The sequence below is a fragment of the Collinsella sp. CLA-ER-H6 genome (genome assembly GCF_040092305.1).
In the GTDB taxonomy this organism is placed as follows: domain Bacteria; phylum Actinomycetota; class Coriobacteriia; order Coriobacteriales; family Coriobacteriaceae; genus Collinsella.
Window position 1 is genome coordinate 1 of the sequence record NZ_JBBNLS010000008.1, and the last position, 107,882, is coordinate 107,882.

Here is a 107,882-nt window from a genome sequence, read left to right on the forward strand (position 1 = left end):
CCGGCGCGCCACGGGTCAAGATGCACTAGGCCTGGACGAAGTCCGGGCCCGCGCCTTTAGACGCGAGCCCGGGGCCCGTGGGTTATACCCTAAGAGCAAACCACCCTTTTTAAGGGTGGTTCTGATTTGAGCGATATGGGGCCGTCTGTTGATTGGGGACAGACTTAAATGAGCGTTTTCACGCATTTAAGTCTGTCCCCAATCAACATTGCTGCGGCACTTTGCTCGGCTAAAGCGTACAATAGCGCCTATGCGAAAGGGGAACAGATGATCAACGAAACTATGTATGCTCGCGGTGCGGAAAGCTCCATCATCCGTGAGATTTTTAGCTATGGCCTTGAGCGCAAGGCGCAGATCGGTGCGGAAAACGTATTCGATTTTTCGCTGGGCAATCCGAGCGTTCCGGCACCCGCTGCTGTGGCGGAGTCCATTAAGAAGGCCCTGGAGCTGCCGAGCGACCAGCTGCACGGCTACACGCCCGCACCGGGCCTGCCGCAATGTCGTGCCGCTGTGGCCGAATCGCTCAACCGCCGCTTTGGCACGAGCTATGAGGGCAAAGACGTCTTTATGACGGTGGGTGCCGCGGCTTCGCTCACCTGCGCGCTCAACGCCGTTACGAATCCGGGCGACGAGGTTATTGTTATCGCCCCGTACTTTCCGGAGTATCGCGTTTGGATTGAGAAGGCCGGCTGTACGTGTGTTGAGGCGCTCGCCGATGAAGATACGTTCCAGCTGAGCGTGGACAACGTGCTCAAGGCGATTACCGATAAGACGACTGCCGTCATCATCGACTCGCCCAACAATCCGACTGGTGCCGTATATACACGCAACACGCTGACGCGACTGGCCAATGTTCTGCGCGAGGCCAACGCTCAGCGCGATCCCGAGAATCCGATTATGCTCATCTCGGATGAGCCGTACCGCGAGATCGTGTACGGTGCCGAGGTGCCTTGGGTGCCCTCGATCTACGAGAACACCGTTGTGTGCTACTCGTATTCTAAGTCGCTGTCGCTGCCTGGTGAGCGCGTGGGCTGGATCTTGGTTCCCACCACCAATCCGCAGGCTGCCCGTCTGATGCCGGCTGTTGCGGGTGCTGCCCGTACGCTAGGTTTTGTATGCGCACCGGCACTCTTCCAGCGCGTGATCATCGATTGCATCGATGAGCCGAGTGATGTCGGGGCCTATGCCCGCAACCGCACGGCGCTCACCGATGCTTTGACAGACTACGGCTATACCTATGTTGAGCCGGATGGCGCGTTCTACCTATGGGTGAAAGCGTTGGAGCCCGATGCGAATGCGTTTTGCGAGCGCGCAAAGAAGTATGAGTTGCTTGCGGTTCCCTCGGACAGCTTTGGTATGCCGGGCTGGTTCCGCCTGGGCTATTGCGTGAGTTACGAAACGATTGTCAATTCGCTACCCGCTTGGAAACAGTTGGCGGACGAGTATCGTTAAAAGTAAAGCGCTCTGCCTACAATGTTTTACGTGAAACGGGGTTTGGTGTTAAGCCGGACCCCGTTGTCATGGACGTTGTGTCTTTGGGATGGAGTGGTTTTACGACTATCAAAGGCTATGCGTACAATGAATATAAGCGACGGCCGTGCCAGATAAGGAGACCTGATGCCCTACCTGCTTTCTTGTGACATTCATACCCATACGATGTTCTCTGCGCATGCATATTCGACCATTGAGGAGAATGTGTACTGGGCGGCAGAGCGTGGCCTGCAGGTGCTCGGATCTGCCGACCATCTGAGCTCTATGGTTACGGCTTGCCCCAATGACCTGCGCAGTTACCAATTCTTTATCAACCAGGATATCTGGCTGCGCATTTGGAGCGGCGTGCTGGTGCTGCGTGGTGCCGAGGCCGATATCGTTTCGCTGGACGGAAGCCTGTTTGGCGAGGACACTCCTGTCACGCTCGATATCGCCGGCGATTCGTACAGCCGTCAGCATTCACTGTTCGATTTGGTTACGCGTAATTTGGATTATTTGGTTGCAAGCGTGCATAATCCGCAGATTGCTGAGGGCGCGACGCTGGCCCAGACGACCGAGATGTATATCAATGCCCTGGAGCACCCCAAGGTGTTCATGCTGGGTCACACGGGGCGTTCGGGCGTGCCGTTCGATATCGACGAGGTGCTGTTGGCAGCTAAGGCCAAGCACAAGATTATCGAGATCAACAACCATAGTCTTGAACACGGTGTCGACACTGAGCATTGGGCCGTATGCCGCAAGATTGCCGAGCGCTGCGCCGAGCTGGGCGTGGGCATTGGCGTTTCGACCGATGCGCACATTGGCATGGCAATTGGTAAGCTCGATTACGCTCGCAAGATGCTCGACGAGATTCACTTCCCGTTGGATCTGATCGTGACGCGCGATCGCGAGACGCTGCTGCGCGAGATGGCGGCAGCCGGCGTGTGCGATCTGCGCAATGGGATGTAGCGGAATTTATAAACCAAGCGAAGGGGGGGGCGGCCCAGACGGGTCGCCCCCTTTCTTGTCCCAAAAATCTACTGAGGTTGGTTAGCGGCGTTCGAGGACCGCTACGGTTTCGGTGTGGTCGGTATGGGGGAACATGTCGACTGGCGTGATCTTGAGCAGGCGATAGCCTCCGTCGAGGAGCTGGTGCAGGTCGCGCTCTTGGGTCACGGGGTTGCAGCTGATATAGGTGATGCGGCGCGGCTTAAGTGCGCAGGCAGCTTCGAGGAACTCGGGCGTGGAGCCGGCGCGCGGCGGGTCGATGGAAAGAACGTCGACGCGTTCGTTGTTGTCGGCGGCATCCAGGATGTAGTCGGTGGCGTCGTCGGCCATAAACCAAGCGCTGCGGGTGAGGCCGTTGAGCTCGGCATTGCGACGTGCGTCGGCAATGCCCGCCGGGTTGCGCTCAACGCCGAGCAGCATAATGCCGATACCCTTGTTCTGGGCATCTTTAGCTGCGCACAGGCCGATAGTTCCGCTACCGCAATAGGCATCCATGAGTACGTCGCCCTGCTGCAGGTCCATGCCGTCAATCGCGAGCTGATAGAGCAGCTCGGTCTGCTGCGGGTTGGTCTGGTAGAACGCGGTGGGGGAGATATCGAACTCGCAGCCGAGCAGCTGGTCGCGCATGCACTCGGCGCCATATACAATGCGGGTTTCCTCGCCGAGGATAGCGTTGCCGGGACGTCCGTTGATGTTTTGGGCGACGGTGACGATGTGCGGATTGAGTGCGGCGACAGCCTCAAAGAACTCCTGCGCATGCGGTAAGTCACGCTGAGCGGTCACGAGCGTAACCATGACCTGGTCGGTACGCCAACCGCAGCGGACGACGGCATAGCGAAGCAAACCAAGATGCTTGTCCTCATTAAAGGCGGGAATATGCAACCGCTCAGCTTCGCGTGCGATGCCGTTGAGAATCTGACGGGCGCCCGGCGCCTCGACGGGGCATTCGGGTACGGCAACGATCTTGTGCGTGCCGCGCTCAAAGAAACCGCAACGGACGGCGCCCTCCTTACCGGGAGCAAAGGGAGTGGCAGCCTTATGACGAAAGCCACGCGGCGCAGGATATTTGCCCGGGTCGCCCAGGGTGACTCCCATACCGCGAATGGGGTCGACGCTAATACCCTCGCGCTCGCAAAGAGCAGCAAAAAGCTCCTCCATGGCGGCCTGCTTGGCGGCGAGCTGCTTCTTATAAGGACGATTGAGCGCCGTACACCCACCGCAAGCTTTCATGATGGAACAGGGGGACTTGGGGTCCACAGCCTTACGCGCAGACGAAACCTGATCTTTATGCGAGCGCTTGGAGCGAGTCTGAGATGCCTTATCCTCGTTCCGACGAGAGCCGGGACGCTTGGCCTTAGCCTTGCCCTTAGCCGACTTACCCTTCGCATTCAGAGACGACTTGGATTTCTTAGAAGATTTTTTCTCCCCCGACCCCTCAGCCGCCTCGATCAAAGCACGACGAGCCTTACGCTCCGCACGAGATTCTGCCATGAATTAACCCCACTAATTTACAAATTGAAATCTGAAAGCATTGTACCGTGCCAAGTTAGCAGACGATATGCAAGCGCCTATTTCACGTCAGCGATAAGTCCAACGATGTTTGCCCGGCGTGGGCGGGGAGCGGCGCGTAATTAAGTTTATCGCGAGTTCCGCACGCAAAGGAAAGCACTTAATGTGCTTTCCGTCTTGCGCAGGACTGTAGAGCAGGAAACTTAATTACGCGCCGCTCCCCGCCCACGCCGGGCAATCTCTCCCTTGTACTTTATCAAGGTAGAGTGTATAATTCTGAACGTTACATGACTCACTTTACCTAACTAAAGTGCCATCAAGGGGGAATACTATGAATACCGATATGTCTCGTCGTCAGTTTGTTGGTCTAGCTGGCTCGCTCGCCACGGTGCTTGGCCTTGGTCTTGTCGGTTGCGGCGGTGGTGCCGGCAAGGGCTCCGCTGCTGGCTCTGCCGCGGCCAAGGATGTGAAGGGCGCTGCGGAGTCCAAGAAGCTCGTGGTGGGCTTCGATAAGTCCTATCCTCCGTACGGCTTTGTGGGCGACGATGGCGAGTACACCGGCTTTGATCTCGATCTGGCCAAGGCTGTTGCCGATAAGCAGGGCTGGGAGGTCAAATACGAGGCCATCGACTGGGACGCCAAGGATACGCTGCTCAACTCGGGTGCCATCAACTGCATCTGGAACGGCTTTACCATGGAGGGCCGTGAGGATGACTATACGTTCTCCGAGCCGTACATGCTCAACGAGCAGGTGCTGGTGGTAAAGAAGGATGCGGGCATCAAGAGCTGGGACGATCTTGCTGGCAAGACCGTGATCACTCAGACCGATTCCGCTGCGCAGGATGTGCTCGAGGGTGACCAGAAGGATCTGGCGGCGACGTTTGCCACGCTCGACACGATCGGCGAGTACAACACGGCCTTTATGCAGCTCGAGAGCGGCGCGGTCGATGCCGTGGCTTGCGACCTTTCGATTGCCCAGTATCAGCTTGCCGCCAAGCCCGATGCTTATACGCAGCTTGATGAGCCGCTGTCCAGCGAGCACTACGCCGTCGGCTTTAAGAAGGGCGACACCAAGTCGGCCGACGCCGTGACCGAGTCGCTCAAGGCGCTCTACGAGGACGGCACGGTTAAGGACCTGTGCGACAAGTATTCAAGCTATGGTCTATCTTTCGATAATTGGGTGCTCAAGTAATGTCTATTCAGGTCATGATGCAGATGCTTGGCCAGGGATTCTTGGTCAGTTTGCAGTTGTTTGTGCTGACACTGCTGGGGTCGATTCCGCTGGGAATCCCCGTGGCGTTTATGCGCATGAGCAAAATCGCGCCGCTTCGCTGGATTGCGCGCATCTATATCTCGGTCATGCGCGGCACGCCGCTCATGCTGCAGATGTTTGCCATCTACTTTGCCCCGTACTACGTGTTTGGCATTTCGCTCACGCCCGATTCCAAGTGGACGGCGTGCGTCGTAGCGTTCATCATCAACTACGCCGGTTACTTTGCCGAGATCTATCGCTCGGGCCTGCAGTCCATTCCGCGCGGTCAATACGAGGCAGCCGAGGTGCTGGGCTATTCGCGCATGCAGACGTTTCTGTATATCGTGATGCCGCAGGTCGCCAAGCGTATTCTGCCGGCGATGGGCAACGAGATCATCACGCTGGTCAAGGACACGTCGCTGGCGTTTGCCATTGGCGTGGGTGAGATGTTCTCGACGGCCAAGGCGCTGGTCGCCTCGCAGGTGAGCATGGTGCCGTTTGCGATCGCGGCGCTGATCTACTGGGTCTTTAACTTTGTGGTCGAGATGCTGCTGGGCGCCGCCGAAAAGAAGCTGGACTATTATCATGACTAACTCAGTGATGAAAATCGAAAGCGCTCGCAAAGCGTTTGGCGGCAATGAGGTGCTCAAGGATATCTCGCTCGAGGTGAAGCGTGGCGAGGTCGTGGCGATTATCGGGCCTTCGGGTGGCGGCAAGTCCACGCTGCTGCGGTGTGCCACGCTGCTCGAGACGCTCGACGGTGGCTCGCTCTCGTTTGGCGACCTTGCCGTCGCGACGGATGCGGGCTCGGGCGCGGTGTATGCAAAGGGCGATGTACCTAAACAGGCGCGCTCGCGGTTTGGTCTGGTGTTTCAGAACTACAACCTGTTCCCGCACTATACCGTGATGAAAAACATCATCGACGCGCCGATCCGCGTGCTTAAGCGCCCGCGCGAACAGGCGGAGGCCCGTGCACACGAGCTTATTACACAGATGGGGCTGACGGGCAACGAGAACAAGGTACCGTGCGAGCTTTCGGGCGGTCAGCAGCAGCGCGTGAGTATCGCCCGCGCCTTGGCGCTCGATCCGGAGATCCTGTTCTTTGACGAGCCGACCTCGGCACTCGATCCCGAGCTGACGGCCGAGGTGCTGCGTGTCATTAAAGACCTTGCCGCGCAGAATATGACGATGGTGATTGTGACCCACGCAATGCAGTTTGCGCGCGATGTTGCCGACCGCGTGGTCTTTATGGATGGCGGCCGCATTGTCGAGGAGGGTCCTGCCGAGCAGGTCATCGACCATCCGCGTGAGCAGCGCGCCCGTGAGTTCTTGAGCCGTATCGAGGGATAGGCTCAGGTATTTACTCAACTATTAATTGAGGCGAAGCCGCCGCAGGTCTTACGGTCTGTGGCGGCTTTTTGTTTGCATCGACGGGGTTCAATAATCGCCTCACAAGCTTGTCTCTTCCTCTCGCCGCCTGTATTCATACGTGTGCCGAAAGGTGTGCATGGACGGTCGCCCGTGAGGGTAGGGTGGTGGCATAGGACATTTGGAGGGTGAGTCGGCTCGGCTGCCGACCATGCTGCTCCCGGGATGGCACCGACCGCGAACTCTCCCCGTTGGCGTCGCGCAATGCGCGCGGCCCTGCAAGGAGGTCATCATGGGTGCTCCCAAGACCGGTAACGTAAGGAACGTGGTGCTCGTAGGCCAAGGCGGGGTGGGCAAGACTTCACTCGCCGAAGCCATGCTCCACCTTTCCGGCAAGACCGCCCGCCTGGGCGGCCACGACGGCACCAAGCCTACGCTCGACTATGACCCTGAAGAGGTCAAGCGTTCATTCTCCATCTCGACGACCATCGCGCCGATCGACTGGAAGGGCGCGCGCATCAATGTGCTCGATGCCCCGTGCTACCCCGATTTTATCGGCGACGCCTTTGCCGCGATGAGCGTCTGCGAGACGGCTCTGTTTGTGGTCGACGCCGAGGCCGGCCCGCAGCCTACGACGGTTAAGCTCTGGTATGCCGCCGAGGACCTGCGCCTGGCGCGTGCGGTGTTCGTAAACCGCCTGTCGCGCTCCGAGGCCAGCTTTGCGACCACGATGGACCTGCTGCAGGAGCGCTTTGGCACGCGCCTGGGCGCCGTGACCCTTCCCTGGGGCGAGGGCGAGGACTTTGACGGCATCATCGACCTGGTGCGCATGAAGGCGCGCCATTGCAACGGCACCGAAGCCGTTGAGTCAGAGATTCCCGAGGAGTATCGTGCCCAGGCCGAGGAGGCCCATGACCATCTGTGCGAGCTGGTGGCCGAGGCTGACGACGAACTGATGATGAAGTACTTGGAAGGCGAGGAGACGCTGACGCAGGAGGAGCTTGAGGGCTTGCTGTCGAAGGCGATTGCCGAGCGCATCTTTGTGCCGGTCTTTGCGGGCGATTGCATTAAGGAGCAGGGCGTCAACTCGCTGATGGACGACATCGCGACGTACTTCCCGGCGCCGACCGACTACGGCGAGATGCCGCTCATCGACGGTGATTCGCTCAAAATCTCGAGCGACGATGACCGTCCGGTGGCGTTTGTGTTTAAGACCCTGGCCGATCCGCAGCAGGGTCGCATCAGCTTTATCAAGGTGCTGACGGGTACGCTTGAGCCGGGTCTTGAGCTGATCAACGCGCGTACCCGCAAGGGCGACCGTCTGGCTCACCTGTATGTGATGTGCGGCCGCGATATGACCGAGGTCGGTCACGCCTATGCCGGCGACATCATCGTGGCGCCCAAGCTGGCTGCCGAGACGGGCGACACGCTCTCGATTACCGGTAAGGTCGAGGCCGCGGCGTTTAAGTTCCCCAACTCGCAGTACCGCATTGCCATCGAGGCCGAGAATCGCGGCGACGAAGAGAAGCTCTACACGTTTATCGAGAAGGCCTGCAAGGCCGATCCGACCATGAGCATCGACCGCGACGAGGAGACCGGCCAGACCATTATCTCCGCCGTTGGTGAGGCGCAGGTTTCGGTGCTGCTCAACCGTTTGGAGGATCGCACCAAAGTCGTGGCCAAGAGCGTGCCGATCCGCATTCCGTATCGCGAGACCATTCGCCGTACGGCAAGTGCCCAGGGCCGCCATAAGAAGCAGACCGGCGGCGCCGGTCAGTACGGCGACTGCTGGCTGCGCGTGGAGCCGCTCATTGGGCCCGACGGCACGAGCGATGGCTATGAGTTTGTGGACGAGGTCGTGGGCGGCCGTATTCCGCGCTCGCTGATCCCCGCCGTGGACAAGGGTGTCCAGGAGACCATGAAGGACGGCATCATTGCCGGCTACCCGCTCACGGGCATTCGCGTGGCTGTGTACGACGGCTCGTATCACAGCGTCGACTCCAACGAGATGGCGTTCCGCGCGGCAGCTCGCATCGGCCTGCGCAAGGCATGTGCCGATGCCGACCCGGTGGTGCTGGAGCCCATTGAGGAAATTACGGTGACCATCCCCGAGAGCTACGCCGGCGCTGTGATGGGCGACATCTCGGCATCGCGCGGTCGCGTGACGGGTATGGAGACCGATGAGCGCGGCGATACCGTGGTTATTGCCCAGGCGCCGCTGGCAGAGCTGACGGATTATTCGACGCGCCTGCGCTCTATCACGCGCGGCACGGGTGACTTTACCATGAAGCCCGCAGGCTATGAGCAGGTGCCTTATGACGTTCAGGCCAAGCTGGTCGAGCGCTATGAGGAGGGCCGCGCCAAGTAGCGCGTGATTTTGTCTGCAATGTAGGTGCTGACGAAAGGGCCGCCCTGGGTAACCGGGGCGGCTCTTTTTGATTCCTTGGGGACGGAGGAAAACGGATCATTTAGGCTTTGGGGCAGCTTGGTCGGTCCTAGTCTCCCGAGGCCTGATTGCGGCCGGTGGTGTAGTCGATCTGCACGTGCGGCTGCAGGTTGTAGCAATATACGTGGAAGCAGAGGGTCTTGCCGTGGTCCTCGACCGATTGCGCCTCAAGGCGCATGCCACGGCAGACAAGTTCCTCTTCGTTATACATAGGCGTGACGCGGTAGAGCACATGGTTGCCCGTATCGCGAATATAGTTGAGAATCTGCTCCTCAAACGGCAGCATGCCCGTTTCGTTGAGATAGCGCGTGCCGGTGAGGAGATTTTTGCGGTTGGCGTTTTCGCCGCAGAGCGACCAGGCGATAAGGTGGCAGCGGTTGTAGAGGCTCTGGCCCGGAATAAAGTCGTAGCGCTGCTGGTGCCAACCGGCAGGATGGATACGCGAGATATCGCCGCGCTCGCCTTGACCTAGTGATTCGGGGCCCACGCAGGCGAGTGCTTTGCGGGTGCGGCCCAGGCTGTCGAGCTTGGAGAACTTCTTAAAGCAGCTCTCTTCTGTAGCGCGCTCGTATTCATCGAGCGTGAACGACGGCGTGCCGAGCGGATGCGTGCTGTCGGCGCGAAGGGCAACGTAGGGGTTGCCGGCGTAGTCGGGAATGCTGCTGAGATAAACACCGCGGGCGCGGTTGAGGTCGGGGTTTTCGACCTCGTCGATGGGGGTGGCGGCACTGTCCGCGGAAACGTCGTCATCGGTGTCGGTTGCGGCGGAATCGGAGCCATCGCCAGAGTCCTGGCCGTTTTGAGGGTCCGGGGAGCTCGCCGTTCCCGATTCGAGCCGGGCAACCAGGTCTGCCTCGTCGTCGGTGCGGCTGGGGCTCTCGTTTTGTTTTTCGGCCAGAGCCGCCGCTTGCTCATCGCTTTGCGGCGACAGCAGCTTGGGCGCCCCGTCAAGCGATCCCGTAAACAGCGCAAACCCTAGCACCACGGTGGTGCCGATGGAAAGTATTTGCTTGCAGGCGGGCTTGCGCGACATTGAGGCTCCTGGATGGACGGTTGGGAATCTACCAGTCTAGCAGGAGCCGGCAAGGGCCGTTCTGTCGAACAAATACTTAAGATTTGAGACAAACGCTACTGATTCATTTGCCTCATATGGAGCTGCGGCGGTTGTGTATATGAAGCTATTCGGCGTTTCCCCAAATGATACCTGCCAAAACAAACCTGTCCCTTTTCGGTGGGTGATCGTGAGTTATTTCACCGCAGCTTAAGGTGCGGTTGGGATGTGCGCACTTTAAAGAGAGGAGCCCATGATTAGAGAGATTGCGCTCGTCTCTCTAATATGTCTCTCTAAAGAGAAAGCCAGTTAAAGAGATAACATTGGGCTATCTAACAGTGAATTCGATACATCTCTCTAAATGTCTCTCTAAAATAAGGTGCTTATCTCTCTAAAGTTAGAGAGATATACTATACTTTAGAGAGATAAATCTATCGTTTTAGAGAGACGGAATGCCAATGCTGCTGGATGAACCTCTTGGCCTTATCGTTGAGCGCCTTCGCAGGCGGGGGACTGATGACGCATCGGTAGAAGTTAAAGCCTGCACGAATAAATTGAGCGCAGACGTATGGGAGACAGTGAGCGCTTTTGCGAACACTGCGGGTGGGCTCATTATTTTGGGCCTGAATGAAGCCGAAGGATTTGTTCCTTCGGCTAACTTTGCTATCGATAGGGTGCGCGATCAGTTTGTTTCGGGTATCGGAGACGGAGGCTCAGCGGCAGTGGTGACCCATGCGCCGCGGTACGAGCTTGATCGAGGCGAGGTCGACGGGCTCCAGGTGCTTCTGGTGCGCATCTTTGAACTTGAGCTTAAAGCGAAGCCTTGCTATATCGGCGCGCGCGGCGTGCAGAACGGTAGCTACAAGCGCGTGGATGATAAAGATATCAAGATGTCACCCGCTGAGCTATATGAGCTGCAGAGTGCGTTGCTTCCGAGCGATGCAGACGGCACGGTGGTTTCGGAGGCAACGGTCGAGGATTTGGATCCAGATGTCGTGCGGTCTATTATCGCAAATCGCCGGCTGCAGACCCCGCGCGTTTTGCGCGGGGCCGATACGCTGGAAAAGCAGCTGGTCAGACTCAATATCACTACAAAGGATGGTGCCGTGAAGCTCGCGGGGCTTCTGTCGGCGGGAATTTACCCCCAGCAGTTCTATCCCAAACTGATGATCGATGTCGCCGTTCATTCCGATGTGGAAAAATCTGCACCCGGGCAACCCCGGTTTATTGACCGCCAGTTGTGCGATGGCCCGATTCCGGCTTGCATCGAAGATGCCCTTGCCGCGATTGGACGAAACTTGCGCAAAGCGACGATAGTGCAAGGCGCTGGCAGAAGGGAGGATTGGGAAGTTCCCCAGGAGGTTTTGCGCGAGGCCTTGGCAAATGCCTGCATCCATCGAGAATATTCGCCCATGTTTGTGGGGCAGGCCGTGAGTGTCGATATCTATCCAGACAGAATAGAGATCAAAAACCCTGGCGGGCTTTGGGGCGGAAAGACGGTGGACAATCTTGCAAACGGGGAATCGCGCTGCCGAAACCCAAAGCTCATGAGCCTAATGGGGGCGACGCCGTTAGAGCATGCCGAGGGGGCCGTTGCGGAAAGCCAGGGATCTGGTATCCCGGCTATGATTCGCGAGATGGAGTCTCGTTCGCTTGGCAGGCCGAAATTTATCGTTAAGGCCGATTCGTTTACGGTGCTGCTTTCCCGGCACGGGGCGGAGCTTGCTGAAAACCGCACGTGGATTCAGAGCCATGTGGGCACCGAGCTGACGGATCGCGAAGAAACATTGCTCATGTCTATGCGGGAGCATGGGTGCGTATGCGATGTTCAAAAAATACGAGAGGCCCTGAAGTGGGATTCGGATGACATTCGCCTGATCTGCGGGGACCTTGTAGATAAACATGCCCTGTCAAAATGCGGCAAAGACACGTTCGAAATTATCGATAGGAACAGAGAACCGTCAGCTTCGACGGCGGATAGGATCCTGGAGGCTCTCAGCGCCGAAGTGGATATGACGGCGCGAGAAATAGCGGTTGCATCGGGGGTCAGAATTTCGTCTGTCCGTTACCATCTGCCAAAAATGGCGGATAAAGGACTCATCGAAGTAATGGGTTCGTCGACGAGCCGCAACCGCCGATATCGGAAGAAGTAGATGCAGCCGGGTCGCCCCTCTAGCGCCTCTCGAAGTTAGATGGGTGCTAGAGGGGCGACTGCCTCGCGATATTTCCCCAGATAAAACCTGCCAAAATAAACCTGTCCCTTTTTGGTAGGTCAGTTAACGCAGTCCAGGTTGAGCATATGCGAGCGAGCAGGCTCCGGGTGCGGTAAGGTGACGTGAAACAAGCGGGCGCTGACCTTTTGGTCGCGCCCGTGAAGTTGAACGTCAGATTACCGTGCCCGGGGCCTGCGCAGCGCCGAGCAGTTACGCCGTTTGTAAAACGGCGTAACCTAAAGGTTCATGTTGCCGTGAATGTAGGGGGTGACCTCGGGGGAGATATGGTCGCAGCCCAGCTCGCGCAGCGCGGACTCGATAACGGCGGGCAGCGGGGTCTTGCCCTTGTCGTCGATGGCGGCACCGCCGAGGGTGGCAATCTTGGCGACATCTGCGGGTGCGGCCTCGATATGCATGCAGCCGCCGACCAAGCGCGCGCGTACCTGTGCCAGATCAAGATCGTGCAGGTAATCCTCGCAGGCGCGGATTAAATCGACTTTCTCGCGCGTAAGCTCCTCGTCCGTGGGGACGCGGGTGGCAAGACATGCTCCCGCCGGTAGGTTCCAAACGGGATAGCCCCATGCGCGCAGCAGCTCGCGCTCTTCGTCCTTGGTAAAGCCGACCTCCATAAGGGGTGAGCGTACGCCGAGCTCTTCTGCCGCACGCATGCCGGGGCGGTAGTCACCGCGATCGCTTGCATTGCTGCCATCGATGACGGTGGGAAAGCCGAGCGACTTGGCGTGGTTGACGATGGCGGTAAAGCCGGCGTGCTTGCAGTGGTAGCAGCGATTGGCATCGTTGCAGGTTACTTGGGGGAGCTGCAACTGATCCACCGAAAGATTGAGCACGGGGAGCTTAAAATGCGGCCCCTCATTGGCCTGTCCATCAACGGACTGCTCAAACGAAGTCTGTTCGGGCGTGCCGATGAGGGGCGTGGTGAGATGGACGAGAAGGGTATTGGTAGGCATGATGCGGGCGCAGACCGCGGCCAAAAAGCTGCTGTCGACACCACCGGAAAAGCCGATGGCGACGCGTCCGTATGCCAAAAGCAGCTGCTCGAGTGCTGCGAGTTTGTCCTGAAGCTCCTCTGTGGGTGCGGCGGTGTCTGAAAGCATGAAAGTTCCTTACAGTAATTAAAGCTCGGATGAAACTATAATCCCACCGAGCTGCTTGTCATAAGACTTCCAGCTATGTAACGAAAGTGCAATATGCTATATACGTTATATACAAGCTTGTAAAGTGCGGTAGAGTGGCAGTAATGCAATCCGGCGAGGGGGACCGATATGATCAAGGCTGTTATTTTTGACATGGATGGAACGCTGGTCGATACCGAGCGTTTGGGGATTAAGGCCTGGAAGGCAGGCGCCGCTGAGCTGGGGCTCGCGATTGATGAAGCGCTGATTCATCAGTTTATCGGCCGCACGCTGCCCGATGTTATGGACATCCTTGATGAGCATTACGGCAGCCATGAAACCACCGAGGCGGTCTATGTCCGCCACAAGGAGATTCGTGACGAGATGGTCAAGACCGAGCTGGAGCTTAAGGCCGGCGCCGCCGAGTGCATAGACGAGCTGTTGGCTGCGGGCTATCACGTGGGTCTAGCGACGTCGTCGCGCCTCGTTACGGCCGAGCGCAACCTTAAGATGGTCGGTCTTTTTGACAAGTTTGAAACGGTGACCTGCGGCGAGGACGTCGTGCACGGCAAGCCCGACCCCGAGATGTATCTGCTCGCCTGCGAGCGCGCGGGCTTTGCTCCCGAGGAATGTGCCGTGGTCGAGGATTCGCGCAACGGTTGCGTCTCGGGCATTACGGCCGGTTGCCATGTCTTTGCCGTCCCCGATATCGTGCCGCTGCCGCAGGACGTGGTGGATGGCTGCGAGGCCGTGCTCGATACGTTGTTCGACCTGGCGGCGGCAGTCAAGGCCGTGCGCTAGACAATTGCGGTGTTGAAACGAGCGATTGCTCACGTTTGCGCTCAAGCAAAAGGGGCCCGGCAATGGTCGGGCCCCTTTTGCTTGAGCGGCGACTTAGCATACTTGCGTGCGTGCTATAGATACGCACCGAGGTTGATGGCCGTGGCGTCGGTCTGGCTGCTTGCCTGGGTGCTGGCGCGTTCCAGCAGGAACGGCCGCACGAGTTCTTGGCGGTTGATGTCCTCGATGGCCGTGACCGCGGTGACGGTGCGCGCGGCAGAGCCGATGTGGACGTGCTTGGTCTTTGCCGGGGCCTTGTTCTCGATTTGCTCCATGAGCAATTGAACGCCCTTGCGGCCAATCTCGTAGCCCGGGGGCGCTACCGTAGTGAGCGGGACCGATCCACTCCAAGCGAGCGGGTTGCCATCGCAGCCTGCTACGCGTACTTGCCCGGGGACAGAGATGCCCTTGTCGACCAGCGCCGAGATAACGCCCGAGGCCAACACGTCGGTCAGGCCGACGACAAAATCGGGGCGTTCGTTCGCGGGGCGCTCGGCGATTTGGGCACCGATGCCGTAGCCGTCGGCAGCGGTATTCCATTCGCCAGCGTCGATGACTTCGATCTTGATATCGGGGTGCAGGGCGAGGGCCTTGTGAATGCCAAGCACGCGTAGGGTGAGCTGCATAAATGCTGCTCGGCCGACGACGACAATATGGTGTGCGCCGCGGGCGATGGCGAGCTCGGCAATGATGCGACCTTGGGCCTCGTTGTCGGCCGCTACGTAGTAGCCGGGCTCGGAACAGTGGATGTCCAGATGGACGATCGGCACGGGCATTTTAGTCATGGCCGGATGCCAGTCGGGGGACGCCATGGGCTGAACCATGACGCCGGACATCTGCGTGCCCATAAAGTAGCGCAGGTAATGGTCCTCGAGAATATCGTCGTTATCGGCGTTGGCGATGAGCAAGTCGTAGCCGTGCTTGCGGGCCTCGTTGTGGGCGCCGCTGGCGATTTGGAGCGAAAAGCCGTGATCGAGACGGGGGAGCACCAGGCCAAAGGACTTGGTGGCGCCGCCCGCGAGCTGACGGGCGCTTTGGTTGGGCAGGTAGCCAAGGCGATTGATGGTCTCGTTGATGAGCTTGAGGGTCTCGGGGCGCAGCTTTTCGGGGTGGTTGAGCGCGTTGGAAACCGTGCCCAACGAAACCCCGGCCTCGCGCGCGACGTCGCTGATTTTTACCTTTGCCATAGCGGCCCCTTTGATGCGTTTCAAGTACAAGCCAGATTGTAGCATCCCAAACCTACCAAAAAGGGACAGGTTTATTTTGGCAGGTTTTATCTGGGGAAACGCTGTTGCCAACGCGACCACCACGAAGGGGGTAGGTACCTTTGCGGTGGTTTGGACCGGCTGGACGTGTGTGCATCGGGTGGTATCTAAGTTGAGATACCACTTCTGGTATATCAGCTTGTGCTTGCGTGAGTACAATACTCGAACGTTATGCGTCTCAGCGCCCCTTGTGCGTGGACGTTTTGCAGTCAAGCGGACGAAGGGATTTATCCTATGTGCGGAATTGTCGGCTACACCGGCTCTGATATTGCAAAGAACATCCTGGTCACAGGCCTCAAGCGTATGGAGTATCGCGGCTATGACTCCTCGGGCGTCGCGCTCGAGGTGGGCGAGGGCGCCGCGGCGCACCTCGACGTCATCCGCCGCGTGGGCAAGGTCGCGGGCTTGGAGAGCGAGCTTTCCAACATTGACAGCGACGCTATCTGCGGTATCGGCCACACCCGTTGGGCCACCCACGGCAAGCCTTCGGTCGTTAACGCTCACCCCCACACCAGCTGCGACGGTCGTATCGCCATCGTTCACAACGGCATCATCGAGAACTTCGCCGAGCTGCGCGAAGAGCTAGAGGACCGCGGCCACCACTTTAAGAGCGAGACCGATACCGAGGTCTTCGCGCATCTGATCGAAGAGGCTTATGCCGAGACGCACGACCTGATGGCCTCCGTGCGCGAGGCTTGCACCCACGTGGTCGGTGCCTATGGTCTGGCCGCCGTGTGCGCTGACGAGCCCGGCGTGATCGCCGTGGCCCGCAAGGATTCCCCGATCGTAGTCGGTGTGGGTGAAACCGGCTCCTATGTTGCTTCTGATGTCATCGCGCTCATCGACGCCACCCGCGATGTCGTGGTGCTCGAGGACGGTCAGTTTGCCAAGCTCACGCCCGCAGGCGTCGAGTACACCGACGAGGCCGGCAACGTTATCGAGCCCAAGGTCACCCACATCGACTGGGACCTGGACATGGCAGAAAAGGGCGGTTATCCCGACTTTATGCTCAAGGAAATCCACGAGCAGCCGCGCGTCGTGCGCGACACGCTGGTCGGTCGTATGACGCCGGCCGGCGAGCTTGACATCGACGAGCTGGGCCTTTCGCTCGAGGAGCTCAACGACATCGACCGCGTCTACGTGATCGCTTGCGGAACCAGCTATCACGCTGGCCTCATTGCTAAGAATCTCATTGAGGGCTGGGCTCGCATCCCCACCGAGGTTGAGGCAGCCAGCGAGTTCCGTTATCGCAATCCCATCATTACGCCGACGACGCTTGTCGTTGCCGTGTCCCAGTCGGGCGAGACGGCCGATACCCTTGCCGCCATTCGCGACGCGCGCATCAAGGGTGCCAAGGTCTTCGGCATCACCAATGTGGTGGGCAGCCCCGTGGCGCGTGAGAGCGACGGCGTCATCTACACCAAGGCCAACAAGGAGATTGCGGTCGCCTCGACCAAGAGCTTTATCGGCCAGGTTGCGAGCCTTACGCTTTTGGCCCTGCTGCTGGCGCAGGTCAAGTACCGCTTGACCACCAAGCAGGCGCGCATGCTGTTCCGCGAGCTTTCCGATACGGCCGAGCAGATCCAGTGGATTTTGGATACCCAGACCGAGGCCGTTCATGAGGCCGCCCTGCTGTGCAAGGATGCGCAGTCGGCGCTATTCGTGGGCCGTGGCATGGGTGCCGCTATTTCCTACGAGGGCGCGCTCAAGCTCAAAGAGGTCAGCTACCTGCACGCCGAGGCATATGCCGCCGGCGAGATGAAGCACGGCCCCATCGCCCTGATTGACCCGGGCTTCCCCGTCATCGCTGTGGCCACCAAGAGTGCCACCTACGACAAGACCGTGTCGAACCTCATGGAGTGCAAGGCGCGCGGCGCCAAGGTCATCGTCGTTGCCACCGAGGGCGACGAGGAGATCAACAAGATCGCCGACTGCATCATCCGCGTGCCAGCAGTCCGCGACGTGTTCAGCCCCATCACGGCGAGCGTCCCGCTGCAGCTGCTCGCCCGCGAGGTCGCCATCCTGCGCGGCTGCGATGTCGATCAGCCCCGAAACCTCGCTAAGAGCGTGACCGTGGAATAGTTGGTTCCGCCGTCCTAGCGACCAAGGCCCGGCTCCGTTGCAGCGGAGCCGGGCCTTGTTGCATTTGCCCAGATAAAACCTGCCAAAATAAACCTGTCCCTTTTTGGCAGGTTAGCGGAGCTTGCTGGTCTCGAAGTACTCGGGGAACTGGTCCAGAACCTCGGTTTGGTTGCGGAACATCATGTGCAGGTGCTTGCTGACCAAAAAGCTCGCTTCGATGGGGTCGCGACCGGCGATAGCGCGGCGAATCTGCTTGTGCTCGTTCACGATGTCCTGATTGTCGAGAACCTGCGTGGCAGCGCGCAGCCAGCGGAAGCGCTCAAGGTCGGCATTGGTCTCTTCGAGCCACGACCACACGGTGCTGCGACATGCGATGCTAAAAATCATGTGATGCATGAGGTTGTCGCTCAAAAAGAAGCCGATGCGATCCTCTTCGGCCATGGCCTTTTCCTGCAGCACGATGGCGCGGTCGAGCTGCTCGATGCCAGCCGATGTGGCGCGCGCGCAGCACTCCACGATCACCTGCTTTTCCAGATGCTCGCGGATGTAACAGGCACTCTCGGCAAGGGTGAGGTTGATGGGTGAGACGTAGGTGCCACTCTGGGGCACGGTGCGCACCAGGCCTTCCTGCGCCAAGCGAACCAAAGCCTCGCGCACGGGCGTGCGACCCATATCCAGGTCATCGCAAAGTTGCTTGACGCCCAGCTTTTCGCCCGGCTTGTAGTCCAGGTAGACGATTTTGCGTCGAATGGTGTGGTAGGACTGGTCCTGTAGGCTCGTTTCCTGCTCGCCGACGTGCATCGATTCTTCCATAGCGCCTCGCAACTGTTCTATCAAACTCATATGTCAGTTGTTAATTATGCCGCGAATCAGCTCTCCGCGGTGGGTAATTCGGCTGTTGCCTGAGAACTATTGCGGCATCTTAGTCTGTGTTTGCGCAAGGCTGCGCTCAATGTTGCCGTATCATAAGCCGTCGCAAACGTGAAATAGAAAGAAGGAATCCCATATGCAACTGGCAAATATCGTACGCGAGCGCTGGAAAGGCGTCTTGTTCTGCCTAATCATCGCCATTCCCGCGACGTTGCTCGGCAAACAAATTGAGGTGGTCGGCGGTCCGGTATTTGCCATCCTCTTTGGTATGGTCCTGGCGCTCGTCTTTCCCAAGAATCGTCGCGAACAGCTCGCCGCCGGCGTTACCTATACGTCCAAAAAAGTCTTGCAGTACGCGGTTATCCTGCTTGGCTTTGGCATGAACCTCTCCCAGATTCTGTCCAAGGGCGCCCAGTCGCTGCCGATTATCGTGGCGACAATCTCGACCTCGCTTGTCATCGCCTTTGTGCTCTGCCGCGGCATGAACGTGCCGGGCAAGATCGCGACGCTTGTGGGTGTGGGTTCGTCGATTTGCGGTGGTTCTGCCATCGCTGCGACCGCACCCGTCATCGATGCCGACGATCGCGAGATTGCCCAGGCTATTTCGGTCATCTTCCTGTTTAACGTTATCGCGGCGCTCGTGTTTCCGACGCTCGGCGGCATGCTCGGGCTGACCAACGAGGGCTTTGGCCTGTTTGCCGGCACCGCCATCAACGATACCTCGTCCGTAACGGCTGCGGCGAGCGCCTGGGACAGCATGCATCCCGGCGCCAATGTGCTCGAGAGCGCCACGGTGGTCAAGCTCACCAGGACGCTGGCCATTATTCCCATCACGTTGGTCCTCGCATGCTGGCAGATGCATCTGACTCGCAAGGCCGGCGGTGACGCCAAAAGCACGTTCTCGCTTAAACGTGCGTTTCCCATGTTTGTGCTGTTCTTTGTGCTGGCGAGCGTGATCACCACGGTGCTTCAGCTTCCTGCATCCATCACGGCGCCCATCAAGGAGCTGTCGAAGTTCTTTATTGTGATGGCCATGGCGGCTATTGGCTTTAATACCGATATCGTCGAGCTGGTCAAAAAGGGCGGCAAGCCCATCGCGCTGGGCTTTTGCTGCTGGATTGGCATTGCGTGCATGAGTTTGGGAATGCAGCACGTGCTGGGAATCTGGTAGAGAAGTAGCTTATTTGCGTGCTGCGTGCTGGTGAGCGCATCCTTACGGTGGAGCGATAGGAGCTCTTGCGGGTATGGCTTGTCCGCAGGTTTATAGGTCCCGAAGAGCTCTTATCGCCCCGCCAGGATGGCGATGCGGGGCAACACCTATACTCGCAGGACGGCGCTTTCTGCCCTATAGTGTTTGGTGAGCAATATCGTTCAATTTTGAAACACTCGGTCGTGCGACCGTCGGCGGTTGCACGTCGCCGCGGACAGGGGCAAATCATGGATAGCGATGCCAAGCTGAACATCTTGACCGATGCCCTAGCTGCTGCCGGGGCCTCGGCATTGGCAATCGATGCGCGTGGGGACGTCGCGATCTCGACCATGAATGACGCGGCGCTTGAGCGGGATGTGGCGGCTTTTGTAGCTGAGCGCCTCGACCGTATAGGAGGCGGTGCGCGTCTGGTTATGGGGCGTGAGGGTGCGCGCCTGAGCCTGACCGTTCGCCCCACCGACAAAGAGGGCGGGGGCCTTTGGGTCGTCGTGGTCCGCGAGGTGCGCGGCGCTGCGGCGCATGCGGGCATCGAGTGGCTCAACGCCGACGAGGTTGAGGCCCGCTACGAATCGAGCGCGTACGGCATCGTTGAGGGGGCGGCCTCGGTGGCTGCGCCGGTCGTCGAGAGCTACGCGCGCGGTGTGCCCCTTATGCTCGAGGGCGAGCTGGGAGCGGGCCAGGTCGAGATCGCCAAACGCCTCTATCTGGACGGTCCTTTTGCCGATCAGCCCTTTGTTTCCGTCGCGCTCGATGAACTCACCGATCGCGGTTGGCGCCATGTGCTCAAAAGCTCCGAATCGCCGTTGTTCCAAACGGGGCTGACCCTTTGCATTGAGGGCTGGAACGCGGTTGGCCCCCAGCGCCTCCGCGAGCTGGTCTCCACGATGACCGACACCGCGTTGGCGACGCGCTGCCATGTGGTGCTGACGGCGAATGACATGCCGGGCGGCAGCGAAAGTGATCAAGCCGCCTTTGTGACCGAGCGCTTCGCCTGTGCGGTGAGCGTGGCGCCGGCAATCGCCGAGCAGGGAGCCGCGTCGACGAAGGTTGCGCGCTATTTGGAATATCTCGCTGATGCATTTGGGACGGCAGCGCCCGCGCTGTCTGCCGCGGCGACGAAGACGCTCGATGCTTACCGCTGGCCGCGCAATTATCTGCAGCTCCGCGAGGTCTCGGAACGACTGTATATATTGGTGGGGACGGGCACGGTGGACCGCGCTGCGGCGGAGGAAGTGCTCGCCCAAGAGGACGTGATTAAGACCGCAACCTTTGGCGCCCCGACGCTCGAAAGTGACCTGTATATCCTGCGACCGCTGGCCGATACCGAGCGAGATATCGCGCATCTGGTTGTAGATCATCTCCACGGCAACCGAACCCGTGCGGCGGAGGTGCTGGGCATAAGCCGTACAACGCTGTGGCGCTTGCTGAAGGACGATGACCGTTGAGCGAGGCGCCCGTGACCGCGCGCGACGCGTGTGCTACAGTCCAAAGCGTTATTGTTTCGATTCGGTTACGGCGTGCGAGGGCATATGGCTGAGACTTCAAAACCGAGCCGCAGAAGGCGGAGTGCCGCGCCGGTCAACCGACGCACAACATCGATGACGTGGGGTAAACACGCCTCGGGGTTTGACGGCTCGTTCAAGCGCACTAAATACGGCTATCCTTCGGCAAGCGCCCGCTTGGCCATGCAGGCAGAGTCCTCGCTATGGGGCCGGAAACGCGTGGTGGGCTCAAAGCTCAAGCACGATGGAACGCTCGGTTACATCAGCCGCGGGGCGGCTCGCCGCAGCGGGCTCAATCCCGCCGGCTGGCATCGCTACGTGCCGATCGTGGCCGCCGTTGCAGTGATCGTCATCGCGCTCGCTGCGCTTGGCTACGCCGGCGGTGGCGCCAACTTGGACGCAATGTTTAAATCGCCCGAGCTCGCGCATGCAGGCACAGAAGTTGTCGAGGGCGCACAGACCCAGACGGGCGTTGCGCCCCAGCGCGGTATCGTCGCGGCGGCCTCCACCATCGCCGATGCGCAAAAGGACGAAGACAAGCAAGGCGACGACGCCGAAACGGCCCAGACGAACGAAACGACGACAACTCAAATATCAACATAGCTTGCCGGCAGAAGGGGACGTTCCTTTTCTGCCGGCAGTTTGGGACACTCCTGCGCTACTTGACGTATACCACGTTGTCGCGGCGCGGCTTTGCCTCGGGTAGCGTGTCCTCGGCATAGCCCAGAATGCAGTGACCGACACCGCGCAGGCTGCCGTCGGCGGGCAAACCCCAACTGGCCAGGAGCTCCAGGCCCTCGGGCGAGTCAAAGACCTCATGCGCGCGATGAATCCAGCACGAATCAACGCCCAGCGCATAGGCAGCGTTGAGCAGGTTGCCCATGGCGAGCGAGCCGTCTTCCAGATGTGTGGGCACGCTGCGGTCAACCAGCACCACCACAACGGTCTTGGCGCCATAGAAGGGGTCGCCGTTGCTGCCCATGACCTGGGCGTTGAGCTGTGAGAGACGCTCGACGGTCGCGGGGTCGGTGACGGCGACAAACGTCACCGGCTGGCGGCCCATGCCGCTCGGTGCATATTGGCCGGCTTCGATAATACGTGCAAGCTTTTCGGCCTCGACGGGACGATCGCTGTAGTTGCGGCAGCTGCGACGGTGAATGAATGCTTCGATAGTCTCCATGGTGTCTCCTTGCGGTGGCGTTGCAGATGCCCCGTTCATACCCGTCGGCCTCAAACGATAGACGGTCAATTGCCCGGCCAAAAGGATAGATTCCAATTGGGAAAGTAGGTTTGCATAAAAGTACCTTCAGAATGTGACAAACAAATGGGATGGTTAAACGTTTTATCCCGTCTACCCTGCGGTTTTTTACCACTTGCCTAAATGACGAACGCATAACCTTCGATAAAGGTTTTACTAAAGGAGTACCAACGTTTATCAATGCGCCGTGGTGGCGCCGGGCCAGGAGGTAACATCATGTTCCAGGCTGGAGATGTCGTCGAGACCGATTTCGAAGGATTTCTGAAGCTGCTGCGTTCCAAGACGCGCGCTTTCGTGTCGATCAACGATCACGAGTACTACATCACGCACACCGATGGCTATTGGCGTGTTCAGGATTGCGAGGCCCTCAACGACAAGGGCCACTTTACTGACTGTTCTGAGTTGGTCAACACGGTCTGCGAGGTCGTCGAGCTGCCGTGGATTGCCGGCAAGAGCCTGCATGACAGCTTCTCGGGCGCTACGGTCTATGAGGCCGTCGCCGCTTAACAGGCAATAAAACCCGATTTTCACGTGACCGCTGGCGCCGCCCCCGCGCCGGCGGTCTTTTTCTGCCGATAGGCCATAAAAGTGCACGCATTTGCGGAGAGGCTGTTGACGATAGTCAAAACTCGGACTAATCTAGAGACATAAAATTGGTCAAAAATCGGACAATCGAATGGTGGGATAGATGAATGGTGCGGTTAAACTGGTCGACTTCGACCGGTTGCTCAATGGACTCGACCATATCTATTCGGAGTTCTCGCGTGCCTGCGGCCTTTCGGACTGCGCTTACTGGATGCTCGTCGATACCAGCACGGCGGGCGGCAGTATTGCCGTAAGCCGTCTGACAAGCGAATGGTTCTACAGCAAGCAGACCATCAATTCGGCAATTAAAACCTTGACGGCGCGGGGCTTCGCAACGTTGGAGTTTGCCGAAGGCAGCCGTAAGAACAAGGTTGTGAGCCTGACCGAAGAGGGCAGGCGATTTGCCGAGCGTTATGCGCTGCCGGCACTCAAGGCCGAGCAGCGAGCCTTTGGCGCGCTTGAGCCATGTGAGCAGCGCGAGATTATGCGCTTGATCGGCAAATTCTCTCAGGTGCTCGGCGACGAGTGCGAGACATTTAAACAGCAGGTGGCAGCCGCAAGCCAGATGCAAGATCGACGTGAGGGGGAGTCGTGCGACTGTTAATGAGGTTTCTAAAGCCATATCGAGGGCTTGTCGCAGTGACACTGCTGGTGCTGCTGGTGGATAACGTCGGTACGCTGTTGGTTCCCACGATGCTGGCGAACATGGTCAACACCGGTATTACCACGGGCGATGTCGACTACATTTTACGCAACGGCCTATACATGTTTATCGCGACCAGCATGGCTAGCGGCGGCACGGTGCTGGGCTGCTATCTTTCGGCGCGCCTGGCCGCCAACGTGGCTTGCGATATCCGCAATGCCGTGTACGACAAATCGCTCGAGCTCGCGGCCAGCGATTTTGAGCGCTTTGGCACCGGATCGATGATCACGCGCTCGCTCAACGACATCAACGTGATTCAGCAGGCGATTCTGCAGACGATTCAGCTGGTGCTGCCCGTGCCGTTTTTGGCTGTGGCGGGCATCATCTTCGCCTGGTTTATCGATCCCGCCATGGGAACGCTGCTGGGCGTGGTCGTTGCGATTGTGCTGGTGGCGGCGGTCTTTACGGTTGCCAACGCGGCGCCGATTTTTATGCGCCTACAGGGCTTTATCGACCGCATGAACGTGGTGCTGCGCGAGAATATTGTGGGCGTGCGCGTCATCCGTGCGTTTAACAAGGAGCGCCACGAGGAACGGCGTCTGGACGAGGTGTTTAGCGAATACGCGGCCAATGCCATCAAGGTTAACCACCTGTTTGTGGGTCTTGACAGCTCCAGCTTCTTTTTGATGAACATCGCCGAGGTGGCGGTGCTGTGGGTGGGCGGCAACCGCGTGGGCGTCCATGCGATGCAGATTGCGAGCATCTCCGCGGTGCTCGAGTACGCAATCCTGATTCTGTTCTTTGTGATGATGGCGCAGATGGTGGTGCTAACGCTGCCACGCGCCGCGGCATGCCTAAGCCGTGCACAGCAAGTGCTGGAGATTGAGCCGAGCATCGTGGACGGCGAGCGTACGCTGGGTGACGGGGCGCCTGCCTCCGAGGACGATGCGGATGCTGTTGCCGTGTTCGATCATATGTCGTTTCGCTTTGACGATGCCGACGAGGACACCCTGTGCGACCTGAGCTTTGCCTGCCGTCGCGGTCAGACGACCGCAATCGTCGGCTCGACGGGTTCGGGCAAGTCGACGGTGGCCAAGCTCTTGCTGCGCTTCCACGATGCCACCAAGGGCGCCATTCGCCTGGACGGTGTCGATCTGCGCGAGATTTCGCAAGGTGAGATTCGCGGGCACATCGCCTATGTGCCGCAGAAGGCGTGGCTGTTCTCGGGCACCGTGGCAAGCAACCTTCGCTTTGGCAACGAAGACGCGACCGAGGCGGACATGCTTCATGCGCTCCAGGTTGCCCAGAGCACCTTTGTGCTCGATCAGCCGCAGGGGCTCGATACCCCGGTGGCGCAGGGCGGTACGAACTTCTCGGGTGGCCAGCGCCAGCGCCTGGCCATTGCTCGCGCGCTCATGAAGCATGCCGATTTATATATCTTCGACGATAGTTTTTCGGCCCTGGACTTTAAGACTGATGCCGCCCTGCGCCATGCGTTGCAAGACGAGACGCGTGACGCTGCGGTGCTCATCATCGCGCAGCGCATCTCGACGATCTTGCACGCCGACCAGATCGTCGTGCTCAAGGATGGCGAGGTTGTGGGTCTGGGCACGCATGGCGAGCTTATGGAAACCTGCGAGGTGTACCGCGCCATCGCGGAATCGCAGATGAAGGGAGGTGAGTAGCATGACCGAGGAGCTCAAGAAGCAGGGCGGCGTTGATGACGCCGCTGCCGCGGTACTGGTCGAGGAAACGGCTGCCGTGGCACCCGAGCTGGATGACGCCGCCAAGGCTGCAGCCGAGCGCGAGGCTCGCCGCCAAGCGCTCTACGAGGAAAACGAGCGCGCCGAGGACGAGCGCGCCCGCGCTGAGGCAGAGCGCATGCGCGATGTGGACGACGAGGACGAGGACGAGAAACCCCGCGACACCTGGGCGACGGTGCGCCGCCTGTGGAGCGAGGCTGCCGGCGACCATTGGCGCTTCTATATCGTGTTCGCGAGCATTGTGTTCTATGCCATCTTTAACACCGCCGCGCCGGCATATAGCGCCCGCGTGATCGATGAGCTGTGGGGCCACATTCAGGTGGCGTTTGCCAACGATACCACCTTCAACATCACCTGGGAGAACTGCGGCAGGACCATCTTCATCTACTTTATGATTTGGACGGCCGCTGCCTCGTTCTACGCGCTCCAGAGCTTTTTGATGTCGAGCGTCGCTGAGCGTCTCAATCTGCGCCTGCGCAACCGCATCGCGCAAAAGCTCAACCGTCTGCCGCTTGCCTTCTTTGACGCGCATCGTCCCGGTGAGGTCGTCAGCCGTGCGACCAACGACTTGGACAAGATGTCCGAGAGCATGCAGCGCGGCTTGCTGCAGCTTCTGGTGTCGATCGGTACCGTGGTGGGCGCTGTGATCGTGATGTTCGTGTTTAGCGTGCCGCTCACGCTCGTCTTTTTGTTCTTTATGACGCTGTCGCTGCTGGTGACGAAGGTCGTTTCGCGCCGCACGCACGATGTGACGGGCGAGCGCCAGGAGTGGGTGTCCAAGATTACGAGCGCGGTCGAGGAAGGCTATTCGGGCCGTTTGGTGATTCGCGCATTCAACCGCGAGCACCAGAGCTCTGCCGAGGTGCACCAGGCCTCGGGCGAGCTGGCGCGCGTGAGCACCAAGGCCGACTTTATGATCAATGCCGTCGGCCCCGCGGTGCGCTTTATCGGCCGTTTGGCGCAGATCGTTATTGCGCTTGTGGGCTGCAGCATGCTGGTTGCCGGTCACATGACCGTCGGCGTGTTCCAGGCGTTCTTCCAGTTTATTTACGAGGCGTCCGAACCCATGACGCAGCTGTCGTTTACCTTTAACTCGCTGCAGAGCGCGCTGGCGAGTGCGGAGCGCGTGTTCGACCTGCTCGATGAGCCCGAGATGGAGGCCGATCCGCTGCCGGACGAGGCCGCCAAGCTGCCGGGTCGCGTTGAGGGTCGCGTCTCCTTTGAGCACGTGCGCTTTGGTTATTCGCCCGACAAGCCGCTTATGCGCGACGTGTCGTTTACCGCCGAGCCGGGCCAGAAGATTGCCGTGGTGGGAACCACGGGCGCAGGCAAGACGACGCTCATCAACCTGCTCATGCGCTTCTACGAGATTGACGGCGGGCGTATTACGCTCGACGGCGTGGATACGAGCCGCATGGATCGCGGCGAGCTACGTCAGCAGTTTGGCATGGTGCTGCAAGACGCCTGGCTGTTCGACGGCACGATTGCCGAGAACATCGCCTACGGCTGCCCCGAGGCAACGCGCGAGGAGATTGTTGCGGCTGCGCGCGCCGCCCAGGTTGACTTCTTTGTGCGCACCATGCCGCAGGGCTACGACACGCGCGTGGCCAACGATGCCGAAAGCATCAGCCAGGGCCAGCGCCAGTTGCTGACCATTGCGCGCGTGCTGCTCAACAACCCGGCGATTCTCATCCTGGACGAGGCGACCTCAAGCGTGGACACGCGCACCGAGCTTGCTATCGGCCGCGCCATGGACGCGCTTATGCGCGGGCGCACGAGCTTTGTGATCGCGCATCGCCTGTCGACGATCGTGGACGCCGACCTGATCTTGGTCATGGACCACGGCAACATTATCGAGCAGGGCACGCATAAGGAGCTGCTCGCAGCCGAGGGCGCTTACGCCGACCTCTATCTGAGTCAGTTCGCATAATGTGACAAAGGGACAGTCCCGCATGTCACATCAAAAAAAGGCGCGCCGGGGATGAATTCCCTGGCGCGCCTTTGCGTTGATGCCGATGTCGTTTTGTGCCGCTTGCGTTCCTAGCGTTCGTCCACGAGCTTGGCGACGAGGGCCTTGAGCTCGGCCACCTCTCGCTCGAGTTCCTTGACGCGGCGGGCATTCTCGGTGATGCCCTGGCGGTTGAGGGCGGACTGCTCGGCGGCGTCATCGGGCATGTACTCGCGATGCTGCTTGGCGTCGAAACTCTCCTCGAACACACGGCAACCGTTGCGCTTGATGATGCGTCCCGGCACGCCCACGACGGTGCAGTTGTCGGGGACGTCCTTAACGACGACCGAGTTGCCGCCGATCTTGACGTTGTTGCCGATGCGGATGTTGCCGAGCACCTTGGCACCCGTGCCCACGGTGACGTTGTTGCCCAGGGTGGGGTGGCGTTTGCCGGTCTCGTTGCCGGTGCCGCCGAGCGTGACGCCCTGGTAGAGCACACAGTTGTCGCCCACAATGGTGGTCTCGCCGATGACGACGCCCATGGCGTGGTCGATAAAGAAGTGCTTGCCAATCTGCGCGGCAGGGTGAATCTCGACGCCGGTGATGTGGCGGGTGATTTGCGAGAGCACGCGGGCGAGCGAGCGATGACCGTGCTCCCACAGCCAGTGCTCGGGCACGTGGTTCCACTTGGCGTGCAGGCCAGGATAGGAAAGGAAGATGACCAGACCGTTTTGCGCGGCGGGGTCCTGCGCCTGGACGGTCTTGATGTCCTCGCGAATGGTATTGATAAAGCTCACCGGCCGCCCTCCCTTAGCGCCATGGCAATGCGATTCAATAAAGTATAGCGATTCGCTAGGGATTAAAAAGGACAATCTTGGCGGCTTTGCGCTACAAGTGTCAGTTATGCAAACTTGCTGGTAATGGAGTCATGCTTTTGTGGGGTTGCGCACGAGGGGACGCCGCAACCGTATACTGGTCAACTTGGACGTATCCGCGCCCACAACTGAGAGGTTTTACTTCATGGGTTTCATCAATTTTATTGCCGAGCTGCTTAAGGACCCGCGCACCGCGATCGCCAGCTGGATCGCCGCCGGCCCGCTTATGGCCTACGGCTGCGTGTTCCTGATCATCTTTATCGAGACGGGCGTGGTGTTCTTCCCGTTCCTTCCCGGTGATTCGCTGCTGTTCGCCTCGGGTTTCTTTGCCCACAACGGCGGCTTTAACATCGTGGCGCTTCTGGCCACCGCATGGGCCGCTGCCATTTTGGGCGATCAGTGCAACTTTATGATCGGCCACTTCTTTGGCCGCAAGATCATCGCCTCGGGCAAGGTAAAGGCCATGACGCCCGAGCGTATCAAAAAGTCCGAGGATTTCCTGGATAAGTGGGGCCATCTGGCCATCTTCCTCGGCCGCTTCTTCCCGTTCATCCGCACCTTTGTGCCTTTTATCGCCGGTATGGGCGGCATGCACTGGCGCAACTTTGTCATCTTTAACGTGCTGGGTGGTATTACCTGGTCGACGGTCTTTACGCTGCTGGGCTACTTCTTTGGCGGCATCCCCTTTGTGCAGGAGCACTTTGAGCTGCTGATTATCGGCATCGTCGCCGTGTCGATTATTCCGACCGTGGTCGGTCTGGTTAAGGCTAAGCTCGGTAAAAAGAACGCCTAGTCCGAGCTTGTTTTCGGACGTTAATTCCAGGGCCCGTCATCGGATTTGATGGCGGGCCTTTTGTGTTGAAGGCAAGTGAAAATACTTTACTTAGTTAAAGAAAAACGTTTTATCCAAGGCGTGCGGGGAGTACAATCACCTGCATGCGAATCGACGCGCCATCGGCTTTGATGCTGCCCGCGTGTCCTGCCCGGCCCTACGCTCCGGGCGTGCGACGTTGCGACGCGGCCGGCTTCGGTCCTTGCGTGCGGGTTCGCGAGTATGCAACCGTGTATGTAAGGAGCGACATATGACTGTCGAGAAGAAGGATATCGATTGGGGTAGCCTCGGCTTTGGCTACATGAAGACCGATTACAGCTACGAGGCCCATTGGAAGGACGGCGAGTGGGACGAGGGCGGCCTGTCCACCGACCACACCCTGCATGTCTCCGAGTGTGGCGGCATCTTCCACTACTGCCAGGAGGTCTTTGAGGGCCTGAAGGCCTACACCGCCGAGGACGGCAGCATCGTCTGCTTCCGTCCCGACATGAACGCCGAGCGCATGTACAACTCTGCCCAGCGCCTCGAGATGCCCCCGTTCCCCAAGGACAAGTTTGTCGAGGCCGTCAAGCAGGTCGTTTCTGCCAACGCCGCATGGGTTCCGCCCTTCGGCTCTGGCGCAACCCTGTATGTGCGTCCGTTTATGATCGGCTCCGGTGACGTAATCGGCGTGGCTCCCGCTCCTGAGTACACGTTCCGCATTCTCGTGACCCCGGTCGGTCCGTACTTTAAGGGTGGCCTCAAGCCCGTCAAGCTGCGCGTTTCCGAGTACGACCGCGCCGCACCGCACGGCACCGGCAACATCAAGGCCGGCCTCAACTACGCCATGTCCCTTAAGCCCACGATGGAGGCTCACCGCGAGGGCTATGCCGAGAACCTGTATCTCGACTCCGAGTCCCGCACCTATGTCGAGGAGACCGGTGGCGCCAACGTCCTGTTCGTGAAGGAGGACGGCACGCTTGTCGTCCCGCAGTCGCACACCGACTCCATCCTGCCCTCCATCACCCGCCGTTCGCTCGTTCAGGTTGCTCAGGACCTGGGCATGACCGTCGACCAGCGTCCCGTCGAGTGGGCCGAGGTCAAGGCCGGCACCTTTGTGGAGTGCGGCCTGTGCGGTACCGCTGCCGTTATCTCCCCGGTCGGCGAGATCGACAACAAGGTCTACGGTGCCGATGAGACCGTGACCTTCCCGGCTGGCTACACCGAGATCGGTCCTGTGATGAAGAAGCTTCGCGAGACCCTGACGGGCATCCAGTCTGGTGCTGTTGAGGATAAGCACAACTGGGTTTACACCGTCGCGTAAGCTGTCTTGTATGTCCGGTCCGAGGGCGACCTTCCTTTCCGGCGCGTCCTCGGACATGAAAGAACCCCCGCTGCGCACTACGTGCGGCGGGGGTTCTTTCGTCCTGCGGAGTGCGCCGGAAAGGAAGGTCGCCCTCGGGCCTGCGTTACCTCGGCGCTGCCGTTACGGGCAATATAGATCTGAATAAAGATGGTGCGCGGCCTATTGGCCGCGCTTTTGTTTTGGTTCGCGCCATGTGGGGGTGATGGCGACGTGCATTTTTGCGAGTATTCTGCAATCGAAGGCCCCTGCATACTGACCTCGGGCGAAAAAATCGGGATTTCTCGATGTTTTCTATGAATGATGGGCGGGGTTATGGGCTGACAGCGTTTGATTTGCGGGGATATTCGCGGTCTTTGGCATTTATCGTGGCGTCCGAAGCTCCTGGTTATGCTGAATACTCCCAAAAATGCACGGCGCCTTGAGGGGGACCTTCGTGACAAAGGAAACCGCCCCGTCGAAGTATGCATTTGACGGGGCGGTTTATGCATATACCCGATTAAGGATACGCTGCGGATCTGTTAGAACTTGACGGTCGGTGCCTGGCGGGCGGCTTCGGCGGCCTCGAAGCCCTGGCGCTCCTTAAACTGGAAGATGCCGGCAAAGATGACGGCCGGGAAGGTCTGGATGGCGTTGTTGTAGCTGAGCACGCAATCGTTGTAGCTCTGGCGCGCGTAGCTCACCTTGTTCTCGGTGTCCTCGAGCGTGGACTGGAGCTGCGTAAAGTTGGTGTTCGCCTTAAGGTCGGGGTAGGCCTCGGCCACGGCAAAGAGCTGGCGCAGGGCGCCGGTCAGCACGTTGTCGGCTTCCATCTTGGCTTCGGGCGTGGTGGCGCTTACGGCGGCGTTGCGCGCGTTGACCACGGCGGCAAGCGTGTCCTGCTCGTGTTTGGCGTAGCCCTTGACGGTCTCGACCAGGTTAGGGATCAGGTCGTTGCGGCGCTGCAGCTGCGTGTCGATGTTCTGCCAGGCGTTATCGATGCGATTGCGCTTGGTGACCATGTTGTTGTAGATGCCGGCGATGGCGCAGGCAATCACAACGACAACAACGATACCGATGATGACGGGAATCATGGTGTCTCCGTTTCGAATGGCCGCGGCGTCTTCCGCCGGCTGCCGTTGGTGTAACGCTACTAGTATACCCGCAACCTTTGGCGATACCGAACTTTCCGGTAAGCGTTATGTTTCCGCCAAGGTAAGGCCATTCGCCAGGGGGCGGGCGATACAGGTGTAAGATATGCGACAGATTAGTGAGCGTTGTCTTCTCCTTGAGGAGGGCGATATATATGGACCTTCGCATCAAGAAAACCTATCGGGCCCTGTTCGAGGCCTTTACTGAGCTGCTCGAAGAGCATCGGTTTGAGGACGTGACGGTTGCCATGCTGTGCGACCGCGCCATGATTCGCCGCACGACGTTCTACAAGCACTTTCGCGACAAGAACGATTACTTTGCCTTTTATATCGATGAGCTCATGTCGGGCTTGCCGCAAAAACAGCCCGATGAGGCCGGCGCGGTATCTGCCGAGGACGTGCGCGCGCTTCGGCACGCGATTTTGGACGATGCCATGGATTTGATTCTGACGCACGAGCGGCTCATGGATAACATTTTGGCAAGCAGCATGTCGGGCATGTTGACCAACGTTATTTGCGACCGCATTGCCCGCTCCATCCGCGAGCGTGTGATGAACGTGCTTGCCGAGGATGCCCTGGCCCCTGTGTCACTTGAGACGACGTCTGAGTTTGTCGCCGGCGGTATTATTCGACTTTTCACGATATGGTGGGAATCGGGCCACGATCTTGAGCGTCGACCCGAGATAGCCGACGTGGTCGATGCACTGTTTGAGCGGACCATGACACCGGTGAATCACTAAAGTGGCGGAGAGAGGGGGATTCGAACCCCCGGAACGCTCTCGCGCTCAACGGTTTTCAAGACCGCCGCATTCAACCGCTCTGCCATCTCTCCGTGAGTCGTAATGATAGCATCGTTTTGAATTTGCAACAGGGAAGGCGAACGATGACGATCACCGAAATCGACGAGAAGTTCATGCGCGAGGCGTTGGCGGAGGCGCGAGCCGCCGCGGCGGTGGGCGAGGTGCCCATCGGAGCCGTAGTGGTGCGCGACGGCGAGATCGTCGCGCGGGCGCACAATCGGCGCGAGCTCGATCAGGATCCTTCGGCTCATGCAGAGTTCGCGGCCCTGTGCGCTGCCGCTCGGTCGCTCGGTCGTTGGCGCCTTTCCGATTGCACGGTCTACGTGACGCTCGAGCCATGCTGCATGTGTGCGGGGCTTATGGTTAACGCGCGCGTGGGGCGCTGCGTGTATGGCGCGAGCGACGCCAAGGCGGGCGCGTTGGGATCCCTATACGATTTGAATGCCGACTCGCGCCTGAATCATCGGTTTAACGTGACGGCTGGGGTCCTGGCGGATGAATGCCGCGAGCTGCTGAGTGGCTATTTTGGCGGTCTGCGCGGAGCGGGCGGCGCTGATTGCGGTTGTGGGGCTGATCTTGAAGCACACGCCGCTCACGCCGCAGCGCTTACAGGTGCCAGTGAGGATGCTGGCGCGGCGGTTGACTTTGGTGCCGCATGCCGTCGGCCCCGCCGTGTGCTGCTGGCGATTGATTCCTTTAAGGGCAGCGTGTCGAGTGCGCAGGCGGAGGCGGCGGTTGCCGAGGGCATGCGCCGTGTGTGGTCCGATGCCGAGGTGTGTACATTGCCGCTGGCAGATGGTGGCGAGGGAACGCTCGATGCCGTTGCCGCGTGCGGCGGTGAGATTGTGACCTGCGAGGTGGCAGGTCCCTTGGGCAAGCGCGCGTCTGCCCGGATGCTGGTTGATGTCGAGTGCGAGTCGGCTGTAATTGAGATGGCCGAGGCGGCCGGCATTGGGTATTCGCCTTGTACGGAGTCGGCGGCGTTGGCGGCCACAACCTATGGCGTGGGCGAGCTCATGCTTCGCGCGGTTCGCATGGGCGCAAAGACACTCTATATTGGCTTGGGCGGCAGCGCCACCAACGATGGTGGCGCCGGTATGCTGCAGGCGCTGGGCGCGCGTGTGGTCGATGATCAGGGCTGTGATGTCGCCCCCGGTCTTGCGGGCCTTGAACACGTGGCGAGCGTTGATTTGGCGCCAGCGCTGCAGGCTTTGGATGGCGCTCGCATCGTTGTGCTTTCCGATGTCGAGAATCCGCTCGTGGGGCGTCGAGGCGCACTGGCGGTGTTTGGCGGGCAGAAGGGCCTGCCGGCGGATGATGTCGAGGCGCTGCGCAGATACGACGGCTGGATGGTCGGCTACGGTCGCCTGCTCGATGCGGCAATTTTCGAGGCGCGAGCCCAGGGGTTGTTGCGCACACCCGAGGGCGCACGGACATTTGGCTCGGTGCTCGGCGTGCCCGGCGCGGGCGCTGCCGGTGGCTTGGGCGCCGCGTTGCTGGCGCTCGGTGCGGAGCTGCGCTCGGGTGTAGAGACGGTGCTCGATCTCGTGGGGTTTGACGAGCGCGTGCGCGATGTCGACCTGGTCATAACAGGCGAGGGCAATATGGACGAGCAGTCCGCCGCCGGTAAGGCGCCGGTGGGTGTGGCTCGCCGCGCCAGGCGATATGGCAAGCCGGTGGTCGCCGTCGTGGGCGGCCGTGCTGACAACCTGAACGCGGTATATGAGCAAGGTATCGACTTGGTACTGCCGATCTGCCGCAAGCCCATGCCTCTCGACCAGGCGCTCAATCCTCAAGAAGCCACAACCAACCTCATCTTCGCCGGTGAGTCAGCCGCCCAAGCCTACGACCTCGCTCGCCTCTAAAACCCATCCCCTCGATAAGTTGCGGTGAAATACGGAGTGTTATTGCCTTTAAGGTGCCAATTCAGTCCGTATTCCACCGCAACTTCGAGAATGTCCATTCGAGGTTGGCTGCCTTGTGCCTTGGGTCGGACCGCCTGCCACGAAACGTGGCCATCTACTACGTTAAACCGGCCACCCTCGACCATTCCGGAATTTGCAAAAACAAAACCGCAGGTAGAAAGCTTGCCGATTTTCGAAAAAGTCGGCTATGGTTGACCCCTGTGGCCTAAACGTAGTAGATGGGCCCTTTCTGTGGTGCGGCACCAAGCCGGTCATTTTGGGATGGGACTATTTTGACTACTCATTGGCTGCTCTGGCAATCGGGCTGCAAAAGTAGTCAAAAAAGCTCCGTCCCAAATTAGCTACCTTGCTCTGGCGGGCGGGAGCAGGTAAGATATACCGAGCGCCTAGCGCGTTCGATGGGTTCGGATGACGACATGTTCCGAATCTGGTCAGGTCCGGAAGGAAGCAGCCATAAGGAGCCTCTGTCGGGCATCCGAATCCATCGAGCGCACGGGCTTTCTTTTTGCGCGGTTTTACCAAACCGCGCAATGCTCGACGCTGCGCGCCACCCAGAGCGACAATTTGTCATTCAAAAGGCAAGGCATGACCAGAAGGTCTATGCCTTGCCTTTTTCATGCCAACTTGTTCGCTCTGGGTGGCGCTCGCTGGCTTTGCCAAAACATCGATGGCTACGCGGTCCAGGAGGCGGCGAAGTGTTTGGTGTCTCGCTGGTCCTCGGCTGCGCCTGCGGGATCGCTCGACTACCAAACACCTCGCCGCCGGCCGGGCCCCGTCGTCCAAAAATCACCCGTAAAGGCGCGTTTATCTAATTTAATCTATCCCTTAAGGAATGCTGCTCGTTGGCGTTGTCTGGGCATTGATGGCTACGTGGTTCAAGAGGCGGCGGTGCTGTTGCTTGAATTTTTGCAGTTAAAGAGGCTCGTTTCCCTAGGTTGGGGAAACGAGCCTCTTTTTGTCTCTGGGCTTGTGGATTGGTGAAGGCAGAATGCTCTGGCGGCTATTTTGAGTTCTTGAGGCGGCGTGTGGCTGTGGCGGTTATTCCGAGTCCTGCGACGGCGATTCCTGCTAGTGCGATTGCGCTCGGCGTTGTGTCGCCTGTGTTTGCGAGCTTGCCGGCGGTCGTATTCGCTTGTTTGCCGTTGCCCGTGTTCGCCTGCTTGGAGGAGCTCGGTGCGGTGTCTTTGCCGGTCGCGGGCGAGCTGGCGGGCTGTGTCGTCTCGGCCGGTTGCGTCGAGCCGGAGGGAGGCGTCGTCTCGGTGGGTTGCGTTATCTCGGGCGAGGTGGCCTTGTCTGCCGCGGCCTTTGCCTCTTCGTATGCCTTGCAGGCGTCGTCATAGGCCGCTTGTGCCTTTTCCAAATCGCCGAGGAGCGCATCTCGCTTGGCTTTGGCCTCGTCGATCTTGGCTTTCATTCCCTTCGCCTCGGTTTCGTAACGCTTAAACCGCTCTTCCTGACGTTCGAGCTCGCTTCGCCGGTGCCTAAGCTCAATTTCCCAGGGTTCTACTTCTGCTTGCGCCATGCTGATCTCCCGACGCAACTGACTAAGAGCTTCGTAGGAAGCCCCGTCGCTGCGTGCCTTTTCATATTTTGTCTTAACCTCGCTTACGCGATTGTTGGCCTCGTCGTATTTGGCTTGGGCTGCATCGACGTTTGCTTGCATGGCGGGAAGGGGCTCCCTCCATTTGGCGGCTTCTGCCGAATATTTATCGTAGAACGGTTGAAGAAAGGCAATGTTATCATCAATTTTCGCAATTATCTCGGGACTGGCGGCGGCTTTTGCGGCTTCGAGGTTTTTGAGCGCTTCCTGCATGGCTGCATACGCTTTTTCTTTTTCGGCTGCCGCATCTTCCGTCTGCAAGGCGACCGCATCGACGGGGGAGCTGGTTTCTGCCGCGATCGCCGTTGCGGGGACAATTCCCGCGGCAAGTGCCACGGAAAGGGCGATGCCCATGGTTGCTCGTCTTGCTCTTCTTGCGAGAATGTCGTTCATCTCGGCACCTCATTTCAAGGGTCGGAGGCTATTTTGAGTTCTTGATGCGGCGGGTGGCTGTGGCGGTTATTCCGAGTCCCATGGCGGCGATTCCTGCTAGTGCGATTGCGCTCGGTGCTGTGTCGCCTGTGTTTGCGAGCTTGCCGGCGGTCGTATTTGCCTGTTTGCCGCTGCTCGTGTTCGCTTGCTTGGCGGAGCTCGGTGCGGCGTCTTTGCCGGTCGCGGGCGAGCTGGCGGGCTGTGCCGTCTCGGCCGGTTGCGCCGAGCCGGAGGGAGGCGTTGCCTCGGTGGGTTTCGTTATCTCGGGCGAGGTGGCCTTATCTGCTGCGGCTTTCGCCTCTTCGTATGCCTTGCAGGCGTCGTCATAGGCCGCCTGCGCCTTTTTCAAATCGTCGGTGAGCGCATTTCGCTTGGCTATGTCCTCGTCGATGTGGGCTTTGGCTTCCTCCGCCGCACTTTCGAAATGCTCAACCTGTCCTTCCTGGATCTCGAGCCTACGCCGATAGCTGTCAAGGTCCGATTTGCAAGATTTTTCTTGCCTTTCTGCCGACATGATCTCCGAACGCAACTGTTGAGCAGCTGCGTAATCTCCGTTGTCGTATGCCTTTTTTAATTCTGCCTGAAGCTTGCTTACCCGGTTGTGGGCCTCATCGTATTTGGCTTGGGCTGCATCGACGTTCGCTTGCATGGCGGGAAGGGGTTCCCTCCATTTGGCGGCTTCCGCCACTATCATGTCGTAGAGTTCTTGAAATGCGGCAATGTCATCATCGATTTCCGCAAGTTTCTCGGGACTTGCGGCGGCTTTTGCGGCTTCGAGGTTTTTGAGCGCTTCCTGCATGGCTGCATACGCTTTTTCTTTTTCGGTGGCCGCGTCTTCCGTCTGCAAGGCGACCGCACCGATGGGGGAGCTGGTTTCTGCCGCGATCGCCGTTGCGGGGACAATTCCCGCGGCAAGTGCCACGGAAAGGGCGATGCCCATAGTTGCTCGTCTTGCTCGTCTTGCTCTTCTTGCGAGAATGTCGTTCATCTCGGCACCTCATTTCAAGGGTCGGCGGCTCAACTTGGTAGCACTAAGGTAAGTATATCAGGCGGTTTACCTGCTCTTGAATCTCGCCAGAAATAACGAGCTGTTTACTCGTCTTTTGGGACGACAGTACTATCATGATTCGGATTGAGTGTGAATGATGATAGGGAGCGCCTATACATGATTGAGCTGCTCAGGCGTTTTGGTGGTAAGTTTCGCCGGTATATGGTGATTGGCCCTGCGTGTAAGCTGATCGAAGTGATCTTTGACCTGCTGACGCCGCTGGTGATTGCCCAGATGATCGATAAGGGTATTGGCGCACACGATGTCAACGCCGTCGTCCACTACGGTATGCTGCTTGGCGCCATGGCTGTGATCGGCATCTCGTTTACGCTCGTCTGCCAAAAGATGGCGGCGCTCACCTCGCAGGGCATGGGCACCGATATCCGCGGTGCGCTCTACCAGCACATCAACAAGTTGAGCTATGCCGAACTCGACCGCTTTGGCACGCCGTCGCTTATCACCCGCATCACCAACGACGTCAACCAGGTGCAGCTCGCTGTGGCGCTGGGCGTACGCATGCTCATCCGCTGGCCCTTCTTGGCGGTGGGCTCTATGTGCGCGGCCCTTGCCATCGACCTTAAGCTCGGCATGATCTTCTTGATCTGCACGCCCGCTATCGGCCTGGTGTTTTGGTTTGTCATGGCGCGCTGTATCCCGTACTACAGGCAGCTGCAGGCAAAGCTCGACCGCATTGCGCTTATCTGCCGCGAGGGCCTTTCGGGCGCCCGCGTGGTCCGCGCCTTTGTGCGCGAGGACCACGAGCGCGAGCGCTTTGCCCAAGCTGCCGATGACCAGGCCAATACTGCCATCGCGGTGGGCAAGCTCTCGTCGATCCTTAACCCCGTCACGTTTTTGGTGATGAACCTGGGCGTGTGCGCCATCCTGTGGGTGGGCGGCATCCAGGTCAACGTGGGCGAGCTCACGCAGGGCCAGGTCATGGCGTTCGTCAACTACATGACGCAGACCCTGACCTCCATCGTGTATGTCGCCAACCTGGTCGTGGTCTTTACCAAGGCGAGCGCCAGCGCGTCGCGCATCAACGAGGTGCTCAATTGCGAGCCGAGCATCACCGACGAGAACAACGAACCGGTCGCACTGCCCGAGCCGGGCAATGTCGCTCCAGTCCCCGCGCTGAGCTTGAGCCATGCGAGCTTTTCGTTTGGCGCGGGCGCGGCAAATGCCGTGAGCAATGTGACCCTGGAATTGCCGATGGGCAAAACGCTCGGCATTATCGGTGGCACGGGTAGCGGCAAGTCCACGCTCGTCTCGCTTATCCCGCGCCTGTACGATGCGAGCACCGGCAGCGTGAGTGTGATGGGCGCCGACGTGCGCACCTGGCCGCTCGACCAGCTGCGCCGTGTGGTCGCGACCGTTCCACAGCGTGCGTCGCTGGTGAGCGGCACCATCCGCAGCAACCTGACCTGGCGCGACGAGGCTGCGACCGACGAGGATCTCTGGGCGGCGCTCGACATGGCGCAGGCGAGCGAGTTCGTGCGCAACAAGCCGCAGGGGCTCGATACCCCGGTCGAGGCGGGCGGTAAGAACTTCAGCGGTGGCCAACGCCAGCGCCTGACCATCGCGCGCGCCCTGGTGGGCTCGCCTCAGATATTGATCATGGACGATTCTGCCTCGGCGCTCGACTTTAAGACCGACGCGGCGCTTCGCCATGCCATTCGCGAACGAAGCATGCGCGGTGCCACCGAGGGCGGGCTGCCACTGACCACGGTGATTGTGAGTCAGCGCGTCTCGACCGTGCGCGACGCCGATATGATCTGCGTACTCGACCACGGATCGGTTGCGGGTCTGGGCACGCATGATGAGCTGTACGCGACCTGCCAGCTCTATCGCGAGATTTGCCAGTCGCAGCTTCGCCGCGAGGAGCTCGAGGGTCAGCAGGGGAGTACGGCGCCCGCGCCCGCCCCAGGCGCCCCGACCGTCCCCACATCCGTCTGCGCAAAGGAGGGCTGCTAAATGAATCCGTACACTTCCTCCGGTTCGGTCGCCACGATGACGGCCAACGTGTCCGGCAACGATAGCCTCAACGACCTGGGAGACGGTCCGCGCCAGCCCGGCGATCCCGAGCGCTATCCCGTGGGTGCGGTGACCCGCCGCCTGCTGGGCTATGTCCGTCCGCACCGCGTCTCGTTTGCGGCATCGTTTTTGAGTGCCGCCGTCTCGGTGATTCTGCAGCTCTACACGCCCATTCTCATTGGCGAGGGCATCGACCTTATCGTCGCCGCCGGGCAGGTGGACTTCGATGCGCTGCTGCCGCTCGTTACCAAGCTCGCGATTGTCGTCGTAGGTGCTGCGGCCTTCCAGTGGCTGCAGGGCTATTGCGTCAACCGTCTGTCCTACGAGACGGTGCGCGACATGCGCGTGGAGGCGAGCGACAAGCTCAGTCGCATGCCGCTCAGCTTTATCGACGGCCATGCCCACGGCGACCTCATGAGCCGCGTGGTCAACGACGTCGACCAGGTGGGCGACGGTCTGCTGCAGGGCTTTACGCAGCTCTTCACCGGTGTTATTACCATCGTTGGCACGCTCGCGTTTATGCTCTCCATTAACCTGACCATGACGCTCGTGGTGGTACTCGTCACGCCGCTTTCCATTTTTGCAGCCGGTGCTATTGCCAAGCTTTCCAACAAAAGCTTTACGGCGCAGCAGCGTATTCAGGGTCAGCTTGGTGGTCATATCGAGGAGTATGTGGGCGAGCAAAAGCTTGTCGACGCCTTTGCCTATGGCTCGAACGCTCAGCAGCGCTTCGATGCCCTCAATGCTGAGCTCTACACCGCGGGCGAGTGCGCGCAGTTTATGGGTTCGCTCTCCAACCCCGGCACGCGCTTTATCAATAACATCATCTATGCCGTGGTCGCTGTGATCGGCTGCGTGGGCGTGATCACGGGCGTGCCCACGGCGCTTACGGTGGGCGGCGTGCAGATCTTCCTGTCCTACGCCAACCAGTACACCAAGCCGTTCAACGAGGTCACCAACGTCATTACGCAGATCCAGACCGCGTACGCCTCGGCGCGCCGCATGTTTGCGCTGCTCGATGCGCGCGAGCAGGAGCCCGACGCGTCGGACGCTGTAGAGCTTGCCGCCCCGCAGGGCGAGGTGACTTTTGAACACGTGGACTTTAGCTACGTGCCCGACCGCAAACTGCTGCAGGACATCTGCATCGAGGCCAAGCCCGGCATGCGCTTTGCCCTGGTCGGCCCCACGGGCTGCGGCAAGACGACGCTCATCAACCTGCTGCTGCGCTTTTACGATATCGATGCCGGTCGCATTGCGGTCGATGGCCGTTCCTCGCGTGACTACACGCGCGCAAGCCTGCGCCGCGCCTTTGGCATGGTGCTGCAGGACACTTGGCTGTTCGAGGGCACGGTGGCGGACAACATCGCTTACGGTTGCCCAGGAGCTACGCGCGAGCAGGTTGTCGAAGCCGCCAAGCGCGCTCATGCGCATAAGTTTATCGTGCAGCTGCCAGGCGGCTACGATACGGTCATCGGCGAGGACGGCGGCACGTTTAGCCAAGGTCAAAAACAGCTGCTGTGCATTGCGCGCGTCATGCTCACCGACCCGGCTATCTTGCTGCTGGACGAGGCGACCTCGAGTATCGACACGCGCACCGAGCTGCAAGTGCAGGCGGCATTCGACGAGCTCATGGCCGGTCGCACAAGCTTTGTCGTGGCGCACCGCCTGAGCACCGTCTGCAACGCCGACTGCATTCTGGTGATGCGCGACGGGCAGATTATCGAGCGCGGCACGCACGACGAGCTGCTAGCGGCAGGCGGCTTCTACGCCGAACTCTATCGCAGCCAGTTTGCCCAGTGAGCAAGCCCGTGGGGCAAATTAATCAATCGACAGACGGTGGTTTACATCTGTCACGTTAGTACTAAGATAGTCATCTAATAAATTGCATTAGTGGCTTTAGTTTTGGGGGATACGAGGCAACGTGACTATGACGTGCTCTTTGGTGGTTAACAGCAAGAGCGGTAATACCAGGATGGTTTCGGGCGCGATCAAGCGCGCTCTGCAGGCTGCGGGTGTTGAGTTTGTCCATGCCGCGGCGTTGAGCGACGATGCGGATGCAGATCAGGTTGCGCTCGAGGCGCAGGGCGCCTGCGCGGCCGACACGGTGCTCGTCGGTTTTTGGTGCGACAAGGGCGCGTGCACGCCTTCGGTCGCGACGTTGCTCTCCGCCTTGCACGGCAAGCGCGTCTTCCTGTTTGGCACCTGCGGTTTTGGCGCCGACCAGAGCTATTACCAGCAGATTATTGATCGCGTAACTTCTAATTTGGCTGGGGATGCCGAGCTTGCGGGCTGGGCGATGTGCCAGGGCAAGATGGGCCCCGCGGTCAAGCAGCGCTACGAGGCCATGCTCGAGCAAGATCCCGACAACGTCCGATTTAAGATGCTGCTCGACAACTGGGTTGCCGCGAAGGACCATCCCACCAAGGAAGATCTGGACAACATGGCTGCAGCCGCCAAAAAGGCCGTTTTGGGCGAGTAGACCGTCGCTTGCGGTGCCGCGCGTTCAATCGTACAAACGTGAAAGCCTCGAGATTCTCGAGGCTTTTTTCTTGACACTTGTGGACGCAACCGTGGCAAGCGTTTGGGGCGATATTTTCCATCACCCCGATGACGAGGCCGTCCTGGATGACACGCTCTCATGCGTTCGCTGGATGTATTCAGAGTGGGGCGGACTTTCCGGATGGATGGGGTTTCGGAAAGTGCGTCCCAGAATTCGCCTTTGGAATGGGATGTAGTTTCCGGTTGGGGGCTCTGGTGGAAAATGCGACCCGGAATTTGCAATCGGAGTGGGATGCAGTTTCCCAACGGGGCCGTAAGCGGAAACTGCATCCCATTCCAGACAAGAATTCCGGGACACACTTTCCGCAAACAAAGAAGGCCACATAACGTGGCCTTCAACTTATATATGTTCGGCGATACACCCAAGACAAGCCACGCCCCAACATCAGGGCGTCTGTCCGGGCGGAGGCATATAAGGTTCATCGCGAGTTCCGCACGCAAAGGGGGCCACTTAATGTGGCCCCCGTCTTGCGCAGGACTGTCCGAGCAGGGAACCTTATATGCCTCCGCCCGGACAGACGTTTCAGTTATGAACTCGCAGCTGGTCGCTACTTGATCTTGGTCGTACCCGGTGCCAGGTTGGGATCGGTCTCGTTGGCCTCGGTCTGGAAGTGCTCGGTGTACACGTTCTTGCCGTCGCGGAACATCTCGTAGTACTGCATCTTGGCGTAATCCTCGCGCGCCTTGGTGGCGGCTGCGGCATCGGCGTCGTCACCGGTGACGTTGGAGGAAAGCGCCCAGCGCAGGCTGGCGTCCTCGTAGCCCACGGAGTTGATAGCGGGCAGCGACTCGCGCAGCGTCACGTGCGCTTTCTGGTAGTCGGTCAGCGGCGCGCCGATTAGCTGCATGAGCTGGGTGGACAGGTAGTTGGTGGACAGGTCGTCGACCTCGCTTGTCTGGTCGCAGCCGGCAACGTCGTAGTTAGCCCAGATGATGTAGTCGGTCTGCCACAGGCGTTCCTGGTGGGTGGCGTCGTCCTCGTCGGTAAACCACTTATCGTTGAACTTGGACGGGAAGAACGGCTGGTGATCGCCCCAGAACACCACGACCACCTTGCGGTCGAGCTTGCTCAGGGCGTTGAGGAAGTAGCGAAGCGCCTGGTCGGACTGCTCGATGCACGAGACGTACTCATCGACATCGGATAGCGTGCCGTCCTCGACGGTCTTGGCGTCCAGGTCGGTCGTGTCGATGTTCAGGTGCATCTGCTTGTCGACCGGCAGCAGGCCCGTATCGTAGCCCGAGTGGTTCTGCATGGTCACGTCGAAGATAAACTGCGGATCGGCGTTCTGGTCGAGCAGCTCAAGAATCTTGTCGTAGGTAGCCTGGTCGGTCACCATGCCGCGCAGGGTATCGGCGCCCTGGAAATCGTTGATGGACAGGAACTGGTCAAAGCCAAAGTCCTTGTAGACGTTCTCACGGTTCCAGTTGGTCGCGTGGTTGGGATGCATGGCCGTGGTGGAATATCCGAGCGACTTGAACTGCTCGGCTAAGTTCCCGGTCGTCTCCATGTTGTAGATGGTGTAGGGGTACACGCCCGAGCCCAGGTTGGCCATGGAGTTGCCGGTCATAAACTCAAACTCGGTATTGGCGGTACCGCCGCCGTAGGCGCTCACATAGAGCTTGCCGCGGCTGAGGCAGTCGGACAGGTTCTTAAAGTACTGCGGACCCTCGTAGCCGGCGCGCATGTTCTGGTAGATCGACAGATCCGAGAACGTCTCGTTCATGATGGCGATGACCGTGGGCTTCTCGCTGTCGAACTGCTCCTTTGCGGCGGCGCGCTCGTCGCTCTTGGCCGCGTCGGACTTGTCGTAGGCCTTGGCGTACTTTTTGAGCGTGGCCTTGGCATCGTCGACGGAGTAGTCGGCGGGTTTGGGCGGCTTGATGGACTGTGCCGCACTAATAAAGGCAGGCAGGTAGCCCTCGCGCCAGTAGCTCTCGAGAGGGCGCCAGGTATAGACGGTGATGCCGAGGGTGTTGTAGTAGTCGATGAGGGTGACGTGCGCGGTCACACCGCCCAGGCACAGCACGGCGACGAGCAGGTTGGTGAGCAGCATGCGCTTGGCGTTGGCGGCGCCCTTCTGACGGTGCGGTGCCACCAGGCCGGCGTACTCGCACAGCAGCATGGCGATGGCGGTAAAGCCCATGGACAGCACGCAGAACAGCGAGATCGAGAAGGTGTAGCCGGTGCCGGCGACCGCGGCGGCGGTGGAGATGGCCGAAAGGTCGCCCGGCTGGATGGGCATGGATTTAAACGTGATGACGAAGAACTCGGCAATGCCCAGGACAAAGAGGGCAAAGGCCAAGACCGCGGGGGCTGCGCCGTGGCGCTGGAACAGGAAGAACAGGCCGACCATGAGCGTGGTGATGATGGCCCACTCGAGCAGGATGCACAGGGGGTAGACCCAGGTAAAGTCGTGGTTGGACGAGACCTCCATGCCCAGCAGCGCAAAGACGCCGGCGAGCAGCAGGCACAGGACGGCGGCGACGAGCGGTTTACCCACAAAGGCTCCGCGCGGGCGGGCGAGCTTGCCGGTGGGGGCGGGGGCGTCGGGCCCGGCGAACGCAAAGACGCGCGGGGCGATGCGGTCGCGGGCGATGCTGGCCCAAGCGCAGCCGGTGAGGATGGCGTTGGTCAGGATGAGCATCACGAAGGCGAGCGGCTCGTTCTGCGCGACGAGGCCAATAGCGCCCCAGACGGTCAAAAAGAGCTGGAACAGGCCAAAGGCGACGCTCCAGGCGAAGGCGCCCTTGGCAACGGTGCCCGACTGAGCGCGAATGGCCTTGGCCTCGCGCAAGACAAGGTAGACGGTCGCCGCAAGACCGACGAGCGAGATGGCGGCAGCGAACATGCTGAGACTCCTCACAAACTAAAACGTACGAAAGCGGGGGTTTACCCGATTGTTACCAAGATATGCGCCGCAATTGGTGTCTGCGCACAACAACCAGCCATATTAACGCGCACGTGTGACGGTGTGGCGCAATGTAGTGGCGACCTGCGCGATAATGGACGGGAATTACACGGAAACGTAAAGGCTTCTTAAAGAATTGGCGAGGATGAGGCGATGAACGAACGGGCTTGTATGACGAGTGCGGGTGACGTGGACGCTGGCATGGACGCGGGCGGCTATCCGGTCGAGACGACGGGCAATGCGGTGCTGGACACGTTGGAGCACCGTTCCTCCACGCGTGCCTTCGCGCGCGATGACGACGGTCGCCCCGTGGCGGTGACCGACGAGCAGCGGGCAGCGATTCTGCACGCGGCGAGCCGTGCGCCGTCGGCAGGCGCCATGATGATGTATTCCATCGTGAGCATCCGCGAACAGGCTACGCTGGACCATCTGGCCGACCTGTGCGACCACCAGCCCATGATCGCCAAGGCGCCCTGGGCACTCATATTTGTGGTCGATTATGCCAAGTGGATCGATCTGTTTGAGCACGTGGGCTGCTTTGAGCCCGAGTTTGTCGAGCGTACGGGCAAGGCGCCCCGCCGCGCGCCGGGTTTGGGCGACTTTGCCATCGCGGCCCAGGACGCCGTGATCGCCGCGCAAAACGCCGTGGTTGCCGCCGAGGCTCTGGGCTTGGGGAGCTGCTATATCGGTGATATCGTCGAGAATGCCGAGGAAGTGGCCGAGCTGCTGGATCTGCCTCCGTATACCATGCCGCTGTCGATGCTCATCATCGGCACGCCCCGCAAGGAGCGCCCGGCTATTGCGCATCCCGTGGTGAACCTGGTGCACGAGGAGCGCTACTGCCGCGCCGATGCTGCGACCATGGACGCGCAGGTGGCCGAGATGGACGCGATGTTTCGCCCGCATGCCCGCGAGGTGGGCGAGCGCGTGGTGGATATCTACACCCGCAAACACACTAGTCCCTTTATGGCCGAGATGAGCCGCTCCATGGAGTGGTGGTTCAAAAACTGGCTCGGAAAATGACAGATGAGGCAAAGGGACAGTCCCTTTGTCGCATTCCATATCGCCGTAGTGGCCTAAAGGCCGTATAAATGTTTATCTAGCTGGGAAAACGGTGCCGTGCAAGCGCAGGTCGATTACCTATAATCCCTTCGAACATTAAAGTTGGGAGGAAACCGGCTTATGGAACAAAAGGCCAAGGAGGCAGCCTCGCACGCTGCGATTCCTGTGAGCATCTCGGCGATGCTCGTCACGCTGGGCGTGGTGTACGGCGATATCGGCACCAGCCCTATGTATGTAACCAAGGCGCTCGTTGCCGGCAACGGCGGCATCGGAAGTGTGACGGAGGAGTTCGTGCTTGGCGCGCTCTCCCTTGTCGTGTGGACGGTCACGCTGCTGACCACCATCAAGTATGTGCTCATCTCGCTGCGCGCCGATAACCATGGTGAGGGCGGCATCTTTGCCCTGTACAGTCTGGTCAAGCGCTGCGGCAAGTGGCTTATCATCCCCGCCATGCTGGGTGGCGCCGCGCTGCTCGCCGACGGCATCCTGACACCTGCCGTTACCGTTACCACGGCCATCGAGGGCCTGCGCACCATCCCGGCGGTCCATGCCGTGCTGGGCGATGACCAGGGTCGCGTCGTCGCCATTACGCTCGCCATCATCATCGTGCTCTTCTTGGTACAGCGCATCGGTACGGCCAAGATCGGTCACGCCTTTGGCCCCATCATGACGCTGTGGTTCCTGTTCCTGGGCGGCACGGGTCTGTTCTTTGTCTTCCAGCACCCCGCCGTGCTGCTGTGTCTCAACCCGGTTCGCGGCATCGCCTTTTTGCTGAGCCCCAACAACCACGCGGGCATCATGATTCTGGGCAGCTGCTTCCTCGCCACCACCGGTGCCGAGGCGCTCTACTCCGACATGGGCCACGTCGGCCGCGGCAACATCTACGCTACCTGGCCGTTCGTTAAGTGCTGCCTGCTGCTTTCCTATATGGGCCAGGGCGCTTGGCTTATGAACAACGCCGCCAACCCCGAGCTCATGGGCATTGCCGATCTCAACCCGTTCTACCAGATGCTCGCCCCGGGCCTGCGCCCGTTTGCCGTCGGTCTTTCCACCGTCGCGGCCATCATTGCCTCGCAGGCGCTCATCACCGGCGCATTCTCGCTGGTGTCCGAGGCCAGCCGTCTGGACCTCATGCCGCACATGCAGGTCTTCTACCCTGCCGAGACCAAGGGCCAGCTCTACATCCCCATGGTCAACAACGTCATGCTTGTCGGCTGCGTCATCGTGGTGCTGCTGTTCCAGAACTCGGCGCATATGGAAGCCGCCTACGGCCTTGCCATCACGCTGACTATGATGTGCACCACGTTGCTGCTCTTCTTCTACCTGCACGAGGAGCGCAAGCTCAAGGTTGCTCCGTGGATCTTCGCGGCCTTCTTCCTTTTGCTCGAAGGCTTCTTCTTCGTGAGCTCGCTCACCAAGTTCTTCCACGGCGGCTACTTCACCATCCTCATGGCTGCACTCATCATGGGCATTATGGTGTGCTGGTACAACGGCACGGCGGTCGAGCAGCGCCAGTTTACGCTGCTGCCGCTGCGCAGCTACCTGCCGCAGCTGAAGCGCCTGCGCGACGACGACCGTTACGAGCGCATGAGCGACAACGTCGTGTACCTGACCAAGGACACCCATACCGACTACATCGACCGCGATATCGTCTATTCGATCTTGGACAAGCATCCCAAGCGCGCCCGCGCCTGGTGGTTTGTGAATGTCGAGACCATGGACGAACCGCACACCTTTGCCTATTCGGTCGAGACGTTCGGCACCGACTATGTGTTCCGCGTGCATCTGTACCTGGGCTACAAGATCAACCAGCGCGTCAATGCCTACCTGCGTCAGGTTGTTCAGGACCTGGCTGCCACCGGCGAGCTGCCGCCGCAGACGCATGACTACTCGGTCTACAAGGATCCGGGTAACATCGGCACGTTCAAGTTCGTCCTGATCCGTAAGCTTCTGGCGCCCGAAAGCGATGTGGAGCCGAGCGAGCGTACGGCCATCACGCTCAAGTACATCATCCGCCGCGCCGCCGGCACGCCCGCGCGTTGGTACGGCCTGGAGAACTCCAACGTGAGCTTTGAGTACGTGCCGCTGTTCACCAAGTTCAAAGCCGTGAACAAGATGCAGCGCCTGGCCCCCAACGAGCGCCCGTAGGCGCCGACAGTTGCATGGAGTTGGTTTTCGATGGACAAGATTGAGACCGGGGAGGCAAACATGGATGCAAAGATGCTTGATGGCCGCGAGGTGGTTGCCGAGCTGGTACGTGAGGCACGCGCCGACGCCGCCGAAGATCGGTTTTTGACGAACCGTGCCAACATGGATATGGCCGACCGCGTGATCTCGATCGTGGCACTGGTATTTGGAGCGGTGTGCGTGTGTGCCCTGCTCGCGCACGTGCTGTTTGTCTAGCGACCGCAGGCTGTAAAGGCTATACACTTGGAACCACCACGAGGGAAAACCACCACAAAGGTGCCTGTCCCCTTTGTGGTGGTTTTTGTTTTTGAGAGAGGGGCGGGACGCCGATGGACGTCCGTACGGACGGCGATATTGCCGATAGCTTTTGGTGGCGGCGCACAACGCTGACGCGCCGCACTCCTCTGTATGACGCCTGCGTATCGGTGGGGCTGCTGGTCGCGGCGACGATTGTGGGCGCGCTGCTCGACCATCCGGGTCTCGCGCCGAGCATCATGATCGTCTATGTGTTCGCCGTTCAGCTGTGCGCATTCTTTACCTGGAGTCGCCTGTATTGCTTGCTGAGCTCGGCTGCCGCCGTGGCGCTCTACAACTTCTTGTTTGTCGACCCGCGCTACTCGCTGTCGCTTATCGACCGCGGCTATCCCGGCATGTTCTTCATCATGTTCGTGGTCTCGCTTGTGTCGAGCTCGATTGCGTTGGCCCTGCGCCGCGCCTTGGCACAGGCTGCCGCCAGCGACCGCCGCACGCATATGGTGCTCGAGACCAACCGCATGCTGCAGCGGTGCGCCGATCAGCATCAGATCGTTCACGCCATGGCCACGCAGCTGGCGCGTCTTTCGGGCTGCCCGGTCGTGTGGTACAGCGCCGACGCCGAGGGCGATGACCTGCTGCCGCGTGCGACTTACACGGCCGTGGGCGATGCCGCACCGGTGCACGAACTGGCGCCGCAGATGCCGCCTCGGCTCTCGGCGTCCGCCTATGTGGGAACGCCGCTCGACGCCACGTTTGGCGGCTCGGCGTTTTATGGCATCTACCTGACGGTTCGCACAGGCGACGGCTTCGCGCGCTCGGGCGACCCCGCCTCGGTGGTGGGCGTGCTGGCTATCGTTGCCGAGCCCGACGTGCTGACGCATGAGGAGCGGACACTTGCCGATGCCATCGTGAGCGAAGGCGAGCTGGCGCTCGATCGCGCCCGCGCCATGGAGGCCCGCGAGGAGGCGGCGGTGCTTGCCAAAAACGAACAGCTGCGCGCCAACCTGCTGCGCTCTATCTCGCACGACCTGCGCACGCCGCTTACCAGTATTTCGGGCAATGCCGACGTGCTGCTCGACCAGGGCTCGACCGGCACCGCGGTGCTCGATGCCCAGACGCGCCGCGGCCTGCTTCTATCCATTCGCTCGGATGCGCTGTGGCTCAACGCCACCGTCGAGAATCTGCTCGCCATCACCAAGCTCGAGGGTGGCGGTATGCGCCTGTCGACCACGCTCGAGCTCATGGACGATATCGTCGAGGAGGCGCTGCGCCACGTGAACCCTGCCGTGCGCGAGCACGACCTTAAGGTGGTGGCGTGCGATGAGCCGGCGCTCGTCAACGTCGATGCGCGCCTGATGGTGCAGCTGGTGGTCAATCTGGTGAACAACGCCATCACCTATACGCCCGCGGGCTCGCATATCATGATTTCGATTAGCGTCGACGATGGACGCGTGGCGTGCTCGGTGGCCGATGATGGTCCGGGCATCGCACCCGAGGATCGCGAGCGGATCTTCGAGTCGTTCTATACCGCCAACCATGGTCTGGCCGACAGCCACCGCAGCGTTGGCCTGGGTCTTTCGCTCTGCCGTTCCATTGCGTTGGCACATGGCGGTAGCATAGAGGTTGCCGCGGCGGACCCGCACGGTTCGGTCTTTACGATTGAACTTCCCGCCGCCGATGTTTCGTTTGATAAGGAGTAACGCCGTGCCGAACTCTGCCGTAAAACCGCTCATCTTGGTTGTTGAGGATGACCCCGCTGTCCGCAACCTCATCGTTGCCGCGCTCGAGACGCACGGCTTGCGCCATATGGCTGTGGAGACCGCCCATGCCGCCATCGCTGCCGCCTCATCGCAGGCACCGAGCATTGTGCTGCTCGACCTGGGTCTGCCCGATATGGACGGCGTCAAGGTGGTGGAGTCGGTGCGCGCATGGTCGGGCATGCCGATCATCGTGGTCTCGGCGCGCAGCGAGGATGCGGACAAGATTCGTGCGCTCGATGCCGGCGCCGACGACTACCTGACCAAGCCGTTTTCGGTCGAGGAGCTGCTCGCGCGCATTCGCACGACGCTCAGACGCCTTTCGTATGCGCAAACGGGCGGTGTTTCCTCTGAGGGCTCGTTCGATGCCGGTGAGCTGCATATCGATTTTGATGCCGGCATCGCCACGATGGATGGCGAGGAGCTGCATCTGACGCCGATTGAGTACAAATTGCTATGCCTGCTAGCGCACAACGCCGACAAGGTGCTGACGCACCAGTTTATCCTGCACGAGATTTGGGGTACGGCAACTAAGAGCGACCTGGCGAGCCTGCGTGTCTTTATGGGCACGCTGCGCAAGAAGATCGAGTCCGACCCCGCGCACCCGCGCTATATCCAGACGCATGTGGGTATCGGTTACCGATTGGTCACCCAAGGCTAGATCGCCAACCACCATCCCAATATGAGTTGCGGTGAAATGCGGACGGAAATGGCCTATTTGGCGGCCAAACAGTCCATATTCCACAGCAACTTTGTTTATTTGCCCCTGGGTTTGCTGGCGTAGAACTTCTTCTTTTTGGGCTTGCCGGCGGGGGAGGGTTTGCCGGCAAAGTTGGACTTGCCGTTGCCGGCCTGCGCGTGCGTGGGCACTGCCGCGCGAGGCTTGCGGACCTCGGGGTTGCGCAGCTCCTCGGTTCGCTCGGCAATCTCCTCGGCGCTAAAGCCGACCTCTGCCATGGCGTCCTCGATGGGCAGGCGGCGCACGATATAGCAGTGGTGCACCTTCTGGTTGCGCGCGAAATCCTCGGGGATGGTCTGCGCCGTAATGTCCTCCAGCACGACGCCCGCGCACGCGAGCTTGCGCGTCTCGGGGCGGAAGCCGCGCAGGTTGCAGCTAAAGATGGCATGGCCACCCTGCGCGAGCAGGCGCGATACGCCGGCCAAAAGATCAACATGGTCGCGCTGGACATCCCAGGTGCGGCAGCCCATCTTGGATGAGTTCGAAAACGTGGGCGGATCGACAAAAATCAGGTCCCAGCGGTTGCGCGTCTGGCGCTGGTCGCGAATCCAGGCGAGCACGTCGTCGCGCACAAAATGATGCTGCGGACCAACAAAGCCGTTCTGGCGCATATTGCGCTCGGCCCAGTCCAGGTAGGTGTTGGAAAGGTCGACCGTCACGGTCTCCTCGACGCCGCCATCGGCCGCGTAGCAGGTGGCAGTGCCGGTGTAGGCAAACAGGTTGAGGAAGCGGCGCGCCTGCTTGGCGTGCTCGCGCACCAGGTTGCGCGTGACGCGATGATCCAGGAAGATGCCCACATCCAAATAGTCGTCAAAGTTGACGGCAAAGGTGAGTCCACCCTCTTCGATGAGCGGCAGGCGACGGCGCGCGATGTTGGCGCGCTCGCCCGAGCCGCCCTTGCCGGCGCCCTGCTTACCGTACTGCGAGCCGCCACGTGAGCGCATGCGGGCCTTGGCGTGCACGTGCTCGGCCGGAACATCAAGGATGCGCGGCGAGATGGCCAAGATGTCGAGCATGCGGGCCTGGGCCAGTGCGGGGTCGATGGTCTTGGGCGCGGCGTATTCGGCGATGACGAGCCAGCGGCCCGGCGTCTGCGGGCAGCCCTCGTACAGGTCGATGGCGGCGGAGTAGTCGGGTAGGTCGGCATCGTAGACGCGGTAGCAGCTCACGCCCTCGCGCTTGGCCCACTTGCGGCGCAGACGGGCATTCTTGCGCAGGCGGTTGGCGAACTGCTCGGACTCGGGGATGAGCACGGGCAGCGGCTTGCCGTCGCCCAGGTCGAGCGTGGCGGCAGGTTCGGACGTGGGGGTGTCGGCGGCTTCGCCTTGGGCATCTGCGGTCTGCTCCTCGGCGTCTGAGCTGGTCGCAGCTTCGAATGCCGCGGCGGCGTGGTCGAGCGAGGGCCAAACCTCAAGAGCCGCCTCCTCGTTATTGGGCATGACGGCGATGGAGCGCGCAGGCTCGGCATGGAGCGCGCGGGCCATAAGGCCGTCGCGGGCGAGCGCGGCGACCGGCGCGGCGGTAAGCTCGGGCGCGCGACGCAGCTCGCCGATCAGCGTCATGGCGTCGTGCATGAGCGAAAGCGGTGTCTCGGTCGTATCCGCGACCACGGCGGCACCGGCGACGGCGCCCACATGGTCCAGCACGGTGACGGGCTTGGCGGCGCAAAAGTCGACAAAACGCTTGTAGCCAGCGCTCTTGACCATGCGCTCGGCGGTCTTGCGGGCGGCGGGGTCGATGTCTACGGCCACGATGCGTGCCTGGCGCTCGCGCGCTGCCGCCTCGCGCTCGCGCGCCTCGGCAAGCAGCTGCTCCCACAGAGCGGCGTCGTGCAGCTGCCAGCCCTCAAAGCCCCAGCGCTCGCGTGCGGCGCCCGGGGCGCGGTCGGTCAGAATGTTCACGGCCTCCAGCAGCAGACCGCCGCCGGCGCACGAGGCATCGATCAGCGTGGGAAGGGCTTCGTTCTCGTAATCGTCGGCCGTCAACTCGCGCTCGCACAGTGCGGTCCAGCCGACCTGCGCCAGCACCAGGGCGGCGTAGTCGGGGCGCAGCACGTGCGCGCCCTCGCCGGCGCGGGTCGCTGCGGGCGGCAGGCGTTTGAACAGCGGGTCGCCCGAAAGGTCCAGGCTGATGCTCGCGCGGCGCTGACGCAGCGAAAGCAGCAGGTGAACATCGGGATCGGCGGCGTCGATATCGGCGCGACGGCCCGTGGTTTCGGCCAAGCGGTCGCACAATGCGTCCTTGGCGCGCAGGGCCGAGAAGCGCGTGTTGCGCAGCTGCTCGGTCACGCCGCGGGCGGTGATGGCGATGGTGGCGCCGGGGCGGATGATGGTCTCCCAAGCGATGTCGTAAACGCTATCGTACAGTTCATCGGCATCCTGCGCCTCAAAGCGCCCGAGTACCACGAACACACGGCTCGCCAGGCGTGACCACAGACAGGCGCGGTAGCCTTCTTCGAGCTCGCCCTCAAATGTGGCGCGGCCCTTCAGCCGGCGAACATGCGAAAGCCCGAGGCGTTTAAGCTCATCGGCGAGTGCAGACTCAAAGCCCTCGGGGCAGCTTGCGTAAAATTCCATGGGTGACCTCTCTGGTTGCGTCGCTCCATTATATGATGGATGCTTCGTTTACTCTCGCCCCCGAAAGGAACCCATATGATTGATGCGTGCCCCGATTCTGCCGTGCTCTTTTTTGACGTGGACGGCACGCTGACGTCGTTCGATCCCGACAACATGACCGACAAGGACTTTTCGGCGGTTCACCCCTCGCAGACGGTCGTCGAGGCGTTTCATCGTCTGCGCAACGCGGGACACCAGGCATTTATCTGCACGGGTCGTCCCCTGTGGCTCATCGCGGACAGCTTGCGTGCGCTCGACCCCGCGGGCATCGTTGCCATGGCAGGCGCCACGCTCGAGGTCGAGGGCCGCGTGGTGCATGAGGACTGCTTTGACGAAGACATTGTTGCGGAGCTCGCTCGCCGTATGGTCGCGGCAGGGATTGAAGCCTTTTTCGAGACCAACGTGGCTACTTTTGCCCTGGAACCCGCGGGCGTTGAGCAGCCGTCTCTGATCGGCACTTCTGTGGTGCATAGCGCCGAGGAGATGCGCGTCGACGGCCGTCTGCGCGTGGGCAAGGTGTGCATCGTCGCGAGCTACCTGGCTCGCGTAGCCAACGATGACGGCTTTATCGATCGCGAGTTTGAGCTGTGCAACACCGGTGGTCAGAATCGCGAGCTGAGCCCCAAGGGCATCGACAAGGGCGTGGGCGTGGCGCGAGCGCTGGAATACCTGGGTCGCACCGGCAACGCACGCACCTTTGGCTTCGGCGATTCGGGTAACGACCTGGGCATGCTCGCTGCCGTCGAGACGGCTGTCGCCATGGGCAACGCTATGCCCGAGGTCAAGGCGGTCGCCGACTACGTGACCGACGATGTCGCACACGACGGCACCGTCACAGCGATGCAGCATTTCGGCCTCATCTAATGAATCCCGCGTTCTGACGTTTGCTCAAACTGCGACTCTTTGCTTTTGCATGCTCAATCGATTTATCAATCCAAACACTGAGGTGTTTATACCGTTCGCCGAGAAGATAAAAACCCGCAGCTCACGCCTTGATAAACATAGGTAAAGTGTTTAGCAGTTTAACGCCCATGTGCAAGCGAAAGGAATCAGGCAGATGGCAATCAAGGTGTTCGCTGACGGTGCAAACCTCGAGGGCATGCTCGACATGTACGAGAACGGCAACGTTCAGGGTTTCACGACCAACCCGTCCCTTATGAAGAAGGGCGGCGTGACGGATTACCGCGCGTTTGCCAAGGAGGTCCTGGCCCACATCACCGACGTTTCCGTCTCGTTTGAGGTCTTTGCCGACGACGTCGAGACCATGGAGGTTGAGGCTCGCGAGATCGCTACCTGGGCCGAGAACGTCTACGTCAAGATCCCGTGCGTGACCACCAAGGGCGAGTCCACCGCCGAGCTGGTCCGCAAGCTTTCGGCCGACGGCATCAAGGTCAACGTCACTACCATCTTTACGCCTAAGCAGGTCGATGAGATGGTCGAGGCCGTTGACGCCGAGACACCGTCCATTATCTCGCTCTTTGCCGGCCGTATCGCCGATACCGGCGTCGATCCCATTCCGTTTATGACGGAGTCGGTCAAGAAGGCCGCCGCAAAGCCCAGCTGTGAGGTCTTGTGGGCGTCCACGCGCGAGCTCATCAACATCTACCAGGCCGAAGCCTGCGGTTGCCAGATCATCACGGTGCCCAACAGCATCCTGGCCAAGCGCAAGAACATCGGCCGCGACCCGTACGAGGTCTCGCTCGATACCGTGCGCGGTTTTGCCAAGGATATCGCCGCTTTGGGTTTCCATATCCTGCCGTAGCGCGAACGCCGACTGTACCGTGGGCTGTTCGCCCCGGCCTTTCCTTTCCCTATCGCTCACGCGCTTCGCGAGGATCGCGCTAGGCAAAGGAAAGGCCGGGGCTGCCGACACGAGCTTGCCAGCAAGTTGGCGCTTGGCTTCCATATCCTGCCGTGGGCAAAGGTACCCCCGCCTGCGCCGTGCAAAATCGAGAGTATTCAGCAACGTAAAGGTCTTTATCAGTTAACCGAAGCATGGAACGGCCCCCGTTTTGGCTCTGACGACGCTAAAACGGGGGCTGTTTTTTGCTTTTTCGTCTCTGAGGGGCACCCGGAACGGTGGAATTTGCAGAATACTCGCGATTTTGCACATCGCTACAGGGGGTACCTTTGCTTTGGCGGTTTACTTGCCCTGCACCATGGTGAGCGAGATCTTCTTGCGGTCGCGATCGACCTTTTCGACCCACACCTTGACCGTGTCACCGACGCGCACGACGTCGCTGGGGTGCTTGACAAAGCGGTTGGCCAGCTTAGAGATATGTACGAGGCCGTCCTGGTGCACTCCCACGTCGACGAAGGCGCCAAAGTCGACGACGTTGCGCACCGTGCCCTTGAGCTCCATGCCGGGTTCCAGGTCGTCGATGGAAAGTGCCGAGCGGCTAAAGACCACCTCGGGCGCGTCGTCGCGCGGGTCGCGGCCGGGCTTCTTGAGCTCGTTGACGATGTCGATGAGCGTGAGGGTGCCGCAGTCCAGGTCGCTTGCCAGCGTCGAGATGCTGCCCAGACGGCGCTCGATGTCGGGTACGCCGCCGCGGCTAAGCTCGCTTGCCGCCACGCCTGCGCGCTCAAGGACGGCCGTGGCCACCTCGTAGCTTTCGGGGTGGACGCTCGTTGCGTCGAGCGGGTTCTTACCGCCGCTAATTCGCAAAAAGCCTGCAGCGTTGAGATATGCCTTGGGTCCCAGCTTGGGGACCTTCTTGAGCTGGCGGCGATCGGTGAAGGCGCCGTTTTCCTCGCGGAAAGCCACGATGTTCTTGGCCACGCTCGGCGTGATGCCCGAAACGTATCCCAGCAGGCTCGCGCTCGCGGTGTTTACATCGACGCCCACGCGGTTGACGACGTCCTCCACCACGTGGCCCAGGGTGCGCGAGAGCTCGGCCTGGTCAAGGTCGTGCTGGTACTGGCCCACGCCGATGGACTGGGGCGGAATCTTGACGAGCTCTGCCAGCGGGTCCTGCAGGCGGCGGCCCAGGCTCATGGCGCCACGTACGGTGACGTCCAGGTCGGGATATTCCTGGCTGGCAAGCTCGGAAGCGGAGTACACCGATGCGCCGGCTTCGTTAACGATGGTGTAGCGAAGGCCGGGTGCCTGCTCGGCAATGAACTCCGAGACGACTTCCTCGGTCTCGCGGCTGGCGGTGCCATTGCCGATGACGATGGTGTTGACGCTGTCCTTTTTGACGAGGCGGGCGAGCTCGCGCTTGGTGCCGGCGACGTCGTGGCGCGGCTTGGTGGGGTAGACCACGCCGTGGTCGAGCAGCTTGCCGGTCTCGTCCATGACGGCGACCTTGCAGCCGGTGCGGTAGCCCGGGTCGAGCGCGAGTACGCGGGCGCCACGGACGGGGCGTGCCGAGAGCAGGCCCTCGAGATTCTTGGCAAAGACGTTGATGGCCTCGGTCTGAGCGCGAACGGTGAGTTTGGCGCGGGCCTCGCGCTCCAGCGAGGGGGCCATGAGGCGCTTGTAACCGTCAGCGATGGCGGCATCGAAGATGGGCGCGAAGACGCCCTGGCGTCGGGGCCAACGGCTGCCGAGGCGCGCTGTGGCGGCAGCGCCGTCGACGTTCACGCGCACGCGGAGCTTGCCCTCGCGCTCGCCGCGGTCGATAGCCAGCACGCGGTGGTTGGGTATACGGCGCAGCGGCTCATCATAGTTGTAGTAGGGCTCGTAGGGAGTCTTCTCTGCGGGGTCGGTGGCCTCGACGACGATGTCGGCGGTGTTTTGCGTAAAGGCGCGCAGGTCGGCGACGTTCTCGGGGTCTTCGGCCACCGTCTCAGCCACGATGTCCGCCGCGCCGGCGAGCGCCTTCTCGGGCGTGTCGAAGCCGGCTTCCTCGTTGACGTAGGCCGCGGCGGTGTCGAGCGCGCTGCCCTTGGCCGAGGCCTGCATGATGATCATGTTGGCAAGCGGCTCCAGGCCTGCCTCGCGGGCCTTCTGTGCGCGGGTCATGCGCTTTTTGCGGTAGGGCTTGTAGAGGTCCTCGACACGCTGGAGCTGCGTGGCCTCTCGAATCTGCTGCTCGAGTTCGGGCGTGAGCTTGCCCTGGGCGTCGATGAGCAGAATGACGTCCTCTTTGCGCTGTTCAAGATTGCGCAGGTAGGACAGGCGCTCGTCGAGTGCGCGCAGGGCGACGTCGTCCATGCCGCCCGTTGCTTCCTTGCGGTAGCGCGAGATAAAGGGGATGGTGTTGCCCTCGTCGATGAGCTTGACGGCTGCCTCGATGTTGGCGGCCTTAAGGTTGAGCTCGCGGGCGAGCTGGGCGATAAGATCCATGGGACTCCTTGCGTTTAAGGTGCGTTTGCAGCACAGGGCTACCAAGGATACCACCCGTCCCAAAAGACTGTTTTGGGGCCGCGCCACGAAAACGACCTATCTACTACGTTTGAACCATATGGGTCGACCATCCCTCGGTTTTCCGAAAATGCGCAACCCGCCTACCTGCGGTTTTTATTTCTCGAAATTCGGCATGGTTGAGGGTGATCGGTTAAACGTAGTAGATAGGCCCATTTCGTGGCGAACGAACCAAGCTGAGGCGCAAAATAGCTCCCGCTCCAGGAAAATCGTCGGCAAGGTACCAAAAAGCCCCGCGGGCAGGAGGCTGCTCGCGGGGCGAAGAAGAGGGGCTTGTTGGTGGCGGGCCGAGGGGTTCGGCATAGGAGTTTGCCGCGACCCGCCCTAAAGTATTACAGCTCGACGATCTGGCCGGTCTCGGCGGCCTCCTTGATGGCGTTGAGAAGCGTGAGCGTCTTGACGTTATCGGCGGGGGTCACGACGGGCTCGACCTCGCGGCGGACAACCTTCACAAAGTGCTTGAGCTGCATCTTGTGCGGCAGTGCCGGGTCGACGGCCGGAATCTCCATCTGCAGCGGCTTGTGCCAGTTAGAGGCGCCGTCGTAGGAGAACTGGTGCAGGCGGGGCAGCGACAGGGCGCCCTTAGTGCCGCCGATAAAGTAGGCGTCGGCGTCGAAGGGGCGGTACTGCGGATCCTCGCGAGCGGTTGCCTCCCAGTTCCAGGGGCTGGCGGTGGCGTCGGAGATGGTCATGCTTGCGAGCGCGCCATCGGCAAAACGGACGTTGACCACGGCGGAGTCCTCGGTCTCAAAACCGCGGGCGGCGCTGGACTGCATACCCTGGACGGCAACGGGCTCGCCCAGCAGGTAGCGGAGCAGGTCGACGTCGTGCACCAGGTTGACCAGGATCGGGCCGGCACCCTTCTTGCGGCGCCACTCGACATCGAAATACTCGTCGTTCTTATAGATCATGTAGTGGAAGCTCGACACGGTGAGCTTGCCCAGCTCGCCGGACTCGATGATCTCCTTGGCCTTGTTGACGAAGGGGTTGTGGCGACGGTGCTGGCCCACGAGCACGGGCACGCCGGCGGTCTCGGCCTCGGCAGCGAAAGCCTGGGCATCCTCCAGGTCGTTGGAGATCGGCTTTTCGACCAGCGGAACGATGTTGCGCTTTACGGCCTCGCGGGCAACGCCCAGGTGCAGGTCGTTGGGGGTGGCGATAATGACGGCCTCGGGCTTGACCTCGTCCATCATCTGGGCGGGATCGGTGTAAAACGGCACGCCGGCGGCCTCGGCCGTGGCGCGGGCGCCCTCAAAGGCGTCGGCGATGGCGACGAGCTCGGCCTCGGGCTCCTCGGTGACAAAGCGGATGTGGTTGCGGCCCATGGCGCCGGCGCCGATAACGGCAATGCGGACGGGGTTGAGCTCAGACATTTCGACTCCTTAATACTGGTGACCGGTGGAATGCGACAAAGGGGCTGTCCCTTTGTCGCATCGGTAAAACTAGGCGGACTTCTTCTTGCTGTCGGAGACCATCATGTAGACGGTGAGCACGACGGCGATGGCGGCGATCACGATGGCGCCGTAGAAGGACTGCTGGTAGGCGGCGCTGCCGGCCTCGGCGTGATACAGCACGGCGGTGATGGGCTGGCTGATCCAGGTGGAAGCGGCATAGCCTAAAAACATGATGCCGTAGTTGACGCCGATGTTGCTGGTGCCAAAGGCGCCACCGGTGAGCGGCGGGTAGATGACGAGCAGGGCGCCAAAGCTAAAGCCGAGCAGGGCGAGCGCCACAAAGAACATGCTCTGCGTAAAGCTCATCGACATGATGACGAGTGCGACGATAGTGACGACAAGGCTGATGAGCAGCGACTTATAGGCGCCGAGCTTGTCGATGATCTGGCCAAAGGACAGGCGGCCAACCAAGTTGGCGCAGGTGTTGACGGAGACCACCACACCGCCGAGGGCGACGGCCGCGGCGCTCGTGGGGTCGGCGAAGAGCTGGACGGCGGCGATGGAGGCAACCTTGCCCACGAGCAGGGTGCCCGCGGTGGCGGCAAAGGCGAAGGTGACGATGAGGACCCAGAAACGCGGGGTCTTGACCATCTCGCCCGGGGTGAGGTCGCCGAAGGTGCCGGCATGCGCGCCGCCCTTGGGGGCCTCGAAGCCCTCGGGCAGCCAACCGGCCTCGGGGGCCTTCAGGAACAGGGCGGAGGCGGCAATCGTCACAAAGAAGATGACGCCGAGCGCCTTAAGGGCGCCAAAGATGCCCAGGCTCGGGATGAGCAGCGAGGCGAGCACTGGGGACAGCACGGCGGGGCCGGCGGTCGAAGCGGCCAGGGTGATGCCGGAGGCGAGGCCCTTCTTGTCGATGAACCACTTTTGACCGGTGGTGAGTGCCGGGTTGTAGCCCAGGCCGTTGCCGATGGCGGCGACGAGCGAGAACCACAGGTAGAACTGCCACGGCTCGGTGACGGTGCCGGACATGAACCAGCCCAGGCCGTAGCACACGGCGGCGGCGATAACGACGTTGCGCGGGCCGATCTTATCGGAGATGCGGCCGGCGAAGATGCCCGTCACGGCCATGATGGTCTGAAAGACCGGGAAGGCCCAGGTAAGAGCGCTGGACCACTCGGGGTAGACGGCGAGCAGGTTCTTGCTCACGACGGAATACAGCGCGATGGAGCTGATGAAGAACATGGTGACGCACGCGGCGGAAAGCACGACGGCGCGACCCTTGTTGGAGTTGGTGGAAGCCATTGGACTCTTTCTAATCGATACGGGGGAGGAGCGGTCGTATCCGCGGGTCTCCCTGTTAGGTTGGTTTACTGGTCAGTCGGCTTGGCGACGCCGGACTCATCGGACCAAAGCTCGACACCCTTGTTCTTGAGGTAGTTGTCGGCATAGGCGCGACGGCCGCCGGGCTTGGCGGTGAGGTCGCCCATCATATTGGAGAAGCCACCATCGACCTTGATGGCGTCGCCGGTGGTAAAGTCCGAGCGCGTGGACGCCAGGAACATGACGGCGTTGGCGATATCACTGACCTCGCCGATGCGACGCGTGGCGATCAGGCGGCTGCGGCTCTTTTCGACCTCGGGGTCGGCGTAGAAGTTGGCCGACATCGGGGTCTTAACGAAGCAGGGCTCGACGCAGTTGGAGCGGACGCCGTAGGGGCCCCACTCGGCGGCGAGCATCTTGGACATCATGTTGACGCCGGCCTTGGTGGAGCTGTACACGCCCGAGAACGTCTCGGGGGAGTGGCTGGCGACGGTCGAGATGTGCACCAGGCGACCCTGGCCGGCCTTGATCATCTCGCGACCAAAGCGCTGCGAGGTGATGAAGTAACCGGTGAGGTTGACGTTGAGCACCTGCTCCCAGTCGCTCAACGGCAGGTCTTCCATGGCTGCGAAGCGCAGGATGCCGGCGGTGTTGACGAGAACGTCGACGCGGCCGAAGTCGGCGATGGTGGCATCGACGGCGGCCTGAACCTCGGCCTCGTCGGTGGCGTTCATCTTGTAGCCCTCGGCGTGGATGCCAAACTCGGCGGCGAGGTCGGCGGCTGCGGCCTTGACCTTTTCCTCGTCCAGGTCGAGCATGACGACGTTGGCGCCATTGCGGGCGAACTCGCGGCAGATCTCGGCGCCCATACCGCCGAGCGCGCCAGTCACGGCGCAGACATCGCCCTCGAGCTTAAGCCAATTGCTCATAGGAACTTCCCTTCTTGTGCCTCCCGGTGGGTCGCTCCCATTAACCGACCCACGTGGTTTTCGCTGGTTATCGTATGCTTTGCATTTGCGCAGGTGAATTGCATATTTGTTAGAATGGCGTTAACCGTAGGTTCATAGCTTGCAAGACGATGCGCCTTTAATTGAGTGTGTGACCTGCCAAAACAACCCCCTTCGGCAGTTCATTGCCATGCGTCTGGAAACAGGAGATTGACGTGTACGATCGACGACTCGAGGCCATATCGGCCGCCGCGGAGCTGGGAAGCTTCTCGCGCGCGGCGGCAAAATTGCGCGTGTCGACTCCGGCGCTCGTCAAGCAGGTGTCGGGCTTCGAGGCCGAGTTCGGCATCACGTTGTTCGAACGCTCGCATTCGGGTGTTAAGGTGACGCCGGCAGGTGCTCTGCTGGTGGACGATGCACGTTCGATCATGCGCCAGTCCGAGGATGCGTTGCGCCGCGCCCGACGCGCGGCGGGCGATGGCGGGGCCGTGCGTCTGGGCGTGTCGATGATGTGCCCGGGGCGCCAGACGCTATCGATGTGGTCGGGCATCCATGATCTGGAACCGTCGCTACGAATTGAGATTGTGCCGGTAAGCGACCTCTATGACGAGCGCGAGACCGTCATGCGCAGCTTGGGCCGCGAGGTCGATGTGGTGCAGTCGAGTTTTTCTACCCCACGCTGGGGCGACGCCTGCCAAAAGCTTCGCATCGTTAACGTGCCGTTTTATATCGACCTGCCACGCACGAGCCCGCTTGCCCGCAAGAATCGCATTACGGTCGCCGACTTGGAGGGCATGCGCCTGCGCGTGCTCCGTCACGGCAACGACGCTATGGACAGCCTGCGCATCGACCTGTTAGCCGACGGCGGTGTGGATGTGATCGATGTGGATAGCTTTGACTTCGCGCTCTTTAACGAAGCCGAGGAAAAGGGCGATGCGGTGCTCACCTGCGGAGCGTGGTCGGGGGTGCACCCGGCCTTCGTGGGCGTGCCGTTCCTATGTGGGCGAGAGGTGCCGGTCTTTTTGCACTATCCGCTCGAGCCCACCCTCCAAGTACAAAAATTCGTCAACGCCATGGCCAACTCCTCAAGTAGCCAAAAGAGTCCCGTCCCAAATTAGCTACCCTTTGCTACGGGTTTAGCGGTCCTCGCGTTGCGGATCGGCCGTCTCGGCTGCCTTTACGCGGTTCTTATCGACGTACATGTTCTTGTCGGCCTGGGAAAAGAGTTCGCGCATGGTAGGTGGCTCGTCAAAATCGTTGGAAAGCGCATAGCCCACCGCGTAGCTGATGGGCATATCGGGGTGGACTTCGGAATACTCGTTCACGTTCGCGTGAATCCGAGCGAGACAAGATTCCACAGCGGCTCGGTCGGCATCCCGCAGTACCGCGATAAACTCATCGCCGCCGTCGCGACCCACAAAGCACGTCTCGGACGCCACGCTTCCCAGTTGCTGTGCAAAAGAGCGGATGTATTCGTCGCCCTTCTCGTGGCCGAAGTTGTTATTGACCGTATGCAGATTGTTAAGGTCGAAGACGCACACCGCAACGGGCGCCTCCGCGGAGACAGGCTGCTCCTGCCCCAAGATCTCCTCGCACTTGTTCTTATTGGGCAGTCCCGTGGCTTCGTCGAGATAGACTTTGCTCTGCAGCTCGCGATTAAGCGCGGCAGTGCGCACCGCGCGAACAAGTTCAACCGCAAAGGTCGCCACCAAGCCCACGATGTCGATGATCACCAAGCCCTCGAGATAGTTGAGCGCCGACGCCTTCTCCTGAGAGTAGTCCTCTGCGAGTCGCGTAGCATCGTCGCAAATGCCAAAGAACTCCTCGCTCATCGAGATGATGTCGGTGTTCTCGTAGCCGACTTCGCGCACGCGGGCAATCTCGGCGCGAAGCTCGTCAAAATAGTTCGCGAGTTCGGTCATCTTTGCCTGGTACTCATCGTCATCGAGACGGACGAGATTGAGGTCGTCGCTTCCGTAGCGCAAGCCGTTAATGTATGAATCAACGGCCTTGAGCAGGTCGTCTTGTGGCTGGCCTGCGTCCTCGAGCTTCACGATGCGCTGCGTGGTGCCGCGTACCAGGCCGGCGTAGTTGACCACGCGCGCCGTGCCCTGGATATCGGAGACGAGCAGCATGACATTGATGAAGAAGAAGATGAGAACTGCCGTGAGCACCATCATGAGCAGGCGCACCGCCTGGCTGGCCTTCTTGGCGACAGAAGTATTCACAAGTTCACTCTCTCAAATGGCAAAAGCGCAGGTGGCACCCAGCGTGCTGAAATTTACGTGAGGTCAACTCTACCATATGGGCCAACAGCCTCAAACTGTAGCAGACGCTCGTCCAAATTGGCGTGACGCTTGTCTTGTTGTTCTTGACCTGGCCGCGCTATCGAACATGTTTCTGGTCTTGGATCACCATGGGAAAGCTCATCCCGTTTTGTGCGTCTAGAGTGGGATGCGGTTTCCCAAAGGTGCCGTTAGGGGAAACCACATCCCGGTTTATGCCCTTGAAATGGGATACCGTTTCCCGGAGGGGGCCCAGCGGGAAACGGCATCCCATTCTGGGCCCGAAAAGTGGGATACGGTTTCCGGCCGGCATGAATAAAGCCTCCGCAGCTCGTGTGGCTGCGGAGGCTTTATTCGTTGCGGTGCATTGTGTTTGGGTCGTTGAGATGAGTCGATTTGCCCCGAAAGAGGAGGGCATTGACCTTAGGGTCATGCCCGACGAATGAGCGGCAAATCGGCCATCTCGGCGAGCCGAACTACTCCAGCTCAAACGCTCCGGTATAGAGCTGGTAGTAGTACCCATGCTTGGCGATCAGCTCGTCGTGGTTGCCGCGCTCGATGATACGACCGTGGTCCAGGCAGATGATCGCGTCGGAGTTGCGCACGGTGGACAAGCGGTGCGCGATGACAAACGTCGTGCGGCCTTCCATGAGCTTGTCCATGCCCGCCTGCACGATGGCCTCGGTGCGGGTATCGATGCTCGACGTGGCCTCGTCCAGGATCATCGCCGGCGGATCGGCGACGGCAGCGCGTGCAATCGAAATCAGCTGGCGCTGGCCTTGCGACAGCTGGGCGCCGTTGCCGGTGAGCATGGTGCCGTAGCCGTCGGGCAGGCGGGTGATAAAGTCGTCAGCGCCCGCGAGCTTGGCAGCCGCGATGCACTCCTCGTCGGTGGCATCCAGGTTGCCGTAGCGGATGTTATCCATCACGGTGCCGGTGAACAGGTTCACGTCCTGCAACACGACGCCCAGCGAGCGGCGCAGATCGGCCTTGCGGATCTTGTTGACGTTGATGCCGTCGTAGCGGATCTTGCCATCGGCGATGTCATAGAAGCGGTTGATGAGGTTGGTGATGGTCGTCTTGCCGGCACCGGTGGCGCCGACAAACGCGACCTTCTGGCCCGGCTTGGCAAACACGGACACGCCGTGCAGCACCTCGTGGCCGGGCGTGTAGCCAAAGTCGACGTTGTCCATGACCAGGTCGCCGCGCAGCGGCACGTACTCGATCTCGCCGGTTGCGCGGTGCGGATGTTTCCACGCCCACATGCCGGTGTGGTGGTCGGCCTCCTCGAGCTGCCAGGTATCGGGGTTCACTTGAGCGTTGACGAGCGTCACATAGCCTTCGTCGGCTTCGGGCTCCTCGTCGATGAGCTCAAAGATGCGGTCGGCGCCGGCGAGGCCCATGACCACGGCGTTGATCTGCTGCGAGATCTGACCGATCTGTCCGCAGAACTGCTTGGTCATGTTGAGGAACGGCACCACGACGGCGATGGACAGCGTCATGCCCGAGATGCTCAGGTTGGGCACGCCCAGCGCCAGGAAAATACCGCCTGCCAGTGCGACCAGTACGTAGAGCAGGTTGCCCAGGTTCATCAGGATGGGCATGAGGATGTTGGCGTACACGTTGGCCTTTTGCGAGACCTCGAAGAGCTTTTCGTTGCGCTCGTCAAAATCGGCCTCGGCGGCAGACTCGTGGCAGAATGCCTTGACGACCTTCTGGCCGTTCATGACTTCCTCGATATGGCCCTCGACCACGCCGAGCTCGGTCTGCTGCGCAATAAAGAAACGCGCGGAGTTGGAGCCGAGCAGCTTGGTCATAAAGGTCATAAAGACGACGCCGGCCACGATGACCAGGCACATCCACACGCTGTAGTACAGCATGATAAAGAACACCGTGACGATGACGATGGTCGTCATGAGCAGGTTGGGCAGCGACTGGCTGATCATCTGGCGCAGCGTGTCGATGTCGTTGGTGTAGTGGCTCATGATGTCGCCGCGCTGGTGCGTGTCGAAGTAGCGAATCGGCAGGTCCTGCATACGGTTGAACATCTTCTCGCGCAGCTTCTCGAGCGAGCCCTGCGTGACGATGGCCATGGCGCGGTTCCAGAACAGTGAGGACAGGATGCCGACGCCGTAGATGCAGGCGAGGGTGGTCACGAGCTGCAGAATCTTGGGCTGTGCGGTCGTCCAGTCGCCCGACTGCCACGAGTCGCTAATGATCTGCAGGGCGCTCTGAAGGAAGGTCGCGCCGATGGAGTTGATGATGGCGCAGAGCACCACGCCGACGACGACGAGGGGCAAAAGCACGGGGTAGAAGCCAAAGAGCGTCTTGATGAGGCGCGACATGGTGCCGCCCTTGCGGTTGAGCGCGCGCTCGGCGGTCGTTGCCTTACTCATGTGCCTCGCCTCCTTCCTGGGTCTGGGCTTGCGTTACGGTCGTATCGGTGTTGTCTGCCGCCGTGGCCGTGTTGCCGGAGACGTCGCCGGCGTTCTCCTCGCCCTCGGCAGACATCTTGTTCTGCGAGGTAAAGGTCTCGCGGTAGATCTCGCTTGTCTTAAGCAGCTCATCATGGTTACCGATCTGCGCGATGCGGCCACCCTCCATGACGATGATGCGGTCTGCATCCTGCACGGAGCTAATGCGCTGGGCGATGATGAGCTTGGTCGTGTTGGGCAGATAGCTTGCCAGTCCTGCGCGAATCTTGGCGTCGGTCTTGGTGTCGACGGCGCTGGTGGAGTCGTCCAGGATCAAGATCTTGGGGCGACGCAGCAGGGCACGCGCAATGCACAGGCGCTGCTTCTGACCGCCGGAAACATTGGAGCCGCCCTGCTCGATCCAGGTGTCGTAGCCCTTGGGGAAGCCGTCGACAAACTCATCGGCGCAGGCCAGATGTGCCGCCTCGCGGACCTCCTCGTCGGTGGCGTTCGGGTCGCCCCAGCGCAGATTCTCGGCAATGGTGCCGCTAAACAGCACGTTTTTCTGCAGCACCATGGCGACCTGGTGGCGCAGCGCGTCCAAGCCGTAGTCGCGCACATCCACGCCGCCCACGCGCACGGTGCCTTCGGTGGCGTCGTACAGGCGGGCAATGAGGTTTACGAGCGTGGACTTGGCCGAGCCGGTGCCGCCGATGATGCCGATGGTCTCGCCGCTCTTAATGTGCAGGTCGATGTCGTCGAGCGCCTGGCGCTTCGCATGCGCGGAATACTTAAAGCTCACGTGGTCAAAGTCGATGGAGCCGTCGGCAACCTCGAGCACGGGCTTGGTCGGGTTGGCGATCGTGGGCTCGGCGGCAAGCACCTCGGTGATGCGGTGCGCCGATTCGTCGGCCATGGTCACCATGACAAAGATCATCGATAGCTGCATCAGGCTCATGAGGATTTGGAAGCCATAGGTAAAGATCGAGGAGAGCTGGCCCACGTCGAACAGCGTGCCCTGGCTCGTGATGATGAGCTTGGAGCTCAGGTAGATGATGACGACAAACGCGCCGTTGACGCAGATGTTCATCATGGGGTTGTTAAAGGCAAGCAGCTTCTCGGCGCGGGTGAAATCCATCTGGACGTCGCGCGCGGCGGTCGCGAACTTCTCCTTCTCAAAGTCTTCGCGCACGTAGCTCTTAACCACGCGCATGCCGGTGACGTTTTCCTCGACGGACTCGTTAAGGGCATCGTACTTGTGGAACACGCGCGAGAAGATGGGGCGCACCTTAAAGATGATAAAGAACAGTCCAAAGCCCAGCAGCGGAATGATGACCAGGTAGACCATGGCAACGCTGCCGCCCATGATAAACGCCATGGTAAAGGCGAAGATCAATACCAGCGGCGCGCGCACGGCGATACGGATGATCATCATAAAGGCCTGCTGCACGTTGTTGATATCGGTGGTCAGGCGCGTGACGAGCGAGGAGCTCGAGAACTCATCGATGTTGGCAAAGCTGAACGTCTGGATCTTGTAGAACAGGTCGTGACGCAGGTTCTTGGCGAACCCGCAGCTCGCATGGCTGCAGGTGACGCCGGCCGCGGCGCCAAAAGCAAGCGACGTCAGCGCGATGAGCACCAAAAAGCCTGCGGTGGGAAGCATCTCGGCTACGGTGGCGCCGTCTTTGATGGCGTCGATCAGGTTGGCGGTGATAAATGGAATCAGCATCTCGCAGAGCACCTCGCCAAGCACGAGCAACGGCGTGGCAACGGTGTCTTTCATATAGTCGCGGATGCTGCCCATGAGGGTTTTAATCATCCAGTTCCTCCCAGGTTACGCGGATTTTATCGAGCATTTCGGCGAGGTCCTCGCGCTCGTCGTGGGTGAGCGCGCTAAAGGCCCGTTCTCTAAAGCGGATGCGGGTCGCCTGGTCGATGCGGGCGTTTTCCCGGCCGGTTTCGGTCAGGCGAATGGTGAGTTGCCGTCGATCCTTGGGGTTACGGCTGCGCTCGATGAGGCCGTTGAGCTCGAGCTTGGACAGGATCTCGGAAAGCGACCCCGGCTTGAGGTCAAAGTGCATGCCGAGTTCCTGCTGCGACATCTCGCCGCCGGGTTGCTTGGCCAGCAGGCAGATGATGGGCGCCTTGCCGGACACGCCTCCGCCATGAAAATGCATGTAATGGCCGCAAAAGCCCAGATTATTGAGGATGCGCTTGGCAAGCTTGTCTTCCGAGCTAACCGCTTCGGGTGCATCCGCCGGCCGTGACGGGTCGCCGCCGGGCTCGTGCGAACAAAGGCTAAGAGGTTCATCGCACATGAATTAGTGCTGCTCCTTTCTTTAGTTAGGTAGAGGAATTGTTTTGTGCCTAACCAATTTAGGAGCGTGAGAAATCAATGTCAAGGTACCAAACTTATTATGTTCGAGTGGCACTTAGGGACGTTCCTTATGTGCCGACACTTGGGGACACTCCTTGCGCTGATAGTCGTTGGGTTAGTCGTTGGGGATGTTCTTGTTTGACTAGTCATTTAAGAACGTCCCCAATGACTAACTTCACGTAACCTTTCCGCAACAATTTGCCCTTCGCGCTGCCCGACTTCGCTCGTAACGTCCCCTGCGCTACACTTAGTCGCACTATGGCGCTGCTGCGCCGTGCCCGAAACAAGGGAGACCCTCATGAAGAACACTCAGCTGCTGCTGATCAACGATATGTGCGGCTACGGCAAGGTCGCGCTTTCCGCCATGCTGCCGGTGCTGTCGCATATGGGCTACCGTATCCACAACCTGCCGACGGCGCTGGTGTCCGATACGCTCAACTATCCCAAGTTCTACATCCATGACACCACCGAGTACGTGCGCCAGAGCCTCGCCATCTGGGAGGAGCTCGGCTTTGAGTTCGACGCCATCTCGACCGGCTTTATCGTGACCGAGGAAGAGACGCGCATCATCTCGGACTTTTGCCACCGCCGTGCGCAAAAGGGCACTAAGGTGTTCGTTGACCCCATCATGGGCGACAACGGCAAGCTCTATGCGGGCGTGCCCGAGTCCACGATTGGCCTTATGCGGCACCTGCTGGAGTGCGCAGACTACGCGGTGCCCAACTATACCGAGGCGTGCCTGCTTGCCAATAGGCCTATCGCCGAGCAAATCACGCCCGACGAGGCCCGCGCCCTTGTGGACGCCGTGCGCGAGCTGGGTGCCAAGTCGGTGGTCATTACGAGCGCCGTGGTCAATGGCACGAACGCGGTTATCGGTTACGACCATGTGGCGGGGGAGTACTTTACGATTCCCTTTGAGCTCATTCCGGTCTATTTCCCGGGCACGGGCGACACGTTCTCGGCGGTGCTCGTCGGCCGCGTTATGGCAGGTTGGAGTCTGCAGCGCGCGACGTCCGATGCCATGCGCGTGGTGGCTGAGCTTATCGAGCGTAATGCCGACCAAGAGGACAAGTCGGCTGGCCTTCCCATCGAGGCCTGCCTGGATGTGATTGACCATGAGTAATGCTGGCGAGGGTGGCGCCAAGCCTGCGGGCGAGAGCAAGCCGCTCGGCGCGCCGCGGGGCAAGCGTCCGCGCATCCGCGTGAGCTGCGTGGACCAGCTGGGTGCGTGCCGCTGCCACCATGGTCACAAGCCGGGCGACGTTTTTGACTTCGAGCGAGACCGCGGCAAGATGTGTGCCATGGCCTGCCATGTGGGCTTTCCCTATATCGATATCCTGCGCTATGGCGGAACCGTGCCTGGCAACGAGCCCGGTACGGCAAAGTTCTGCTGCCCCGAGGTCGATACGCTGAACGTCTGGCTTGCCGAGATCGTCGACGAGTAGTCGAGCGCAATGTGACAAAGGGACAGTCCCTTTGTCACATTCGCCGGGGCTGCCCCTTCTTTCTGCTTATAATCCTAAATCTCTGCATTTCATCCGATTTTAGGTTCTAAAAATCCTATATTTCATCGATAATCAAGCGCATAGAACTTTGCATTTCATTTGATGACACTGAGGGGAGAGCCTATGCTGCGCAGGAAAATAGCGGCAGAGCTGGAGCGTTGGCTGAAGTCTGCCGAGCAAAAGGCCTTATTCATCACGGGTTCTCGCCAGATCGGCAAAAGCTATTCGATTCGCGCATTTGGCAAAGCCAGCCATGCAACCTACATCGAGCTCAATCTCATGGAAAATCGTCAGGCAAAAGACGCTCTTCTCGAGGCGCGGGATGCCGATGATTTCATCAGCAGGGTGACGCTTCTCTCGGGAAAGTCGATAGCGCCGGGCAAAACGCTCGTGTTTATCGATGAGGTCCAAGAGGCCCCCGACATCATGACGATGGCAAAGTTCCTTGTTGAGGATGGGCGCTGCCACTGGGCGTTTTCGGGGTCAATGCTCGGGACTCAGTTCAAGGGCGTCAGATCCTATCCCGTGGGATATGTTCACGAGCTTAGGATGTTCCCGCTCGATTTCGAGGAGTTTTGCTGGGCAATCGGGGTGAGCGAAGGGGCTCGCCAAACGATACGCGACGCGTGCATCAACGAGAAGCCCATTCCTGGTTACATTCATGACGCGATGATGGCAAACTTCAGGACCTATACCGTTGTCGGCGGAATGCCAGAGGTCGTGCAGCGTTTCCTTGACACGCGGGGCGACCTTGCCTCTGTTCGTCAGCTGCAGTCAGAGCTCAACGAACAGTACCGACGGGATATCTCCAAGTATGCAAGCGGGCGAGCCCTTCAGGTGCAGAGCATCTACGATCAGCTCCCTATTATGCTCGAGGGCGAAAACAAGCGCTTCGTGCTCAATTCCATTGACCCCAAGGCTCACTACGAGAAGTATCAGCGAGATTTTGTATGGCTTGCCGATGCCGGCGTTGCTCTCAAAGCCGATATCGTAACCGAGCCAAAATCGCCCCTGCTCAAGACGGCACGGCCATCGCAGTTCAAGCTATATCAATCGGATACGGGCATGTTGATGGCGCGCTACCCCGTTGGAGTCGCCCAAGCGGCGTATCTTGATAGCAAGGAGCCCAATCTGGGCGGCATTTACGAAAACGTGGTGGCCCAGCAGCTGGCTGCCCAAAATCGCCAGCTTTACTACTATCAGACAAAAAAGCGCGGTGAAGTGGACTTTGTGGTCGATGGACCGGATGGGACGGCTGTTCCGATCGAGGTTAAATCGGGCTCCTATTACCACGCGCACGCTGCGCTCGGTCATGTGCTTGATACGGCTGAATATGGCGTAAGGCTCGGGATTGTTTTCTCGAGAGGCAACGTTGAGCGCAACGGAGCGGTTCTCTATTTGCCGCTATATGCGACCTGGGGCCTTTCGGATGTTTTGGGCGACTCCTGCGCCGAGGGGATAAAACTGGAGGTCAAGCCGGTCTAGGGCCAGTCCCGGATGTGACAAAGGGACAGTCCCTTTGTCACATTCATGAGTGTGGATTTTCTCCCACGCTCGTTTTATGCCGATGGCGTGGCCCGTGTGCCCGCGCCGCCCGAGCGCCTACAGCTGCTCGAGCATGGCGGTGCAACCGGCGAGTACATCGCGGTAGGTGGCGTCGAAATCGCCGGTGTACCAGGGGTCGGCCACGTCGCCGGGGCGATCGGTCCAATCGAGCAGGCGCGAGATCTTGCCATCGGGGTCCTTCCCAAAAATTCGGTACAGGGCGCGGGCGTTCTCGTCGTCCATATTGACAATGTGGTCCCAGTCGCCATACTCCGCGCGACGCACCTGACGTGCGCGATGTGCGACGACGGGAATCCCGACCTCGCGTAGCTTGGCAACGGTACCGTGGTGTGGCGGGTTGCCGATCTCCTCGGTCGAGGTCGCCGCGGAATCGATGGCAAACTCGCCCGCGCGCCCGGCGCGCCGCACTAGCTCGGTAAACACGGACTCAGCCATCGTCGAGCGACAGATATTTCCATAGCAGATAAAAAGAATGCGTTGCATGAGCGGCTTCCTTTCTAGGCGGTCGCGCAGGGCTTACAGACTGCTCTTGAGGCAGTTTGCTCCAATAAAGCCCGCTGCGTACAAGGGGAGGTGGCGCAGCTCGCGCCCGTCATCGGTTTCGCTGCGGGAAAAATTGTTCTCGGACAAAATGTAGGCATATGGCGATCGGGCTTTGTCCATAAACGACCCGAGGGTTCTCGCGCGCACGTTACGTGCGGACTTTACTTCGACGGGCACAATTTCCATACGGTCGGTCTGAAGTAAAAAATCGAGCTCGCCGGTCGTCTTCCAAGACGACGGCGGCACCCAGTAATACGTCTGCAAGCTATTGCCCGAAAATGCTTGCATGACCGAGTTTTCCGCCAGGGCGCCTCGGAAGTCGGAAGATAGCGCTATGGCGGAATCCTCTTTGAGGTCGAGCCAGAGCCGCGGGTTGATGCCGAGTTTGTAGAACATGAGGCCGGTATCGAGAAGATAGACCTTAAAGAAACTTCCATCTTCGTCGTCGAAGGGAACGAGGGGAGGCTCGATGCCTTCGGTCAGGTTGTTGACCGATATAATGCCGGCGCCTTCGAGCCAGTCGAGCGGCTCGATAAGCTTGGCGCGACGGCCTCCGCGTTCGACCTCGGAGTACTTGAATTTTTTTGTGGACGATCTCAGCAGCTGGGACGGAATGGAGCGCCAGACCTTGCGCGCCGCCACGCCGCTGATCCCGTTTTCGGGGTCGGTCATATCGGCGGTATAGGTCTCGTCGATTTCGCGCTGCTCGACGCGCGCATCCTCGATGGATAACGTCTTGCGATATGCGTTGACGGCGGCGGGCATGCCGCCCACGATCTGGTATCGATGAAACAGGCTGAGCGCGGCTTGGTGCGCGGCGTAGGTCTCGAGCGTGCCGGCGTGGGTACGAATGGCATTGGCCATCTGCTCCTCGTCGAGCGCCCAGAGAAACTCCTCGAACGACATAGGATGCATGGTCTCTTGACGAACGCCGCTGGGAAAAGGCAACTTGCGCTTGCGCGTGGCGACGCCGAGCTGACTGCCGGTCGCGCATATGCGCCAGCCCGAACCCGAAAAAAAGCGAAGCGAGTTGAGCGCCCGTTCGCAGAGCTGCACCTCGTCAAACAGGATGAAGGCGGTTTCTTTGCGAATGGGGGTGCGTTTATAGTCTGAGATTCGCGCCACGATGGCGTCAACGTCGTCGGTGGGACAGTCGAACAGCGGAGCGATCAGCTCAAGATCGGTCTGAAAGTCGAGTTTGACAAACGCATCGCCGGCGATTCGTCTGCCGATTTCCTCGGCAACGTACGTTTTGCCTACGCGTCGCGCACCACGGATGAGGAGGGGGCGCGACGCGTCCTTTGTCGCCCATGATTCGATAACGGATTCGATTGATCTGCGCATGGGGCCGCCTTTCCAATTTCGTGTACTTCAGATACATAGTTTAGTACGATTTCATGTACTCGAAATACACAAAATCGTAGAAAAGCGTGTATCTGAAGTACACGAAATTACACTGCTGGAGCTTGCAGACGGATAAACACTACTCGTATGGGACGGTTTTCACCGGTTGCTCGCCACCTTGGACTATGTTCGCCCCTATGCCTGCATCCGGGGCTGTGCTGATTGACGACGGCGCTCCCAGCGAGCCAACTTAATCGTCACCAGCGTGAGCGCCCAGGCCACAAGCGAGAACGCGGCACCCACTGCGCCTACATATGCAATGCCAACGCTGCTTACCACGGCGCCGCCCGCTGCGGTGCCAAACGAGATGCCGACGTTAAACGCCATGGGCTCAACCGAACTTGCGAGTACCATCGACTTGGGGTGGCGGCTGCGTGCCACATCCATAAAGTGTGTGATGCACGACACCGAGAACAGGTACATGAGCAGCGCCAAGCTAAAGACAAAGACCAGCGCGAGCGGCATGGTGCCGCCCAAAGCAAACAGCCCGAGTAACGCCGCAGCCTGCAGCACAAACGTCACAAGCAGCGCCTTCATGCCAAAGCGCGCATCGATCCACCCGCCCAGGATGTTCGAGATCAGGCAGAACACGCCGTAGGCCATGAGCGTGGTGCTGGCTTCGACCGTGCCCATGCCCAGCACCTGCTCAAGATAAGGCGTCACGTAGCCGTAGAACACATAGACCGAGCCCACGCCAAACAAGAAGATGAGCATGCCGGTAATGATACTCGGCTCGCGTAGCAGACCCGCCTGTTCGCGAAAAGTGGCGGGCTCGTCGGTTTGCCCAGCGCGCGGCATAAACGCCACGAGCGCTCCGCAGATCAGAACGGCAAAGGTCAGCGTGCCGTACATGGCCACGTGCCAGTCGAGCGTGTCGGCCACAAACTTGCCGATCGAAGTGACAAAGACCATTGCCACGGAAAACGCGCCGTACACTACCGAGATGGCGAGTGAGGTCTGCTGCGGGGACAGCAGCTCAGGGATGTACGTCACGCCCACGGCGAGCAGCGCACCCGAGACGGAGCCCAGGACAATACGCGAGATAAACAGCACTTGAAAGTTGGGCGCCAGCGCCATAACCAAATTGCCGAGCACAAAGACGATGCTGTAGCACACGAGCAGCTGGTAACGACGGAAGCGCCCCGTGCTGAGCGCGAGCGCCGGCGTCGCGATAGCGTAGACCAGTGCGAACACGCTAATAAGTTGGCCTGCGGTGGCAAGCGATACGCCGAGTTCCGTCGCTAGGTCGCTTTCGATGCCGATGACCACGAACTCGGAGCAGCCGAGCGAGAATCCCAACAGCACGAGCAGCGCCAGGCAGAGCTTGGTGCGTGCGGGGGAGAGCGCGGCGGTAGTTGACTTACTTTTTGGCGTGGTTGCGGCGGTCAAGGTTGTCACTCCAATGTCGCGTGAATAAGCGGGATTCAATCCCTGCAACTCTAACAGAATGTGACAAAGGGACAGTCTCTTTGTCACATTCGCGGCGTGGCTGCCGCCTAAACCGTCACAACATTCGATGAAAATCTCGAAAACGAGGAAAAACGTCGAATGTTGTGACGGTTTTCGTGTCCGGCGCGGGTGAGCTTCGGTGCCGTCTGGGGGTATAAGACTAGCGAGTGTTTATTTGCGAGGCCTAAGGGGCGCCCCGTATGGATATCGATAACTTTGAATGGTGGTATAGCGAGGGCGAGGCTCCGGACGAGGAGTGGGACGAGCCCGCGTCGCGTGACGTGTCGAGCGACGAGGACGAGACCGGCAACGATGCCGCTGTCGAGCCTGACGCCGCCTCCGATGCCGCCGAGCCCCTGACCTTTGAGCAGGCTTGGGCCCAAGCCGAGGCCGATGAGGCCAAGGCCGACGCTACGGCCACGCTCGGCGAGCCAGCCGACATGTCGATCTCGCCGGCAAAGACCCCACAGCCGCGTCACACCATCGATCCCGACAGCACGGCATCCTTCAGTATTCTCGACGTGCCCTCGCAGGGTGCCCAGGCGCCCGCGCCCACACGTCGCCCCAATCTGTCTCGCGAGGAAGATGCAGAACGTCGCTCTCCGCTTGGCCCCATCCTTATCGCCTTCATGGCCGGCGTTATCGCATGCTCGGTAATTGGTAGCGTTTGGAGCCATGTTGAACAACAGCGAAAAGACGCCGCCAAGGTCGAGATGTCTATCGAGCAATCGCTCGGCCGCACGCGCTCGGTACATGTGTCGGTCGAGGTCAAGGACGGCGCGACGTGGGACACCGCGCGCGGCGACAGCCAAATGCTCATTCACATCGTGGGGCGCACGCTCAAAGGGCGGACGATTGACGAGTATCAATACGTCAATTCCGCTGGTGACGGCATCGAGCTTAAGCCCGGCGACTACGAGCTCACCGTCGATGAACCGCCCGTCGCCACCGACGGTACGCGCTTCCGTGCCTCAAAGCGCATGGTCCCCGTGAGCTTTAACTCACAGGCGCTCGACACGGTCGACACTACACCGCAGGGCGGGTTCGACCTTTACGTGGATACCCAGTAGGCGCCCGCCGCTCATTCCGCTATGGCTACTCAATAATCGCCTGCCGTCCCGCCGCCAAGAGTGGGACAATAGTCCTCGACACTATTGTTTACTTTTGGAGGAAGTAGCATGTCTACCGTCACTACCATCAAGCGCGGCGGCCTCACCGCGGCCATCGATTCCATGGGTGCCCAGCTCACGAGCCTTGCCCTCAACGGCAACGAGTATCTGTGGCAGGGCGACCCCGCCTTTTGGGGCAAGCATGCGCCCATCCTGTTCCCCATTGTGGGCTCGCTGCGCAACAACACGGCAACGTCTGCGGCCGGTACCTGCGAGATGCCGCGCCACGGACTCGCGCGCATCGTCGAGCACAAGCTGGTCGAGGTTTCGGAGGACGGCTCCTCGGTAACGTACGAGATCACCGACACGCCCGAGTCGTTCAAGGCCTTTCCGTACCACTTTAAGCTCAACATGACCTATGCCCTGACCGGCGACGCCACGCTTACCCAGACCTTTGCCGTTACGAACACCGGCGACGTGGACCTGCCGTTCTCGGTGGGCGGCCACCCCGCGTTTAACGTACCGGCTCCCGGTGCCGAGGACGAGGCATTCGAGGATTACGAGCTGGCGTTTACCGAGGCTTGGACCAACGAGGCCCCCATCATTACGCCCGATGGTCTCATGACGTTCGAGGGCAGCTACAAGGCGCCCGATAACTCGGACGTGCTGCCCATCACGCACCGCAACTTCGATAACGACGCCATCATGTTCACCGATACCCCGGGTTCCACGCTCACGCTGCGCGGTCGCAAGTCGGGCCATGGCGTCAAGATCGACTTTGAGGGCTTTAAGTACATCGGCGTGTGGTCTGCCGCCAACGACGCCCCGTTTGTGGCGCTCGAGCCCTGGACCGGTCACACCACCATGGACACCGAGGACGACGTCTTTGAGCACAAGGTCAACACCATCACCTTGGCTCCCGGCGAGACGGACAAGCGCAGCTTTAGCGTTACCTTGCTCTAGAGGTTCCGCCGCTCGGTCGATGCTGCGCGCCACCCAGAGCGACAATTTGTCATTCAAAAGGCAAGGTATGACCAGAAGGTCTATGCCTTGTCTTTTTCATGCCTAGTCGTTGGGGACGTTCTTGTTTGACTAGTCGTTTAAGAACGTCCCCAGCGACTACCAATCGTTTTCAGTTCGTAAACTTGCATATATGCATTTATATATGCATTTGCTGGAGGTAGCGCTGAGCGGTATCCTGTTAAGTCGTCAGCATACGATCCAACAGGGAAGGCAGATTATGCATTCTCCCCAACAGCGCGATGCGCAGCGCCAACCGGTGTGCAGCCGTCGCATCTTTCTGGGTAGCGCTCTCGCTGCGAGCGCTACCGTCGTCGCCGGCGCGCTTGCCGGCTGCCAGCGCCCCTCTACGCTGGAAGTTGTCCAGCCCACGACGGGCGGCGGTCGCGACGACCTGTCCGATTCCGTGATCGGCAAGGACAAGATCCGCATTGGCATGGAGGCGGCCTACGCCCCGTACAACTGGCAGGTCTCCGAGGCCAGCGAGTTCACCATCCCCATCGACAACGTGCAGGGCGCCTATGCCGACGGCTACGACGTTCAGATCGCCAAGGTTGTCTGCAAGGCCCTCGGCGGCGAGCCCGTTGCCGTCAAACAGAGCTTCTCGGGCCTTATCGACTCGCTCAACAACGGCCAGATCGACCTCATCATCGCTGGCATGAGCGCCACGCCCGAGCGCGAGGAGTCCGTCGGCTTTTCCGACCCGTACTTCATTGGCTACTTTGGCCTGTTCGTAAAAGAGGGCTCGCCCTACCAAAACGCCACCAAGCTCAGCGACTTCAGCGGCGCCACGGTGCTCGGCCAAAAGGACACCATGCTCGATACCGTCATCGACGAGATCCCGGGCGTCGTTCACAAGAACCCGGTCGATTCGGTCCCCACGGTGTTCTCGAACCTGCTGCAGGGCACCTGCGACGCCGTGACCTACAACACCGAGAACGAAAAGGGCTACATGGCCCAAAATCCCGGTATCGTCCCCATTCATTTTGCCGAAGGCGAGGGCTTTAAGCAGGAGGTCACGGCAAACGTCGGTTGCCGCAAGGGCTCAAAGAAGCTGCTCAAGATGATCGATAAGGCCCTCAAGGGCATCAGCCAGGAGGAGCGCGACCAAATGTGGGACGCGTGCCTCGACCGTCAGCCGGCATAGGGAGGCAGCATGAAAACCATCAATCGCCTGGCCTCCTTTATCAAGGCCGATCACCGTTACGTATACCTGGGCACGAGCGTCATCGCGGCGCTTGGCCTGGCGTTTAGCCAGCGCAACCCCACGCCGCTGAGCTTTTTGGCGCCCACTGGCATCTTCCAGGACTGCCTTTGGGCGATCCTGTGGGCCTGGGTCGTCGTGTCGGCGGCGGCACTCGTCACCAAGCTCATGCACTGGAACGACTATCGCGAAAAGTCGCCGTTCGCATCCGAGCGCTTCCGCCACGGCGCGCGCTTGGTCAGCTATGTCGTCGTTGCCATCGCGGCAATCTTCTTTATCGACCGCTGTGTCATGTCGTTTATCGACCTGGTGCAGGTAAGCATCGTCTCGGATTCCAACCCCAGCGACTTTTTGCCGAGCCTGGTCTACATGACCTATAAGAGTGGTGACTTCTTTATCCGCGGCATCGAAATCACCATCGCGCTTGCCACCTTCGGCACCGTCATCGCCTTCTTCCTGGCACTGCTCTTTGTGTTCCTGCGCATTCAGACGTTCGACCGCGTGGACAACGACTTGGTGCGTTTCTTTAAGAGTATCGGCCGCGGCTTCGCGACCGTCTACTCCACCATCGTGCGCGGCACGCCCATGATGGTCCAGGGCCTGCTCATCTATTACGCGGGCTTCACCGTTCTGCGCGGCATGGGCTTCGAGACCGCCCAGGCCAACCAGATCTGGAGTACCTTCACCGCCGGCCTCGTCACCATCTCGCTCAACTCCACCGCCTACATGATGGAGGTCCTGCGCGGCGGCATCGAGTCCATCGATCCCGGCCAGGCCGAGGCGGCGCGTTCGTTGGGTCTGTCGCAGTGGCAGGCCATGCGCAAGGTCGTGTTCCCCCAGGGCATTAAAAACGCGATCCCCGCACTCACCAACGAGCTCATCATCAACATCAAGGACTCGTCGGTGCTCTCGGTCATCGGCGTGTTTGACCTCATGTACGCTACTACCACGGTCGCCGGCGTGTACTACCGCCAGATGGAGGTCTACTGCGTGGCGCTCGTGGTTTACCTGATCCTGACGCTCGTGGCGAGCCGCCTGCTCGAGGCCTTTGGCAAAAAGCTCGGCGCCGAGGCCCCGGCAACGCTGCCCAGCTCCAACTAGGCTCAAGACGAGGAGAATCATCATGGCAGATATCGCCACTACCGGCACCGCGGCCGCCGCACAGACCAATGAGCCGCTCATCCGCGTCGAGGGCCTGCGCAAGAGCTTCGGCTCGCTCGAGGTGCTCAAGGGCATCGACCTGTCCGTTAACCCCGGCGAGGTCGTCACCATTATCGGCGCCTCGGGTTCGGGCAAGTCAACCTTCCTGCGCTGCCTCAACCTGCTCGAGACCCCGTACGCGGGCCACATCTGGTTCCACGGCCAGGACCTCACGGCCGAGCGCTGCAACATCAACAAGCTGCGTGAGGACATCGGCATGGTATTCCAGGGCTTTAACCTGTTCAACAACATGGACGTGCTCGACAACTGCACGCTCGCGCCCGTCACGCTCAAAAAGATGAGCAAGGCCGAGGCCGAGAAGGTCGCGATGGAGCATCTGACGAGCGTGGGACTCGAGAAGTTCGCGCACGCCGCCGTGGGTCGCCTGTCCGGCGGCCAAAAGCAGCGCGTTGCCATCGCTCGTGCCCTATGTATGAATCCGCAGATCATGCTGTTCGACGAGCCGACCTCCGCACTCGACCCCGAGATCGTGGGCGAGGTGCTCGAGGTCATGCGCAAGCTCGCGGCCGACGGCATGACCATGGTCGTCGTCACGCACGAGATGGCCTTTGCCCGAACCGTGTCCGACCGCGTGGTCTTTATGGATAAGGGCGTGGTGCTCGAGGACGCCGCGCCGGCCGAGCTCTTTGGCAACCCCAAACATCAGCGCACCCGCGAGTTCCTCTCGCGTTATCTCGAGGACAAATAACCGACCGCAAACGCTTACGTGGCAGGGCCGCTCCGGTGGGGCGGCCCTTGTCGTCACAATCGAAAGGATGCCATGGCCGAGGTTTGGCGCTTTTTTGCGCATGAGGATGATTTTGCCGATATAGACGAGGCTGGTGCGTGCGAGCGCCTGGGCCGTGTGCTGTCGTTTCCGACCATCTCGAGTATGGATGCCGAGGCGGTGGACTGGCAGCCGTTCGACGACCTGCGCGCGTATATGCAGCAGGCTTGGCCGCACGTATTTACGGCGGGTAAGGTCGAGCTTATCGACCATTCGCTATTGGTGACGCTTAGCGGTTCCGACCCGGCCCTCAAACCCGTCATGCTCATGGGCCACATGGACGTGGTTCCCATGGTACCCGGCACCGAGGCTGACTGGACGCATGCCCCCTTTAGCGGACATGTGGACGACACCTACATTTGGGGTCGCGGCGCCATCGATATGAAAGACCAGGTCGCAGGCATTCTCGAGGCGGTTGAGTATGCGCTCGCGCACGGCTGGGAGCACAAGCGTACCCTGCTGCTCGCCTTTGGCCAGGACGAGGAGACCACGCAGTACGGCGCAGGCGCCATCGGCCGCGCGCTCGAGGAGCGCGGCATTGAGCTTGAGTACCTGATCGACGAGGGCGACTACCGCATCGTTTCGGCTGCCGAGTATGGCGCGGGCGAGGGCTGGCTTATGCATGCCGACCTCGCGGAGAAGGGCTATGCCGATATCGTGCTCAAGACGAAGAGTGAGGGCGGGCATTCGTCCAACCCCTACGGCGGCACATCGCTCGAGGTGCTCAGCCGTGCCATCACCGCAATCTGCGATATCGAGTGGCCGACGCGCGTGACCGACTTGCTTGCCGCCCAGCTTGTCGAGTTAGGGCTCTACACGGCCGATGAAATTGCCGCCAACGGGGATGCCATTGTCCGCGATTGCCTCGCCAGCAAAAAGCTCTATCCGCTGGTGACGACCACCTGCGCGCCCACGCAGATCGAGGGTGGCAGCACCGGCGCCAACGTAATGCCGCAGGATATGTGGGCCAACATCAACTTCCGCATGCTCGAGGGTACGAGCGTGGCCGATGTCGTGGCCTGCTGCCGCGAGGCCGTTGCCACCGCTGGGCTCGCCGGCCGAGTCGAGGTCGAGCTGGGCCCCGGCAGCTCCGAGCCCTCGCCGTCCCCGCGCGTGGGCGGTCCGGGGCTCGAGGCCGTCCGCGCCATCGCCGCCCGCTATTTCCGTGATCCCAAGCCGACGGAGGAAAACGGATCGTCTGCGGTGGGCCAAGAGCCGATGAGCATCGTGCCCTCGACCGTGATTGGTGCAACCGATGCCGCCAACTACCAGCGCATTTGCCACGAGTGCATCCGCTTCTCCGCCTTTGTGGTCGACGATGACGAATGCGACCGCGGCGTCCACGGCACCAACGAGCGCATCACCCGTCGCGCCTACCTCCAAGGCATCCGCTTCCTCATCGCCCTGCTCCACACGCTCTAGCATGCGACAAAGGGACTGAGCCGATTTCATCGGTAATGAGACAAAAACTGTCATAGAATAAGACTAAGATATCTTAAGAGACATATGCTGGGGTTGGTATTTCTTGAACGACTGCGGGCATGTGCCAGACTGCCTCGGCCCCCCGGGGGGTGCCCAGGCGGGTCGCCGTGTGACGGGGAGGGAAATTATGCAGGAGCTCAGAGAGGCGCGTCTCTACTCATGAATATGGTTACCGGGGGGGGGCGTCCCAGCAGGGAACTTCTTGGTGGACATCGGCCGCGCGAGCGGTGGTCCGTCATGTCTTATGGCCGTCGTTGCGGGCTGCGCCCGGTCTCGCCATATGTGATTGTTCTGGCCCTCGCCGTCGTGCTGACGGCGAGTTTCTTCCTGCCGACCCGCGCGGAGGCGGCGGTTTCGGACCACACGGTTCCGTTTCCGAACCACACGGTTCCGACGATTTCGCCTTCGGGGACAACAATCAACCTGTTTGATTACTGGGTGAATCCCGATAACCATCTGTCGGTTTCCGGCAGCGGCGGCGTCAACAAGAACCACCGCTTCAAGTTCAAGGATCAAGGAGCCAGCGAGGAACTTAACCAGTATACGGGTGACTCCCGGGTCCGCACCGGCATCGTGAACAATGTTCTTGCCGGCGGTTACCCGAAACTCACCAAAACCTGGGGCGGAGAATCCCTCGGCTACCTGTTTGATTCTTCCACCCAGACGGGCAAGATATCCCATATGGGTGTGACGGGTCTGTTGCAGGCCAAGGGCGGCTACTACGAGTATGACAGCTCGAAGAACTACGCGGCGTACAACGTCAATAAGAATGCATTTGATGTCTACGAAGTCGCCGGCGTTGGGCAAGCGGGGGCTGGCTCTCAAAATGGAGGTCAGTTTTTCCCCTTCGATGCGGCCGATAAGGTATTCAAGGAGGAGAACGGCTGCCTCGTCCGGAACGGCATTACGTCGTCGAACAACGGCGACTCGAATTATAACGATGGCAAACCCCTCAACCATTATTTCGGCCTCTCCATGTCGTCGCGCTTCGTGCAGCCGAAGGATGGCAAAACGAACGCTGTCGATCCCATGACCTTTGAGTTCGCCGGCGACGACGACGTCTGGGTGTTCATTGACGATGTCCTCGTGGGCGACATTGGCGGCATCCACACCAGTGCTACGCTGACCATTGACTTCCAAACGGGCGAGATTAAGGTTAACGATTCCCTAAACGGCACGCTGTCAAGTAAGTTCCAGGAAGCGGGGCGGGGCACTTCGGGCTTCACTGGCAACACCTTCGCTGACGGCACCAGCCACACGCTCAAGTTCTTCTACTTGGAGCGTGGCGCCACCGACTCCAACATGAGGCTCAAGTACAACCTCGTGACGGTTCCCGAGTCCGACATTATCAAGTTCGACCAGGATGGCGGTCTGGTGGAGGGCGCTCAGTTCGCGCTGTACAAGACAGACGAGCACTTCACTGACACGACCACTGATCAGAAATACCTTCTTGGCTCCGGCACCACGGACGCGGATGGACAACTGACGCTCACGAATGACGATGACAACGGCGTCATCAACTTCGACGATCTTTACAAGCTAGGTTGCCGGTACTACCTCCTGAAGGAAACGAAGGTGCCCGAGGGATACCGCTCGAGTCTCACGGCGACGGATGGCAGCATGCAGCTCGAGTACGTGCCCACGAGCGACAAGGGCGGCGCGGGCGGCGTCATCATCAACCGCGGCGGTATGGACCAGGACAGCGTCGTGTGGAAGACCGGTGCGTTCGCCGCCGCGAAGGAGACCATCACCGCGCCGTCGACCGTGTACAAGGCAGATAATGACCTGACGAAGTCCGACAAGACCGTCAGCCTGGACTCCGGCATACTGTTCGCTGTGGTGCTCAAGCGCGACAAAAGCGCAGACACAGGTATCAAAGATCCGAGCAATTGGTACGCCGTGTCGGGCGACCCATCGACGGGAGCGGGATACACCCTCGCCAAGGAGCCGGGCATGGCCGGTGCTATCGAGGCGGCGAAGAAGGACCTGCACGCCTTCACGCTCAACACAAGCGGCCAGTACCAGGTAGAGATTCAAAATCTGCCCGGTGACATCTCCAAGTACTACTACCTGCTGAGCGGTGATGCCCGCAAGGATGCCGAGTACACGGTGGCCATCTACCACACAACGGCGAGCTCGATCGGCGACGCGACGCCTGAGAACACAGTCCACGTGTACAACAGCGACGACATCGCAGACGGCACGAACTTCAAGCGGCAGTTCGCCACGCGCCTGCTCGTCACGAACATCCAGAATCGCCTGTTCGTGCAGAAGACCGATACCGAGGGTAAGCCCGTTGACGGGGCGAAGTTCGGCCTTTACAAGTCCACCCAGGTGACTACGGATGCGAACGGCAAGGCCGTGCTCGATGGCGACCAGGCCCCCTACGACACCCTGACGACGAGGTCGGTCGCCAACCCGGTCAAGCTCGAAGGGGCGGGCGTATTCCCGTCTACGAGCGACAGTAGCGAGCCGCTCGTGAAGGGTACCTACTTCCTGAAGGAGGTCTCGGCGCCCAAGGGCTTCCTGCTTAACGACACGCTCACCAAGGTGATTGTGGACGATTACGGCGTCCATGCCGATGCCGGTACGGACGATGACGGCGTTTCGACGTTCGTGGGCCCGGGCGCGCTCATGAAGAGTCTGGGCCAGTTTGGCGCAGAGAGCGACATCGAAAACACGCTCACGTGGATCAAGGGTGCGCGGCAGACGTCCGACGGGAGGCTCGACGGCAACGGCAACCTTTCCTGGAACAATGACGCCAAGGGCGGCGAGGATGAGGTGCGCCTCAAGTACGGCGCCAACGGACGTGTCTACCAGTATGGGCCCACCGAGGAGGGTAAACCCTACCGCCTGGAGACCGAGACGGGCTGGATACGTATGGGCATCACGCAGGACGAGCAGCCCAAGGGGACCACGTCGAAAGGTGCCCGCGCCGATCTGCGTGGCATGAACCTGAACGCCCTGTTCACGGGCGCCACCTGCGTGCGCGTGGCGAACAAGCGCGAGGCAAGCTTCGAGGTGACCAAGAGTGTCGTGGTGCCGAAGGGGCTGACGGGCAAACCGGATGCGGGGTTCACCTTCAAGTTCACCGTGCCTGATGGGAAGACGTATAAGGCTGCAGTCTTCGAGAAGGCGGGGACTGCGAGCGAGCGGCGGGTCGGCAACGTGTTCGACCTGACGAACGGCTATTCGCAAACCATCAAGGCCGACGAGACGATTCGCGTGTACGGCCTTGCCAAGGGTGACAATTACACGGTGAAGGAGCTGACCGGCAAGGACGAGATGCCCGCGGGCTATAAGCTGACCGGCCGCAAGCAGGGTGACAAGAATCTGACTGAAGAAGGCGATAGCATCTCGGGCACGATTGCCTCGCAGAATTCCAACGGCACGCTGGCCAAAGACAACAAGCTGGTGTTCACCAACAGCTACAGCGTGAAGTCTTCGGTGACGCTCACAGGCATCAAGGCGAAGAAGAAGTTAACCGGCCGTGAGTGGACTAGCGCCGACAGCTTCGAGCTTTGCCTGCGCGCCGCCGATGGAACGCCGATGCCTGATGGTGCCACGGCAGCGCCCGTGGCCGGCATGAAGCAGGTCGAGAAGACCGTTACGAGCGCCGAAGAATTTAGCTTCGGAGAGATTAAGTATGAGAAGCCTGGCAAGTACACCTACTACATTGCCGAGACTACGCCCGCCAAGAGCGATCCCAGTTGGCTGGGCGGTGTCAGCTACTCCAGCGCCGAATACAAAGTGACCGTAAAGGTGAAGGATGACGGCAAGGGAAATCTGACCGAGCCAGTCGTCAAAATGGAGCAGATCTATAAGGATGATGGCACCGCCACATCTCAGGTGATCGACGATCAGATTGCGGTGATCACGAACACGTACCACCCGAAGGGGACCTCGGTAACGCTCAAGGCGAAGAAGCGCTTCACGGGCGGTGAGCTCGCAGGGGGCGACTTCTCGTTCGCTCTGTACAAGGGTGACAAGGCAGAAGGCACGCCCATTGAGACCGTCGCGAATGACAAGGACGGCAACATTACCTTCCAGGCAATCGGCTACGACACTCCGGGCGATCACGACTACACCATCAAGGAGGTTGCCGGCAACGACTCGACCGTCGTGTACGACGGCAAGACGGTGAACGTGCACGTTAGGGTCACTGATAACAAGAACGGCACGCTGAAGGCGACCGCCACCTACGACGGTGAGAAGGCCGTGCCGACCTTCACCAACACGAAGCCGACGGCGGACGTCACCGTTGAGGCCACGAAAGTTCTCGCGGGCAAGGACCTGACGGCCGATGCGTTCACCTTCGGCCTGTACGACCAGGACGGCAACGAGGTCGCCAAGGGCACCAACGACCGGGGCGGCAAGGTCGAGCTGACCGTCAAGGGCCTGAACCTGGACGAGTACGACTACACGCTCAAGGAGGTCGCTGGCAGCGATTCGACCATCACCTACGATTCCACGGAGGTGAGGGTTCACGTCTCGGTGAAGGCGGAGGGCGACAAGGCGAAGGCGACCGTCACTTACGACGGCAAGAACGATATCCCGACCTTCACCAACAAGTACCAGCCCGCCGGGACCTCGGTGGCGCTCACGGCGAAGAAGACCTACGTGAAGTCCGATAGCACGCCGGCTGCGCTCAAGGGCGGCGAGTTCACCTTCAACCTGTACGAGGGCGATTTGACGGCTGAGCAGCTGAAGGACAAACAACCCATCCAGACCGCCGAGAACGGCGAGGACGGTACCGTCATCTTCCCGGCCATCGACTACACCAAGGCCGGCGAGTACAAGTACACCATCGTTGAGCGGAAGGGCGATCTGGCCTACGTGACCTTCGACGACACGGTGCACCACGCCGTGGTGAAGGTCGTGGACAAAGCTGGCAAGCTGGACGCCGCCGTTGCCTACGATGGTGACAAGGCCGATGCCCCCACCTTCACGAACACCTACACCGCAAAGGGATCCGTGGAGCTGACGGCGACCAAGGTCGTTGCGGTCGCGCCGGGCTTCACGCACGACACCAAGCTGAAGGGCGGCGAGTACGCGTTCGAGCTGAAGGACGCCGACGGCAAGGTGCTCGCCACCACGACGAATAAGGCCGATGGCAAGATCAGCTTTACGCGCCACTTCGAGCTCGCCGACCTGGACGGCGCCGCGAGCAAGGACTTCACCTACACCATCGTGGAGCAGCCGGGCGCGGAGCCGGGCATGGTCTATGACAGCCATCCCCTCACCTACAAGGTGACGGTCGCGGACGATGGCACCGGCACGCTGACGGCCACGCCGCGGGTAACGAGTGAAGACAACTCGAAGACCTTCGCGAACACGTACCACCCGAAGGGGACCTCGGTAACGCTCAAGGCGAAGAAGCGCTTCACGGGCGGTGAGCTCGCAGGGGGCGACTTCTCGTTCGCTCTGTACAAGGGTGACAAGGCAGAAGGCACGCCCATTGAGACCGTCGCGAATGACAAGGACGGCAACATTACCTTCCAGGCAATCGGCTACGACACTCCGGGCGATCACGACTACACCATCAAGGAGGTTGCCGGCAACGACTCGACCGTCGTGTACGACGGCAAGACGGTGAACGTGCACGTTAGGGTCACTGATAACAAGAACGGCACGCTGAAGGCGACCGCCACCTACGACGGTGAGAAGGCCGTGCCGACCTTCACCAACACGAAGCCGACGGCGGACGTCACCGTTGAGGCCACGAAAGTTCTCGCGGGCAAGGACCTGACGGCCGATGCGTTCACCTTCGGCCTGTACGACCAGGACGGCAACGAGGTCGCCAAGGGCACCAACGACCGGGGCGGCAAGGTCGAGCTGACCGTCAAGGGCCTGAACCTGGGCGAGTACGACTACACGCTCAAGGAGGAGAAAGCCGGCCAGACCGTCGACGGCGTGGCCTACGACGCCAAGGAAGTCAAGGTCCACGTCAAGGTAGAGCAGAACCAGGGCGACAACAACAAGACGAAGGTGACCGTCACCTATGACGGTGCCGCTACGGCTCCCACCTTCAACAACACCTATGACGCAAAGGGTTCCGTAATCCTGACGGCGACCAAGACCATCAAGGTTGCGGACGGCTTCGACCACACGACGAAGCCCGCGGACGGCGAGTTCACCTTCGACCTGAAGGACGCTGCCGGCAACGTGCTCGACACCGCGAAGAACGATGCAAACGGCAAGGTCAGCTTCACGCGCGAGTTCCAGCTCTCCGACTTGGACGGCGCCGCGAGCAAGGACTTCACCTACACCATCGTGGAGCAGCCGGGCGCGGAGCCGGGCATGGTCTATGACAGCCATCCCCTCACCTATACGGTGACGGTCGCGGACGGCGGGAACGGAGCACTGAATGCGAAGGCGATCGTGACGAGTGCATCCGGCTCGGATACCTTCACTAACACCTACCAGCCGGCCGCGACCGGCCTGGCCCTCGGTGCGCAGAAGAGCTATGTGAAGAAGGACGACAACACGCCGATCGTCCCCAAGTGCGGCGAGTTCACCTTCGATGTGTACGAGGGCAACCTGACGGCTGAGCAGCTTGCCGGGGCCAAGCCCGTCCGGACCGCGACCAACGGCGCGGACGGAAGTGTTAACTTCGACGCCTTCTCCTACGCGAAGCCGGGCACGCACGAGTACACCATCGTGGAGCGGAAGGGTGATCTGGCCTACGTGACCTACGACGCCGCGGTGCATCATGCCGTGGTGACGGTTGCGGACAATGCCGGCACGCTGCAGGCGAGCGTCGCCTACGACGGCACGAATGTCACGAAGCCCAGCTTCACCAACACCTACGAGGCACAGGCGACGGACTCCGGCGCGATCGCCCTCACCAAGAGCGTTGACGTGCACGACGGCAGCTATCAGCTAAAGGCGGGAGACTTCGCCTTCGAGCTGGTGGGGTCTGACGGCTCGGTGATCCAGACCCAGAAGAACGATGCGCACGGCAAGGTTGCCTTCGACAAGCTGACCTTCGACCATGCGGGCACCTTTACCTACACGGTCCGCGAGGTGCAGCCGACGGGGGACGCGCCGGGCGTGCCGGGCGTGACCTACACCGGCAAGACGTACACCCTGACCTACGTGGTGAAGGACAACAACGACGGCAAGCTGGCGGTAGAGAGCTCCACGGCGAAGCCGAGCAAGGGCACCGAGAACGGCGTCACCCCCAACACCATGACGTTTGCGAACAGCTACCAGCCGGGCGCGACCTCCTACCAGATCTCCGGCATCAAGGTGCTTGAGAATACCGATTCGGCCACCATGCGGACGCCCGCCGATGGCGAGTTCACGTTCGCGCTGATTGACGCGGCCACCGGGCAGGAGATTGACCGGACCACGAACGCGGGTATCGCGTTTACCTTCAAGGCCATCTCGTACACTGCGACTGGTTCGCATACGTACCAGGTGAAGGAGGTTGCGGGCCAAGATGGCACCATCACTTACAGCGATGCGGTGTTGGATGTGACGGTGAGCGTGACCGACGACGGCAGCGGCCAGCTGACCGCGACGGCGAACAAGACGGCCGCGGATCTGACCTTCACCAACACCTACACGCCGACGGCAACGACGGCGACGATTACCGGAACGAAGGCCCTGACCGGCCGCGACCTGGCCGAGGGCGAGTTTTCCTTCGACCTGAAGGACGCCGCCGGCAACGTGGTCCAGACGGTGCAGAACGGCGTCGACGGCACGTTCGGCTTCGCGCCGCTGCAGCTGGACAAGGTGGGGACGTACGTCTACACCGTGTCCGAGCGGGCAGGGGCGACGGCGAACGGCGTCACCTACGACACGACGGTCTTTACCGCGACGGTGACGGTGACGGAGAATGCGGAGACGCACGCGCTGGAGGCGCAGGTTGCCTACAGCAAGGGCGGCAAGGCTGCGGATGCGGTGGCGTTCAGCAACAGTTACGCGCCGGCCGCGACTGAGGTGAAGCTGGGGGCCTCCAAGGTGCTGAGCGGCGAGGACCTGAAGGAAGGGCAGTTCTCCTTCCAGCTGAAGGATGCCGACGGCAAGGTGCTGCAGACCGCAAAGAACGCGGCGGACGGCACGGTGGGCTTCGAGGCGATCTCGTACGACAAGCCCGGAACGTACGCCTACAGCATCTCCGAGGTGGACGACGGTCAGAAGAACGTGACGTACGACGCGGCCGAGCACCGGGTAACGGTGACGGTGACGGACGACGGTGCGGGCCATCTGGTGGCGACGGTAACCTATGACGGCGCCGTGGCGCCGGTGTTCAAGAACACGTACACGCCGCCGACCACCCCGCCGACGGAGCCGCCCACCAATCCGCCGAGCAAGTCACCGGTGCCGAAGGAGGAGAAGCCGGGTCTGCCGTATACGGGCGATACCAGCTTGTCGCCGATGGCCCTGGGTGGCATCGCGGGCGGCGCGGTGGTGCTGATCGCCGCAGGCGTTATCCTGCGGCGCCGGAACCGGTAGCTACGGCGGCCGAGAAGGGCTTTGATTGAGGGCGGGTGGTCGCAGGGCGCGGCCGCTCGCCCTTTTTGGTGAAAGGCTATGTTAACCCGCCGTTTGCACGTCCGGCTCCAGATGGAACTCGTACTCCGGCTCCATCATCTTCTTCCGGATCTTTTCGTAGCGCCCGTCGTCGAGCTGCTCGCGCATGAGCGACGTCCTGTCCCCGACGCGTGCGGCCTCGCGCAGCCATCTGAACCACATCAGGCAGCTGTGGAGCCTGCGGGTCGATACGCCCTTGAACCTCTCGAGGAAGTGGCCGAGCGAACCCTGCGCTTCAGCATCCTCTGGACCGTGTCCCGCTCGTACCCGGTGAGCCTGCCGTGGGTCCTCGGGACCGCCCTCGCGGCGCCCCTTCCCGCCCTTTCCGGACATGGCGTCCTCCGATCTCCCGGGGCCGGCCGATCCGGCCCTCAGGGTATCGGATTCCCAAATTTATCCGTATATGTGCGGATGAATGCGGGAGGCGTTCGGATGAAGTTGTATTCAAGGAAAGAGACTGACCCTTTGTCGCATTCCGTGCGGGTTATATGCAGGTATGCCTGCGCACGCTATCATGTATGGGTTAGACCGCAACTATGTACCTCATACGCGAAGGGATGCGCATGCATCTGAAGATCGACATGTTCTAGCTGGGCTTACCCCCGCAGTGGCGCCGCGCGCCCCATCAACTCTGCCGATTTTCGCCTTCACGCACATAAAGGAGTCCCGCCATGCGCGACAAGCTCGAAAAGATCATTAAGGCCTACGAGGAGCTCGAGAAGAAGCTTTCCGACCCGGCCGTCGCCTCCGACATCAAGGAGTTCACGCGTCTCAACAAGGAGTACGCACACCAGTCCGACCTCATCGCTGCCTCGCGCGAGTACATCGGCGCGCTCGATGACATCGAGGCTGCCAAGGAAATGCTGCACGATACCACCGATGCCGATGAGAAGGAGATGCTCCAGATGGACATCTCCGAAAACGAGGCCAAGCTTCCCCAGCTCGAGGAAGACATCAAGTACATGCTCATCCCGAGCGACCCCAACGACGACAAGAACACCATCGTCGAGATCCGCTCCGCCGCCGGTGGCGACGAGGCGGCCATCTTCGCCGGCGATCTGTACAAGATGTACCAGCGCTTCTGCGAGTCGCGCGGCTGGAAGACCACCGTGCTCGACTCCAGCCCCAGCGAGGCCGGCGGCTTTAAGTCCATTGAGTTCAAGGTCGAGGGCGACCGCGTCTACTCCGTCATGAAGTTCGAGTCCGGCGTGCACCGCGTCCAGCGCGTCCCCAAGACCGAGTCCCAGGGCCGCATCCAGACCTCCACGGCTACCGTCGCCGTGCTTCCCGAGGCCGAGGAAATCGACGTCCAGATCAACCAATCCGACCTGCGCATCGACACCTACTGCGCCTCCGGACCTGGCGGTCAGTGCGTTAATACCACCTACTCCGCCGTGCGCATCACCCACCTGCCCACTAACACCGTGGTGCAGTCCCAGGAGCAGCGCTCCCAGATCCAGAACCGCGAGGTCTGCATGCAGATGCTGCGCGCCCGCCTGTACGAGATGGAGCTCGAGAAGCAGCAGGCAGAGCTTGGTGCCGAGCGCCAGAGCCAGATCGGCCACGGCAACCGTTCCGAGAAGATCCGCACCTACAACCAGCCCCAGGACCGCGTGACCGATCACCGTATCGGCTTCAACTCCACCTACAACGGCGTCCTTCTGGGCGATCAGCTCGGCACCGTCATCGAGGCGCTCGCCGCCGCCGAGCGAGCCGAGAAGCTGGCGCAGGCTGTGTAGTGGGTTACGCGGTTTTACCAAACCGCGTAACGGCTCGACGCTGCGCGACGTCCAGAGCGACAATTTGTCATTCAAAAGGCAGGGCATGACCAGAAGGTCTATGCCTTGCCTTTTTCATGCCAACTTGTTCGCTCTGGACGTCGCTCGCTGTCCGTCCTCTACCTGCGGCGCCTTAGATGTAGTCATTGGGGACGTTCTTAAACGACTAGGTTGGGCACATTGCTTTGAGATGTTATTCAATCCGTCTTGATGGCCTTTGAGCTGCTTACCTGCTTAAAGCAATTAACGGTATGCATCTGCAATTGAAAATATTGCTCGAAAAATTGTCCAAGAAGTTGCGGGGCGATTTTTGATGCGTCGCGCGTCAAGCGATGTGGCAAGTTCTTGGTTAGATATTGGTCAGTTTTGGGGCAACCTTGCCAAAAGCTTGACGAATGCAGATTTAGACGTCGACGAATGAACATTTCAGGCAGGTTCCAAGCAAAAATCTGGGCTGATTCTCGATAATCGCCTTCAATCGTCCCTTGCCAAGCGCTGGCCTCGCGTACAATCTGCTCCGACATTCGCGCGCCGTCCGGCGCTTAAGAGGGGAGGGCCCCATGGCAAACGAGATTTGGACCATCAAGCGCTGTCTCGAGTGGACCAAGGAGTACCTGGCCGAGCGCGGCGAGGAGCACCCCCGTCTTTCTGCCGAGTGGCTGCTCTGCGCTGCCACGGGTTTGGTACGCATCGACTTATATATGCGCATGGACGAGACGCTTAACGCGGCTCAGCTCGAGACCATGCACGCGGCCGTTGTTCGTCGCGCTAAAGGTGAACCGCTGCAATACATCACGGGCAGCACGCAGTTTCGCATGATCGACGTCGCGTGCGCCCCCGGTGTGCTCATTCCGCGTCCCGAGACCGAGATGCTCGTCGAGGAAGTCCTCAATTATCTGGATGCCGAGGTGCTGAGCCCCGAGGCTGCTGCCCGTCAGCGTGTTGAGCTGCCTTGGAACGATGAGGTCGAGCAGGCTCGCAAGGCCGAGGCCGCGCTGGCAGACGAACGGGCGACCGCCGAGCGCCGTGCCGCTAACCTGACGGCTGCCGATGAGGCGGCGCTAGGCAGCGACGTACTGGGCAGCCGTGCCTATGCCGATGAACTGGCCGATCGCGAGGCCGAGGAAGCCGCCGCGCAGGCAGCAGAAGCCGAAGCCGCGGAAGCCGCCGAGTCCGAGCTCGACGAATACGGCATCGCCATCGAGGGTGCCGACCAGGAGACGGCTTTAGCTCAGGATGCCGCTGCGCCTGCCCCAACCGAGCCCTGCACTGCCCGCGTTCTCGAGGTCGGCTGCGGCACGGGCTGCATTTCGCTCTCCCTTGCCTGGGAGCGCCGCGGCCACGTTACCTGCACTGCTACCGATATCGAGCCGCGCGCCATCGACCTTGCTACCAAAAACCGCGACGCCCTCGGCCTCACGGCAGATGAGGTTGCCTTTAGCCTCACCAACCTGGTGAGTTCCATTCCCCGCGAAGAGTGGGGCACCTTTGACGTACTCGTCTCCAACCCGCCCTACATCCCCACCGATGTTATGCGCTCGCTGCCGCACGAGGTCAAGGACTTTGAGCCCGATCTGGCGCTCGAGGGTGGTGCCGACGGCCTCGATATCTTCCGCCGTCTGCTCAACGCGGCACCCTACATGCTACGCGCCGGCGGCCTCTTTGCCTGCGAGCTCTACGAGGGCGCGCTCGACGCTGCGGCCGAGCTCTGCCGTCAAGCGGGTCTGTCGGACGTGCGCATCGTCCACGACCTCACCGATCGCCCCCGCATCGTCCGGGCCATCGTCACCGAGCCCAGGCAGCGCCAGTAATATTTATTAACTGGTTAGCAAAAATTATAAAGTAGTTTATAATTAGGACGGCTGAAAGAGGTCGGCCCATGCAACCTCCTACCTTTCGGGAAATCATTGCCCTACTCAAGCACGATGGATTCGTGAAGGTCGCGCAAGTCGGTAGTCATGCTAAGTATGTTTCTGGTGACCGTGTTGTCACCGTGAACGGCTCGGGTGGTGATCGACCAAAGAAGGGCACGTGGGCAAGTATTCGTCGCCAAGCTGGATGGTAGTTGGAGGCAAAATGAGGCAGCGATTTACCTATGACTGCGTTCTCATAAAAGAAGACGACGGGTACTGCGCCAGCTTCCCGCAGATTCCCGGCGCTTTTGCCGATGGCGATACGCGCGAAGAAGCGATTGCCCATGCCACCGAGGCGCTGATGGCGTTTTTGGCCGACGACCTCAACAACGGTTTGACTCCGGCAGGGTACGAACGCTCGGCCGAGGTCGTGGCCCTTTCAGTCGAAATCGACTACGAGGACGCTCGGGAAGCGGCGTGCCGAACATTTAAAGACGCGGCGCTGGACCTCAAAGTCTCCGCTCCGCGGATTACCGCGCTGGTCAAAGCCGGAAAGCTCGATGTTGAACTCGTCGATGGCCGTCGGATGATAACGATAGACAGCATCGAGCGCTATGCCGCCCAAGAACGTCACGCCGGAAGACCAAAGAAGTCTGTAGCCTTCCAATAACCCCCTGACTTTCACCGACTACTAGAGCCGCTCACCAAACCAACATGCACTCTGGCCAAATAGGTTGAACGTTTCGTGCGAGAATGCCCCTCAGTAAACAAACTTTCACCAGAGCGTAAGGGGCTGGCATACACATGCAGACGGTCTATCGGGTATACGAGGGAACGCGCGAGCCGCATCGGCTCGCCGTCGAGCGCACGGCCGAGGTGCTCGGCCGCGGCGGCCTGGCCTTGATCCCGACCGAGACGGTCTACGGTGTCGCCGTGGCAGTCAACGCCTTCTCCGATGCCGTCCCCCAAGATACAAGCGAATCCTTGTTGTGGCCGCGCGATCCGCATGCCACCGTTAACGGCGCCGCGGTCCCTGCGCTCGGCACCGGCTACCGCCGCATCTTTACCCTCAAGCAGCGCAAGCTCACCCAAACGGTCGCCTGGCTGGTCGATGGCGTCGAGGCGCTCGACCGCTATGGCGTGGATATCCCGGAAGATGCCCGCGTACTTGCGCGACGATGCTGGCCGGGAGCCCTGACTATCGTGGTCAAGGCGGCCCCCTGCGTGCCGACCTTTATGCGTGCTGCCGACGACACCGTGGCACTTCGCGCTTCGGCCTCGCCCGTGGTGCAAGCGCTCATCCGCGCCTGCGGTAGCCCTCTTGCCTGCACCAGCGCCAACACGCATGGCGCGCCCGCGCCGGCAAGTTTTGCCACGGTGGAGGAGCGCATCCTGGAGGGGGTCGATGTTGCCGTCGACGCCGGCGAGACCCCGTGTCGCGACGCCTCGACCATCGTGTCGTTCCAGCACGGCGGGCTCCAGATCCTGCGCCAAGGCGCACTTCCCGCATCAGAGATCGAACGGGTCCTGTCCGACCCGATGCAATAGAAAGGTGTAAGCGATGTCGTTGAATCTGGGCAGCCTGGGCATGGAAGATGCCTCGTTTAACTTTGGCGGTTCCTACATCATGGCGCTCGACTGCGGCACCACCTCGGTACTTGCGACCATCGTCGACGAGTACGGCTGCATCGTCGCGCAGGCACGTCGTAGCGTCAAAACCAGCTTCCCGCGTCCCGGTTGGATAGAGCAAGACCCCATGGAGGTGCTTGCCAGCCAGATCGGCGTGATGATGGAGGTCCAGTTTAAGAGCGGCATCCATTCTGACCGCATCGCCGCCATCGGTATCTCCAACCAGCGCGAGACCACGGTGGTGTGGGACCGCATAAGCGGCCAACCCATCTATAACGCCATCGTGTGGCAATGCCGTCGCACCGCACCTCTGATCGACGAGCTGGTCGAGCGGGGCGCAGAAGAGCTGGTGCGCTCCCGCACGGGACTCACGCTCGATCCGTATTTCTCGGCTTCCAAGGTGCAGTGGATCCTCGACAACGTCGACGGTGCGCGTGAGAGCGCGGCGGCGGGCGACCTCATGTTCGGCACCATCGACACCTGGCTCATCTACAACCTCACCGGCAGTCAGGTCTTTGCCACCGACTACACCAATGCCAGCCGCACGGCGCTCTTTAATATCCATACGCTCGATTGGGACGACGACCTGCTGGCGCTCTTTGACGTTCCACGTTCCATGATGCCCGAGGTTCGTTGGAGCTCGGGCGACTACGGCCGCGTCGCGAGCGACATCATGACCAACATGCCGCCCATCATGGGCGTGGCGGGCGATCAGCAGGCGTCGCTGTTCGGCCACTGCTGCTTCCATCCCGGCCAGACCAAAAACACCTATGGCACGGGTTGCTTTATGCTCATGAACACCGGCGACGAGGTCGTCGAATCCAAGAACGGTCTGGTCTCCACGATCGGTATCGCCGCGGACGGCAAGATCAGCTATGCGCTCGAGGGTTCTATCTTTGCCGCCGGCTCAACCATGAACTGGCTGCGCAACAACATGGGCATCATCTCGAGTGTGAGCGAGTCCGCGCAACTCGCCGCTTCGATCAACGACAACGAGGGCTGCTACTTCGTTCCCGCCTTTGCGGGTCTGGGCGCTCCCTGGTGGGACCCGCATGCCCGCGGTATCGTGTGCGGTCTGACCGGCGCCTCGAGCCGTGCGACCATCGTACGTGCCGCCTGCGAATCCATGGCATATCAGAGCTACGACGTGCTGCGCGCCATGGAGCAGGACGTGGGGCTTTCGATCGAGCGCCTGTCTGTCGATGGCGGTGCCTCGCGCAACGAGTTCATCATGCAATTCCAGGCCGACCTGCTGGATATCCCCGTGCTGCAATGCGAGACGGTGGAGACCACGGCAATCGGTGCCGCGTACTTGGCGGGTCTTGCCGTCGGCTATTGGGAAGACCTGGAAGAACTGGAGCAAAATGCCCAGATCGTTAGGACCTTCCTTCCCCACATGTCCGCCGAGCGCCGCGAGCAAAACCTTGCGGGCTGGCGTGATGCAGTCAGGCGCTCGCTCAGCACCGCACAGTAGGGCTGTGATGGGCTGCTCGATATAACAAACCGCTAAACTAATGCATGGCGTGCGGCGGCAACATTGCTTCGCGCCTTGTCAGCAAGGTCGTTTTGCGGCCGCAACGAAAGGGGCAATCAACCCATGACCGTCACCTACGACGCGTCCCGTGTGACGCTTGTCGACCACCCGCTCGTCCAGCACAAGCTGTCGATCCTGCGCGACAAAAACACCGGCACCAACCAGTTCCGCCAGCTTGTGCGCGAGCTCGCACTTTTTGACGGCTACGAGGCCATGCGCGACCTGCCCATGGAAGACGTCGAAGTCGAGACCCCTATCACCACCGCAACGTTTAAGCAGCTCGCCGGCAAGAAACTCGCCATCGTGCCCATCCTGCGTGCGGGCCTTGGCATGGTCGACGGCATCCTCGACCTGGTGCCCTCCGCTCGCGTGGGCCACATCGGCATGGAGCGCGACGAGGTCACCCACGAGCCGCACGAGTATTACTGCAAGATGCCCAAGGATATCGACCAGCGCATCTGCCTGGTCGTCGACCCCATGCTCGCCACGGGCGGTTCGGCCGAGATGGCCATCAGCTACCTGCGCGAGCGCGGTGTCAAGGACATCCGCATGCTGTGCATCGTCGCCGCGCCCGAGGGCCTCAAGTCACTGACCGAAAAGGACCCCGACGTACATATTTATACGTGCGCCATCGACGACCATCTCAACGAGGCCGCCTACATCGTTCCCGGCCTGGGCGACGCCGGCGACCGCATCTACGGCACGCTCTAGTCGCTGGGCTAAGACGGCCGCGGCTGCAAATACGAAGAAACGGTGCGCGCGGTCGAACAAAAGGCGACCGCGCGCACTCCTGTTAACGGACGTTTTGCGCTGAGGGGTTCGAAAAAACGTATTACCGTACCTGCGGCATAAAGAAGGCTTTAAGAAAATGTACAGGTGCGTATTAACCGTTTGTTTTACGGTTGTACTTTAGCGATTGGCTCGTACAATAGTCACCAATGTTTGGCGGGAACTGTTCTGTGAGGCGTTAAAAAGGAAAGTGAGGACGCCAATGTTTCAGATAGCCGATCTGCTCGCTATCGTTGCAGGCGCCATCGCGGGCGCAATTGCCTTCCTTCCCTTTGTCTTTACGCTCAAGCCGGTTCTTGACGATAAACAGAATGCGGACATGCTCAAGGGTATGGTGAGTCTGGCGGTCTCGGCAATCGCCCTGCTCGTCTTTACCTTGGTTGTGTTTGTGTTGTTCGGAGAGGCATTTCGCATGTTCCTCCTGGGCGAGGCGATCGGCTTCGTGGCCTTTATGGCCGCCTGCACGGTTCGCGTCGCCAAGGCGCTGCGAGATCCTCATGAGGTCGAAAGGTAAGTCGTGGAAATTTTTGAAAAGCTGCCTGATGAGATTAATCATCTGGTCAGCGAGTTCAGCTCCACCCCTGTCGTGGGCGATCTGAGCTGCGGCATCACGCAGTACTCGTTTTGGCTGATCGTCTCCACGATCGTGCTCCTGATCGTCCTGGCCGTGTTCAAGAAGAAGCAGACCCTGGTTCCCAAGGGCTTCTTCGTCAACGGTTTCGAGTACATCATCGAGTACGTCGAGAACGATATCGGCAAGGGTGTCGTGGGTGAGAACTGGAAGAAGCACTTCCCGTTCCTGTGCTCGCTTTTCCTGTTCATCCTGATCAATAACATGATCGGCCTGATCCCGGGAATGAAGCCCGGCACCGGCGCAATCGGCTCCACCGCCGCACTCGCCATTTTCGCCTTCGTGTACTTCATCTACTACGGATGCAAGGCTCACGGCGTGATCGGCTACATCAAGAGCCTCGCCCCGCAGGGCGTGAGCTTCCCGATGAACGTGCTCGTGTGGGTCGTCGAGCTTTTCTCGACCTTCCTGCGCCTCATCACGCTTGCCGTCCGTCTGTTCTGCAACATGTTCGCAGGACACGTGGTCATGGGCTCGTTCGCCATCATGGCGAGCATGTTCATGCAGCCGCTGCTTCAGCAGGTTTCCGCGGCCCACGCCGTCGGCGCCCTGCCTTCGCTGGCCTGGCTTGCCATCCTCATCCTGATCTATGCGATCGAGCTTGTGGTCGGCGCCATCCAGGCTTACGTCTTCACGGTCCTTACCGCCGTGTATGTCTCCGAGGCAGAGGAGGTCGCGGAGGAGGAGTAGTCTTCCGTTCGTGCCTTAAAGGTAAGGCAATTCGTTAAACCGCCGGTGCCCGTACCCATGGAGCCCGGCAGTTATAAAAAGGTTATCCTGCGTGAAATAAGACACGCACGACAAAGGAGGAATCGTGGGAGTTATCGGTTACGGTCTCGGTGTTATCGGCGCTGGTCTTGCTATCGGCCTGTCTGCTCTGGGTGCTACGGGTGCTATGGCCCGTCAGCCTGAGGTCCAGGGCCGCGTGTTCACCGTCTTCATCATGGGCTCCGCTTTCGGCGAGGCTCTGGCTCTGATCGGCTTCGTTGTCGCGCTGATCGTTAAATAGCACGGAGCGTCAAGTATGAATCTTTCATCCCAGAAGAGCGCGATCGCACTCTCCGCGTCCGCGGCCGCGCTGCTCATGCCGGTTTCCGCGTTCGCCGAGGACGGCGCCGCCGGTGCGGACATCCTCATCCCTAAGATGGCGGAGTTCATCCCGGCGCTTATCGCCTTCCTGATTATCTGGATCGTGCTGGCCAAGGTCGCCCTGCCGGGCATCATGAAAACCATGGAGGAGCGCGGCAAGAAGATCGAGGAGAGCCTCGACGAGGCCGAGAAGACCAAGCAGGAGGCTATCGCCAAGCGCGCTGAGTCCGACTCGATCGTCACCGACGCCCGTCGTCAGGCTGCCGACATCGTTCTCGAGGCCCGTAAGGACGCCGAGTCCGAGCGTGCCCGTATCATCGAGGCTGCTCACAAGGAGGCCGAGGAGATCATCGCCAAGGCCCATACGACCGTCGAGGACGAGCGCAAGTCCATCTATGCCGGTGCCGCGAGCTCCATCGCCGACCTGTCCGTTGCCGTCGCCACCAAGATCGTGGGCGAGGCACTCGAGGACGATGCCGAGCAGAAGAAGCTCATCGAGCGCTACATCCAGGAAGCAGGTAGCCTGAATGCCGACTAGCCGCTATCAGGACAAGGTGCTCGAGACCTACGCGCGTTCCCTTTTGGAAGCCGCCAAGGCCGAGAACCATGTGTTCGAGGACCTCGAGATGGTCGAGCGCTTGGCTTCTGCCAGCCCCGAGATCATCGCCGTGCTCGACACCATGTCCAAGCGCGACCAGCTCGACCTTCTTCCCAAGGTGGCAGCTGCCTTTAAGTATGTTGCCGAGGAAGACGAGGATGTAGTGGGCGTGACCGTCACCACGGCGATCCCGCTCGACGACGAGCTGCGTCAAACCATCACTAAGAAATGCGAGCAGGACTTCGGCCGCAAGGTATTCCTTATCGAGCAGGTCGACCCGTCTATCGTGGGCGGCCTGGTGCTCGAGGCCCGCGGCGAGCGTCGTGACATTTCCGTCAAGACGCAGCTGCGCATCGCGCAGGAGACCCTCGCAAACTCTGCTAATTCGTACGGAGGTGAAGCCTAATGTCCGAAACCCTCAATGCCCAGGATATCGCCAAGAAACTGCAGGAGCAGCTCACGAGCCTCTCCGCGACGGTCGATACGCATGAGGTTTCAACGGTCGACGAGGTAGGCGACGGCATCGCGCGCGTCTCCGGCCTCAAGAGCGCCATGGCAGGCGAGCTTCTGGAGTTCAAGAGCTCCGATACCGGTGAGACCGTCTTCGGCCTTGCCCAGAACCTTGACCGTGACGAGGTCGGCGCCGTTCTGTTTGGTGCCGTCGACTCCATCAAGGAAGGCGACGAGTGCCGCACCACTGGCCGCATTATGGATATCCCCGTGAGCCGTGCCATGCTCGGCCGCGTCGTCAATCCGCTCGGCCAGCCCATCGACGGCCTGGGCGACATCGTCGCCACGCACCGTCGCCCCATCGAGTTCAAGGCTCCCGGCGTCATCGATCGTACCCCGGTGTGCGAGCCGGTTCAGACCGGTCTGCTCGCTATCGACTCCATGGTGCCTATTGGCCGCGGTCAGCGTGAGCTCATCATCGGCGACCGTAAGACCGGTAAGACCGCCATCGCCATCGACGCTATCCTCAACCAGCGCGGCAAGGGCATGGTCTGCATCTATGTCGCCATCGGCCAGAAGGCCTCCACGGTTGCCAACATCCGTGAGACCCTCGCTCAGCACGGTGCGCTCGACTACACCATCATCGTTTCGGCCACTGCTGCCGATTCCGCCCCTATGCAGTACATCGCGCCTATGGCCGGTGCCGCTATTGGCGAGTTCTTCATGTACAACGGCGAGGACGGCAAGCCCGCCAGCGAGACCAACCCCGGCGGCCACGTGCTCGTCATCTACGACGACCTGTCCAAGCAGGCTGTGGCCTACCGTCAGATGTCGCTGACGCTGCATCGTCCGCCCGGACGCGAGGCCTATCCTGGCGACATCTTCTACCTGCACTCTCGTCTGCTCGAGCGTGCCGTCAAGATGTCCAAGAAGAACGGTTACGGCTCCATGACGGCACTGCCGATCATCGAGACCCAGGACGGCGACGTCTCGGCCTACATTCCGACCAACGTCATTTCCATTACCGATGGTCAGATCTACCTGCAGTCCGAGCTCTTCTTCCAGGGTCAGCGCCCTGCAGTCGACGTGGGTATCTCCGTGTCCCGCGTCGGTGGCGATGCGCAGACCAAGGCCATGAAGCAGGTCGCCGGCAACCTTCGTCTGGACCTCGCTTCCTATCAGGAGCTCGCTGGCTTTACGCAGTTCGGCTCCGACCTCGACGAGGCTACTCAGAAGCAGCTGACCCACGGTGCTCGCATGACCGAGCTCCTGAAGCAGCCGCGTTACAAGCCGTTTGAGGTTGGCGAGCAGATCGTTACGCTGTTCGCTGGCAACGAGGGCTTCCTGGATGACCTGGAGATCGACGACGTGCTGCCCTTCCGTGCCGAGCTCATCGAGTACATGGACAATGGCTTTGGTTCGCTGCTCGACAAGGTTCGCGCCAAGAAGATCGATGATGACACCAAGGCTGAGCTCTTGCGCGTCATCGGCGACTTCAAGCAGCAGTTCATGGCCAAGCACCATTCGGATGTTTCTGGATCAGAGGAGAACTAAGCCCCATGGCCAACCTTCGCGACATTAAGAAGCGAATCTCCTCGGTTACCACGACCAAGCAGATCACGCGCACGATGGAGATGGTCTCTACGGCCAAGATTCGTCGTGCCCTCGATCGCTCCAAGCAGGCCGAGCCCTATAAGGAGGCGCTGACCGACGTCATGTTGACGGTCGCCGGCGACGCCTCCTGTTCGGGCACCGATCCCATGCTGCAGAAGCATGAGAGCGTCAAGCATGGCCTGATTGTCGTTATTGCCTCGGACCGCGGCCTTGCCGGCGGTTTCAATACGACGGTGGAGCGCACGGCCGAAAAGCTCGCCGCTTCTTGGGCGAACGACGGCATCGAATGCGAGATCATCGCGTGCGGGCGTAAGCCGGCCACGTATTTCCGTGACTGCGCAAACGTTGTCATGCACTTTGAGGGCAACTCCTCTGAGCCCGATTTCAATCAGGCCCGCATGATCTCCTCTCATATCTGCGATGCGTATCGTGCCGGTGAGCTTGACCGTGTCGAGCTTGTCTACCACCACGCCAAGAACCGCGTGGATCAGGAGCTTCGCGTCGAGCATCTGTTGCCGCTCGACCCCGAGATGATCGCTATGGCCCACGGTCCGCGTAAGAACGAGACCGACGCCCCTAAGCGCATCTCGTCCACGTTCGAGTTCGTGCCCTCTCCCGAGCATGTTCTCGGCAAGCTTGTGCCGTCTTATATCCTGACGGTCATCTACCAGGCCCTGATCGATTCGGCGGCTGCCGAGCAGGGTGCACGCCGCAAGGCCATGCACTCCGCGACGGAAAACGCCACCGCGATCATCTCGACCCTTACCCGCACGTATAGTCGCGTGCGCCAGGCTTCGATCACGACCGAGATTAACGAGATCGTCGGCGGAGCCTCAGCATTGGAGGAACAGTAATGGCTAATAACACCGTAAAGCTTGCGGTCGAGGAAGCCACCAAGAAGACGACTGCCGGTGATGGTCGCATCGTGCGAATCATCGGCCCTGTCGTCGACGTCAAGTTTGACGGCGCGGTGCCCCCGATCTACAACGCGCTCACGGTCGAGGCCGAGACCCCGATCGGTCATCTGAGCACGATCCTCGAGGTCGAGAGCCAGCTTCCGGGCGGCGTCGTCCGCACGGTCGCCATGTCCTCGACCGACGGCCTGCAGCGCGGCCTCATCGCCACCGATACCGGTGAGCCCATGAAGATGCCCGTTGGTCCCAAGACGCTCGGCCGCATTTGGAACGTCATGGGCAAGCCCGTCGACGGCAAGCCCATGCCCGAGGTGGAGGAGTTCTACCCCATCCACCATGCAGCGCCCCGTTTCGACGAGCTCACCACCAAGACCGAGATCTTCGAGACCGGCATCAAGGCCGTCGACCTGCTCGAGCCCTACATCCGCGGCGGCAAGACAGGTCTGTTCGGCGGCGCCGGCGTCGGCAAGACCGTTCTGATCCAGGAGCTCATCAACAACCTCGCCCAGGAGCACGGCGGCACCTCGGTGTTCACCGGCGTCGGCGAGCGTACCCGCGAGGGCACCGACCTGTTCCTCGAGATGAGCGAGTCTGGCGTTATCGACAAGACCTGCTTGGTCTATGGTCAGATGAACGAGCCGCCCGGAGCGCGTCTGCGCATCGGTCTGGCCGGCCTTACCACCGCTGAGTACTTCCGCGATCGCGGCCAGGACGTTCTGCTGTTCATCGACAACATCTTCCGCTTCTCCCAGGCAGGTTCCGAGGTTTCCGCACTGCTGGGCCGTATGCCGTCCGCCGTTGGTTACCAGCCCACGCTGGCAACCGAGATGGGCGACCTCCAGGAGCGCATTACCTCGACCAAGACGGGCTCCATTACTTCCGTCCAGGCTGTCTACGTCCCCGCAGACGACCTGACCGACCCGGCGCCTGCCACGACGTTTACGCACCTCGATGCCACCACGGTTCTTTCGCGTAGCATTTCGTCGCTCGGCCTGTTCCCGGCTATCGACCCGCTCGCGTCTTCCTCCGACGCTCTCGATCCCTCGATCGTCGGCGAGGAGCACTACCGTGTCGCCGTCAAGGTCCAGGAGCTCCTGCAGGAGTACTCCGACCTTCAGGACATCATCGCAATTCTGGGTATGGACGAGCTGTCCGAGGAGCAGCGCCTTACGGTCAACCGTGCCCGTAAGATTCAGCAGTTCCTCTCGCAGTCCTTCCACGTCGCCGAGAAGTTCACCGGCAACCCCGGTGTCTACGTCCGCGTCGAGGATACCGTCCGCTCTTTCGCCGAGATTGTCGATGGCAAGGCCGATGACCTGCCCGAGCAGGCTTTCCGCTATGCTTCCACGATTGAGGACGTGCGCGAGCGCGCCCGCAAGATGGGGGAGAAGTAGGTTATGCGTATCCGCATCGTGTGCCCCGTGAGCTGCGCCTATGAGGGCGACGCTGCGTTTGTGTCGATTCCGTCCACGGATGGCGAGTTTGGCGTTCTGCCTGCTCACTCCAGCGAGATCTGCACGATCGACCGCGGTTACGTTCGCGTTTCCGATAAGGCCATGGGCACTGTCGACCACACGTTTGCCGTGGCCGGCGGCTATGCCCAGGTTGCGGACGATGTCGTGACCGTTCTCGCCGAGCGCGCTTGCGATTTGGCGACCGTCGATGCCGACAAGCTTAAAGCTGATATTCAAGGTTTTGAAGAGAAGCTGGGTAATTTGTCGGAGGATGATGCACGCCGCGCCTACCTCTATAATGAAATCGCATGGTGTAAGCTCAAGCTTGCCCAATAGTCAAACGATTTAGCGTTCGACCATTTGCGAACACATCATGCCCGGGATGGCCCAGCCATCCCGGGCATGCTTTTTGAAAGGGTAGACCTTGGATATTATCCGCGTTGAGGGTGGCCACGCCATCGGAGGCTCCGTGCCCGTTTCGGGTGCCAAGAACTCCGCACTCAAACTCATGGCGGCAACGCTTCTGGCGCCGGGCAAGACGACGCTGCAGAACGTGCCCGATATTTCCGATGTCCACGTGATGGGCAAGGTGCTCAAAGGCATGGGCGCTACGATCGATGTTCTCGACGAGCACACGCTCGAGATTGATACCTCTCAGGTCGATTCATGGGAGGCCCCCTACGAGCTCGTTGCCAAGATGCGCGCTTCCACCGCCGTCATGGGACCCCTGCTGGGCCGCTTCCATCGCGCCAAAATTGCTATGCCGGGCGGCTGCAACCTGGGTGCTCGCAAGATCGATATGCACATTCTTGGTCTCGAGGCCCTGGGCGTTGAGTTCGATACCGCCCACGGTTACATCAACGCTAATGCGCCCCAAGGTCTGCGCGGTACCACCGTCACGCTCGAGTTCGCCAGTGTCGGTGCGACCGAGAACCTCATTATGGCATCCGTGCGCGCGAAGGGTACCACGGTTATCGACAATGCCGCCCGCGAGCCCGAGATCGTCGATCTCGCCAACATGCTCAACGAGATGGGCGCTAAGATTGTCGGCGCCGGTACGCCTGTCGTGACCATCGAGGGCGTGGAAGAGCTGCATCCCGTTACCCATCGCGTAGTGGGCGACCGCATCGAGGCCGGCACCTTTATCGTCGCCGGTGCGTTGATGGCCGACGATCGCGGTGTCGACGTCACGGGTTTTTGCCCCATTCACTTGGGCATGGTGCTCAAGAAGATGGAGCTCATGGGTATCGACTGCGAGCGCGTCGAGGATGGCGTCCATGTAAACCGTGCCGAGCGTATCAAGCCGGTCGACATCCAGACGCTTCCGTTCCCCGGCTTCCCGACGGACATGCAGGCGCAGATTATGGTGCTCTCCGCCCTTGCCGATGGTAGCTCCGTTATCACCGAGAACATCTTCGAGAATCGCTTTATGTTTGCCTCTGAGCTGGTGCGCATGGGTGCCGACATTCGTATCGAGAGCCATCATGCCATGATTCATGGCGTCAAGGGCTTCTCAGGTGCACAGGTTACCTCGCCCGATCTGCGTGGCGGAGCGGCCCTCGTCGTAGCGGGCTTGATCGCCGGCGGGACGACCGAGGTTTCGGCCATCCATCACATCAAGCGCGGCTACGAGCGGTTTGTCGAAAAGCTGCAGGCGCTTGGCGCGCATGTCGAGCATGCTACCGTCCCCGATCCCGTCATCTACTAATACAGGTTGCCTATGTTTAATAAAAAGCCCCTCGCGGATACCACCGCCCGAAGACCCTCAACTGGTGCGCAGGCCAAGATCTACAGTCGCGATAACGTGGCTCGCTATTCCGAGCGCGCTCGCCAACGTCGTCGTAGCCACACGATTCGTCACGTCGCGCTCATTGTCGTGCTTGGCGTGCTGCTGAGTGCCACTACCGCTGCCGGCCTGTGGTTTGCCACCATTATGGGCAAGCTCGGCGATTCTAATGTCATTACCGACAATCTGCGTCGGGTTCTGGTTGACACCGATGAGGCAAAGGATCCGTTCTACGTGCTGCTTCTTGGCACCGACGGCCGTCCGGGCGAGGATACGTACCGTGCCGACTCGATTATCCTGGCACGCATTGATCCCACGCAAAAGCAGGCGACGCTCATTTCCGTTCCGCGCGACACCAAGGTCGAGTACAAGGGCGAGACCATGAAGATCAACGCCTGCCATACCGTTGGCGGCGCCGAGGCCATGGTCGAGGCTGTCAACGAGCTGTGCGGTGTTCAGATTTCCCACTATGCCGAGGTCAGCTTCGACGGTATGCAGGCGCTGATTGATTCGGTTGGCGGTATCGACATTAACGCAACCGATGATGTTGACGACCCCGAGCACCTGGATATTAAGATTACCGCTGGCCAGCAGCATATGGACGGTGCCACCGCCCTTACCTATGCCCGCTGCCGCTACACCTATGCCGACGGCGATTACACGCGCATGCGCCACCAGCGTCAGGTGCTTGGCGCCCTTGCCAACCAGATTCTCAATAACTTCGATGCCACGAAGATCTTTGGCCTGGTTAATTCGCTGTCCGATATGCTCGTAACCGATATGAGCGTTCAGGATATCGTGGCTACGGTCAACGCCATGCGCGGTATGGATGTCGACGGTATCTACTCGGCCAACCTGCCCTCGTACGCCGACGACAGCACCATGATCGACGGTGTGAGCTACGTCTTTGTCTACGAGGACGAGCTCAAGGAAATGATGGAGCGCGTCGATGCCGGCAAGGACCCCAAGGGTCCCAACACCATGGGCCTTTCCGACGGTTCCAGCTCTACGATCGGCGACCTGAACAACAACACGTCTGACGACTACGCAAATGGTACCGCAACCTCATCGGTCAGCTCTGACGATTCCGATGACTCAAGCGATTCGAGCGATTCGGACTACTACGAAGAGCCCACCGGCGACGGCAACGGCTACGAGGCCAACTACTAAGTTACGCGGTTTTACCAAACCGCGTAACTGCTCGACGCTGCAAGCCCGCCAGGGCGGCAATCTGCCTTTCAACTTCGGCGGCATGACCAGAAGGTCAATGCCGCCTCGTTTCAAGGCACCTTGCTCGCTCTGGCGGGCTTTCGCTCATATGACCCAATCC

83 protein-coding genes, 1 tRNA gene and 1 other RNA gene are annotated in these 107,882 nt (G+C 60.6%); 59 read left to right on the forward strand and 26 right to left on the reverse strand.

Annotated features, from left to right (window positions below; genetic code table 11):
• The first annotated feature begins 267 nt into the window (after positions 1 to 267).
• Positions 268 to 1,452, forward strand: coding sequence for a pyridoxal phosphate-dependent aminotransferase (locus AAAX77_RS04745; protein WP_349105028.1), 1,185 nt, complete (start codon positions 268 to 270; stop codon positions 1,450 to 1,452).
• Positions 1,453 to 1,617: 165 nt separating this feature from the next.
• On the forward strand, positions 1,618 to 2,439 hold the full coding sequence (locus tag AAAX77_RS04750) for a phosphatase (protein WP_349105030.1): 822 nt from the start codon (positions 1,618 to 1,620) through the stop codon (positions 2,437 to 2,439).
• 81 nt (positions 2,440 to 2,520) lie between these two features.
• Here AAAX77_RS04750 and rlmD read toward each other — a convergent pair whose 3' ends face one another.
• Positions 2,521 to 3,969: a 23S rRNA (uracil(1939)-C(5))-methyltransferase RlmD gene (gene rlmD / locus AAAX77_RS04755; RefSeq protein WP_349105032.1), complete on the reverse strand. Its 1,449-nt coding sequence runs from the start codon at positions 3,967 to 3,969 to the stop codon at positions 2,521 to 2,523.
• A gap of 349 nt (positions 3,970 to 4,318) precedes the next feature.
• Between rlmD and AAAX77_RS04760 the strand changes: the two genes are divergently transcribed.
• The 4 genes from AAAX77_RS04760 to AAAX77_RS04775 all read left to right on the forward strand — a co-directional run bounded on the left by AAAX77_RS04760 (position 4,319) and on the right by AAAX77_RS04775 (position 8,975).
• Positions 4,319 to 5,179, forward strand: coding sequence for a transporter substrate-binding domain-containing protein (locus tag AAAX77_RS04760; RefSeq protein ID WP_099432383.1), 861 nt, complete (start codon positions 4,319 to 4,321; stop codon positions 5,177 to 5,179).
• Positions 5,179 to 5,832, forward strand: a complete 654-nt coding sequence (locus AAAX77_RS04765) for an amino acid ABC transporter permease (protein ID WP_117806870.1) — start codon at positions 5,179 to 5,181, stop codon at positions 5,830 to 5,832. The genes AAAX77_RS04760 and AAAX77_RS04765 overlap by 1 nt, the downstream gene beginning before the upstream one ends.
• The gene (locus tag AAAX77_RS04770; protein ID WP_349105033.1) at positions 5,825 to 6,589 is read left to right on the forward strand and encodes an amino acid ABC transporter ATP-binding protein; all 765 of its coding nucleotides are present in this window, start codon (positions 5,825 to 5,827) and stop codon (positions 6,587 to 6,589) included. The genes AAAX77_RS04765 and AAAX77_RS04770 overlap by 8 nt, the downstream gene beginning before the upstream one ends.
• Positions 6,590 to 6,899: 310 nt before the next feature.
• Positions 6,900 to 8,975, forward strand: coding sequence for an elongation factor G (locus AAAX77_RS04775; protein ID WP_035138729.1), 2,076 nt, complete (start codon positions 6,900 to 6,902; stop codon positions 8,973 to 8,975).
• 127 nt (positions 8,976 to 9,102) lie between these two features.
• Here the strand turns inward: AAAX77_RS04775 and AAAX77_RS04780 are convergent, their stop codons facing one another.
• Positions 9,103 to 10,086: a DNA/RNA non-specific endonuclease gene (locus AAAX77_RS04780; protein WP_349105034.1), complete on the reverse strand. Its 984-nt coding sequence runs from the start codon at positions 10,084 to 10,086 to the stop codon at positions 9,103 to 9,105.
• Between the two features lie 476 nt (positions 10,087 to 10,562).
• On the opposite strand from AAAX77_RS04780, the gene AAAX77_RS04785 reads away from it, so the two are divergent.
• Positions 10,563 to 12,257, forward strand: coding sequence for an ATP-binding protein (locus AAAX77_RS04785; protein WP_349105036.1), 1,695 nt, complete (start codon positions 10,563 to 10,565; stop codon positions 12,255 to 12,257).
• A 296-nt stretch (positions 12,258 to 12,553) separates the two neighbouring features.
• On the opposite strand, the gene AAAX77_RS04790 is transcribed toward AAAX77_RS04785, so the two are convergent.
• Positions 12,554 to 13,432, reverse strand: coding sequence for an ATP-dependent sacrificial sulfur transferase LarE (locus tag AAAX77_RS04790; protein ID WP_349105037.1), 879 nt, complete (start codon positions 13,430 to 13,432; stop codon positions 12,554 to 12,556).
• 168 nt (positions 13,433 to 13,600) lie between these two features.
• Here AAAX77_RS04790 and AAAX77_RS04795 point away from each other — a divergent pair, with 168 nt between their 5' ends.
• A complete protein-coding gene (locus tag AAAX77_RS04795; RefSeq protein WP_349105038.1) occupies positions 13,601 to 14,251 on the forward strand; it encodes an HAD family phosphatase in 651 nt (216 codons plus the stop codon).
• A 113-nt stretch (positions 14,252 to 14,364) separates the two neighbouring features.
• Here AAAX77_RS04795 and AAAX77_RS04800 read toward each other — a convergent pair whose 3' ends face one another.
• Entirely contained in the window at positions 14,365 to 15,477 is a 1,113-nt protein-coding gene (locus tag AAAX77_RS04800; RefSeq protein WP_349090564.1) for a LacI family DNA-binding transcriptional regulator, read from the reverse strand.
• A gap of 312 nt (positions 15,478 to 15,789) precedes the next feature.
• On the opposite strand from AAAX77_RS04800, the gene glmS reads away from it, so the two are divergent.
• A complete protein-coding gene (glmS, locus tag AAAX77_RS04805) occupies positions 15,790 to 17,637 on the forward strand; it encodes a glutamine--fructose-6-phosphate transaminase (isomerizing) (protein ID WP_349105040.1) in 1,848 nt (615 codons plus the stop codon).
• Between the two features lie 111 nt (positions 17,638 to 17,748).
• On the opposite strand, the gene AAAX77_RS04810 is transcribed toward glmS, so the two are convergent.
• On the reverse strand, positions 17,749 to 18,450 hold the full coding sequence (locus AAAX77_RS04810; RefSeq protein ID WP_050766156.1) for a GntR family transcriptional regulator: 702 nt from the start codon (positions 18,448 to 18,450) through the stop codon (positions 17,749 to 17,751).
• Between the two features lie 193 nt (positions 18,451 to 18,643).
• Here AAAX77_RS04810 and AAAX77_RS04815 point away from each other — a divergent pair, with 193 nt between their 5' ends.
• From AAAX77_RS04815 to AAAX77_RS04825, 3 genes are all read left to right on the forward strand, one after another.
• Entirely contained in the window at positions 18,644 to 19,678 is a 1,035-nt protein-coding gene (locus AAAX77_RS04815; RefSeq protein ID WP_349105041.1) for a YeiH family protein, read from the forward strand.
• A gap of 266 nt (positions 19,679 to 19,944) precedes the next feature.
• Complete coding sequence (locus AAAX77_RS04820) at positions 19,945 to 21,162, forward strand: helix-turn-helix domain-containing protein (protein ID WP_349105042.1); 1,218 nt, start codon at positions 19,945 to 19,947, stop codon at positions 21,160 to 21,162.
• Positions 21,163 to 21,246: 84 nt separating this feature from the next.
• Positions 21,247 to 21,822 (forward strand): hypothetical protein, encoded by a 576-nt coding sequence (locus AAAX77_RS04825; RefSeq protein ID WP_349105043.1) that lies wholly within the window; start codon positions 21,247 to 21,249, stop codon positions 21,820 to 21,822.
• 55 nt (positions 21,823 to 21,877) lie between these two features.
• Here the strand turns inward: AAAX77_RS04825 and AAAX77_RS04830 are convergent, their stop codons facing one another.
• Positions 21,878 to 22,399 carry a nitroreductase family protein gene (locus tag AAAX77_RS04830; RefSeq protein ID WP_349105044.1) on the reverse strand — a complete coding sequence of 174 codons (522 nt, stop codon included), beginning with the start codon at positions 22,397 to 22,399 and terminating at the stop codon, positions 21,878 to 21,880.
• A 294-nt stretch (positions 22,400 to 22,693) separates the two neighbouring features.
• On the opposite strand from AAAX77_RS04830, the gene AAAX77_RS04835 reads away from it, so the two are divergent.
• From AAAX77_RS04835 to AAAX77_RS04850, 4 genes are all read left to right on the forward strand, one after another.
• Entirely contained in the window at positions 22,694 to 22,984 is a 291-nt protein-coding gene (locus tag AAAX77_RS04835) for a hypothetical protein (protein WP_006235631.1), read from the forward strand.
• Positions 22,985 to 23,165: 181 nt separating this feature from the next.
• A complete protein-coding gene (locus tag AAAX77_RS04840; protein WP_349105045.1) occupies positions 23,166 to 23,666 on the forward strand; it encodes a MarR family winged helix-turn-helix transcriptional regulator in 501 nt (166 codons plus the stop codon).
• Between the two features lie 35 nt (positions 23,667 to 23,701).
• The gene (locus AAAX77_RS04845) at positions 23,702 to 25,390 is read left to right on the forward strand and encodes an ABC transporter ATP-binding protein (protein WP_349105046.1); all 1,689 of its coding nucleotides are present in this window, start codon (positions 23,702 to 23,704) and stop codon (positions 25,388 to 25,390) included.
• Between the two features lies 1 nt (position 25,391).
• A complete protein-coding gene (locus tag AAAX77_RS04850) occupies positions 25,392 to 27,398 on the forward strand; it encodes an ABC transporter ATP-binding protein (protein WP_349105047.1) in 2,007 nt (668 codons plus the stop codon).
• 110 nt (positions 27,399 to 27,508) lie between these two features.
• Here AAAX77_RS04850 and cysE read toward each other — a convergent pair whose 3' ends face one another.
• Positions 27,509 to 28,213: a serine O-acetyltransferase gene (gene cysE, locus AAAX77_RS04855; RefSeq protein WP_035138740.1), complete on the reverse strand. Its 705-nt coding sequence runs from the start codon at positions 28,211 to 28,213 to the stop codon at positions 27,509 to 27,511.
• Between the two features lie 223 nt (positions 28,214 to 28,436).
• On the opposite strand from cysE, the gene AAAX77_RS04860 reads away from it, so the two are divergent.
• Both AAAX77_RS04860 and AAAX77_RS04865 read left to right on the forward strand, forming a co-directional pair.
• Entirely contained in the window at positions 28,437 to 29,084 is a 648-nt protein-coding gene (locus AAAX77_RS04860; protein WP_346978742.1) for a VTT domain-containing protein, read from the forward strand.
• Between the two features lie 289 nt (positions 29,085 to 29,373).
• Positions 29,374 to 30,426: a branched-chain amino acid aminotransferase gene (locus AAAX77_RS04865; RefSeq protein WP_349105048.1), complete on the forward strand. Its 1,053-nt coding sequence runs from the start codon at positions 29,374 to 29,376 to the stop codon at positions 30,424 to 30,426.
• Positions 30,427 to 30,986: 560 nt separating this feature from the next.
• On the opposite strand, the gene AAAX77_RS04870 is transcribed toward AAAX77_RS04865, so the two are convergent.
• Entirely contained in the window at positions 30,987 to 31,538 is a 552-nt protein-coding gene (locus AAAX77_RS04870; protein WP_349105049.1) for a LemA family protein, read from the reverse strand.
• Between the two features lie 212 nt (positions 31,539 to 31,750).
• On the opposite strand from AAAX77_RS04870, the gene AAAX77_RS04875 reads away from it, so the two are divergent.
• Positions 31,751 to 32,335: a TetR/AcrR family transcriptional regulator gene (locus tag AAAX77_RS04875; protein WP_349105050.1), complete on the forward strand. Its 585-nt coding sequence runs from the start codon at positions 31,751 to 31,753 to the stop codon at positions 32,333 to 32,335.
• 2 nt (positions 32,336 to 32,337) lie between these two features.
• On the opposite strand, the gene AAAX77_RS04880 is transcribed toward AAAX77_RS04875, so the two are convergent.
• Positions 32,338 to 32,427, reverse strand: a tRNA-Ser gene (locus AAAX77_RS04880).
• A 51-nt stretch (positions 32,428 to 32,478) separates the two neighbouring features.
• Between AAAX77_RS04880 and tadA the strand changes: the two genes are divergently transcribed.
• Positions 32,479 to 34,260 (forward strand): tRNA adenosine(34) deaminase TadA, encoded by a 1,782-nt coding sequence (tadA, locus tag AAAX77_RS04885; protein ID WP_349105051.1) that lies wholly within the window; start codon positions 32,479 to 32,481, stop codon positions 34,258 to 34,260.
• A gap of 455 nt (positions 34,261 to 34,715) precedes the next feature.
• Positions 34,716 to 34,811, forward strand: an RNA gene (gene ffs, locus AAAX77_RS04890) — signal recognition particle sRNA small type.
• Between the two features lie 509 nt (positions 34,812 to 35,320).
• Here ffs and AAAX77_RS04895 read toward each other — a convergent pair.
• Complete coding sequence (locus tag AAAX77_RS04895) at positions 35,321 to 36,313, reverse strand: LPXTG cell wall anchor domain-containing protein (protein ID WP_349105053.1); 993 nt, start codon at positions 36,311 to 36,313, stop codon at positions 35,321 to 35,323.
• A gap of 28 nt (positions 36,314 to 36,341) precedes the next feature.
• Positions 36,342 to 37,340, reverse strand: a complete 999-nt coding sequence (locus tag AAAX77_RS04900; protein WP_349105054.1) for an LPXTG cell wall anchor domain-containing protein — start codon at positions 37,338 to 37,340, stop codon at positions 36,342 to 36,344.
• A 177-nt stretch (positions 37,341 to 37,517) separates the two neighbouring features.
• Here AAAX77_RS04900 and AAAX77_RS04905 point away from each other — a divergent pair, with 177 nt between their 5' ends.
• The 3 genes from AAAX77_RS04905 to bilS all read left to right on the forward strand — a co-directional run bounded on the left by AAAX77_RS04905 (position 37,518) and on the right by bilS (position 41,910).
• A complete protein-coding gene (locus AAAX77_RS04905; RefSeq protein WP_349105055.1) occupies positions 37,518 to 39,371 on the forward strand; it encodes an ABC transporter ATP-binding protein in 1,854 nt (617 codons plus the stop codon).
• Positions 39,372 to 41,231: an ABC transporter ATP-binding protein gene (locus AAAX77_RS04910; protein WP_349105057.1), complete on the forward strand. Its 1,860-nt coding sequence runs from the start codon at positions 39,372 to 39,374 to the stop codon at positions 41,229 to 41,231.
• Between the two features lie 127 nt (positions 41,232 to 41,358).
• On the forward strand, positions 41,359 to 41,910 hold the full coding sequence (gene bilS, locus AAAX77_RS04915; RefSeq protein WP_349105058.1) for a flavodoxin family protein BilS: 552 nt from the start codon (positions 41,359 to 41,361) through the stop codon (positions 41,908 to 41,910).
• A 628-nt stretch (positions 41,911 to 42,538) separates the two neighbouring features.
• Here the strand turns inward: bilS and AAAX77_RS04920 are convergent.
• Positions 42,539 to 44,839, reverse strand: a complete 2,301-nt coding sequence (locus tag AAAX77_RS04920) for an LTA synthase family protein (RefSeq protein WP_349105060.1) — start codon at positions 44,837 to 44,839, stop codon at positions 42,539 to 42,541.
• Positions 44,840 to 45,052: 213 nt separating this feature from the next.
• Between AAAX77_RS04920 and AAAX77_RS04925 the strand changes: the two genes are divergently transcribed.
• From AAAX77_RS04925 to AAAX77_RS04945, 5 genes are all read left to right on the forward strand, one after another.
• On the forward strand, positions 45,053 to 45,922 hold the full coding sequence (locus AAAX77_RS04925) for a nitroreductase family protein (protein ID WP_349105061.1): 870 nt from the start codon (positions 45,053 to 45,055) through the stop codon (positions 45,920 to 45,922).
• 159 nt (positions 45,923 to 46,081) lie between these two features.
• The gene (locus AAAX77_RS04930; protein ID WP_035138754.1) at positions 46,082 to 48,109 is read left to right on the forward strand and encodes a KUP/HAK/KT family potassium transporter; all 2,028 of its coding nucleotides are present in this window, start codon (positions 46,082 to 46,084) and stop codon (positions 48,107 to 48,109) included.
• 30 nt (positions 48,110 to 48,139) lie between these two features.
• A complete protein-coding gene (locus AAAX77_RS04935; RefSeq protein ID WP_117840328.1) occupies positions 48,140 to 48,364 on the forward strand; it encodes a hypothetical protein in 225 nt (74 codons plus the stop codon).
• Positions 48,365 to 48,477: 113 nt separating this feature from the next.
• Positions 48,478 to 50,103: an ATP-binding protein gene (locus AAAX77_RS04940; protein WP_349105063.1), complete on the forward strand. Its 1,626-nt coding sequence runs from the start codon at positions 48,478 to 48,480 to the stop codon at positions 50,101 to 50,103.
• A 4-nt stretch (positions 50,104 to 50,107) separates the two neighbouring features.
• The gene (locus tag AAAX77_RS04945) at positions 50,108 to 50,821 is read left to right on the forward strand and encodes a response regulator transcription factor (RefSeq protein ID WP_349105065.1); all 714 of its coding nucleotides are present in this window, start codon (positions 50,108 to 50,110) and stop codon (positions 50,819 to 50,821) included.
• Between the two features lie 95 nt (positions 50,822 to 50,916).
• Here the strand turns inward: AAAX77_RS04945 and rlmKL are convergent, their stop codons facing one another.
• Positions 50,917 to 53,475, reverse strand: a complete 2,559-nt coding sequence (gene rlmKL, locus AAAX77_RS04950; protein ID WP_349105066.1) for a bifunctional 23S rRNA (guanine(2069)-N(7))-methyltransferase RlmK/23S rRNA (guanine(2445)-N(2))-methyltransferase RlmL — start codon at positions 53,473 to 53,475, stop codon at positions 50,917 to 50,919.
• Positions 53,476 to 53,550: 75 nt separating this feature from the next.
• On the opposite strand from rlmKL, the gene AAAX77_RS04955 reads away from it, so the two are divergent.
• Both AAAX77_RS04955 and AAAX77_RS04960 read left to right on the forward strand, forming a co-directional pair.
• Entirely contained in the window at positions 53,551 to 54,378 is an 828-nt protein-coding gene (locus AAAX77_RS04955) for an HAD-IIB family hydrolase (protein ID WP_349105067.1), read from the forward strand.
• A gap of 193 nt (positions 54,379 to 54,571) precedes the next feature.
• Positions 54,572 to 55,276, forward strand: coding sequence for a transaldolase (locus AAAX77_RS04960; protein WP_349105068.1), 705 nt, complete (start codon positions 54,572 to 54,574; stop codon positions 55,274 to 55,276).
• A 381-nt stretch (positions 55,277 to 55,657) separates the two neighbouring features.
• Here the strand turns inward: AAAX77_RS04960 and AAAX77_RS04965 are convergent, their stop codons facing one another.
• The 4 genes from AAAX77_RS04965 to AAAX77_RS04980 all read right to left on the reverse strand — a co-directional run bounded on the left by AAAX77_RS04965 (position 55,658) and on the right by AAAX77_RS04980 (position 61,529).
• Positions 55,658 to 57,805 (reverse strand): Tex family protein, encoded by a 2,148-nt coding sequence (locus AAAX77_RS04965; RefSeq protein WP_349105069.1) that lies wholly within the window; start codon positions 57,803 to 57,805, stop codon positions 55,658 to 55,660.
• A gap of 410 nt (positions 57,806 to 58,215) precedes the next feature.
• Entirely contained in the window at positions 58,216 to 59,256 is a 1,041-nt protein-coding gene (locus AAAX77_RS04970) for a Gfo/Idh/MocA family oxidoreductase (protein WP_349105070.1), read from the reverse strand.
• 69 nt (positions 59,257 to 59,325) lie between these two features.
• On the reverse strand, positions 59,326 to 60,582 hold the full coding sequence (locus AAAX77_RS04975) for an MFS transporter (RefSeq protein WP_117646283.1): 1,257 nt from the start codon (positions 60,580 to 60,582) through the stop codon (positions 59,326 to 59,328).
• A 65-nt stretch (positions 60,583 to 60,647) separates the two neighbouring features.
• Positions 60,648 to 61,529: an SDR family oxidoreductase gene (locus AAAX77_RS04980; RefSeq protein ID WP_035138767.1), complete on the reverse strand. Its 882-nt coding sequence runs from the start codon at positions 61,527 to 61,529 to the stop codon at positions 60,648 to 60,650.
• A 233-nt stretch (positions 61,530 to 61,762) separates the two neighbouring features.
• On the opposite strand from AAAX77_RS04980, the gene AAAX77_RS04985 reads away from it, so the two are divergent.
• Positions 61,763 to 62,665 (forward strand): LysR family transcriptional regulator, encoded by a 903-nt coding sequence (locus tag AAAX77_RS04985; protein WP_349105072.1) that lies wholly within the window; start codon positions 61,763 to 61,765, stop codon positions 62,663 to 62,665.
• Between the two features lie 18 nt (positions 62,666 to 62,683).
• Here AAAX77_RS04985 and AAAX77_RS04990 read toward each other — a convergent pair whose 3' ends face one another.
• The 4 genes from AAAX77_RS04990 to AAAX77_RS05005 all read right to left on the reverse strand — a co-directional run bounded on the left by AAAX77_RS04990 (position 62,684) and on the right by AAAX77_RS05005 (position 68,564).
• Complete coding sequence (locus AAAX77_RS04990; RefSeq protein ID WP_349105073.1) at positions 62,684 to 63,775, reverse strand: GGDEF domain-containing protein; 1,092 nt, start codon at positions 63,773 to 63,775, stop codon at positions 62,684 to 62,686.
• Between the two features lie 533 nt (positions 63,776 to 64,308).
• A complete protein-coding gene (locus AAAX77_RS04995) occupies positions 64,309 to 66,228 on the reverse strand; it encodes an ABC transporter ATP-binding protein (protein ID WP_349105075.1) in 1,920 nt (639 codons plus the stop codon).
• Positions 66,221 to 68,065, reverse strand: coding sequence for an ABC transporter ATP-binding protein (locus tag AAAX77_RS05000; RefSeq protein WP_349105077.1), 1,845 nt, complete (start codon positions 68,063 to 68,065; stop codon positions 66,221 to 66,223). Before AAAX77_RS05000 ends, AAAX77_RS04995 begins: the two co-directional genes overlap by 8 nt.
• The gene (locus AAAX77_RS05005; RefSeq protein ID WP_349105078.1) at positions 68,058 to 68,564 is read right to left on the reverse strand and encodes a MarR family winged helix-turn-helix transcriptional regulator; all 507 of its coding nucleotides are present in this window, start codon (positions 68,562 to 68,564) and stop codon (positions 68,058 to 68,060) included. The genes AAAX77_RS05000 and AAAX77_RS05005 overlap by 8 nt, the downstream gene beginning before the upstream one ends.
• A 357-nt stretch (positions 68,565 to 68,921) precedes the next feature.
• On the opposite strand from AAAX77_RS05005, the gene AAAX77_RS05010 reads away from it, so the two are divergent.
• The 3 genes from AAAX77_RS05010 (at position 68,922) to AAAX77_RS05020 (ending at position 71,613) form a co-directional block, all read left to right on the forward strand.
• A complete protein-coding gene (locus tag AAAX77_RS05010) occupies positions 68,922 to 69,746 on the forward strand; it encodes a PfkB family carbohydrate kinase (RefSeq protein ID WP_349105080.1) in 825 nt (274 codons plus the stop codon).
• Complete coding sequence (locus AAAX77_RS05015; protein WP_349105081.1) at positions 69,739 to 70,068, forward strand: TIGR04076 family protein; 330 nt, start codon at positions 69,739 to 69,741, stop codon at positions 70,066 to 70,068. Before AAAX77_RS05010 ends, AAAX77_RS05015 begins: the two co-directional genes overlap by 8 nt.
• 183 nt (positions 70,069 to 70,251) lie before the next feature.
• Positions 70,252 to 71,613, forward strand: coding sequence for an ATP-binding protein (locus AAAX77_RS05020; protein ID WP_349105082.1), 1,362 nt, complete (start codon positions 70,252 to 70,254; stop codon positions 71,611 to 71,613).
• A 117-nt stretch (positions 71,614 to 71,730) separates the two neighbouring features.
• Here AAAX77_RS05020 and AAAX77_RS05025 read toward each other — a convergent pair whose 3' ends face one another.
• From AAAX77_RS05025 to AAAX77_RS05035, 3 genes are all read right to left on the reverse strand, one after another.
• Entirely contained in the window at positions 71,731 to 72,177 is a 447-nt protein-coding gene (locus AAAX77_RS05025) for a low molecular weight protein-tyrosine-phosphatase (protein ID WP_349105084.1), read from the reverse strand.
• Positions 72,178 to 72,210: 33 nt separating this feature from the next.
• Positions 72,211 to 73,581 (reverse strand): ATP-binding protein, encoded by a 1,371-nt coding sequence (locus AAAX77_RS05030; protein ID WP_195521268.1) that lies wholly within the window; start codon positions 73,579 to 73,581, stop codon positions 72,211 to 72,213.
• Positions 73,582 to 73,776: 195 nt separating this feature from the next.
• A complete protein-coding gene (locus AAAX77_RS05035; protein ID WP_349105087.1) occupies positions 73,777 to 75,039 on the reverse strand; it encodes an MFS transporter in 1,263 nt (420 codons plus the stop codon).
• A gap of 251 nt (positions 75,040 to 75,290) precedes the next feature.
• Here AAAX77_RS05035 and AAAX77_RS05040 point away from each other — a divergent pair, with 251 nt between their 5' ends.
• The 7 genes from AAAX77_RS05040 (at position 75,291) to AAAX77_RS05070 (ending at position 90,355) form a co-directional block, all read left to right on the forward strand.
• Entirely contained in the window at positions 75,291 to 76,160 is an 870-nt protein-coding gene (locus AAAX77_RS05040) for a hypothetical protein (protein ID WP_349105088.1), read from the forward strand.
• Positions 76,161 to 76,268: 108 nt separating this feature from the next.
• Entirely contained in the window at positions 76,269 to 77,162 is an 894-nt protein-coding gene (locus tag AAAX77_RS05045) for an aldose 1-epimerase family protein (protein WP_349105090.1), read from the forward strand.
• A gap of 277 nt (positions 77,163 to 77,439) precedes the next feature.
• Positions 77,440 to 78,366, forward strand: coding sequence for a transporter substrate-binding domain-containing protein (locus AAAX77_RS05050; protein ID WP_349105092.1), 927 nt, complete (start codon positions 77,440 to 77,442; stop codon positions 78,364 to 78,366).
• A 9-nt stretch (positions 78,367 to 78,375) separates the two neighbouring features.
• The gene (locus tag AAAX77_RS05055) at positions 78,376 to 79,524 is read left to right on the forward strand and encodes an amino acid ABC transporter permease (protein WP_349105094.1); all 1,149 of its coding nucleotides are present in this window, start codon (positions 78,376 to 78,378) and stop codon (positions 79,522 to 79,524) included.
• Positions 79,525 to 79,546: 22 nt separating this feature from the next.
• Positions 79,547 to 80,332: an amino acid ABC transporter ATP-binding protein gene (locus tag AAAX77_RS05060; protein WP_349105095.1), complete on the forward strand. Its 786-nt coding sequence runs from the start codon at positions 79,547 to 79,549 to the stop codon at positions 80,330 to 80,332.
• 72 nt (positions 80,333 to 80,404) lie between these two features.
• Positions 80,405 to 81,832 (forward strand): M20/M25/M40 family metallo-hydrolase, encoded by a 1,428-nt coding sequence (locus tag AAAX77_RS05065; protein WP_349105096.1) that lies wholly within the window; start codon positions 80,405 to 80,407, stop codon positions 81,830 to 81,832.
• 297 nt (positions 81,833 to 82,129) lie between these two features.
• Positions 82,130 to 90,355, forward strand: a complete 8,226-nt coding sequence (locus AAAX77_RS05070) for an FctA domain-containing protein (RefSeq protein ID WP_349105097.1) — start codon at positions 82,130 to 82,132, stop codon at positions 90,353 to 90,355.
• Between the two features lie 81 nt (positions 90,356 to 90,436).
• On the opposite strand, the gene AAAX77_RS05075 is transcribed toward AAAX77_RS05070, so the two are convergent.
• A complete protein-coding gene (locus AAAX77_RS05075) occupies positions 90,437 to 90,766 on the reverse strand; it encodes a hypothetical protein (protein ID WP_349105099.1) in 330 nt (109 codons plus the stop codon).
• Between the two features lie 338 nt (positions 90,767 to 91,104).
• On the opposite strand from AAAX77_RS05075, the gene prfA reads away from it, so the two are divergent.
• Entirely contained in the window at positions 91,105 to 92,172 is a 1,068-nt protein-coding gene (gene prfA / locus AAAX77_RS05080; RefSeq protein WP_055252487.1) for a peptide chain release factor 1, read from the forward strand.
• Positions 92,173 to 92,408: 236 nt separating this feature from the next.
• Here the strand turns inward: prfA and AAAX77_RS05085 are convergent, their stop codons facing one another.
• Positions 92,409 to 92,735: a hypothetical protein gene (locus AAAX77_RS05085; protein ID WP_349105101.1), complete on the reverse strand. Its 327-nt coding sequence runs from the start codon at positions 92,733 to 92,735 to the stop codon at positions 92,409 to 92,411.
• Between the two features lie 36 nt (positions 92,736 to 92,771).
• Here AAAX77_RS05085 and AAAX77_RS05090 point away from each other — a divergent pair, with 36 nt between their 5' ends.
• The 16 genes from AAAX77_RS05090 (at position 92,772) to AAAX77_RS05165 (ending at position 107,722) form a co-directional block, all read left to right on the forward strand.
• Positions 92,772 to 94,022, forward strand: a complete 1,251-nt coding sequence (locus tag AAAX77_RS05090) for a HemK/PrmC family methyltransferase (protein WP_349105102.1) — start codon at positions 92,772 to 92,774, stop codon at positions 94,020 to 94,022.
• Between the two features lie 220 nt (positions 94,023 to 94,242).
• On the forward strand, positions 94,243 to 94,734 hold the full coding sequence (locus AAAX77_RS05095) for a type II toxin-antitoxin system HicB family antitoxin (RefSeq protein WP_349105103.1): 492 nt from the start codon (positions 94,243 to 94,245) through the stop codon (positions 94,732 to 94,734).
• A gap of 134 nt (positions 94,735 to 94,868) precedes the next feature.
• Positions 94,869 to 95,612, forward strand: a complete 744-nt coding sequence (locus AAAX77_RS05100) for an L-threonylcarbamoyladenylate synthase (RefSeq protein WP_349105104.1) — start codon at positions 94,869 to 94,871, stop codon at positions 95,610 to 95,612.
• 13 nt (positions 95,613 to 95,625) lie between these two features.
• Positions 95,626 to 97,167, forward strand: coding sequence for a glycerol kinase GlpK (gene glpK, locus AAAX77_RS05105; RefSeq protein ID WP_349105106.1), 1,542 nt, complete (start codon positions 95,626 to 95,628; stop codon positions 97,165 to 97,167).
• 123 nt (positions 97,168 to 97,290) lie between these two features.
• Positions 97,291 to 97,938: a uracil phosphoribosyltransferase gene (gene upp, locus AAAX77_RS05110; RefSeq protein WP_040359658.1), complete on the forward strand. Its 648-nt coding sequence runs from the start codon at positions 97,291 to 97,293 to the stop codon at positions 97,936 to 97,938.
• Positions 97,939 to 98,218: 280 nt separating this feature from the next.
• Positions 98,219 to 98,530 carry a hypothetical protein gene (locus AAAX77_RS05115; RefSeq protein WP_022094264.1) on the forward strand — a complete coding sequence of 104 codons (312 nt, stop codon included), beginning with the start codon at positions 98,219 to 98,221 and terminating at the stop codon, positions 98,528 to 98,530.
• 3 nt (positions 98,531 to 98,533) lie between these two features.
• The gene (atpB, locus tag AAAX77_RS05120; protein ID WP_022094263.1) at positions 98,534 to 99,337 is read left to right on the forward strand and encodes a F0F1 ATP synthase subunit A; all 804 of its coding nucleotides are present in this window, start codon (positions 98,534 to 98,536) and stop codon (positions 99,335 to 99,337) included.
• Between the two features lie 124 nt (positions 99,338 to 99,461).
• A complete protein-coding gene (locus AAAX77_RS05125) occupies positions 99,462 to 99,656 on the forward strand; it encodes an ATP synthase subunit C (RefSeq protein ID WP_022094262.1) in 195 nt (64 codons plus the stop codon).
• 15 nt (positions 99,657 to 99,671) lie between these two features.
• Complete coding sequence (atpF, locus tag AAAX77_RS05130; RefSeq protein WP_006235712.1) at positions 99,672 to 100,274, forward strand: F0F1 ATP synthase subunit B; 603 nt, start codon at positions 99,672 to 99,674, stop codon at positions 100,272 to 100,274.
• Positions 100,264 to 100,740: a F0F1 ATP synthase subunit delta gene (locus AAAX77_RS05135; RefSeq protein WP_035138792.1), complete on the forward strand. Its 477-nt coding sequence runs from the start codon at positions 100,264 to 100,266 to the stop codon at positions 100,738 to 100,740. The genes atpF and AAAX77_RS05135 overlap by 11 nt, the downstream gene beginning before the upstream one ends.
• A complete protein-coding gene (atpA, locus tag AAAX77_RS05140; protein ID WP_349105108.1) occupies positions 100,740 to 102,338 on the forward strand; it encodes a F0F1 ATP synthase subunit alpha in 1,599 nt (532 codons plus the stop codon). Before AAAX77_RS05135 ends, atpA begins: the two co-directional genes overlap by 1 nt.
• A 5-nt stretch (positions 102,339 to 102,343) precedes the next feature.
• On the forward strand, positions 102,344 to 103,252 hold the full coding sequence (atpG, locus tag AAAX77_RS05145; RefSeq protein ID WP_349105109.1) for an ATP synthase F1 subunit gamma: 909 nt from the start codon (positions 102,344 to 102,346) through the stop codon (positions 103,250 to 103,252).
• Complete coding sequence (gene atpD / locus AAAX77_RS05150) at positions 103,252 to 104,706, forward strand: F0F1 ATP synthase subunit beta (RefSeq protein ID WP_006235717.1); 1,455 nt, start codon at positions 103,252 to 103,254, stop codon at positions 104,704 to 104,706. Before atpG ends, atpD begins: the two co-directional genes overlap by 1 nt.
• A gap of 3 nt (positions 104,707 to 104,709) precedes the next feature.
• Entirely contained in the window at positions 104,710 to 105,102 is a 393-nt protein-coding gene (atpC, locus tag AAAX77_RS05155) for an ATP synthase F1 subunit epsilon (protein WP_006235718.1), read from the forward strand.
• Between the two features lie 88 nt (positions 105,103 to 105,190).
• Positions 105,191 to 106,474 (forward strand): UDP-N-acetylglucosamine 1-carboxyvinyltransferase, encoded by a 1,284-nt coding sequence (gene murA, locus AAAX77_RS05160; RefSeq protein ID WP_349105110.1) that lies wholly within the window; start codon positions 105,191 to 105,193, stop codon positions 106,472 to 106,474.
• A 12-nt stretch (positions 106,475 to 106,486) separates the two neighbouring features.
• Complete coding sequence (locus AAAX77_RS05165; protein ID WP_006235722.1) at positions 106,487 to 107,722, forward strand: LCP family protein; 1,236 nt, start codon at positions 106,487 to 106,489, stop codon at positions 107,720 to 107,722.
• The last annotated feature ends 160 nt before the right edge of the window (positions 107,723 to 107,882 follow it).

Bases quoted from the DNA above. Each gene is read 5' to 3' on its own strand.
- AAAX77_RS04825 (WP_349105043.1), top strand. From the start codon at position 21,247: ATGGCTGAGACTTCAAAACCGAGCCGCAGAAGGCGGAGTGCCGCGCCG.
- tadA (WP_349105051.1), top strand. From the start codon at position 32,479: ATGACGATCACCGAAATCGACGAGAAGTTCATGCGCGAGGCGTTGGCG.
- AAAX77_RS04795 (WP_349105038.1), top strand. From the start codon at position 13,601: ATGATCAAGGCTGTTATTTTTGACATGGATGGAACGCTGGTCGATACC.
- AAAX77_RS05165 (WP_006235722.1), top strand. From the start codon at position 106,487: ATGTTTAATAAAAAGCCCCTCGCGGATACCACCGCCCGAAGACCCTCA.
- AAAX77_RS04970 (WP_349105070.1), bottom strand. From the start codon at position 59,256: ATGTCTGAGCTCAACCCCGTCCGCATTGCCGTTATCGGCGCCGGCGCC.
- AAAX77_RS04865 (WP_349105048.1), top strand. From the start codon at position 29,374: ATGACTGTCGAGAAGAAGGATATCGATTGGGGTAGCCTCGGCTTTGGC.
- AAAX77_RS05045 (WP_349105090.1), top strand. From the start codon at position 76,269: ATGTCTACCGTCACTACCATCAAGCGCGGCGGCCTCACCGCGGCCATC.
- AAAX77_RS04775 (WP_035138729.1), top strand. From the start codon at position 6,900: ATGGGTGCTCCCAAGACCGGTAACGTAAGGAACGTGGTGCTCGTAGGC.
- glpK (WP_349105106.1), top strand. From the start codon at position 95,626: ATGTCGTTGAATCTGGGCAGCCTGGGCATGGAAGATGCCTCGTTTAAC.
- AAAX77_RS05020 (WP_349105082.1), top strand. From the start codon at position 70,252: ATGCTGCGCAGGAAAATAGCGGCAGAGCTGGAGCGTTGGCTGAAGTCT.
- AAAX77_RS05135 (WP_035138792.1), top strand. From the start codon at position 100,264: ATGCCGACTAGCCGCTATCAGGACAAGGTGCTCGAGACCTACGCGCGT.
- atpA (WP_349105108.1), top strand. From the start codon at position 100,740: ATGTCCGAAACCCTCAATGCCCAGGATATCGCCAAGAAACTGCAGGAG.
- AAAX77_RS05055 (WP_349105094.1), top strand. From the start codon at position 78,376: ATGAAAACCATCAATCGCCTGGCCTCCTTTATCAAGGCCGATCACCGT.
- AAAX77_RS04940 (WP_349105063.1), top strand. From the start codon at position 48,478: ATGGACGTCCGTACGGACGGCGATATTGCCGATAGCTTTTGGTGGCGG.
- AAAX77_RS04750 (WP_349105030.1), top strand. From the start codon at position 1,618: ATGCCCTACCTGCTTTCTTGTGACATTCATACCCATACGATGTTCTCT.
- AAAX77_RS04930 (WP_035138754.1), top strand. From the start codon at position 46,082: ATGGAACAAAAGGCCAAGGAGGCAGCCTCGCACGCTGCGATTCCTGTG.
- rlmKL (WP_349105066.1), bottom strand. From the start codon at position 53,475: ATGGAATTTTACGCAAGCTGCCCCGAGGGCTTTGAGTCTGCACTCGCC.
- AAAX77_RS04850 (WP_349105047.1), top strand. From the start codon at position 25,392: ATGACCGAGGAGCTCAAGAAGCAGGGCGGCGTTGATGACGCCGCTGCC.
- AAAX77_RS05015 (WP_349105081.1), top strand. From the start codon at position 69,739: ATGAGTAATGCTGGCGAGGGTGGCGCCAAGCCTGCGGGCGAGAGCAAG.
- AAAX77_RS04965 (WP_349105069.1), bottom strand. From the start codon at position 57,805: ATGGATCTTATCGCCCAGCTCGCCCGCGAGCTCAACCTTAAGGCCGCC.
- AAAX77_RS04905 (WP_349105055.1), top strand. From the start codon at position 37,518: ATGATTGAGCTGCTCAGGCGTTTTGGTGGTAAGTTTCGCCGGTATATG.
- AAAX77_RS04980 (WP_035138767.1), bottom strand. From the start codon at position 61,529: ATGAGCAATTGGCTTAAGCTCGAGGGCGATGTCTGCGCCGTGACTGGC.
- AAAX77_RS04895 (WP_349105053.1), bottom strand. From the start codon at position 36,313: ATGAACGACATTCTCGCAAGAAGAGCAAGACGAGCAACCATGGGCATC.
- AAAX77_RS04975 (WP_117646283.1), bottom strand. From the start codon at position 60,582: ATGGCTTCCACCAACTCCAACAAGGGTCGCGCCGTCGTGCTTTCCGCC.
- AAAX77_RS05010 (WP_349105080.1), top strand. From the start codon at position 68,922: ATGAAGAACACTCAGCTGCTGCTGATCAACGATATGTGCGGCTACGGC.
- AAAX77_RS04770 (WP_349105033.1), top strand. From the start codon at position 5,825: ATGACTAACTCAGTGATGAAAATCGAAAGCGCTCGCAAAGCGTTTGGC.
- AAAX77_RS05115 (WP_022094264.1), top strand. From the start codon at position 98,219: ATGTTTCAGATAGCCGATCTGCTCGCTATCGTTGCAGGCGCCATCGCG.
- AAAX77_RS04995 (WP_349105075.1), bottom strand. From the start codon at position 66,228: ATGAGTAAGGCAACGACCGCCGAGCGCGCGCTCAACCGCAAGGGCGGC.
- AAAX77_RS04785 (WP_349105036.1), top strand. From the start codon at position 10,563: ATGCTGCTGGATGAACCTCTTGGCCTTATCGTTGAGCGCCTTCGCAGG.
- AAAX77_RS05005 (WP_349105078.1), bottom strand. From the start codon at position 68,564: ATGTGCGATGAACCTCTTAGCCTTTGTTCGCACGAGCCCGGCGGCGAC.
- AAAX77_RS04760 (WP_099432383.1), top strand. From the start codon at position 4,319: ATGAATACCGATATGTCTCGTCGTCAGTTTGTTGGTCTAGCTGGCTCG.
- AAAX77_RS05070 (WP_349105097.1), top strand. From the start codon at position 82,130: ATGTCTTATGGCCGTCGTTGCGGGCTGCGCCCGGTCTCGCCATATGTG.
- AAAX77_RS05100 (WP_349105104.1), top strand. From the start codon at position 94,869: ATGCAGACGGTCTATCGGGTATACGAGGGAACGCGCGAGCCGCATCGG.
- glmS (WP_349105040.1), top strand. From the start codon at position 15,790: ATGTGCGGAATTGTCGGCTACACCGGCTCTGATATTGCAAAGAACATC.
- AAAX77_RS05085 (WP_349105101.1), bottom strand. From the start codon at position 92,735: ATGTCGGAGCAGATTGTACGCGAGGCCAGCGCTTGGCAAGGGACGATT.
- AAAX77_RS04925 (WP_349105061.1), top strand. From the start codon at position 45,053: ATGAACGAACGGGCTTGTATGACGAGTGCGGGTGACGTGGACGCTGGC.
- AAAX77_RS05030 (WP_195521268.1), bottom strand. From the start codon at position 73,581: ATGCGCAGATCAATCGAATCCGTTATCGAATCATGGGCGACAAAGGAC.
- AAAX77_RS04900 (WP_349105054.1), bottom strand. From the start codon at position 37,340: ATGAACGACATTCTCGCAAGAAGAGCAAGACGAGCAAGACGAGCAACT.
- AAAX77_RS04955 (WP_349105067.1), top strand. From the start codon at position 53,551: ATGATTGATGCGTGCCCCGATTCTGCCGTGCTCTTTTTTGACGTGGAC.
- AAAX77_RS05040 (WP_349105088.1), top strand. From the start codon at position 75,291: ATGGATATCGATAACTTTGAATGGTGGTATAGCGAGGGCGAGGCTCCG.
- AAAX77_RS04810 (WP_050766156.1), bottom strand. From the start codon at position 18,450: ATGGAAGAATCGATGCACGTCGGCGAGCAGGAAACGAGCCTACAGGAC.
- AAAX77_RS04835 (WP_006235631.1), top strand. From the start codon at position 22,694: ATGTTCCAGGCTGGAGATGTCGTCGAGACCGATTTCGAAGGATTTCTG.
- AAAX77_RS04875 (WP_349105050.1), top strand. From the start codon at position 31,751: ATGGACCTTCGCATCAAGAAAACCTATCGGGCCCTGTTCGAGGCCTTT.
- atpG (WP_349105109.1), top strand. From the start codon at position 102,344: ATGGCCAACCTTCGCGACATTAAGAAGCGAATCTCCTCGGTTACCACG.
- AAAX77_RS05075 (WP_349105099.1), bottom strand. From the start codon at position 90,766: ATGTCCGGAAAGGGCGGGAAGGGGCGCCGCGAGGGCGGTCCCGAGGAC.
- AAAX77_RS04765 (WP_117806870.1), top strand. From the start codon at position 5,179: ATGTCTATTCAGGTCATGATGCAGATGCTTGGCCAGGGATTCTTGGTC.
- atpF (WP_006235712.1), top strand. From the start codon at position 99,672: ATGAATCTTTCATCCCAGAAGAGCGCGATCGCACTCTCCGCGTCCGCG.
- AAAX77_RS04840 (WP_349105045.1), top strand. From the start codon at position 23,166: ATGAATGGTGCGGTTAAACTGGTCGACTTCGACCGGTTGCTCAATGGA.
- atpC (WP_006235718.1), top strand. From the start codon at position 104,710: ATGCGTATCCGCATCGTGTGCCCCGTGAGCTGCGCCTATGAGGGCGAC.
- AAAX77_RS04815 (WP_349105041.1), top strand. From the start codon at position 18,644: ATGCAACTGGCAAATATCGTACGCGAGCGCTGGAAAGGCGTCTTGTTC.
- AAAX77_RS04830 (WP_349105044.1), bottom strand. From the start codon at position 22,399: ATGGAGACTATCGAAGCATTCATTCACCGTCGCAGCTGCCGCAACTAC.
- AAAX77_RS04860 (WP_346978742.1), top strand. From the start codon at position 28,437: ATGGGTTTCATCAATTTTATTGCCGAGCTGCTTAAGGACCCGCGCACC.
- AAAX77_RS04790 (WP_349105037.1), bottom strand. From the start codon at position 13,432: ATGCTTTCAGACACCGCCGCACCCACAGAGGAGCTTCAGGACAAACTC.
- AAAX77_RS05090 (WP_349105102.1), top strand. From the start codon at position 92,772: ATGGCAAACGAGATTTGGACCATCAAGCGCTGTCTCGAGTGGACCAAG.
- AAAX77_RS05025 (WP_349105084.1), bottom strand. From the start codon at position 72,177: ATGCAACGCATTCTTTTTATCTGCTATGGAAATATCTGTCGCTCGACG.
- AAAX77_RS04780 (WP_349105034.1), bottom strand. From the start codon at position 10,086: ATGTCGCGCAAGCCCGCCTGCAAGCAAATACTTTCCATCGGCACCACC.
- AAAX77_RS04870 (WP_349105049.1), bottom strand. From the start codon at position 31,538: ATGATTCCCGTCATCATCGGTATCGTTGTTGTCGTTGTGATTGCCTGC.
- AAAX77_RS05065 (WP_349105096.1), top strand. From the start codon at position 80,405: ATGGCCGAGGTTTGGCGCTTTTTTGCGCATGAGGATGATTTTGCCGAT.
- atpD (WP_006235717.1), top strand. From the start codon at position 103,252: ATGGCTAATAACACCGTAAAGCTTGCGGTCGAGGAAGCCACCAAGAAG.
- AAAX77_RS04820 (WP_349105042.1), top strand. From the start codon at position 19,945: ATGGATAGCGATGCCAAGCTGAACATCTTGACCGATGCCCTAGCTGCT.
- AAAX77_RS04800 (WP_349090564.1), bottom strand. From the start codon at position 15,477: ATGGCAAAGGTAAAAATCAGCGACGTCGCGCGCGAGGCCGGGGTTTCG.
- AAAX77_RS04745 (WP_349105028.1), top strand. From the start codon at position 268: ATGATCAACGAAACTATGTATGCTCGCGGTGCGGAAAGCTCCATCATC.
- AAAX77_RS05050 (WP_349105092.1), top strand. From the start codon at position 77,440: ATGCATTCTCCCCAACAGCGCGATGCGCAGCGCCAACCGGTGTGCAGC.
- AAAX77_RS04935 (WP_117840328.1), top strand. From the start codon at position 48,140: ATGGACAAGATTGAGACCGGGGAGGCAAACATGGATGCAAAGATGCTT.
- upp (WP_040359658.1), top strand. From the start codon at position 97,291: ATGACCGTCACCTACGACGCGTCCCGTGTGACGCTTGTCGACCACCCG.
- AAAX77_RS05060 (WP_349105095.1), top strand. From the start codon at position 79,547: ATGGCAGATATCGCCACTACCGGCACCGCGGCCGCCGCACAGACCAAT.
- AAAX77_RS05000 (WP_349105077.1), bottom strand. From the start codon at position 68,065: ATGATTAAAACCCTCATGGGCAGCATCCGCGACTATATGAAAGACACC.
- AAAX77_RS04960 (WP_349105068.1), top strand. From the start codon at position 54,572: ATGGCAATCAAGGTGTTCGCTGACGGTGCAAACCTCGAGGGCATGCTC.
- AAAX77_RS04910 (WP_349105057.1), top strand. From the start codon at position 39,372: ATGAATCCGTACACTTCCTCCGGTTCGGTCGCCACGATGACGGCCAAC.
- prfA (WP_055252487.1), top strand. From the start codon at position 91,105: ATGCGCGACAAGCTCGAAAAGATCATTAAGGCCTACGAGGAGCTCGAG.
- AAAX77_RS04920 (WP_349105060.1), bottom strand. From the start codon at position 44,839: ATGTTCGCTGCCGCCATCTCGCTCGTCGGTCTTGCGGCGACCGTCTAC.
- rlmD (WP_349105032.1), bottom strand. From the start codon at position 3,969: ATGGCAGAATCTCGTGCGGAGCGTAAGGCTCGTCGTGCTTTGATCGAG.
- bilS (WP_349105058.1), top strand. From the start codon at position 41,359: ATGACGTGCTCTTTGGTGGTTAACAGCAAGAGCGGTAATACCAGGATG.